Source organism: Streptomyces sp. NPDC051963 (assembly GCF_044593495.1).
Classification (GTDB): Bacteria; Actinomycetota; Actinomycetes; order Streptomycetales; family Streptomycetaceae; genus Streptomyces.
The window spans coordinates 568,593-683,935 of the sequence record NZ_JBIUCC010000003.1 but is presented as its reverse complement, the minus strand read 5'-3'; the positions used below and the strand labels follow the sequence as shown (position 1 = coordinate 683,935).

The window sequence follows — 115,343 nt, the reverse complement described above, 5'->3', positions numbered from 1 at the left end:
GACGGCCCACCCGCCGTCCGCCGCCGCCCGGTTCACCCGAACAATGCGCGCTCAGGTTCTAGACCTTCACGTCGACGTCCATGTCGATGACCGCCCACGAGGCACGGCTCAGCCAGTGGCCTATCGCGGCCTGGTGCGCGGGGTGGTGGAAATACCGCTGGAAGGCGGCCTCGTCCTCGAAGAGGCTGTTCAGTGCGAAGTCGTACGAGACCGGCGTCCCCTCGAACACATGCCACGACACTTCCCACTGCCGGATCTCCGGGATTTCCCGCCCCAGGTTCCTTACGAGCTCGAATCCCTCCACGACCTCAGGTGATTCGCGGGTGAGTCCCTCGTTGAGTTTGAAGAGGACGATGTTCCGGATCATTTCCGCTCCTGCGTGATGCGTATGGATTGTCCTGGAGGACGTGGACGACTACGAGCCGTCCCCCGGATCGGTTCACCCGCACGTCACAGAACCGTCCGAGCGGAAATTCGGCGAACCTGTCCGGGATTCGAGGCTCAGTACAGTGGTTGGCCATGGGCGATTTTGAACGCGTCGTCGACGTGGTCGCGTATGACCCGGCCTGGCCGGAGCGGTTCGAGATCGAGCGACGGCTCTTGGCGGACGCACTGCCCATGTCGCTGAGCATCGAGCACATCGGATCGACGAGCGTTCCCGGGCTGGCGGCCAAACCCATCATCGACATCCTGGTGGTGGTACCCGACGTCGAGGGCGTGGCCGCCGATGTCTCGGCCCTGGAGCGACACCGGTACCGGTTCCGCCCCTCGGCCTTCGCCGACGACCACGATCACTTGTTCTTTCCCAAGGACACGGCGGGCAGGAGAACACATCATCTGCACGTCTTCGGCACGCAGTCGCCGCAGCCGCGGGAGAACCGGATCTTCCGCGAGTACCTCAAGGTCCACCCGGAGGTCGCACGACGATACGAGGTGGCCAAGCACCGGGCGGCTGCCCTGCATCCCGACAGCCGGGCCGAGTACGGCGCCGCCAAGGAGCCGTTCGTGATTGAGCTGATGGCCGAGGCCCTGCTGTGGGATGAGACATCCGGGCGAACCACGTCGGACGGCTGAGGTCATGCCTCTCCTCGGTCGGTATCTGCCTGTCCTGGAAAGGTGTTGTTCGGGTTCGGCCGACCGCGATATGGTCGCCGCACTCTAAAGATCATGCTCTCTGGAAACGCAGCCGCAGAACGGGAGCGAGCTCGCGCGCAGCAGCGCGGAGCCACGGAGGGGCGGCACCCGATTCGGTATGCCCTCCGGAGGTTTCCCCATGAAGATCGGTCTCGGTCTGCCCATCGATGATCCCGCCCTGCTGCTGAGCTGGGCCCGACGCGCCGATGTCGGCCCCTTCAGTACGCTCGGCCTGCTCGACCGGCTTGTTTTCGACAATCCTGAGCCCCTCATCACCCTTGCGGCGCTCGTCGGCGCCACATCGCGCATCCGCCTCCAGACCGAGGTTCTGATCGCGCCCGTCCACAACACGGCGATGCTCGCCAAGCAGACCGCGACGCTCGACCGCATGTCCGGGGGACGGTTCACGCTGGGCATCGGCGTCGGCGGTCGCGAAGACGACTGCCTGGCCGCGGGCATCGACATCCGACGCCGGGGGAGCCGACTCGACGAGCAGATGCCCCAGTTGCGCCGGACCTGGCGCGGCGAACCGTACGGCGAAGGCGTCGGACCCGTCGGTCCCGCGCCCACGACGCCCGGTGGACCGGAAGTGCTGTTCGGCGGCTTCGCCCCGGCAGCGATCGAGCGTGTCGGCCGGTTCGGCGACGGCTTCATCGGTGCGGCGCTGCCGCCTCGGTTCATGGCCGGGATGTTCCGCAAGGTGGAGACCGTCTGGGAGAAGCACGACCGCCCTGGCCGGCCCCGCCTGGTGGCCCAGGCCAACGTCGCCCTCGGCCCGGAGCGGACCGTCGAGCAAGCCCGACGCAACATCCGTGACTACTACGGATTCAGCGGCCACGCCGACCACATGGCCCAGGGCCTCCTCGACAAGCCGGAGACGATCCGCAACGCGGTCGACGACTTCATCGGTATCGGCGCCGATGAAGTCATGCTCTACTGCTGGTCCTCGGACATCGACCAGATCGACCGCCTCGCCGACACCCTGTCCTAGGGACCGTCGCACGTTCGCGAGGGGTGCGCCTTCCGGCCAGATCCGCCGGACAGGCCCTGGGCGCCGCCCAGTTGACAGTGCCGGGACGTCTCGGTGCTGCCGGTGCGGCCGCCCGGGACCGCGCGTCATCACAGGTCACAACGCACGCCTTCGTCGCCGGCGCACCCGCAGGCGGTCACCGACCCGTGGACCCAGCTTCAAATCTTGGGCACAAATTCCACACACACCTCTCTCCATACGGGTCCTGATGGTCTAGATTGACCGTGCCTCACATGCTGGGACACGAGGCGACAAATGGTGATCCATGGGTCAGATGCTGTGGACCGTCAGCAGTTGCGCCTCCGGCATCAGGCGTGGGGGTGGTCAGTCAAGTCCGCTGCCGTCAGGGCGGGTTGTGCACGTAGCGCTGAAGTAGTCGCGATGTCATGCGGGAGGCGGGGGCCTCCCACGGGGAGGAACAGCGCGGCGCGGGGGGCGGGGGGTCTCCCGAGGGGAGGAAGCGTGCGGGGGGCGGGGGCCTCCTGGGGGGAGGAACGGTGTTAGGCGACCACGTCGTACCACTGGGGACCGGGGGGGTTCTGTGCGGCAGGGGGGACTAGTCGGCCCTTTTTCGTCAGAGCGCGGCAGTCTGGCGAGCGAGGCAATCAGCCGACCTGCAATCGAATGGGAACAGCGGTACCGCCGTACCGTGATCACCAGCGATACCGTGGCCACCGCCTTGGTGGTGGCGGGGATCGGTAACTTCTTCGGGGCCCGGGACGCGGCCAACTGGCATGAGAAATGGGGGATTCTCGCGTTCTGCACCGAGCTGCTGGTGCTGGGCGCGCTCGCGGTGAGCCGGGCCTGGGCTCCGGCCGTGCTCGGCCAGGGCGCGGAGGAATTCCGCCGGCTCGGACGCTCACTGTTCACGGCGACCGTCGTACTGGCGCTCGGCGGGATAGCCCTCACCTCACGCAACATCAAGCTCTGGATCTTCGTAGCGATCCCCGCGATCGCGCTCGTCACCATGACCGAGCGGTATCTGCTCCGCCTCCGGCTGCACAAACAGCGGAAGGAAGGGCAGTGCCTGAGACCGGTGCTCGCCGCCGGCAGCCCGGCAACCGTGCGCGACCTGATCAACCGCACCCGCAAGTTCCCGCATCTCGGCTGGCGGGTGGACGGAGTGTGCACGACAGACGGTCTGGGACTCGACAGCGACGAATTCGGCAGCGACGAACTCGACGGAGTGCCGGTCGTCGGCCGGATGACGGACGTCGCCAAGCACGTCGAGCACGACGGCTACCGCGTCGTCGCCGTCACACCGGACCCGCACTGGACACCGGACCGGCTTCAGCGGCTGGCCTGGAACCTGGAAGGCCTCGACGCCGAGATGGTCGTGGCCCCCGTGCTGATGGAGGTGGCCGGACCGCGGCTGCACGTCGATGCGGTGCTCGGGATCCCGCTGCTGCGGGTCAGCATGCCGACCTTCACCGGGGGGCGCCGGTCGATCAAGGGGGTCGTCGATCGGGTGGGCGCGGCGATCCTGCTGATGGTGTTCGCGCCGCTGATGCTGGTCGTCGGACTGCTCGTCGTGATGGACAGTCCGGGCGGGGCGTTCTACCGCCAGCGCAGGGTCGGCAAGGGCGGCCGCGAGTTCACCATTCTCAAGTTCCGCACCATGGTCACCGGGGCTCACGGCGCACGTGCCGGGCTGACCGACCGCAACGAGGGCGCGGGCCTGCTGTTCAAGCTCCGCCGGGATCCGCGGGTGACCCGGGTGGGATCGGTGCTGCGCCGCTACTCGCTCGATGAACTCCCGCAGCTTTTCAACGTGCTCGCCGGATCGATGTCGCTCGTCGGTCCGCGGCCCCCGCTGCCGGAGGAGTCCGCCGCATACGGCCCGGACATCCGGCGGCGGCTGCTGGTCAAGCCCGGGCTCACCGGCCTGTGGCAGATAAGCGGACGCAGTGACCTGCCGTGGGAGGAGGCGGTCCGCCTCGACCTGCGGTACGTGGAGGACTGGTCGCTCGCCCTGGACACGGTGATCTTGTGGAAGACGCTGCGTGCGGTGCTCCACGGACAGGGGGCGTACTGATGCGCGGGGGACGGCGACGCCGTACAGCCGGAGCACGGACCGCAGGCCGGGAAGGTCTGCCTGGGGGGAGGAACGCGTCATGAGAGTCAGCGTTTTCGGGCTCGGCTACGTGGGCTGTGTGTCGGCCGCGTGCCTGGCCAGCATGGGGCACGAGGTCATCGGGGTGGACGTCAACCAGGTGAAGGTCGACCTGGTCAACGACGGCAAGGCCCCGGTGGTCGAGGAGCGGATCGGCGAACTCATCGCCGAGGTCGTACGGAGCGGAGCCTTGCGTGCCACCGCCGACGTCCGCGAGGCGATCATGGGCAGCGAGGTGTCACTGATCTGCGTGGGCACGCCGTCTGAGCCCAACGGCAGCCTGTGCACCACCTACTTGGAGCGGGTCACCGAGCAGATCGGCACCGTGCTGGCCGAGCGGGGCGGGCGGCAGACCGTCGTGTTCCGCAGCACCATGCTCCCGGGCACCTGCTTGAACCTCTTGGTCCCGATCCTGGAGAAGTCCGCCGGCGGCACGGCCGGCGCGGACTTCGGGGTCGCGGTCAATCCGGAGTTCCTGCGCGAGGGCACCAGCGTGCGGGACTTCTTCGACCCGCCCAAGACCGTCATCGGCGAACTCGACCCGGCGAGCGGCGACACGGTGAGGGCGCTGTACGACGGCCTGCCCGGCGAGGTGTTCCGGGTGCCGGTCCCGACGGCCGAGGCGATCAAGTACGCGGACAACGCGTTCCACGGCCTCAAGATCGGCTTCGCGAACGAACTGGGCGCGGTGTGCCAGGCGTTGGGGGTCGACTCGCACCAGGTGATGGACGTGTTCCTGGCCGACCGCAAGCTCAACGTCAGCCCCGCCTATCTGCGGCCCGGCTTCGCCTTCGGCGGGTCCTGCCTGCCCAAGGACCTGCGCAGCCTGGTGCACGCGGCGCAGCGGGCCGACATATCGGTGCCCATCCTCTCCCACGTGCTGCCCTCCAACTCCGCACATCTTCAACGCGCGGTGGAGCTGGTCGAGCGCACCGGCAAGCGCCGGGTGGGCCTGTTCGGGCTGTCCTTCAAACCCGGCACCGACGACCTCCGCGAGAGCCCGCTCGTCGAGCTGGCGGAGCGGCTCTTCGGCAAGGGCTACGAACTCAAGATCTACGACGCCAATGTGAGCCTCTCCCGGCTGATCGGCGCGAACCGCGAGTACATCGAGACCCGGCTGCCGCACCTCGCGCAACTGCTCGCGGAATCCGTCGACGAGGTCCTCGAACACGCCGAGGTGTGCCTCGTCGGGACCAGGGATCCAGCCGTCCTGTCGGCGCTGCCCCACGGCGGCGACCCGATGATCGTCGACCTCATCCACCTTCCCGACGCCGAGACGCGCCGGACCGAACCGGGGTACATGGGCCTTGCTTGGTAACGCAGTCAGCCGCGACGGGTCGAACCGACGCGCGCTGATCCTGGTGGAGAACCTGTCGGTGCCGTTCGACCGGCGGGTGTGGCAGGAGTGCACGACGCTGCGCGACGCGGGCTGGACGGTGCACGTCATATGTCCCCGGGGGAGCAAGCGGGACACGGAGGCGGAGGCGGAGATCGACGGGGTGCGGATCCACCGCTACCCGTTGCGCGCGGCCACCGGAGGACCGGCCGGCTATCTCCGGGAGTACGGATCGGCGTTGTGGCACACGGCCCGGCTGGCCCGCAAGGTCGGCCCGGTCCACGTGGTGCACGCCTGCAACCCGCCCGACCTGCTGTTCCTGGCGGCACGGTGGCTCAGGCGGCGCGGCGCGCGGTTCGTCTTCGACCAGCACGACCTGGTACCCGAGCTGTACCTCTCCCGGTTCAACCGCGGCAAGGATCTTCTCTACCGCGCCGTGTGCGCGCTGGAACGGCGGACCTACCGGGCCGCGGACGTCGTGCTCGCCACGAACGAGAGCTACCGCGACGTCGCGGTGCGCCGTGGCGGAAAGCGGCCCGAGGACGTCTTCGTGGTGCGCAGCGCACCCCAGACCGACCGGTTCCAACCGGTGCCGCCCGAGCCGGAGTTGAAGCGCGGCAAGCCTCATCTGCTGTGCTACCTCGGTGTGATGGGCCCTCAGGACGGCGTCGACTACGCCTTGCGGGCCCTCGCGAAGCTGCGCGACGAGTTCGGGCGGACCGACTGGCACGCGGTGTTCGTCGGCTCCGGCGACGCCTTCGACGCGATGGTGGAGCTGTCCCGGCAGCTCGGTCTCTCCGAGCAGGTGCAGTTCACCGGGCGCATTCCGGACGCCGACCTGGTGCGCTATCTGTCCACCGCGGACGTGTGCCTTTCCCCCGACCCGCGCAATCCGCTCAACGACGTGTCGACCATGAACAAGGTCCTGGAGTACATGGCGATGGGCCGGCCGATCGTCTCTTTCGACCTGAAGGAGGCGCGCGTCTCCGCCGGTGACGCCGCCGTCTACGCGCCGGCCAACGACGAGGCCCAATTCGCCAAGCTCATCACGGTGTTGCTGGACGATCCGGAGAAGCGGGCCCGGATGGGCGAGATCGGCCAGGAACGGATCGGCGGGCAGCTTTCCTGGCGCAACTCGCAGGCATCGCTGCTCGCCGCCTACACCGCCGCATGCCGTGACCGCGGCGCGGTGTCGGCGGGCGACCAGGTCAGCACAGGGAAGAGGCAGCGGCGTTGAGCGAAGACACGATCCGCCTGGTGACGATCGGGCGGATACTCCGTCGGCGGTGGCGGCTCCTGGCCGTCCTCGCCGTGGTGGGCGCACTTGTCGGCTACGGCACCTCGGTGGTGTTCCCGCCGCGGTACACGACCTCGGCATCCGTACTGCTGCCGGGGCAGTGGGAAGAGCGCGAGTTGCTGACCCAGGTGGACATCGCGACCAGTTCGACGGTGGTCGACCGCGCGGCCGCCGAGCTCGGCTGGACGGACGTCAGCAGCACCGAGCTACGGGATCGGGTGACCGCCAAGGCCACCGACGGGAACATCATCAAGATCTCCGGAACGTCCGACACCCCGGAGCGCGCGCAGCGGCTCTCCGACCAGGTGGCCAAGGAATTCGTCGGTTTCGCCGCGCGCATCGCAGGCGGCACCACCGACTCCGCAGCGGCTACGGGGCCCGAGGCCCTGCGGCAGCAGGTGCGGGAGACCAACCGCCGTATCACCGAACTGGCCAAGGCGGCCGACCCGGGGCAGACCGTGGAGAGCGTGCAGGCCCGCACCGCACTCGAGGAGCTGCGGACCTCGCTGGAGGAGGCCATGACGAAGCTGGACCAGGCCGACCCGGCGAACGACAAGGCCGGCATGGTCGTCATGGGTCCCGCGGCCCGGCCGACCGGCGAGGCGGCGCCGACGAGGATGCAGCTCACCGTCGCCGGGGCGCTGCTGTTCTTCCTGTTCGCGGTCATCGGCCATCTCGTCGCCGCACGGATGAATCGCAGGCTGCGCACCGAACCGGAGATCGCCGCGGCGCTGGGCTCGGCACTGCTCGGTACCGTCGACGTGCCTGAAGAACCGGGCTCGCACCGGCCGGAGGGTGGGGGCCCACGCGCCTGGATCCGCCGGCTCCTCGGCATCGACACCCGGTGGGACGTACCGACCCCGCAGAGGTCCGGTGACGAGGCCGGTCGGCGGATCCGCTACCGGCGGGTGTGCGCCCGCCTCCGGGACCGGATGTCGGCCCCCCGGCGGCTGCTGGTCGTCGTACCGGACGGCGATGACATCGCGCGCCGGGCCGCCGGGCAGCTCGTCGCCGAGGGCAAGAGCGATCCGCTGCTGCGGGTGGTGGAGGTCTCGATGGACCGGCCGGTCGTGCCGGACCGCGACACCGAGTCCGGTGCCCTGGTCCTCCTCAGCGCGGGCAGCTGGACCGCGGAGGAGCTCGCCGGTATCGCCGAGGCGTGTGCGGACGGCAGGCACGAGGTCGTCGGCTTCGTCGTCGCCGGCCCGGTCCGGGCCCGTCCGACGCGGTCCGCAGGCCGTCCCCCTGACGAACCCACTCCCGCGCTCGCTGTTCGCGGCCACGCGACGGGAGGTTCGCTGTGACGACGAGCACCCCTTCGGAGTCGTCCACGGCCGCTCCGCTGTTCGACCTACAGGCACTGGTGGTGGCGGTGCGCAGGCGCCGCCGCCTCTGGTCCGCCATGGCGCTGCTGGGCCTGGTGATCGGCGCGGCCGTGGCGGTCCTGCTGCCGCCGCCACCGAGCGCGGTGACCAAGGTGCTGGTCGCCCATGCGGAGGACCAGCCGAACGACACCGGAACGCTGATCCGCACCGACGTCGAACTGCTGGGGACCACGCGCATCGCCGAGCTGGCCCTGCGGTCCCTCAAGTCCCCGGAAAAACCCGAGGACTTCATGAAGGACTACCGGGGCACCGGCCTGACCAACAACCTGCTTCAGATCGAAGTGACAGGTGACAGCGACGCGGATGCGGAGGCCCGGGCCAAGGCGCTGGCCGATGCGTTCGTCGCGGACCATGTGCGGCGGATGCAGGAAGCCGCGAAGGCCGAGTCCCAGGCCCTGCTCGACCAGCGTGACCGGATGCGGGACGAGCTCGCCCAGGTCAACGCGGCGATCGGCGACCGATCTCCGGAGAGCGACCCGGAAGCGTCGGCGGCCATCGAGTCGCTCTTCGCCCGCCGGGCCGAACTCAACTCACGGATCGCCGACTTCGACCAGCGCGCCGCCGACGCGCGCACCGGCACACCCAAGGTCGTCGCCGGCACACAGATCGTGGACGCCCCGCGCGCGCTACGACACTCCCTGCCCAAGTCCGCTGCCACCAACGCCGCGATCGGGCTCGTCCTCGGGCTCGTCCTCGGCCTCGGGCTGGCCGCGGTCGGCACGGTGGTGGCGGACCGCCCCGTGCTGCGCCGGGACATCGCGGCGAACCTGGGGGCCTCGGTCATCGCGGAGCTGCCCCGCCGGTCGGGCAGGCTGTGGCGGCGCCGAAGGACCAGGGCGACCCGCGAACGGCTCACCGCGACCCTTGCCCGTACCGTGCGCGGCTCCGCGGAACCGGTGTCGCTACTGGAACTGGGCAGTGCGCGCGGCACGAGCGCGATCGCCCTGGCCCTCGCCAAGGCACTGGCGGCGGACGGGCCGGTGGTCGTCGTCGATGGTCTGCCCGGCACGCAGCTCGCACACCGCCGCCCGAAGCCGGGAGATCCCACCGTGGTCCCCGGCGAGCGTGCCGCAGCCGTGTCCCACGACGAGCGCCGCATCGGCGTCGGCTCGGTCGCGCCCGGCACTCCGTGGACCGACCTCCAGTACCTCGGCACCCAGACCGTCCTCGTCGTGCGCGCCGGACACGCCAGTGCCGCATGGCTGCACACCGTGGCCCGGCAACTCGCGGACCAGTCCATTCCGGTGATCGGTGTGGTGCTGATCGACCCCGATCCGCGTGACCGGACCGACGGCACCCTGTGGGACGGGCTGCACACCGCGCTGCGCGGCCGGAGCGAGATACCGGTCCGGCAGCACGGTGGGGGTACCTCCCACGCCGTTCAGGCAGTGGGGGAGGGCGCGCGGCGGACGGAGCGGCAGCCGGTGTGGGCCGCACGGGGCCCGGACAACGACCAGGAGGCTCGGTAGCACATGTGTGGCATCGCAGGCAGTTACCGATGGCCCGACGGGAAGGCCGTGACCGACCGGCTCACCGACACCCTCGCCCACCGCGGTCCGGACGGGGCGGGCCGGTACGGCCACCCCGTCGGTGACGGCGAAGTGCAGCTCGGGCACCGCCGGTTGTCCATCATCGACCTGTCCGAGACCGGCGCCCAGCCGATGGTCTCGGGCGGCCTCGCCCTCACCTACAACGGCGAGCTGTACAACGCGCCCGAGCTGCGCGCCGAACTGGCGGCCGCCGGGGTGCGCTTCCGCGGTACCTCCGACACCGAGGTGCTCCTCGAGGCCTGGCGGCGCTGGGGCACGGACTGTCTGCCCCGGCTGCGCGGCATGTTCGCGTTCGGGATCTTCGACGAGCGGACCGGCGAACTGGTCCTGGCCCGCGACCAGTTGGGCATCAAGCCGCTGTTCCTGCTCCGGCGCGGCGGCGGCCTGGTGTTCGCCTCCGAGCTCAAGGCGCTCGCCGCCGCGACCGGCGGGACGCTGGAGGTGGACCATGCGGCGCTGGTCGCCTCGCTGCTCTACTACTGGGTGCCGGACTCACGGTGCGCGTTCCGCGAGGCGGAGAAGCTGCCGCCGGGCAGCTGGCTGAGGTGCCGGCCCGACGGCCGGGTCGAGCGCGGCCGGTTCTGGAACCTGAAGGACGTCGCCGCCGAGGGCCAGGAGCGAGCCCGTGCAGGGGAGCAGCCGGACCTGGCCGCCATCGTCGAGGAGTCGACGCGCCGTCACCTGCTCTCCGACGTACCCGTGGCGACCTTCCTCTCCGGCGGCCTCGACTCCAGCTACCTGACCGCGCTTGCGGCCCGCGACCGGCCCGGGATCTCCGCTTACACGATCGGATTCCGCGCCGAGGACGCCAAGTTCGAGGCGATGCCGGACGACCTGCGCTACGCCCGGCAGGTGGCCGAGCGGTTCGGCGTCGACCTGCACGAGATCGAGATCGCCCCGAACGTGCTCGATCTGCTGCCGCAGATGACGTACCACCTGGACGAGCCGATCGGTGACCCCGCCGCGATCAACACGTTCCTGATCTGCGAGGCCGCCCGGGAGGCCGGGGTCAAGGTGATGCTCTCGGGGATGGGCGCCGACGAGCTGTTCGCCGGGTACCGCAAGCACCTGGCCAACCTGCTCGCGCTGCGCTACCAGCGCGTCCCGCGGCCCCTGCGGCGCGGTGTGTCCGCGGCCGTGGACCGGCTGCCGGTCGCAACGGCCCGCCGGGGGTATCGGTCGGTGCGCTTCGCGAAGCGGTTCCTGTCCTTCGCCGATCTGCCGGAGGAGACCGCGTTCCGGCGCAGCTACACCATGTACGACCAGGCGGAGTTGCTCGCCCTGGTCGATCCGGACCTGGCCGGGACGGTCGACGACGTACTGACCGAGCACGCGGACGTCTACCAGGACAACGACCTCGACGACTTCGTCAACCGCATGTGCCTGGGCGACGCCCGGATGTTCCTGCCGGGCCTGAACCTCGCCTACACGGACCGCTCCAGCATGGCCGCCTCGACCGAGGTACGGGTGCCGTACGTGGACGTCGAGGTGGTCAAGGCGGCGTTCGCGGTGCCCGGCGACCGCAAGATCGTAGGGCGGCAGGGCAAGGCCGTGCTCAAGGAGGCGGCCACCTCGATCCTGCCGCGGGAGATCGTGTACCGGCCCAAGGGCCTGTTCAGCGCCCCGCTGCGCGCCTGGATGAGCCGGGACCTGGCGCCGCTGGTGCGCGAGGTGGTCAACGACGGTGTGCTCGTCAACTCCGGGCTCCTGCGCCGTGACGCGCTGGCGCGGATGGTCGCCGAGGACGCCGCCGGGCAGCGGGACTTCTCCAAGCATCTGTGGCATGTGCTGACGCTCGAGTACTGGTATCGCGACGCGACCTCCGGGTCCGGTCGGAGCGCTCGCTCGGCGGCGTAGAAGACGGCGAAGACTGCGAAGACGGCTGAGAAACAAGGGGACTTCGAGTGAAGCAGGTCGTACAGAACTACAAGAGCGGCGAGCTGGCGGTGCTCGACGTGCCGGTGCCGGGGTGCAAGCCGGGCGGTGTGCTGGTCCGTACCGCCTACTCCCTGATCTCCACCGGGACCGAGCTCATGAAGGTGTCCGAGGCCGGCATGTCGATGCTGGGCAAGGCCCGCTCCCGGCCGGACCAGGTGGCCAAGGTCATGCAGAGCGTGGCCACCAACGGGGTGCCCGCCACCTACCGCAAGGTGATGGGCAAGCTGGACTCCTACACGCCGCTGGGCTACTCGCTGTGCGGGGTGGTCGAGCAGGTCGGCGCCGGGATCGACGATGTGAAGGTCGGCGACCTCGTGTCCTGCGCCGGCAACGAGCACGCGTTGCACGCCGAGCTGAACTGGGTGCCGAAGAACCTCTACGTCCCGGTGCCGGACGGCCTCGCGCCGCGGCACGCCGCCTTCGGCACCGTCGGGTCGATCGCGATGCAGGGCGTCCGCCAGGGCGAGCCGCAGCTCGGCGAGGCGGCCCTGGTCATCGGCCTCGGGCTGATCGGGCAGCTGGTGGTGCAGCTCCTTTCCGCCGCGGGGGTCCGCGTCGTCGGGGCCGACCCCGACCCGGTGCGCTGCGAGCTCGCCGAACGCCTGGGCGCCGCGGCCTGCGGCGACCCCGCGTCCGCGGCCGTGGAAGCCGCCGTCGCCGAACTCACCGACGGCCACGGCGTGGACCAGGTGTACCTGGCCGCCGGCGGCGGCACCAACCAGCCCGTCGAGCTGGCCGCCCGGCTCTGCCGGGACCGCGGCAGGGTCGTCGACATCGGCAAGTGCCGACTGGACCTGCCGTGGAACGCGTACTACGAGAAGGAGCTCGACGTCCGGTTCTCGCGCTCGTACGGCCCCGGCCGTTACGACCCGGAGTACGAGCTGGAGGGGCGCGACTACCCGATCGGCTATGTGCGCTGGACCGAGCGCCGCAACCTGGCGTGCTTCCTGGACCTCCTCGCCCGCGGGCGCGTCGACGTGGAGCCCTTGGTCTCCCACGTCGCCGACTTCGACGACGCCGTGGAGACGTACCGGCGCCTGAAAGAAGGCGAACTGAAGGCCGTGGCCGTGCTGTTCCGGTACCCCGAACATACGGCGGAGGCGGCGGCTCCGGCGGTGGCTGTGCCCGCGGTGAACGTGCAGCGGAATCCCACCCGGGCCGCCAAGACGCCCGTACGGCTCGCGTTCGTCGGCGCCGGCAACTACGCGACGTCGATGCTGCTGCCGCACCTGACACAGCGCGACGGCGTCGAGTTGTCGACCGTCGTCACCACGACGGCGCTGTCCGCGGCCAACGCGCAGCGGAAGTTCGGCTTCGCCGAGGCGACCACCGATCTCGACGCCGTGCTCGGCGACAAGTCCATCGACGCGGTGTTCGTGGTCACCCGGCACAGCTCGCACGCCGAACTGACCCGGCAGGCACTGCTGGCCGGCAAGACCGTCTTCGTGGAGAAGCCACTCGCCCTCACCGAGGACGAGCTGGCCGGTGTGCTCGCGGCGGTGGAGGAGTCCGGCAACGACCGGCTTCAGGTGGGCTTCAACCGCCGGTTCGCGCCGCTGCTGCAAGAGGCACGGGAGCGGTTCGGCGCCCGGAGCGGTCCGGCGAGCCTGCGCTACCTGGTCAACGCGGGCCGGTTGCAGCACGGCAGCTGGTACCTCCAACAGGGCACCGAGGGCTCGCGGTTCGCAGGCGAGGGCGGACACTTCATCGACACGGCGAGCTGGCTGCTCGGATCCGACCCGGTCTCGGTGTACTCGGTCGCCACGTCCGGCAACGAGGACCTGCAGATCGTGCTGCGCTACCCGGACGAGTCCACCGCCACCATCAGCTACGTCACCACGGGCGCGGCCGGCTTCCCCAAGGAGACGTTGGATCTCGTCGCGGACGGCAAGGTGCTGCGGCTCGACGACTTCGTCCGTGCCTCGGTGTACGGCCCCAAGAAGTGGGTCAGTTCGCGGCTGCCCAAGGCCCGGGACAAGGGCCAGAACGCCGAACTGGCCGCGTTCACCAAGGCCGTGCGGACCGGCGGGCCGATGCCGGTGCCGCTGGAGTCGCTGGTCGCCACCACGGCGGCCACCCTCGCCGTGCAGGCCGGCCTGGCGGGCGGCGCGCCGGTGACGTTGGCGAGGGCACGATGACCATGAGCGCGGGCTGGTACCTGCGGCGGCTGTCCCGGATGGGACCGCGGGAGGTCGGCGGCCGGGTGGGCGACGCCGTGCGCAGGCGGCGGTGGCGCTCGGCGCGGCCGGACTGCCCGACGGTGACCGGAGCCCGGTTCTCCGCGGTACTGCCCGCCGGCACGATCGCGGCCATACCCCCGGACGCGGCGAAACGTCTCATCGCCGAAGCGGACCGGCTGATGTACGGGCACGTCGAGTTCTTCGGCGTGGTCCGCGACGACCTGGTCGACCCCGACTGGTGGTGCGACCCGAAGACCGGGCGCCGGGCTCCCTGGGGCTACGCCTTCGACGTGCCGTACCGGAACGAGGACGCGGTCGGGGACATCAAGCAGATCTGGGAGCTGTCCCGGCATCAGTACCTCACCGTGCTCGCCGCCGCGTACGCGATCACCGGGAACGAGCGGTACGCCGAGCGCGTGGCCGAGCATCTGCGGTCGTGGTGGACGGCCAACCCACCGCTGCGCGGCGTGCATTGGATCAGCGGCATCGAGCTGGGCATCCGGCTCCTTGCCTGGGTGTGGATCCGCCGGCTCCTCGACGGCTGGCCGGGCGCGGCCGGTCTCTTCGAGGACAACCCGGTGGCGCTGAACCAGATCTGGCACCACCAGCGCTGGCTGGCCGCCTTCCCCAGCCGGGGGTCGTCGGCGAACAACCACGTCATCGCCGAGGCCGCCGGGCAGCTCGCCGGGGCCTGCGCGTTCGGGTGGTTCCCCTCCTCGGCGCGCTGGCGGGACGACGCACTGCGGTCGCTGGAGCGACACCTGCGCGGCAACACCTTCGGCTCCGGTCTCAACCGCGAACTGGCCACCGAGTATCACGGACTCGTGCTGGAACTCGGTCTGGCCGCGGTGGCCGAGGCGGACGCCGCCGACGTGCCGGTCCCCGCATCGATCCGGCTGGTGCTGCTGCGGATGACCGACGCGCTCGCGGCCGTCGTGGACAACCGGCTACGGCCGCCGCGCCAGGGGGACGCGGACGACGGGCACGGTCTGGTCGTGGACGGCGCGGGCACCGACCGCTGGGCTTCGCTCCTGGCCACCGGGGACGCCGTGTTCGGCCGGCTCGACTGGTGGCCGGCGGTGACCGGCACCGATGTGCGCACCCCGTTGCTGGCCGCGTTCCTCAAGCCCACTGAACCGGCCGTGACCCGCCCGGTGAGCCGACCGGCCCACTTCGCCGACGCGGGGCTCACGATCCTGCGCGGTCCGGAGGAGATCTGGTGCCGCTGCGACGGTGGCCCGCACGGCTTCCTGTCCATCGCCGCGCACGGCCACGCCGACGCGCTGTCCGTGGAGGTCCGGCACGACGGGGTCGACGTCCTCGCCGACCCGGGGACGTACTGCTACCACGGGCAACCAGAGTGGCGGCAGTACTTCCGCTCGACCCTCGGCCACAACACCCTGCAACTGGACGACAGTGACCAGTCCGTCTCCGGCGGCCCGTTCCTGTGGACCCGGCAGGCCCGCAGCCGCGTGCTGGCAGCGGACACGTCCGGCGCCTCCGACGGGGGGATGGCCCGCTGGTGCGCCGAGCACGACGGATACCAGCGCGCCCATGGCGCGGTGCACCGCCGCCGGGTGGAGCTGACGGCCGGGAGCCGGGAGCTGACGGTGGTCGACGAGGTGCGCGGCCAGAACGGCCCGCGCCGGCCCGTGCGCCTGGCGTTCCACCTCGGCCCGGCGATCGCCGCGGACCTGGTGGGGCACCGGGCGGCGCTCACCTGGACCCGGGACGGCGAGGGGCGCTCCGCGGTGCTCGACCTGCCCGGGCAGCTGTCCTGGCGGGCGCACCGCGGTGAGAGTGACCCGCCGCTGGGCTGGTACTCCGCCGGATTCGGGCGCAAGGAACCCGCCACGACGCTGGTCGGAACCGGTTTCGCCGAGGGCGCGGAGGGCTTCACCACCGTGCTCAGGTTCCGCGGCTAGGGGGGGCGAGTGAGGATCAGGATTCGGCACTGGGCGTCGGCGGCGGCACCGCTGGCGCTGGGCCTGCTGGCGACCGGGTGCGTGGGCACGTCGGACGCCGGGGCGGAGCCGAACGACGCGCCGTCCAAGTCCACGTCCGCAGCCGTGTCCGTGGCCCGCGTGTGCGCCAATCCCGCGGCCGGGCCGGCGAAGGCGCCGGCGGGCGCGGTGACCGTCGACCCCGCGGTGGTCGGCGACCTGGCGGCGAAGACCAAGAGCAGTCCTGCGAACACCACGTTCTGGCTTCGACCGGGCAAGCACCGGCTCGACCCGGACCGCTACGCCCAGGTCATCCCCAAGGAGGGGAACCGCTACATCGGCGCGCCGGGCGCGGTGCTCGACGGCGGGAAGAAGAACCAGTACGCGTTCGGCGGCAATGCCGGCGACGTCACCATCAGCCATCTGACCGTGCAGCGTTTCGTCGCGCCGCACGACGAGGGCGTGGTCAACCACGACTCGGCCGACGGATGGGTGATCGAGCACGCGACGATCCAGTACAACTCCGCCGCCGGTCTGATGGCCGGGGCCCGCCAGCAGGTCCGCGACAGTTGCCTGCGCGGCAACGGTCAGTACGGCATGAACGCGTACCAGGCCAAGGGCCGTATCAGCGGCCTGGTGGTCGAGGGCAACGAGATCGTGGGCAACAACACCGGCGACTGGGAGCGGCGGCGCGAGGGCTGCGGCTGCACCGGAGGCATCAAGTTCTGGGCCGTCAACGGCGCCGACATACGCGGCAACTGGGTGCACGACAACCGTGGAACCGGGTTGTGGGCGGACACCAACAACAACGACTTCCGCATCGAGAACAACGTGATCGAGGCCAACGACGGTGCCGCGCTGATCTACGAGACCAGCTACAACGCGGTCATCCGGAACAACACGATCAGGCGGAACAACTGGGTCGACGGCCGCAGGGAAGCCGAGCGTGGCGACGACTTCCCGTACGCGACCGTCTACCTGTCCGAGTCCGGCGGCGAGCCACGGGTCAAGGCCCGCACCGGCAAGATCGAGGTCTACCGGAACGTGCTGGAGAACAACTGGTCCGGGATCACCCTGTGGGAGAACGCCGACCGGTTCTGCAACAGCCCGGCCAACACCTCCTCCGGTGACTGCACATTGCTGGTGAAGGACACCGACCACTGCGCGAAGCCGGCGATCTCCACCGCGCCGCTCTACGCCGACTGCCGGTGGAAGACCCAGCGGGTGGACATCCACGACAACCGCTTCGTGCTGGACACGTCCGTCGTCAAGTGCACGGTGATGTGCGACCGGATGGCGGTCCTTGCCAACTACGGCACCTATCCGGACTGGTCGCCGTACAAGGGCGAGCGGGTGGCCGAGGCGATCACCACCAAGCAGCACAACCGCTGGCACGACAACGTCTATGTCGGACCATGGAAGTTCGTCGCCCAGGACCAGAGCCGGGTGCTCGACTTCGCGCAGTGGCAGGGCACGCCCTACCAGCAGGACGCCGGCAGCACCCTCGACCCGCGGGCCGGTGGTTGAGATGGGCGGAGCAGACCTGCGGCGCGGCGGACGGCTGGGCGGACCGGACACGGTGGACACCCGGCCCGGCGCCGAACCGCGTCCGGCCGGCACACCGAAGGTCGTGGGGATCGTCTGGGGGTTGCTGGTCCTCAACACGCTCGGCTCCGCCGGGGCGAAGACCATCATTCCGCTGCCCCGCTCCCTCATCCAGATGGTCACCATGGGCGCGCTGGTCGCCGCGTTCGCGCTGGCGCTCGCCGTCAATCTCCGGCTGCGGATCCGGCCCAGCGCCTTCGTGTTCCTGCTCACCCTGCTGCTGGTGCCGAGCCTGATCTCCAGCGTGAACCTGGAATCCGGGTTCGGCGCGCTGTTCCGCTGCGCCCGGCTGGCTCTCTTCATCGGCACGCTGTGGCTGCTCAGCCGCTGGTGGGACGGCGGCCTGGCGTTCGTACGGCACCACATACGGATGTACTTCGTGGTGCTCGGGTCGGTGGCCGCCGGCCTGCTCATCTCACCGGGCGCCGCCCTGCCCGACCTCTACGGCGGACGCCTTGTCGGCGCGTTGTGGCCGCTCACCCCGCCGCAGATCGGACAGTACGCCGCGGTGATCATCGGGCTCACCGTGCTGCTCGTGGTGGGCCGCCGGACCGACAAAGTCAGCGCGGCGGTGGTCATCGTGCCGTCACTGATCCTGCTCGCGCTGACCCACACCCGGACGGCCACGCTCGGCCTGCTCATCGGGCTGGCGCTGGCGATCGGCTCGCTCATCCTGACCAGCGCGGCGGCCCGCCGGTTCTTCACCTGGACGGTGCTGTGCGCCACGGTGGCCGCCGTGGGGTTCAGCTCCGCGCTGCAGGCGTGGTTCCTGCGCGGGCAGAGCCAGGAGAACTTCTCCGACCTCACCGGCCGGGCCAAGGTCTGGGAAGCCCTGCTGGCAGCGCCCCGGACGACCTCGGAGAAGTTGTTCGGCATGGGCCTGGGCGACAAGTCGTTCGGCGGGCTGCCGATCGACAACAGCTGGCTGGCCGTCTACCAGGAACAGGGTCTGACCGGCGTCTCCTTGGTGGCGGCGATCATCATCGTGCTGGGCGGCGTCGCGTTGCTGCGGCCACCGTCGCTGCAGAGGGCCTGCGCGATCTTCCTGATCAGCTACTGCGCGATCGCGTCGTACACCGAGGCCGGCCTCGGCGACGCCTCCCCGTATCTGCTCCATCTGGCCCTGGCCGCCTCGCTGTTGGCGGCACCTGCCACGGCGCCCGTCGCGGCGCCCACCGGGGCCGCTCCTCTTGCGACGCCCGAAGCCCCTCGACGACACGTCCCGCGCTGGGCCCGTAGATCGGAGGTGACCTGACCATGCACGTTCTGGTGGTGCACAACCGCTACGCCTCGGCGCAGCCGAGCGGGGAGAACAAGGTCGTCGACCAGGAGGTGGAGCTGCTGCGCGCGGCCGGCCATCGGGTCGACGTGTTCGAGCGGCGCAGCGACGACATCGCCGCCCGGTCCCTGCTCAGCAAGGCCGCGTTGCCGCTCCTGGTGCCGTGGAACCCGGCGGTCCGCACGGAACTCGCCGCCCGGCTGCGCACCGAACGGCCGGACGTGGTCCACGTCCACAACGTCTTCCCGCTTCTGTCGCCCGCGGTGCTCGCCGCCTGCGCCGACGCCGGGGTGCCCGCCGTCGCCACGCTGCACAACTACACCCAGGTCTGCCCGCCCGGCACGCTCCAGCGGGACGGCCGGCCGTGCACCGAGTGCGTCGGCTCCACGCCGCTGCCCGCCGTCCGGCACGGCTGCTACCGGAACTCCCGGCTGGCGACGGTGCCGCTCGCGGTCAGCCTGTCGGTCAACCGGCGGCGGTGGTGGTCCGGCGTGGAGCGGTTCTTCTGCATCTCCGCGGCGCAGCGCGACGTCCTGGTGCGCGCCGGCATGCCCGCCGAGCGGCTGGCCGTGAAGCACAACTTCGTGCCCGACCCCGGCACTCGCCGGACGGGCGACGGCGAGCATGTGCTCTTCCTCGGCCGGCTCGCGGAGGCCAAGGGCGTACGGCTGCTCATGACCGCGTGGGACGAGATCGCGGCGAGCGGCGGTGTGGGAGTACCGCTTGTGATCGCCGGCACCGGCCCACTGGAGCAAGAGGTGACCGCCTGGGCCGCGGGCCGGGACGACGTGCGCTACGTCGGCCTGTACGACCCGGAGCAGTGCCGGCAGGTCATCGCGAGGTCGGTCGCCGTGGTGGCCCCCTCGACGTGGCTGGAGGCGTTCGGCCTGGTGGTCGTGGAGGCGATGGCGGCCGGGGTCCCGACCGTCGCCGCGGGCCACGGCGCCTTCGTCGAACTCGTCGACGACCGCGTGACCGGGCTGCTGCACCGGCCGGGTGAGGCCGCCTCGCTCGCGGCCTGCATACGCCGGATCGCGGCCGAGCCGGCCCTGGGCCGGGAGATGGGCCGGGCGGCCCGGCGCCGATACGAGCAGGGTTTCAGCCCGGCCGTCGGCCTGGAGCGCCTGGTGGATGAGTACCGCACCGCGATCGCGGGACGGTCAGCACTGGCTCGCGGCGGGGACACCCGCGCGAGCAGGGGGGATGGGGACAGTAGATGACACGATGCCGACTCTGCGGCTCGGAAGCGATGGCGAGCGTCGTCGACCTTGGAGCGACGCCGCCGTGTGAGAGCTTTCTCGCCGCGGACCAACTGGACCAGCCGGAGCCCGCGTACCCGCTGCACCTACGGGTCTGCACCGGCTGCTGGCTCGCGCAGATCCCGCCGCTGATCACGCCGGAGGAGACGTTCAAGGAGTACGCGTACTTCTCGTCGTACTCGACCTCCTGGGTGGAGCACGCGCGCACGTTCGTCGCGGATGCCGTGCAGCGGGTGGGTCTCGGGTCCGACGCCTTCGTGGTCGAGGTCGCGAGCAACGACGGCTACCTGCTGCGGCACGTGGTCGATCGCGGGATCCGCTGCCTCGGCATCGAGCCGTCGGTGAACGTCGGCGCCGCGGCGCGCGAGAAGGGTGTGCCCACGGTCACGGAGTTCCTGGACCCGGCCACCGGCGACGCCGTCCGCGCCGAACACGGCCCGGCGGACCTGGTCGTGGCCAACAACGTGTACGCGCACATCCCCGACGTGGTCGGGTTCACCCAGGGGCTGCGCGCCCTGGTCGCCGACGACGGCTGGGTCTCCATCGAGGTGCAGCACCTGCTGACCCTGATCGAGGAGAACCAGTACGACACGATCTACCACGAGCACTTCCAGTACTACACGGTCGCCTCCGCGATCCGGGCTTTGGCGAGCGGCGGACTGGCGCTCGTGGACGTCGAGTTGCTGCCCACGCACGGCGGCTCCATCCGGCTGTGGGCCCGCCCGGCCGAGGTGGCCGGCGAGCCGACGCAGCGGGTGGTCGACGTGCTGGACCGGGAGAAGGCCGCCGGGCTCCAGGAGCTGTCCGGGTACACCGAGTTCTCCGCCCGGGTGGCCAAGGTGCGCCGGGACCTCCTGAAGTTCCTCATCGAGGCGGCCGAGCGCGGCGAGACGGTCGTCGGCTACGGCGCCCCGGGCAAGGGCAACACCCTGCTCAACCACTGCGGCATCCGGCCCGACCTGCTCGCGTACACGGTCGACCGCAACCCCTACAAGCACGGCAGGTTCACCCCGGGCACCCGCATCCCGATCCTGCCGCCCGAGCAGATAGCCGCCGACAAGCCCGACTACGTCCTCGTCCTGCCGTGGAACCTGCGGGCCGAGCTGGTCGAGCAGCTGTCCTTCATCCACGACTGGGGCGGCCGGCTGGTCTTTCCCGTCCCGGAACTGAGCATTGTCGAGGTCAAGTCATGAAGGTCGTTCTGTTCTGCGGCGGTTACGGGATGCGGATGCGCAACGGCGCCGCCGACGACGTGCCCAAGCCGATGGCGATGGTCGGCCCGCGGCCGCTGATCTGGCACGTCATGCGCTACTACGCGCACTTCGGGCACACCGAGTTCATCCTGTGCCTCGGGTACGGGGCCCACCACATCAAGAACTTCTTCCTCAACTACGAGGAGACGACGTCCAACGACTTCGTGCTGCGCCACGGGCGGACTGAGCTGCTGTCCACCGACATAGCCGACTGGACGATCACCTTCGCGCAGACCGGCATCGAGTCACCGATCGGGGAGCGGCTGCGCCGGGTGCGGCACCACCTGGACGGCGACGAGATGTTCCTCGCCAACTACGCCGACGTGCTCACCGACGCCCCGCTGCCGGAGATGATCGAGAAGTTCACCCTGCGTGACGCCGGTGCGTCGATGATGGTGGTGCCGCCGCAGTCCTCGTTCCACTGCGTGGAGCTGGGCGAGGACGGCCTGGTCGGGGGCATCACCGCGGTGAGCGAACTGCCGCTGTGGGAGAACGGCGGCTACTTCGTGCTCCGCCAGGAGGTCTTCGACCACATACCGGAGAACGGGGACCTGGTCGCCGACGGATGCGCCCAACTGGCCAAGCAGGGACGGCTGGTGGCGCACCAGCACCGCGGCTTCTGGAAGCCGACCGACACCGTGAAGGAGCGGGCCGCGCTCGACGCCGCCTATGCCCGGGGGGAGCGCCCGTGGGCCGTGTGGGAGCGGGACAGCGCCGGAGCGAGAACGTGATCCGGCTCGGGGCCGGGCCCCTGGACCGGATCGTCGCGGTGGGCGCACACTGCGACGACATCGCCATCGGCGCCGGCGGCACGCTGCTCACGCTGTGCCAAGGGCGGCCGGGCATCCGTATCGACGCACTGGTTCTCACCGGCGGCGGCAGCGAGCGGGAGCAGGAGGAACAGGCCGCACTCGCCGCCTTCTGCCCGGGCGCCGACCTGCGCCTGACCGTGCACAAGCTGCCGGACGGACGGCTGCCCGCGCACTGGGAGGAGGCCAAGGCCGCGGTCGAGGAACTGCGCGAGCAGACCGACCCGGATCTGGTCCTGGCCCCGCGCACCGATGACGCGCACCAGGACCACCGCGGCCTGGCACAGCTGATGCCCACCGCCTTCCGCGACCACCTCGTGCTCGGCTACGAGATCGTCAAGTGGGACGGCGACCTCGGCCGGATGGCGGCGTACCAGCCGCTGTCGACGGAGATCGCCGAACAGAAGGTGCGGCTGCTGCAGGAGCACTACCCCTCGCAGCGGCAGCGGCCCTGGTACGACCGGGAGGCATTCCTCGGGCTCGCGCGGATCCGCGGCATCGAATGCCACCAGCGATACGCCGAGGCGTTCGCCGTCACCAAACTCACGCTCGATCTGGGGGACTGAACCTTGCGCGTACTACTGACCGGACACCAGGGCTACTTGGGCACCGTGATGGCCCCGGTACTCGCCGCCGCCGGACACGAGGTCGTCGGTCTGGACGCCGGCCTCTTCGCCGACTGCGTGCTGGGCGATCAGCCCGACGATCCGCCCGGGCATCGGGTGGACCTGCGCGATGTCACGGCCGAACACGTGGCCGGGGTCGACGCCGTGATCCACCTGGCCGCGCTCTCCAACGACCCGCTGGGATCGCTGGCGCCCGAACTCACCTACGACATCAACCACCACGCGTCCGTACGGCTGGCCCGGCTGGCCCGCGACGCCGGAGTACGGCGCTTCCTGTACGCGTCGACGTGCTCGGTCTACGGCGCCGCAGGCGGCGAAGGCCTGGTGGGGGAGGAGGCGCCGCTGCGCCCGGTGACGCCGTACGCGGAGTCCAAGGTGCGGGTGGAGGACGACCTGCACGCGCTGTCCGACGGCGACTTCAGCCCGGTGTTCATGCGCAACGCCACCGCCTTCGGCTACTCGCCCCGGCTGCGCGCCGACATCGTGCTGAACAACCTGGTGGGCCACGCGCTTCTGTCCGGTGAGGTCCTGGTGCTCTCCGACGGCACTCCCTGGCGCCCGCTGGTGCACGCCGCCGACATCGCCCGGGCCTTCACGGCCGCGCTGACCGCGCCGCGCGAAGCGGTGCACGACCGGGCGTTCAACATCGGCAGCGAGATCAACAACGTCACGGTCGCCGAGATCGCCGAGCAGGTCGCCGAGGCGGTGTCCGGCGCGAAGGTGGTGATCACCGGGGAGAACGGCGCCGATCCCCGGTCCTACCGGGTCGACTTCTCCCGGTTCCGCACGGCGATCCCCGGCTTCGACTGCGAATGGACGGTGAAGCAGGGCGCGCTCGAACTGGCCGACGCCTACCGGAAGTTCGACCTGACGCGGGAGGACTTCGAGCAGCGCTTCACGCGCCTTGCCGTGCTGCGCGCGGCGTCCGACGCCGGCACCGTCGACGACACCCTGCGGTGGCGCCGGTGACCACTGTCGGGGAGGAAATGCATGAGCTGGTGGAGCGGCTGTACCCGCTCTGCCGGAGCATCACCGGCGACGGCGTGCGCGCCACTCTGGACATCGTCGGCGAGTACGTCCCGCTACGGGTGCACGAAGTGCCGACCGGGACTCAAGTGCTCGACTGGACGGTGCCGCAGGAGTGGAACATCCGGGACGCGTACATCGCCGACACCACCGGCCACCGGGTCGTCGACTTCGCCGCGTCCAGCCTGCACGTGCTCGGCTACAGCGTGCCCGTGTCGGCGACCATGCCGCTGTCCGAGCTGCGCGAACACCTGCACACCCTTCCGGAACAGCCGAGTTGGGTGCCGTACCGCACCAGCTACTACAAGCCGGAGTGGGGATTCTGCCTGGCCCAGGACACCTTGGACGCGCTGCCGGACGGCGACTACGAGGTGCACATCGACTCCACACTCGCCGACGGCCACCTCACCTATGCCGAGCACGTGGTCCCCGGGCAGGTCCCCGACGAGGTGATCGTCTCCTGCCACGTCTGCCACCCGTCGCTGGCCAACGACAACCTGGCCGGCATCGCGGTGGCGACGTTCCTGGCCCGGACGCTGGCCGAGCAGACGCCGTACTACACCTACCGGTTCATCTACGCGCCCGGCACCATCGGGGCGATCACCTGGCTGGCCCGCAACGCGGAGCGGATCGAGCGGGTCAAGCACGGGCTCGTGCTGGCCTGCGCCGGCGACTCGGGCCAACTGACGTACAAGCAGAGCAGACGTGGCGACGCGGAGATCGACCGGGTGCTGCGGCATGTGCTGGCCGCCTCCGAACGCCCGCACAGCGTCACCGAGTTCAGCCCGTACGGCTACGACGAGCGGCAGTACTGCTCGCCCGGGTTCAACCTCGGCGTGGGCTCGCTCAGCCGGACCCCGTACGCCGGCTACCCCGAGTACCACACCTCGGCGGACAACCCGGACTTCGTCTCCCCGGAGGCGATGGCGGACACCCTCGCGGTCTGCCGCGAGGCGTTCGGCGTCCTCGACCGCAACCGGAGCTACCTCAACCTCAGCCCCTACGGCGAACCCCAGCTGGGCCGACGCGGGTTGTACGACGCGCTCGGTGGCCGCAGCGACACCAAGCAGGCCCAGCTGGCCATGCTCTGGGTGCTCAACCTCTCCGACGGCGAGCACAGTCTGCTGGACGTCGCCGAGCGGTCCGGGCTGCCGTTCAGCGCCGTCACCGCCGCGGCCGACGCCCTGCACGGCGCCGGGCTGATCAAGGCATGACGACGATGACCACCGAGGGGGAGAAGACGACCGCACCGGCGGACCGGGCCGGACAGGCCGGGCCGACCGGCGGGCGGGCCCTGCTGGGCCGGCTGTCCTGGGGACTGGCCGACCAGGCGGCCTCCAGCATCTCCAACTTCGCGGTGGGGATCTATGTGGCCCGCTCGCTGGGGCTGACCGCGTTCGGCGTGTTCAGCCTGGCCTGGGTGACCTACGGCGTGGTGCTCAGCGTCTCCCGCGGGGTGGCCACCGACCCGCTCGTGGTGCGCTTCAGTGGCGTCCCGGACACCTCCTGGCGCGGGGCGGTGGCCCGGTCGACGGGCACCGCGCTGGTCGTGGGTGCTGCCATCGGCGCGGCATGCCTGGTGATCGGCCTGGCTCTCGGCGGCCGTGTGGGGCCCGCGTTCGCCTGCCTCGGCGTCATGCTTCCCGGGCTGCTGCTCCAGGACGCCTGGCGGTACGCGTTCTTCGCCGCCGGCAGCGGGCGGAAGGCGTTCGTCAACGACGTGGTGTGGGGTGTCGCGCTCGTCCCCGCCATGGTCGTGGCGGCCCGCGAGGGCGGCGTGGCCGCATTCGTGCTCGCCTGGGGCGGCTCCGCCGCGGTGGCCGCGGTGTACGGCTGCTTCCAGTCCGGCATCCGGCCCCGGATGACCGAAGTCCGCCAGTGGCTTCGCGATCACCGGGACCTCGGCTACCGGTATCTGGTCGAGAACGTGGGCGTCAGCGGCGCGAGCCAACTGCGGGCGTACGGACTCGGCGCGATCGTCGGGGTCAGCGCAGTGGGTGTGGTCCGGGGCGCCGAACTCCTGCTCGGCCCGTTCATGGCCGTGCTGATGGGCCTTTCGCTGGTCACCGTGGCGGAGGCGGCACGGGTGGTGCGGCGCGACCCGCACCGCCTCGGCCCGTTCTGCCTCCTGCTGGGCGGCGGACAGGCCGTCGCCGCGCTGCTCTGGGGCGGGGCGCTGCTGCTGATGCCGGACCGGGCCGGCGAGTTCGTGCTCGGCGACGTCTGGCACTCCGCTGCACAGCTCATCGTGCCGATCACCCTCGGCGTCGCGGGTGCCGGACTCGGCACCGGCGCGGCGGCCGGGCTGCGCGCGCTCGCCGCGGCCCGGCGCAGCCTGCGCTGCCAGCTGTTCGCCTCCACCTGCTACGTCGTCGGCGGGCTCGGCGGTGCGGTCGTGGCCGGCACGGTCGGCTCGGCCTGGGGCGTCGCCGCCGCGACCCTCTGCGGCTCGGCCGCGTGGTGGCTTCAGCTGCGGTCCGCCCTGCGCGAGCGCCAACAGAACACCCTTCGCGAAGTGAGGACGCCATGACCCCCCACCACCCCCGGCTCAGCATCGGTCTGCCCGTGTACAACGGCGAGGAGTACCTGGCCGAGTCGCTCGACGCCCTGCTCGGCCAGACCTACGAGGACTTCGAGCTGGTCATCTCCGACAACGACTCGACCGACGGGACCGAGGAGATCTGCCGCAAGTACGCCGCGCTGGACTCCCGGATCCGATATCTCCGGCTGCCCCGGAACATCGGCGCCGCACCGAACCACAACTACGTGTTCACCCAGTGCCGCGGCGAACTGTTCAAGTGGGCCTCGCACGACGACCTGTACGCCCGGGACCTGCTCCGGGCTTGCGTTCAGGCGCTGGACGAGCGGCCGGACGTGGTCCTCGCGCACTCCGGCCAGGCGGTCATCGACGGCGACGGCAAGGTGAAGGTCCCCTACGAGTACGGGCTCGCCACCGACTCACCGCACGCGCCCGAACGTTTCCGCAGCCTGCTCTTCGAGCCCGGTGGCGACGACTTCTACGGAGTGATGCGGGCCGACATGCTGCGCCGGGTGAAGCCGCACGACAGCTACCACCACGCGGACCGCACGTTCGTCGCCGAGATCACCCTGCACGGACCCTTCCACCAGGTGCCGGAGCTGCTGTACTTCCGCCGCGACCACCCCACCCGCGCCGAACGGGCGAACCCCGGCAAGCGCGCCCGGTGCATCAACCTGGACCCGCGCCGGGCAGGCCCGCTGCACCCGACGCCCCGGCTGCTCGCCGAGTACGTCTGGGGCTTCGCCTCGGCGATCCGGCGGGCGCCGTTGTCCCCGGCCGACCGGCGCGCCTGCTACCGCCACCTGGCCGCATGGATGACCAGCCGGGTCCGGCCCGGCGCCGGCGAGCGGGTCGAGGACCGCGCCCCGGTCGACCCCGCCCGGCTCACCGTCTCCGTCGACGACGTCGTCGCCGGACGTGAAGGGCGACAGGGATGACGTCCGCAGACGGAACTCCGGTGCGCGTCGGGGTGTTCGGCCTGCTCGGCTCCGGCAACCTCGGCAACGACGGGTCGCTGGAGGCAGTGCTCGGGTATCTCCGCGCCGAGCACCCGGAGGCGGCCGTGGACGCGCTGTGCGGCGGACCCGAGGTCGTCGAGGCCCGGTACGGGATCCCCGCGACGCGGCTGCACTGGTACCGCGGCGAGTACCGGACCGCGTCACGTGCGGGCGCGATCGCGGGCAAGGGTCTGGGCAAACTCGTTGACGTCTTCCGCACCGCCGCCTGGGTGCGCCGGCACGACGTGGTGATCGTGCCGGGCATGGGCGTCCTGGAGGCCACGCTGCCGCTGCGGCCGTGGGGTTTCCCGTACTCGCTGTTCCTGCTCTGTGCGAGCGGCCGGCTGCTGCGCACCCGGGTCGCACTGGTCGGCGTCGGTGCCGCCCCGATCGGCGACCGGGCGACCCGGGCCCTGGTGCGCTGGTCGGCGCGGCTGGCCGCGTACCGGTCGTACCGGGACGCCCAGTCCCGTGACGCGATGCGGGCGATGGGCGTGGACACCGCGCGCGACGAGGTCTACCCGGACCTCGCCTTCGCCCTGCCGACCCTCCCGGCGACCGGACCTTCGGACCCGCCGGGCCCGGTCTGTGTCGGCGTCATGGACTTCCACGGCGGCAACGACGACCGTGCCCGGGCCGACGAGATATACCGGCGGTACCTCGACGGGACGACCCGTTTCGTCCGCTCGCTGGTCGAGGACGGCAGGACGGTCCGGCTGCTCACCGGCGACGCGTGCGACGCGCCGGTGGTCGCCGCGATCATCGAAGCGGTCAACTCGCCGCTGGTCACCGCCGCCGAGGCGGCCTCGCTGGCCGACCTGATGAAGGAGACGGCCGCCGCCGACACCGTGGTGGCGACCCGGTACCACAACCTGATCTGCGCGCTGAAGGCCGGCACGCCGACGCTCGCACTCAGCTACGCGGCGAAGAGCGACGCGCTCATGGACCGGATGGGACTCGCCGAGTACTGCCACCCGGCCCGCGAGATCGACGCCGACCGGCTGCTGGAGCAGTTCCGGGCGCTGGAGAAGCGATCGGCGGACCTACGGCGCACCCTCGCCGAGCGGAACCTGATCGCCGCCGGTCAACTCCAGAGCCAGTTCAGCGAGTTGACCGCGGCCGTGTTCCCGGCGGCCGACCACGCCCACACCCTGCGAGAGGCTCCATGAAAGCGACCGAAGTCCCGGAGATCGCCGGCGCGTACCTGTTCGAGCCGACGCCGTACGCCGACGAACGCGGCTTCTTCTGCCGCACCTTCGACGCCGACGTGGTCCGCTCGGTGGGCCTCGACCCGGACGCCTTCATCCAGGACAGCGTGTCCCGCTCGGTCCGGGGCGTGCTGCGCGGACTGCACCTGCGCTCCGGCGCGGGCGAGGCCAAGCTGGTGCGGTGCTCCTACGGGCAGATCTTCGACGTCGTCGTGGACCTGCGGCCCGACTCGCCGACCTACCTGGGCCGGGCCTTCTTCGACCTGTCCGGCGAGACGCAGGTGACCCTGTACATCCCGGCGGGGTGCGCGCACGGCTTCCAGGCGCTGACCGAGACCGCCGACACCTCGTACCGGATCGACCGCCCGCACGATCCCGCCGAGGACGTGACGATCGCCTTCGACGACCCGGACCTCGCCATCCCCTGGCCGCTGCCGGTCGCATTGATGTCCGAGCGGGACCGGAGGGCGCCGAGCCTCGCCGAGGTCCTGAAGCAGAGAGAGAAGTGAGGGTCGGCGTGGACACCGAACACACCGAAGAGACCGAAGAGTTCGTCCTGCCCCGGTCGCGGACGGCGAACGAGCGCCTGCACGCGATGATCCCCGGCGGCGCGCACACGTACGCCAAGGGCGACGACCAGTACCCGGAGAACCTGGCCCCGGTCATCAGCCACGGCCGCGGTGCCCATGTGTGGGACATCGACGGCAACCGCTACATCGAGTACGGCTCCGGCCTGCGGTCGGTCAGCCTCGGGCACGCCCACCCACGGGTGATCGAGGCGGTGCGGCGGGAACTCGAACGCGGCAGCAACTTCGTCCGGCCGTCCATCGTGGAGGTCGAGGCCGCGGAACGTTTCCTGGCCACGGTGCCGACCGCGGAGATGGTGAAGTTCGCGAAGAACGGCTCCGATGTCACCACCGCCGCGGTGCGCCTCGCCCGCGCCGCCACCGGGCGCACGAAGGTCGCGATCTGCGGCGACCATCCGTTCTTCTCCGTCGACGACTGGTTCATCGGTACGACGCCGATGTCCGCCGGCATCCCGGAGGCGATCACCGAACTCACCGTGGCGTTCCCCTACGGCGACCTGGCCGCCACGGAGGAACTGCTCAGCCGGTACCAGGGCGAGGTCGCCTGTCTGATCCTCGAACCCGCCGGTCACAGCGAACCGCCGCCCGGATACCTCGCCGGTCTGCGCGAGTTGGCCGACCGGCACGGCTGCGTACTGATCTTCGACGAGATGATCACCGGCTTCCGCTGGTCCGAGTCGGGCGCTCAGGGCCTGTACGGCGTCGTCCCCGACCTTTCCACGTTCGGCAAGGCGCTGGGCAACGGGTGCGCCGTCTCCGCGCTGGCCGGGCGCCGCGAGCTGATGGAGCGGGGCGGGCTGCGTCACTCCGGTGACCGGGTGTTCCTGCTGTCCACCACGCACGGTGCGGAAACGCACTCTCTGGCCGCCGCGATGGCCGTGCAGTCGACCTACGTCGAGGAGGGCATCACCGCACAACTCCACGCCCTCGGCGAGCGGTTGGCCGCCGGTGTCCGCGACGCCGCGGCCGGCATGGGCGTCGGTGACCACGTCGTCGTCCGGGGCCGGGCCAGCAACCTGGTCTTCGCCACCCTCGACGAGAACGGGCAGCCGTCGCAGCAGTACCGCACCCTGTTCCTGCGCCGGCTCCTCGCGGGCGGGGTGCTGGCCCCGTCGTTCGTGGTGAGCAGCGCGCTCAGCGACGCCGACATCGATCACACCGTGAACGTGGTGTCCCAGGCATGTGCGGTGTACCGGAAGGCACTGGACGCCGGTGACCCCACCCCCTGGCTGGGCGGGCGGCCGGTGAAGCCCGTGTTCCGGCGCCGGGCGTGACACATGACGTGACGTCAGCGATGCTCCAGCCGACCGGCGGCGGCCCACCGGTCGGCCGTCCGGTCGACCAGCCATGCGGTCGCCGGAATCACCGCCAGCGCGGTGCACCAGCCGCCGAGGACGTCGGTCGGGTAGTGCGCGCCCAGGGCGACCTGCGCCCATCCCATCGCGGCACCGGCGACCAGCGCCGCGGCGAGCACGAGTGACGTACCGGCCGTCCTGCCGAGGCCGAGCCGGTCGGTCGCGAGCAGGGCTGCGATGAGGGCGAGCGCGGTGATGAAGGCGGTGTGCCCGCTCGGGTAGGACAGGTTGTCGGCGCCGTGGATGGTGCGTCCCGCCAGGTGCTTGAGGAGCGTCGCCGTCCCCACGGCCAGGGTGGCGCCCGCAACGATGAGCACCGCCGCGCGAGGACGCCGAAGCAGCAGGCAGCCTGCCACGGCGGCCACGATCAGTAGCGCGGCTCCGGCCGGCTCTCCCAGGAAGTCCACGGCCAGAGCGAAACGCCGCCACGGCGGCCGCACGCTGTCCGCCGTCGGCTCGACGATCCACCGGTCCACCCTGCCGGGCTCGCTGTGGCCGGCGTACATGACCCCGAGCACGACGACCACCAGTGTGGCGAGCGCCGAGATCAGCCCGAGCCACGCACGCAGCGACGGAGGCAGTACGGCGGACGCCGACCGCCCGGTCACCCGCCCACCGCGTCCGGGCCGACTTCCAGGTCCGTGCCTGCCAGGCGATCCAACGCGAGCCCCCCGTCGTGTCCGACCCGCCATCGCCCTGGTCAAGGGCATCGGGATCAGCCTCTGCTTGTCACCCTAACCAACAATCCGGTCGCACGAGCGGCGCATACCCCGTTGGACAGGCCGCGTTCACCGGCGCCTCGGCCCGTCCTCTCCCGTCCGCCGGCCGTCCGCCGGGCGCGGGTCTCCCCAGTCCATCCGGATCACCGTGTACGTCTCGCCGTCTCTCGGCGGACGTGTCCAGGAACCGGAGGTGAACGTGTGCAGCCGCCCGCTCACGAGGGCGTGACGCGGCAGAGAGGCGCCGAACTCTCCGGCCACCGATTCCAGCAACGTCCGTTCCGCCTCGGCGCCGACTTCCGGGGCGCCGAAGAACCGGCCCGGGTCCAGCGCTCGGGGTATCTCCCCGTGCTGCCGGATCTCTCCGTCCGCGTACGTGAATGCGTAGTGCTCGGCGCCGTCATGCGCCACCGAAAGGTGGAAGAACGGCTCCCGGTGCGGTGTCCTCAGGCCGCTCCACACCACCACCGCACGGGTGCCCGCGCTGGCGGCCGCGGCCGGGGAGACGAACCGCCCCTGGTCGAACGGGCCGGGCTCGCCGTCGAAGGCGAAGCTCCATCCGGTGCCGGTCCGGCCGACCGCCATGAGGGCCCGGTCGTCGTAGGACGAGAACTCCCTCTGGTCGTGCACTGACTTGCGGCGTGCCTCCCAGAGGGTCATGGGTTCGCTCAGCACGGTGTCCGCGTCCGCGAGACGTCCGGGCAACTCCTCCGGCTCCGTCCCCTCCACGAGGACGAACCGGTAGCACGTGCGGTGGTTGCCCGGGTCCGGCTCCGCGAGCCACGCCAGGTCACCCGGGTCGAGCCCCGCCGGCGGACTCGGTGCCTCACCCGCCTGCCCGCCCCTGGGAGTGGACAGCAGCTCGCGACCCCGCTCCGGGGTCAGCAGCGGCCCGAGCACGGGGTCGGCCACCCACCCCAGCGGTGCCAAGTGGTCCGGTCCCAGCGGCTCCCACATCGGCAGGGCGTCGATGAGCGTCCGCCATGCCCCGTCGGTGTCTCCCCAACGCGCCAGCTCCCGCGCCCGCTCGACCGCTTCCCCGAACGGTCCGGCCGCCGTGTACCGGTACGTGCCGTTCCGTATCTGATCCAGCGTCGCGTAGGCCAGCGACACCAAGTCGTCGTCGGCGCCCCGCAGATGGAACGTCAGCGTGGAGTCGCCCCGGTACGAATGCGCCGCGTGCTCGGCGACCAGCGGTGGCAGCAGCTCGGGCGCGTACTGCGGGTCCGTCACCAGGCCGTCGAAGTACACCATGTAGGTCTCTCCGAGCAGGCGCCGTATCTGGTCGCCCAGCCCGGCGGCGCGCGGCCTGCCGTACCCCTTGGCCTCGTCCAGTGCCTTGACGGCCCGCTCCCAGCCGCCGCCCAGCGCCTCCAGCCGGGCCTCCTCGACCAAAGCGTCCAGCTTTCGCGTCGTGGCGTTGGCGAACACCGGCTCCCCATCGCTCCGGTGCGCTCCCAGGCTGTGGAACTCCCGGTGCATGTCCCGCATGAACTCAAGGAAGTTCGCGTGCCGCTCGGGCGGCGCGGCCCGCCAGCTCGCCCATGTGTACACGGCCCACTCGCCGTCCTCGTCCACGTCCTCGGGATCCAAGAGCACGTGGGTGGCGTCGGACTCGACGTCGAGTTGCAGCCCGCGCCGCCAGAGGTCCACCTCCCGCCGCTCCTCGGGCCCGGCGTCGTCGTCCAGGTACTCCTCGAACATGACGGCGAGTCCCGACTCGTCGTTGTGCCAGTGCGCGTCGCTCGTCCCCGCGAGCAGTGACACGAACCCGCCCGCGTGCCGCCACCCGTCGCTGACCTTGAGGAACTCCCGGTACGACGGGGGCATCCGTCGGCCGAGGCGCTCCTCCAGCGTTGTGATCCGCTCCTCGGACGCGGACGGGAACCCCAGCCAGCGCGTCCGCTGCGCGGCCTCGTCGTCCTCGCCCCGCGTCTCGCCCTCAGGCAGGGAATCCGCCCACTCCCCGCTCCACCCGAGCAGGAAGGACCGCCAGTCGAATGCCGTGGTGTCCGTCATGCATCCGATGCTCCCACCGGGCACTGACAATGCCCGGTCACATGTGCCGGTTCTCGGCGTCGCCAACTGCTCGGCGCCTGCACCCTGTTGACGGGCATCGGGGTCGCACCAGGCGGTTCCGGCGCCCGGGCGCTCCCCTCCGAGGATCAGCTCGTCGTCTGATCGCTGCGGCTGTGGTCGTGCTGGTGGAGGAAGACGAGCAGGTCGGCGACGGTGAGACCATCCTCCGCCGGGTGGCGGAGGATGGTGTCCGGCTGGATGCGGTAGGCGTTGGTTCTGCCTTCCCGGGTGTGCGTGAGATAACCGCCCCCCTCCAAGTCGGCGATGATCTTCTGCACAGCCCTTTCGGTGAGCCGGCAGCGTGCGGCGATGTCGCGGATGCGGGTGGCGTGGTTGCCTGCGATGGCGGCCAGGACGCGCGCGTGATTGGTGAGGAACGTCCAGCCGGTGTGCGGTTCAGGGGCTTCGGCCATCCCCCCAGACTAGGACATGCTGTTCATGCATTCAAAAGGCTGAAATAGATTTCCGGTATCCCTTGACGTGTAATGGGCGGCGGGGCAACCTGAACGGGAGCCAATGCCCACGCTGGAGGCGGCCATGCAACAGCTACGGATTCGGGATCGCTCCGGCGCCGCAGACGGCGCGGCAGTCGACACTCCGGTGGACCTGGGGGAGGCCATGCCGTACGAACCGGTGATCGAGACGCTGGCGCATGACGGCGACATCACCGTCAGAGTCCGCGGTGAGCTGGACATGGACAGCGAGGAACCGCTGCGGAGTGTGCTGGAGGACTCCGTCAGCCGGTGCGCACGCCGGGTGGAGCTGGACCTGAGCGGAGTCACGTTCTGCGACTGCTCGGGGCTGAACCTCCTGCTCGCCGCGCGGCGGCGTGCCGTGCTGCGAGGCAAGAGCCTCACCGTGCGGGCGGCCAGTTCCGCCGTGCGCAGGCTCCTGGTCAACACGGACACGTGGCCGCTGTTCGCGGGCACCCGGCCGACGGAGGACGCCCTGAGCGAGGGTCAGGATGACCTGCGGAACGAGGTCGCTCAACTGCGCCGCGCCATGCGCACCCGCCCGGCCATAGACCAGGCCACGGGCATCCTGATGGCCACGTTCTCCCTGAGCTCCGACGACGCGTGGGCGGTGCTGGTCGCGGTCTCCCAGAACACCAACACCAAGCTGCACCAGGTCGCCGAGGAACTCCTGACGGCCATCAACGGCGAAGCACTCCCTGACGCGCTGCAAACGCACTTGGCCGCGGCGGTGAGCGCCCTCGGCGACGCAGCGGCACCTTCCGGATGACAGCTCAATGCGCCTGTCCCTGTCGTAGCCGGATCTCGACCAGGCCGTCGTTGAGGCGTACGTCGAAGGAAGGCTGAGGCGCTGTCGAAGGGCCTGCCACACAGGCGCCGTCCGCGAGCCGGAACACGCTGCCGTGCCAGGGACAGGTCACGCAGCCGTCGCTGATCCCGCCCTCCGACAGGGGTCCCGAAAGGTGGGCGCACCGGTCCGCCAGTGCGTGTACCTCTCCGGTCCCCTCGGAATCCCGTACGAGCAGTACGGGGACCTCGCCGACCATCCGCCGGACGGCACGGCCCCGCGGGAACTCCTCCGGGGCACCGACGGGGTGCCAGCCCGCGTCGATGAGGTGGGCCACGGCCTGGCTGTGGTTCACGCCCGCGGCCTGCCGGTATGCCAGGTGGCCGCCGAGCACACCGCCGACCGTGGCGGCCGTGAGTCCGGCGAAGCCGAGCAGCCGGCCGCTTCGGCCCCTGCCGCGGGCCACGAGCGAGGCGGCGTAGAAGGCGATGGCCGCCGTGTTCGCCGCCGCGTGCACCACACCCACCCGCTCCTGCTCGGGAAACTGGTCGGCGAAGTCGACGGCCCCCGCCAGAACGGCCGGGGCCGCGCCGGCGAGCCCCGCGGCGACCAGCAGCCGAGCCGCGCGCTCGTTGCCGCGCGTCAGATCCAGCAGCGCCGCGGATGACCACGCCCCGATCGGGGTCTGCACCAGTGCCGGGTGCAGCGGGTGGCCCTGCCAGCGGCCGCGCAGCGCGTCCCGCAGCGGCCCGAGGGGGAGCGCGTGGACGCCCGTCCGCACGGGAGTCGCGATGCGGTCGAGCGAGTCGGCGTCCTCCAACGCGTCGATCTTCGAGAGGGGATTGCGCATGTTCGCCGGGTTACCCGATCACCCTGGCGGAAACCTGGCCGCCGGCCGAGGCGATCGACCCCTGCGGTCCTCGGCCTGTATCCGCAGCCCGGGACTGGGTACCCGGCGACGATGAACGTCATCGCATACGCAGTCGCAAACGCCATCCCCCAGGCCGTACGACTCGGCATCAAGGTGCGGGGCCGCGAGCCGGGGCCCCCGAGCCGCCGTGATCAGCCCACACTGCCGGAGACCGGACCGGTCCGTCGGACAAGAGGGAGCGGCTCACCCCGCACGAACTCCAGGCGTCCGGCAGTGGCGGCCCGGGGAGGACGTAACCCACCGTGATGACCACGAAGCACGACGTGCGGGGCCGCACGAACCGGGAGATATTCGAACCTGCCAGGCGCAGAAACAGGCGCATGAGCAGGCGCAGAAACAGGAGGACGTTGTGAGCACGCACCCCAGTGAGAAACTCGTCGTCCGCGAAACGGGGTGGTCGAAGGCCCGCCATCAGCGGGGACAGGACATGCGTACCTGCGTCCCCGCGGTCGAGGCCGACGACACCGAACCTGCCGCCGAGGCGGGCCGGGAGGCGAAGGCCGCCACCATCGTCAGGGGAGACGACTGACCGCCTGTTCCTGCTCGTTCCCCGTGTTCAGGACCGTCGCGCGAAACGACGCGACGATCGGGCGGAGATCGGTCCGGTGCCAGGCGGCCCACAGGCGTACCGACCTCTGGAACCAGGGGAGTTCACGGACGGTGACGCCCACGGTGCGGCCGTGCAGCATGCTCTTCTGTACGAAAGCCATGCCGAGCCCGGATGCGACGAGGCCCAGCGCGGTGAGCGGGTCGGGGGCTTCGAGGCGGATGTCGGGAGTGAAGCCGGCGGTGGCGCAGGAAGCGACGAAGTCGTCCCGCCAGGCGCGGTCCTGACTGTCCTCGACGACGATCCACGGCTGGGTGTCCAGGTCCGCGGGCAGGACCTCCGTCGCGTCGGCGAGAGGGTGGCTGCTGGGCATGGCGAGGAGCAGGGGGTCCTTGAGCAGGAGCGCGCTGCGCAGGTCCGGGTCCGTTTCGGGGGGCGCCTGCGGCACCAGGGCGATGTCCAGGCTGCGTTGGCGCAACCCTTCGAACTGCTGGGGCGCGGCGAGGTCGTAGAGGGCGACGTGGATGCCGGGGCGTTCGTCGTGCAGTTCGCGCAGGGCCTGGGGCAGGAGGCCGGTGTGCATCGCGTCGCCGACGTACCCCACGCACAGGCCGCCCTCCTCCCCGCGGCCGAGACGCCGGCCGAGGTTCTCCAGGCGGGCGGCGTGTCGCAGCAGGGCCTCGGCCTCGGAGAGGAAGACCTGGCCGTCGGAGGTGAGCCGGATGCGCTGCTGGGTGCGTTCGAACAGGGTCAGGCCCAGGTTCTTCTCCAGCTGGGCGATCTGCCGGCTCAGGGGCGACTGGGAGATGTGCAGCCGCTCGGCGGCCCGGCCGACGTGTTCCTCCTCGGCGACGGCGACGAAATAGCGCAGTTGACGCAGGTCAAGCATGTAAGACCTCACGGGACTCAAGTGTGTCCAAGTGAGTCTTGGACAGTCTGATCCATCGATCCTAACCTCGACAGGGCAAGAGCCGCGGAGCAGGACAAAACATCCGAACTCCGCGTTACGCAATGGAGAGAAGGATCTTCCTCATGGGTATCAAGTCCCTTCTGCCGGGCTCCCTCGGCTTCGGTACCGCGCCGCTCGGCAACATGTTCCGCGCCATCCCCGACGAGGAGGCCGCGGCCACCGTCGAGGCCGCCTGGAACGCGGGCATCCGCTACTTCGACACCGCCCCGTTCTACGGCGCCGGTCTGTCCGAGATCCGGCTGGGCGAGGTGCTGGCGGGCCGCCCGCGTGACGAGTTCGTGCTCAGCACCAAGGTCGGCCGCGTCATCCTCGACGAGACGGAGGACCCTGCCGCCCGCGAACTCGGCGAGAAGGGCGGCCTGTTCGAGCACGGCCGTCCGAACAAGATGCTCGACGTCTACACGGCGGACGCCACCCTCCGCTCCATAGAGGACAGCCTCACCCGTCTTCGGACGGACCGCCTGGACATCGTCTGGGTGCACGACGCCGCCCAGGACTTCCACGGCGACAACTGGCTCGCCGTCTACGAGACCGCGCGCACCGGCGCCTTCCGCGTTCTTCAGCGGCTCCGTGACGAAGGCGTCATCAAGGCCTGGGGCCTCGGTGTCAACCGTGTCGAGCCCATCGAGCTCACCCTCGACCTGGACGAGCCCAAGCCCGACGGATTCCTGCTGGCCGGCCGCTACACCCTCCTCGACCACGACCGCTCCCTGCAGCGTCTGCTGCCCGCGGCCGCCGAGCAGGGCGTCGACATGGTCGTCGGCGGTCCCTACAGCTCCGGCATCCTCGCCGGCGGGCAGCACTTCGAGTACCAGAAGGCCCCGGCGGAGATCATCGCCAAGGTGGAGCGGATGAAGGCACTCGCCGCCGAGCACGGAGTCGGCATCAAGGCCGCTGCCCTTCAGTTCGCCCTGGCCCACCCGGCGACGGCGGCCGTCGTCCCCGGCGCGACCCGGCCCAGCCGGATCGCCGAAGACGTCGCCGCTCTGAACGAGAGCGTTCCGGCCGCCTTCTGGACCGCCCTGCGCGACGAGAAGCTCATCGCCGCCGACGCCCCCACCCCCGCCGCCTGACACGGCACACCACGGAGAGCACCCATCATGGCCACCACCACCGTCTCCCTCGACCTCCCGCAGAGCCCCGACCGCGTCTGGCAGCTGATCGGCGGCTTCGGCTCGCTGCCGGACTGGCTGCCCTACATCCCGCACAGCGAACTCGGCGAAGGCGGCCGCACACGTCGCCTGACCAACCAGGACGGCGGCGTCATCGTCGAACGCCTCCAGGCCTTCGACCACGAAGCACGCACCTACTCCTACGCCATCGAACAGGCCCCGTTCCCGGTGACCGGCTACCTCTCGACCTTGAGCGTGCACGCCGTCCCCGGTCGCCCCGAGGCCTCGCGCGTCGAATGGTCCGGCTCGTTCACGCCCGCCGGTGTGAGTGACGCCGAGGCCGAGGAACTCTTCCACGGCATCTACACCGACGGGCTCGCCGCACTGCTGAAGACCGTGAGCGCCCTCGGGCCCGACGCCGCCGGCGCGCGGAACTAGTCGAGCGGGGCCACGGCCGGAGCAGACCGGCCCGCGAGGCGGCTGTTGCCGCCGGCGCGGGCCGGTCTGCGAGGTGAGAGCCTCAGTTGAGGGTGTCGGGGTCCGGGCCGGTGCGCAGGCCGCGGTCGAGCTCGGCGATCGCGGTCATGTCGTCGTCCGACAAGGTGAAGTCGAAGACGTCGATGTTCTGCTGGATCCGGGCGGGCGTGACCGACTTGGGGATGACGATGTTGCCCAGCTGCACATGCCAGCGGAGGACGGCCTGGGCGGGGGACTTGTCGTGTCGGCCCGCGATGTCCGTCAGCGCCTTCTCCTGGAGCATCGCGCCCTGTGCAAGGGGGCTCCACGCCTCGGTGGCGATGCCGAGCTCGGTGTGCAGGGTGCGCAGCTCGGCCTGCTGGAGACCGGGGTGCAGCTCGATCTGGTTGACGGCCGGCACGAGCGAGGCGCCGTCCAGCAGCCGCCGCAGATGGTCGGGCTGGAAGTTGGAGACGCCGGCGGTGCGGACCCGGCCGTCGGCCACCAGCTTCTCGATGGCCTTCCAGGAGTCCCGGTACAGATCACGGGCCGGGGTGGGCCAGTGGATGAGGTAGAGGTCGATGTGGTCCAGGCCCAGCTTGGCGAGGCTTGCGTCGAACGCCTTGAGCGTGGCGTCGTAGCCCTGGTCGGCGTTCCACAGCTTGGTGGTGACGAACAGCTCGTCACGGCTGAGGTCGGAGTCGGCGAGGGCGTTGCCGACGCCGGTCTCATTGCCGTAGATGGCGGCCGTGTCGATGGAGCGGTAGCCGGCATCGAGGGCCGCGGTCACGGCCGTGGTGGTCTCGGCGTCCGGGACCTGGAAGACACCGAAGCCGAGCTGCGGGATCCGGACGCCGTTGTTGAGCGTGACGGTGGGAACGGTGGGGGCCATGTGTGGTTCCTTGCTTTTCATCGGGTGGTGGTCGGTGGGTGCTGGATCGCGAAGGGGAAGTCCGAACGGTCAGGCCAGGGCCGCGACGGCCGTGCCGGCGAAGCCGTGGTCCTGCTCGGGGGCGCCGCCGCCGACGCCGATGGCGCCGATCAGGCGTCCGTCGCGGTGGACGGGCAGGCCGCCCGCTATGAACAGCAGCGGCCGGTCGAGCGCGGTGGGCAGGCTGTGGAAGGGGCCGTCGGGCTTGACCAGGTCGACGAGGTCGGCGGTCGGAGCGTTGAGCTGGAGAGCCGTGTACGCCTTGCGGGTGCTGGTCTCACCGGAGATCAGCACCGCCCGGTCGTCGCGGCGGAAGGCCAGCAGATGCCCGCCGGCGTCCAGGACGGTCACGCTCACGGGAACTCCCGCGGCCTCCGCGGCCCGGCGGGCGGCGGTCAGCAGGACCTCCGCGTCCTGGGTGGTCAGCGGGGCGACGGCGGTGGCCGTGGCGGTGGTCATGGCAGGTTCCTTTCGATGAACGAATCGAGTCGCGGTGGATGAACGAATGGAGTGGCGTGCGACGCCGCGGCGTGGTCGGTCAGTGCGCGACGGCAGCCGCAACGTCCTCGCCCGCCGGGGACGCGGCGCCGACGCGGCTTGCCGCGCGGGTGCGGCGGTCGAGGTGGGCGGCGAGGAAGGCGAGCAGCAGGGCGGTTCCGGAGAGGAGGGCGCCGACCCAGTTGGGGGCGGTGTATCCCAGGCCCGCGGCGATGACGATGCCGCCGAGCCAGGCCGCGAGGGCGTTGCCGAGGTTGAAGGCGCCGATGTTGGCGGCGGAGGCCAGGGTCGGGGCGGCCGAGGCCTGGTCGAGCACCCACTTCTGGAGCGGCGGCACGGTCGCAAAGCCGAGCGCGCCGATCAGGGAGAGGGTGATCGCGGCGAGGACCTTGTCGTGGGCGGTCGCGGTGAACAGCAGCAGGGCTGCGGTCAGGGCCGCCAGGGTGGCGAACAGCATCGGCATCAGGGCACGGTCGGCGAACCTGCCGCCGAGCAGGTTGCCCAGGAACATGCCGATCCCGAACAGGACGAGCAGCCATGTCACGGCGCCCTCGGTGTAACCGGCGACCTCGGTCATCATCGGGGTGATGTAGGTGATCGCGGCGAACACACCGCCGTATCCCAGCACGGTCATCGCCATGGCCAGCCACACCTGCACATTGCGGAACGCGGCGAACTCGGTGCGCACGTTCCCAGACTGCGGTCGGCCCGTCTCGGGCACCAACTTGGCGACGCCCAAAAGGCCGACGATGCCGAGCGCGGCGACGATGGTGAAGGTGACGCGCCAGCCGGCGGCCTGCCCGATGTAGGTGCCGCCGGGGACACCGACGACATTGGCCACGGTCAGGCCCATGAACATCAGGGAGATGGCCGAGGCCTTCTTCTCCGGGGCCACCAGATCGGCCGCGACCACGGAGCCGATGCCGAAGAACGCGCCGTGCGCGAGGGAGGCGACGATGCGGCCGATGAGCATGACGCCGAAGCTGGGGGAGAGGGCGGACAGCGCGTTGCCGACGACGAACAGCGCCATCAGGAACATCAGCATCTTCTTGCGGGACACCTTCGTGCCCAGCGCGGTCAGGAGCGGTGCGCCGACGACGACGCCCAGGGCGTAGCCGGAGACCAGCCAGCCGGCGGTCGGGATGGTGACCCCGAAGTCATCCGCGACCTGAGGCAATACGCCCATGATCACGAATTCGGTGGTGCCGATCCCGAAGGCCCCGATGGCCAGGGCCAGGAGCGCGAGAGGCATGGGGGAGCTGCCTTCCAAGTGATTGCGTGAGGCGGTTACGTCGCATCACGTTAGTTGCAGACGCTGTATAAGTGCAAGCGCAGTCAAATGTGGAAGCTGCTTGTCGTCGTGTGCAACTATAGGCGGAGGAAGGAGTTCACCATGACCGCTGCATCCGGTACGCCCCAGCGCAGTCCCGAGGAGATTTTCGAGGATCACGGAGCCCGTCTGGGCACGGCGGATCTCGACAGCATCAGTGCCAACTACGCCGAGGACGCCGTCTTCATCACCTCCGCCGGGATCCTGCACGGCAGGGAAGGGGTGAAGCGGGGGATAGCCGCTCTGCTGTCCGATCTGCCCGACGCGGACTGGCAGTTGAAGCCGCAGTTCGCCGGAGACGTGCTGTTCCTGGAGTGGTCTGCCGTCAGTCCCCAGGGCCGGGTCGACGACGGAGTCGACACCTTCGTCTTCCGCGACGGCCTGATCCAGGCGCAGACCGTCCGCTACGTCCTTCGGCGGGACTGAAAGGGTCCCTGAGAAACCGAGTACTCAGTTCTCCTGGATCACGGACAGGACGTTGCCTGCCGGGTCCTTGAACCAGGCGATCGCCGTCGGGCCTTCGGGGCCCCGGACGACGCCCTTGTCGTCGGCCCCGAACTCCGGGTAGTGCTCCATGCTCACGCCGCGCTGCGCCAGCCCGTCGACGGCCGCATCGATGTCGTCCACGGGGAAGTTCAGGATCGTGAAGCTCGCGGGTGTGTGGTCGTCCTTGGGGTAGACGAAGACACCTGCGCCGCTGCCCAGCTTGATGGTGAGCATCCTCATGTCGCCCTGTCCGGTCTCCTCCACCTGGAGGCCGAGCGTCTCGCCGTAGAACCGGCGGGCCTTGCCGAGGTCGTCGACCGAGAAGCCGCTGAACGCCTGCGACTGTCCGAACATGCCGTTGTCTCCTTCGCGTGGTCCGACACATGTGCCGTGTGAGTCCGGGTAGTCGACCGTTGGCCCTTGATCGGGGCCGCCCCCCTCGCCTTCGACCCGCCGATTGGATCACCCATGACCCATTCCTCCCCCAACGGTGCCGCCCCCGCCGTACATCTGGCCCTGCGCGCCATGGTCGCGGGCGACGCGGACCAAGCCGAGCTGAACACCCTGGCCGGCAGCGCGGTCCTCGTCCCCACCGGTGCCACCGAACTTCAGGAGCAGGATCCCGGGGCAGTGGCCCTGCCCGTCTACGAGCAGGAGGACGGCAGCGAACTGGTGCCGGTGTTCACCACCCGGGCACGCATGGAGCAGGCACACCCTCAGGTCACAGACCATCAGCAGGTGACCCTCGGCACGCTCGCCCACCACTGGCCGTCCGAGCAACTGGCGCTGGTCATCGACGCCGGCACACCGGAGGAAGTGGCCCTGACGGCTCAGGGCGTCAGGCACCTGCTCGATCGCGGCGCCGCCTGAGGCCGAGAAGGAGCGCCGCCCGGCGGTTACTCAACTCGACAGTCCGAGTCGGCCGCGGGGCGGCGGTCGGTCAGGAACCGTCCCGCTTGACGGAACGCCCCGTCTGCTTGATCCGCTCCTGAGCCTTCCCCTTCAGCTCCTTCGCCTCCCCGCGCGCCTGCTCGACCTTGCCCTCGGTCTGCATCCCGCGGTCGCCAGTGACCTTTCCGGTCATCTCCTTGGCCTTGCCCTTCATCTTGTCCGCGCGGCCCTTGTCGGCCATGGCTCCTCCTTGGGTGAGACACGGTTTCCCCCATGCCAACGTAAGCGGGTGGGGGAGACCTGGCCCGTTGGAGGGTGACGCTGTGTAGGCACCGTTCGGTGATGCCGCCGAGGGCGCCGGGCAGTGAGTAATGCCGTTGTGCCCACGTGATCGAAACCCCGTAACTACACTCGCGCCCCATGCGTACCCCCAGCCTCGACAAGCAGTGGACGAAGCTCTCCTCCGGCGTGAGCAGAGGTGAATCGCCCGGCGGAGGCGGGTTCCCGTGACGGCCGGGCCGAAGCCCCGACAGAAGGCACGTCACAAACAGCCCCGCGACCCCCGCGGCCACTGGCTGTTACTGGCCCTCACCCTCCCCGCCCTGTTCGCCGTCCTGCTGTTCCAGGGCTGGACCGAGCACGAGGTCGATGCCGCGAAGACCCGGTCGCCGTGCACCTCGCCCGTGCCGGACGCCGTGGCGAAGGGCGGGCCGGTGATCGGGATCAACCGCAACGGGATACAGACGGCCGCGATGCCGCCCCGCACCGTGGCGCTCACCTTCGACGGCGGGCCCGACCCGGTTTGGACGCCGCGCCTGCTCGACCTGCTGCGCACGAACCGGGCCCGCGCCACCTTCTTCGTCAACGGCGCCCAGGCGGCCCGGTACCCCGAACTGATCCGGCGGATCCGCGCCGAAGGGCACGAGCTCGGCTCGAACACATACACCGGCGCCGTTCTCGGCGAGTCCTCGTCGCCCCGCTTCGACGCCGAACTCGACCTGACCCAGGCCGCGTTGGCGGGCGCCACCGGCCTGCGCACCAATCTGCTGCGGATGCCGCGGACCACGACACCGGACACGCTGTGCGGCCGCGAGTGGCAGGCGGCCCGGCGTGCCACCGCGTACGGCTATGTGCTCGTCGCCGCCGACAAGGGGTCGCGGAAACCGGCGCTGGGGACGGTCAGGCAGCTGAGCCAGACGGCCACCGCGTACCAGGAGGCGAAGAAGCTGCTCGGGAACCGGAACGTCGACCGGTTCACCACCGTGTCCACGGGGCTCGATCTCGTCCCCTACTCCTCCGCCTCCACCGTCGAGCGATGGCAGGGACAGGGGCTGATCTGGGCCACCGCCGCTGGGCGCGCCTTCTCCACGGCCATGATCTGGACCCTCGGCATCGCCGGCGGCCTCGGTGTGCTGCGACTGGTCCTGCTCGCCCTGTTCGCGCGGGCGCATGTGCGCCGGCTGGAGCGGTTCCGGCCGGGGGCGCCCTGGATGAGGGAGGTGACCGGGCCGGTGACGGTGCTCGTGCCGGCGTACAACGAAGAGGTGGGCATCGAGTCCACCGTCCTGTCGCTGCTCGACTCCACGCATCAGCAGCTGCAGATCGTGGTGATCGACGACGGGTCGACCGACCGTACGGCCGAGATCGCCGAGGGGATCGGGGATCCGCGCGTGGAGGTGATCCGCAAGCCCAACGAGGGCAAGGCCGCCGCGCTCAACACCGGGCTGGCGCACACGCGTCACGACATCGTGGTGATGGTCGACGCCGACACCGTCTTCGAACCCGATGCCGTTCAGCGGCTCATCCAGCCGCTCGCGCACGCGGCCGTCGGCGCCGTGAGCGGCAACACCAAGGTCGGCAACCGCCGCGGGCTGCTGGCCAGATGGCAGCACCTGGAGTACGTCTTCGGCTTCAACCTCGACCGGCGCATGTTCGAGGTCCTGGAGTGCATGACCACGGTGCCCGGCGCCATCGGCGCCTTCCGCCGGGACGCGGTGCTGGGCGTGGGCGGCCTCAGCGAGGACACCCTGGCCGAGGACACCGACCTCACGATGGCGCTGTGGCGGGCGGGCTGGCGGGTGCTGTACGAGGAGTCCGCCGTCGCCTGGACCGAAGTGCCCACATCGGTGCGCCAGTTGTGGCAGCAGCGCTACCGCTGGTGCTACGGCACGATCCAGGCGATGTGGAAGCACCGCCGTGCCCTCTTCGGCCGGGGCACGTCCGGGCGCTTCGGTCGGCGCGGACTGTCGTACATCGCGCTCTTCCAGGTCGCCCTGCCGCTCCTCGCGCCCGTCATCGACGTCTACGCGCTGTACGGCGTGCTGTTCCGCGACCCGCTGGTGTCGGCCCTGGTGTGGTTCGCCTTCCTCGGCGTCCAGCTCGTCACGTCCGGCTACGCCCTGAAGCTCGACGGCGAGCGGCTGCGGACACTGTGGACGATGCCGTTCCAGATCATCGTCTACCGGCAGTTGATGTACCTGGTCGTCATCCAGTCCCTGGTCGCCCTGTTGGTCGGCAGCCGGCTGAAGTGGCACCGCGCCAAGCGGTCCGGCTCGGCCGCTGAACAGATCGGTGGTCCCCTTCCGTACAAGAGTCTGCGGATGCGTTGACCCTTCGAGCAGACCAGCGGGACGGGTGGATGAACGACTGGACCGACCATCCAGGAGACCACCGGGCGGGAGACCGGTGGGCGGTGAGAGCGGTGCCGGGCGCTGCGCCACCGTCACCGGCGGTGCCCCCGCCCTCGACCCGCACGGCTCCCCTCCCCGGCATGCCCTCGCCCGCCACCCCCGGCCGCTACGACCAGAGCGCCTACGACCGCCGCAGCCGAACCCCAGGGCGCCGCCGCACCAGACGCCGCCGCGTGATGTGGACGGTGGCCGTCCTGTCGGCCGCGCTGCCGCTCTCGGGCGTCGGCATGTACGTCTGGGCCGACACCCGCCTCAACCAGGAGGTCGACCTCGGCGCGCTCACCGGCCGTGCGCCGCTCGGCGAGGGCACCAATTACCTGGTCGTGGGCTCCGACAGCCGTGAGGGCCTGTCACTGAAGGACCAGAAGGACCTGAACACCGGCTCGACCGAGGGCCGCCGCACCGACTCGATGATCCTGCTGCACACCGGAGCCGGCGGCACCACGATGCTGAGCCTGCCCCGCGACTCGTGGGTGACCCTCCCGCCGTACGTCGACCCGGACACCGGCAGGAGCTACGCCGCCGCACCGAACAAGCTCAACGCGGCGTTCTCGCTCGGCGGCCCCGACCTGCTCATCCGTACCGTGGAACGCAACACCGGGGTGCGCGTCGACCACTACGCGGAGATCGGCTTCGCCGGCTTCGTGGGCGTCGTCGACGCGGTGGGCGGAGTCGACATGTGCCTGGAGCGGGCCGTGAAGGACAAGGACTCGGGCGCCGACCTGCCCAAAGGCTGCCAGACGCTCGACGGCGCCGAGGCGCTGGCGTTCGTACGGCAGCGCAAGCAGGAGGCCCAGGGGGACCTGGGGCGCACCCGCAACCAGCAGAAGTTCCTGGCCGCGCTCGCGCAGAAGGCGGCCACGCCGTCCACTCTCCTCGACCCGACCAAGTCGCTGCCCACGGCCGGCGCGGGACTGGACACGCTGATCGTGGACAAGGGCACCGAACTGCCCGACCTGGTCTCGCTGTTCGAGGCGATGCGGACGACCGCGTCGGGGAAGGGTACCCAGCTCAACGTGCCCGTCGCCGATCCCGATCTCCGCACCCCCAAGGGCAGCGCGGTGAAATGGGACGAGCGACGGGCACGGGCCCTGTTCACAGCACTGCGGAACGATCAGGTGCCACCCGCGGGATAGTTCCGGGTCGGTGACCGGGCCGACGAGGAGTGCAGGACCACGACAGCACGATCAGTGTCTGCGCCGGGCGTGCGGGACCCGTACGGGCGGAACGCCTTCGACGACCGTGTTGCTGATGGTTCCGATGCCCTGGACGGTCATGGTGACGGTGTCTCCGGGAGCGAGCGGGGGTGGTTCCGGCAAGCCGCCGTGGCGGCCCCAGAGTTCGGCCAGACAGCCGCCGTTGCCGCAGGTGCCGGAGCCCAGGACGTCGCCGGGGCGGATCCATGTCCCGCGGGATGCGTAGGCCACCATCTCCTCGAACGTCCACGCCATGTTGGCGAGGCTGTCCTGTCCGACGCCTTCTCCGTTGACCTCGACGGTCAGCAGGAGGTCGAGGAAGCCGTCGGAGTCCCGGTGGGGTTCGAGCTCGTCGGCGGTCACCAGCCAGGGGCCGAGGGTGGTGGCGGTGTCCTTGCCCTTGGCCGGGCCGAGTTTCACCTTCATCTCACGGCCTTGAAGATCGCGGGCGGACCAGTCGTTGAGGACGGTGTAGCCGATGATGTGTTCGCGGGCCTGTTCGGGGGTGAGGTCCCGGCCGGCCCTGCCGATGACGGCGGCCACTTCGAGCTCGAAGTCGAAGCGCTCGCAGCCCGGCGGGACGGGGACGTCGTCGTGCGCGCCGACAACGGCGTACGGGTTGGTGAAGTAGAAGGCGGGGGCGGTGTACCACTCGGCGGGGACCGTGTCGCCGTATCCCTGGGCGATGCCCGCGACATGGCTCTCGAAGGTCATGAAGTCCCGCACGGTGGGCGGCTGCAGCGGGGGCAGCAGCCCTACGTCGGTGAGGGCCAGGGGGACGGACCGGTTCAGGGCGCGGGTGGCGGCGGTGCGCAGGCTGTGCTCGCCCTCCTCGATGTGCTCCAGGAGTTCCCCGGGGTTGTCGAACGGGTACACCTGATCGTCGACCACGACCCCCGACTGCTGCTTGCCGTCGTACAGGAACGTCGCGTACCTCATGCCTGGTGCCCTTCTGTTCCGGTGAGTTCGGTGCCGCGTGGCCTGACGCCGAGGAAGACGGCGGCGATCACGGCGGCGGCCACGCAGGCGGCGGCGGTGAGCAGGAGTCCGTTGTTGTATCCGTCGGTCAGGGCACGCTCGGTGAACGGGGCGATCTTGGCGCTGAGCGGGCCGAGGTCCGCGGTGTGCAGGGCCAGGGGGCCGCCCGCGTCCAGGATCGCCGTCGCGGTGCCGTGTTCGGCGGGGGTGAGCGGCGCCGCGCGCAGGCTGCCGGTGAGCTGGTCGGCGGCCATGGCGAGCGCGACGGCGCCGACGAGGGCCGGGCCGAGGGTCTGGCCGAGGTCGCGGACCAGGCTGGTGGTGGCGCTGGCCATGCCGGTGAGGTGGGGCGGAACGACGTTGACGGCGGCCGCGGTGATCGCGGCGACGACCAGGCCGAACCCGACGCCGTTGAGGACGAGCGGGCCGAGGAGTGCGGGGATGCCGGTCTCGTGCACCGGCACGGCACGCAGCCACAGTTGGGCGGCGGCCAGGGCGGTGAAGCCGGTGACGAGCATCGGACCGGGGCCGACCTTGTGCAGCAGACGGGCCAGGAGCGGCCAGATGAACGGGGTGATGCCCTGGATGATCAGGAACGGCACAGCGGCCCGCAGCGGACTCTGGTGCTGGATGACGCCGAGGCGGATGCTCAGGTCGTACGCGCCGCCGAGGAAGCCGAACATGCCGATCACCGCCATGGCCGCCGACGCCGCGAAGGCGCGGATCCGGAACAGCTCCAGGCGCAGCATCGGCGAGGCGCTGCGGGTCTCGGCCACGACGAAGGCCCCCAGCATCAGGGCGGCGGCTACGAATGAGGCGACGACGGGCACCGATCCCCAGCCGTCGGTGGGGCCCTGGATGATGCCGTACAGCAACGTCAGCAGGGCGAGGGCGATGGTGATCTGACCGGGCCAGTCCAGCGAACGGCCTTCGGGGGCGCTGGACTCGGCGGTGAGGAGCCAGGCCACGACCGCGGTGATGAGCGCGAGGACGCCGGTGACGGCGAACGCCCAGTGGAAGGAGGTGTGTTCGACGACCGCGCCGGACAACAGCGGGGCGATGAAGGCGCCGAGCGACAGCGCGGTGGTCCAGGAGGCCAGGCCGCGGGCGCGGGCGGCCGGGGTCGTGGTGCCTGCGGTGATCATGGCGAGGGAGGCGGGGAAGAGGGCCGCGGCACCGATGCCGGAGAGCGCCTGTCCGGTGATCAGCTGCGCCGCCGAGTCGGAGGTGGCGGAGACCAGATAGCCGACCGCTGCCAGCAGGGCGCCGCCCACCAGCAGCTTCTTACGGCCGTACAGGTCGCCCACGACACCGAAGGTCAGCGCCAGGACGGCGGCGGGGACGAGGAAGGCGTCGCTGATCCAGGTGAGTTCGGCGCCGGAGGTCTGGAGGGAGCGCTGGATGACGCCGTTGATCGCGGCGGGCAGGACGAGGCCGATCTGGGCGAGGCAGACCGCCAGGCAGGCCACGACGATCGTGCCGGTGTGCCGGACGGGCGGGGCGTCGGACGGGCCGGCGGATGGGACGGTGGGCGGGTCGTAGGCGGGGCTGGAGACCATGTCTCCTCCTTGATGGGTGCGGCACATGGCCGGGGGATGCGGCCGAGGAGGTGGAGGGGCCGGGGCTGACGCGGCTCAGTGACCGGGGCAGGGGGAGTGGGAGGCGAGGTCGCCCATGCGGTCGAAGAGCCGGGGGCCTTCGAGCGGCGACAGGGCGGGGTCGAGCTCCCGGTAGACGGTGTGCACGTTGACCGCGAGGCGTTCGCTCTCGTCGAGGTCGGCGAAGCGTCCGAGGCGGATGTCACGGGCGGCTTCCTCGGCGGGCATTCCGGCGGTGAAGCGAGCGCTCGCCTGCTGATGGACGTACATCAGGTAGTCGCGGACGTCGCGCACGGTGTCCTTGGTGGTGACCGGGCCGTGTCCGGGCACGACGGTGTCGACGTCCAGGCCGAGCAGGAGGTCGCAGGCGGCGAGCCAGTTGGCGAACGGGCCGTGCCACACCACGGGCGTGGACCCGGCGAAGACGATGTCGCCGGTGTAGACGGTCCGCGCCCGCGGAACATGGACGATCGTGTCCCCGGCGCTGTGCGCGGGGCCGACATCGATCAGGCGGACTTCGGTCCCGCCGATGTCCAGGACCTCCTCGCCGTCGTAGATCCGGTTCGGGAGCACACCGTCGATGCCGGAGTACTCGAAGCGGCCGAAGATCCGGCGGGCGAACCGCCCGCCCGTGCTCTCCTCGGCGATCAGCGCCCGCATCTCGGCCGGCCCCACCTGCCGCATGTCGGTCAGCGTCCCGCGGGCCGCGATGATCTCCGCATGGGCCACGAGCTGGTTGCCGAACCAGTGATCGCCGTTGCCGTGTGTGTTGACCACCGCCGAGATCGGTGCGTGATCGGTCACCGGCGCCAGCCCGTCGAGCATGGCCCGGGTCAGCCGCAGGTCGAAGAGGGTGTCGACGAGGAGGGACTCGCCCCGGCCGGTGACCAGCCCGGCGTTGCTCATCCCCCATCCCGCTGCGCCCGCTGTCCAGGCGAAGCAGCCGTGGCCGAGGTCGGCCCGGCCTGCTGGGGAAAGTACGGAAGCCACGCTGCCTCCTGTTCGCGTCCCGCACTCATGCGTTACGAGACCGCCATCCATTGATGGACTGGAGTCCACCGATGGAGCGCAATCTAAAGAGATGGTGCGAGCGGGGTCAATACCCGTGCACGCCGTGCTGTACTGGAGGCCATGAAGATCCCGGAGGCAGAAGCCGTGTCGGAACCGGTCGCCGCGCCCGGCGGGCGCCGTGAGCGCAAGCGGCAGCAGGTACGTGATCAGCTCTACGCCGCCGCGCTGGACCTGTTCGTCTCGCAGGGGTACGAGGCGACGACCATGGAACAGATCGCCGAGACCGCCGATGTCGCCCGGGCCACCGTCTTCAACCACTTCTCCCAGAAGGTCGGCTTCCTGGAGGAGTGGGGCGCCCGGCGTCGGGCCCGCGCCGCGGAGATCCTCGGTGCGCAGAACGGCGAGGGCCTCTCGGTCGGAGACCGGCTGCGCCGCTACCTCCGCGAAATGGCCGACCTCAATGTCTCCTCCCGTGCGGAGACCGCCGTCCTGATGGATGCCTCCGCCCGGTTCGGCGGCCTCCTCCAGGACCGGTCACTGGAGACCGAGCTGGCGAAGATCGTCCAGCAGGGGTGCCTGCGCGGAGAGACCAGGACCGGCGTCGACCCCGAGCAGACCGGCACCATGCTGGCCGCCTGCTACTTCTCCGCCGTGCTGCGCTGGGTTCGGGCGGAGCCCGCTCCGTTCGACCTGCGCGACCGCCTCGACGGCGCGCTCGACACCATCCTGTACGGCGTCCTCGCCGGGGCCGGCGAACCCGACTGATCGTTCGGGGAGCTCGGGTGCCGCCCGCGAGGAGAACGTTTCGGGGATCCCCGAACGGCTAGTAGGAAAATATGGTGCAAATCGGATACGCGATGATGACCGAGCAGGCCGGATTCGACTTCTCGGTCACGTCCGACCACTACTTCCCCTGGCTGGAGGAACAGGGCCACGCCCCGTACGCGTGGACCGTCCTCGGCGCCGCGGCGCCGGCCACCTCCACGATCCCCCTCATGACGTATGTGACCTGTCCGACGACCCGTTACCACCCGGCGGTGGAAGAGGCCGTGGAGATCATCCGCGCGCTGTTCGACGGCACGCACGTCAACCACCACGGCCCGCACTTCGACGTGGAGAACGCCCGGCTCTTCGACCTGCGACCCCGACCGGGACGCCGCGGTCCGGCGGGCCCGCGAACAGTTCCGCTGGTCCCTCGGCGGCTGGCCCGTCAACTCCGAACTGCCCGGACCGGCGAGCTTCGACACGGCCACCCGGTACACCCGGCCCCAGGGCGTCGCGGAGACGATCCCGTGCGGCGACGACGTCGACACCTTCGTGGACGCCGTACGCCCCTTCGTCACCGCCGGATTCACCGAGGTCGCCCTGGTCCAGGTCGGCGGCGACCACCAACTCCCCTTCCTGGACTGGGCCGAGAAGAAACCGCTGCCCGCGCTGAAGGACCTCTGAGCGGACGACCGAAGGGACGATCATGGCCATCGCGACGTACTGCCTCGTAGCCCTGGACTGCCCGGACCCTCCCGCCCTCGCAAAGTTCTACGCGGGAGTGCTCGGCGGTGAGGTGAAGCAGTACGACGACGACTGGTACGACCTCCACGTCCCCGGCGGACACCGCATCTCCTTCCAGCGGGTCCCGGACCACCGGCCGCCGGACTGGCCGCGCGCCGACCACAACTCCCAGCAACTGCACCTGGACTTCACCGTGCCGGACATCGAAGCGGCCGAGCCCCACGTGCTGGCCCTCGGCGCCACCCCGCTCGACCTGGACGACAAGGACGGCAGCCGCGGCTGGCGCGTGTACGCGGACCCGGCCGGTCACCCGTTCTGCCTGTGCCGGGCCTGACCGCAGCGTGACTGGCGGACCAGGCCGTGTTGCAGGAGTTCGGCGAGCTGGGCGTAGGCCTCGGCGTCACCGAGGCCGGTGGCGGCGGTGACCTGGCGGTTCTGGATGCGGACCATCACCGAGGTGATGACGTCGGCGGCGAACGCCACATGCACCTCGCGGTACACGCCGGCCTCGACGCCTTCCTCGATCAGCTGCTCCACCCGGCGGGCGGCTGCCCGCGTGTTGCGTTCGTAGACGTCCGCGGCGGGCTCGAATCCGGCCACGTCGTCGAAGAACTGCGGTGACAGGGGGCTGAGTTCCGCCGCCACGGCGTGGAGGTAGGCCGGCAGCCGGCCGGCCGGATCGCTCTCGGCGGCCAGGGCGGCGTCGACCCGCTCGGTCGCGCCCCGGAAGAAGTGCACCACCACGGCCCGGACCAGCTGTTCCTTGCTCCCGGCCAGCCCGTACAGGGTGCGCTTGGAACACCGCAGGCGTGCGGCCAGGTCGTCGAGCGTGAAGCGGGCGAAACCTTCCTTGGTCAGCAGTGCCACCAGCGCCTCGAAGAGCTCGGAGCGCCGGGCGGCGCCTCGGCCGGTGAGCTTGGGGCCGGTCGGAGCGGAGGCCTTGATCATCCGGTCAGTATCCCAGGCCGCCGTCCCTGGGTATCCGTCGCGCCCGATGACAGGGGTGACATCACGCCCGGACGCGCTACTCTAAGAGGTACTGGCGTACCGTTTTGAGTACCACTTGGAGCCGTGATGGCCGTCGACCGCATGCTTCCCACCCAAGAAGCAGAAGACCTGATCGCTCTGACCCGCGAGCTCGCCGAGAAGGAACTCGGCAAGCGGGTCGAGGAGCACGAGGCCGAGGAGACCTATCCGGAAGGCCTGTTCGACGTCCTCGGCCGGTCCGGTCTGCTGGGTCTGCCCTACCCGGAGGAGCAAGGCGGCGGCGGTCAGCCGTACGAGGTGTACCTGCAGGTTCTGGAGGAGCTGGCGAGCCAGTGGGCCGCGGTCGCGGTCGCCACCAGCGTGCACACCCTGGCCTGCCACCCGCTGTACGCGTTCGGCACCCCGGCTCAACAGGAGCGCTGGCTGCCCCGCATGCTGGCCGGTGAGCTCCTCGGCGGCTACAGCCTCTCGGAAGCGCAGGCCGGCTCGGACGCGGCGGCCCTGGCCTGCAAGGCGGAACGCGTACCGGACGGCTACCGCGTCACCGGGACCAAGGCGTGGATCACCCATGGAGGCAAGGCCGACTTCTACGCCCTGTTCGCCCGCACCGCGCCGGGCAGCCACGGCATCTCCTGCTTCCTCGCCCCCGGCGCGGCGGAAGGCCTCAGCTTCGGCAGGCCCGAACGCAAGATGGGCCTGCACGCCGTCCCGACCGCCTCGGCCATGTGGGACGGCGCGGTCATCGACGCCGACCGGCTGATCGGGGCGGAGGGCCAGGGCCTGGAGATCGCTTTCAGCGCCCTGGACTGCGGCCGGCTGGGCATCGCCGCCTGCGCGACGGGGCTCGCCCAGGCGGCCCTGGACACGGCCGTCGCCTACGCCAACGAGCGCACCACCTTCGGCCGGAAGATCGTCGACCACCAGGGACTGGGTTTCCTGCTCGCCGACATGGCCGCGGCGGTGGACTCCGCCCGCGCCACCTATCTGGACGCCGCCCGCCGCCGCGACCTCGGCCGCCCCTTCAGCCGCCAGGCCAGCGTGGCCAAGCTGATCGCCACGGACGCCGCGATGAAGGTCACCACCGACGCCGTCCAGGTACTGGGCGGCTACGGCTACACACGGGACTTCCCCGTCGAGCGCTATATGCGCGAGGCGAAGATCATGCAGATCTTCGAAGGGACGAACCAGATCCAGCGGCTGGTCATCAGCCGTCACCTGGCCCGCTGACACACCATCAATCCATCGTCGCGCCTCGCTACGGCGTGAGGTCGAGAAAGCCTCTGCGGGCGGCTTCGGAGACGGCCGCGGCCCTGTTGTCGACGCCGAGTTTCCGGTAGATGCGCACCAGGTGCGTCTTGATGGTCGCCTCGCTCAGGAACAGGGCCTCGGCGATGGAGCGATTGCTGTGCCCGTCGGCCATCAACCGGACGACGTCCCTCTCCCGACGCGTCAAGTCGGATCGCAGGTCGACCACTTGACCGACGAGATCGCCGACGATCTCCGGCGCCAGCCCCATCCCCCCGGCCGCGGCACTGCGCACGGCCCGGAACAGTTCCTCGGGCGGACCCGCCTTGAGGACGTATCCGCGGGCCCCGGCCTCCAGCGCGCGTACGACATCGACGCGGCCGGAGTAGCTGGTCAGCATCACCACGGGCAGGCCCGGTGACTCCGCGGCCAGCCGCCGGACGGCTTCGACGCCGTCGAGGCCATGGCCGTTGCCCCCGAACCGCAGATCCATCAGCACGATGTCGGGCGCAAGCTCGACGGCCAGACGGACGGCCTCCTCCCCGCTGCCCGCCTCCGCGATCACTTCGAGGTCCGGCTCGCCCTCCAGCAGGGCCCGCAGCCCGGCCCGCACCACCACATGGTCGTCGGCGATCACGAGGCGCAGGGTGGCGGTCATCGGGCCATCGCAGTCGACGTCGGCACGGTCGTGCCGGACTGTGGGTGGGCGGGCAGAGTGGCGCGGACTCTGGTCCCCCGGCCCGGTGTGCTGACGACGTCGAGGTCACCGCCGTACTCACAGAGCCTCGCCCGGGCCGCGGGGAGGCCCACGCCCCGACCCGATGGGGAGACGTGGCCCGCGCCGGCGGGGACGAAGCCGACGCCGTCGTCGTAGAGCTCCAGTTCGACACGGTCGGGGTGGTGGTGGAGCGTCACCAGCAGGTTCATGGCGTGTGCGTGTTCCCGTACGTTCGCCAGCATGCCCTGTGCCACCCGGAACAGCGCGGTGGCGGACGGGGCGTCCAGCTCCGGACGATGGGCTCCCACCGAGCGGAACTGCACCCGGGCGGCCGTTCCCTGCTCCTGCGCACGGTCGCACAGCAGCCGCAGCGACCCCTCCAGACCCGCCTCGGCGACCGTGGCCGGCGTGAGGTCGCGGATCATCCGCCGGGTCTCGGCGAGACCCGCGTCCAAGCCGTCGACGGCCGCCCGCACCCTGGCCCGCGCGGCCTCGGGCCGTTCCTTCAGGTCCCGCTCCGCCGCGTGCAGCAGCATCAGATGGCCGGCGAGTTCCTGGGCGAGTGTGTCGTGCAGGTCCCTGGCGATGCGTTCGCGTTCCTTCAGCACACCGGCCCTGCGCTGCTCCTCGGCCAGCACGTGACGTGTGCCTTGCAGCTCCGTCAGCAGCCGTTGGCGTTCCGTGGCGTCGCGTTGGAGCGCCCGGTACAGCGCCACGGTGCCCCACACGGCGGCGACGGGAATCAGGACCAGCTCCGGATCGAAGGAGCCCGCGCTGCGGGTGAGCAGGCCGATCAGAACGATCGTGATCGCGGCCAGTTCGGCCATGACCGCACGGCCCATGGCGCGCAGGGCCAGACAGGCCATCGGCAGGGCGCACCAGGCGTATGCGCCGGTCAGCGGGGGTGGGGCAAGGGTCACGAGGACCGCCCAGAGGAGGATCAGCGCCGTGACCCAGCAATGGCGGGCGAGCGGACCGAGTCCTGTCCACAGCACCAGGACCGCCGCGTATCCGAGGGCGAGAAGCCCGCTGATGGTCACGATCTCCCAGCACAGCGCGACCTGTAGTCGCGAGAGCCGGAACAGGGCGGCGCCGACGACGACGAAGAGCACGAAGTGCGGGATCTGGCCCAGAGCGAAGCGGGTTCCCGTTCCCCGAGCCGGCGGCGGACTGTGGGCGGGGTCGCGGTCGGTCACGACAAACCCCCTGGGCACATGATCCACTCGGACAGGGCGTCCGAGTCTATCCGCCGCCTGTAGGAGGCATGTGAAGACCGGGGCCGCCGGTCACCGCTCCCGGTGCGCCGGCCGACAGCCCCGCCCCCCCCGGCTATGCCCCCGGGTGCAGTCCGAGCCAACCGGGCGTCGGGTCGCCCTTGACCTCGCCGAAGTACAGGGCGAAGGTCTGCTTCCAGCGCTCGACCGCTGCACGGTCCGCCATGAAGCGCGGAAAGCCGTCCAGGTTCCCGTTCGGGTACTCCCAGATCTGCTTCAGGGGCGCCGAGGGAGTGACGTCGGTGCGTACGGTCCAGCCGTTGAAGGACGCCTGCTGCTGACCGGTGGACAACTGCCAGTTGAGGTAGAGCTTGGCGGCGGTCCGGTTCCCGGCCTGCTTCAGGATCGCCGCCCGCTGTCCCCAGGACATGAACGGGTGCCCGTCGGGGACGACGAACCTCGTCGGCGAGGACGCCGGAGCGGCCAGTGAGCCCGAGCCGCCGATACCGATCGCCTTCTCTCCGGCGGTCACCGCGGCTCCCGGTGAGTTGCTGCCCCGGGCGAACCGCGGGTCCTGGGCGGCGAGTTTGGCCACCCACTCCCAGCCGTACCTCTGCGCGTACAGGGAGTACAGGTAGAGGACCGCGTCGTCGTCGTGCGGGTACGACGAGGCGATCCGCCCCTTCCACTTCGGGTCGACGAGGTCGAGCGGGGTGCGGGGGACGTCCGAACCGACCGCCGCCGGACCGTACATGAAGCTGAACGCGATCGCGGCGATGGCCACCCACGCACCCTGCGGGTCCTTGAACGCGTCGTGGACCTTGGAGAACCCGGCCGGCTTGTAGCGCAGCAGCCTGCCCTCCTCGTTCCAGCGCGTGAAGTCCTGGAGGGTCTGGAGCTGTACGACGTCGGGGACGAGGGTGCCGGTGGCGAACTGGTTGTCCACGCGGACGTCGTGGTACTTGCTGTAGTCGACGATCAGCGTCAGGTCGATGTCCGGGAACCGGTTCGTGAAGGCAGCCCTCGTCGCGTCCTGCTGGGTCGGGGTGTCGCCGCCGGCGTAGATGACGAGCTTGCCGCCCTCCCCGAGGGCGGCCCGGTAGAGCTCGTCGAGCGTCCTGGTCTCCTCGGGCCCGCCGCCGCGGGACGTGGTGGGAGCGGCACTCGCCGGGGTCGCGGTCGCGCCGAGCGCGCCGAGACCGAGGCCGGCGCCGGTGGCGAGGACATGTCGTCTGCTGGGGAAGCTGGACATGGGGAGTGGACCTCTCTGATGGGGGTGTACAACGCCCTGGCGCCTGGGCACCGCCCATTGTCGGCAGTCACGAAGGGCCCGCGCGTCGCCCGTTCGCAGCGATCGGACGCGCGAAGGATCGAATCCGCGTTCAACCGAAGGGTTGAACACCGCTGTCCCGGTGCGGTGTCGTCGGCGGCTCCGGCGGCGGTCGCCGAAGCCGGGCCCACCGTTCCCGGCGACCTGAGCTGTGACGATCAGTCCTCGAGAACGCCGATGCGCCGCAGCCACGCCCGGACTTGGGCATCGGCTTCCCGGACTTCCTCTCCGCGCACCGCCAGTCCCTCCCCGATGGTCGCGCCCGGGCAGGAAGCCGCGTAGTCGCGTTCGGTGTTGCCCAGTCCGCTCATGGCATGGGTCGTGAACGGAAAGACGGTCTTGCCGCGGAAGTCGTACCGCTCGGTGAAGGCAGTCATGATCATGGGGGCTCGAACGTTCCATATGGGGCTGCCCAGCAGTACCGTGTCGTAGCGCTCGATCGAGGGCAGGACGTGGGCGACGGCCGGTCGCGCATCGGCGTCCTGCTCGCGGACATTGCGGGCGACGGTCTCCTCGTAGTCCTCGGGGTAGGGGTCGGCGGCTTCGATGCGGTGCAGGTCGCAGTCGATGCGCTCGTCGATCATCCTGGCGAGGACTTCGGTGTTGCCGGTCCTGAGGTCGGTGCGCCCGCCGTAGTGGTAGTTCTCGCCCGGCCTGGAGAAGTAGGCCAGCAGGACCCGCTTTCCCGGCGAGGCCGTGGAGGCGGGGCGGCCGGGGGAGTCCGGCGCGGTCCCGTCGGACGGGGGAGCGGAGCAGCCGGTGAGCTGGACACCGGTCATGACGGTCGCTCCGCCCAGGAGTACGCCGCCGAGGAGCGTGCGTCGCCCCAGGGTGGGGCCGGTGCGGTCGGAGGGGGTCATCACTGTCACGTGCGGCCGGGTCAGTCGTGGATGCGGGCGTTGCCGATCCGGCTGACCATCGCCGGGTCGCGGTGGTCGAAGAACAGCGAGGTGCCGGTGTCCAGGGTGGCGATGGACGCCATCTGGTCGTCGCTGAGCTCGAAGTCGAAGACGTCGATGTTCTCCTTCATCCGGTCGGCGCGGACCGACTTGGGGATGGCGACGACTTCCCGCTGGACGAGCCAGCGGAGCACGATCTGCGCCACGGACCTTCCGTGCGCGTCGGCGATACCGCTGAGCACCGGGTGGGTGAAGAGGTTGTTCTTGCCCTCGGCGAACCCGCCCCACGACTCGATCTGCACGCCCCGCTCGCGCATCAACTCCTGGTCGGCGGTGCGCTGGTGGAACGGGTGGGTCTCGATCTGGTTGACCGCGGGCGTGATCTCGTTGCGGTCGATGAGGTCGACGAGCCGGTCGGGGTGGAAGTTGGAGACGCCGATCGCCTTGGCCCGGCCCTCGCGGTACAGGCTCTCCATGGCACGCCAGGAGCCGTGGACGTCGCCGTAGGGCTGGTGGATCAGGTACAGGTCGAGGTGGTCCAGGCCGAGCTTGCCCAGCGAGGTCTCGAAGGCGCGCTCGGTGTTCTCCTCGCCGGTGTCCTGCACCCACAGCTTGGTGGTGACGAACAGTTCCTCGCGCGGGATCCCGCTTTTCGTGATGGCCCTGCCGACGGCCTCCTCGTTGCCGTAGGCGGCCGCGGTGTCGAGCAGCCGGTAGCCGGCGGCCAGGGCGTCGGTGACGGCCTGTTCGGTCTGCTCCGGGGCGATCTGGTAGACGCCGAAGCCGAGGATCGGCATCTCGACGCCGGTGTTCAGGGTGACGTTCTGCATGGGAACTGCCTTTCGTGCGTACGGGTCCGGGGCCGGGGCGATCACTGTGCGCGCCGGACGGGCTTGAGAAGCCAGGTGGCCACGACGCTCGCCGCCACGGTCGACGCGGCGATCAGGAGACTGGTGTGCAGGCCGGCGACGAACCCCGTCCGGTCGGCGACCAGCGCGCCGAAGACGGCGACGGCCAGGGCGCCACCGAGCTGACGAGCTGCGTTCAGTACACCGCCGGCGACACCGGCCCGCTCGGCGGGCACGCTCTCCAGCAGCAGCGCCGTCAGCGCGGTCACGGCCATCGCGCCACCTGCGCCGACGGGCACCATCAGCACCACCGACAGCCAAATCGGCGCACCGCCGGGCACAGCCACCATCGCGAGCAGACCGACGGCCATCAGGGACTGGCCGGTGCTCACCGGCATCCGCGCACCGAGGCGCACGGTCAGCCGGGCGGCGACGGGGCCCATGAAGGAGGTGAGCACGGTCATCGGCAGGAATGCCGCGCCGGTGGCGAGCGCGCTCAGTCCGTGCACCTGCTGCAGATACAGCCCGAGCAGGAAGATCATCCCGTAGAAGCCGACGTTCAGGGCGAACCCGATGGCGACGGAGAGCGACATGGTGCGGGAGCGGAGCAGTGACAGCGGCGTCATCGGATGCAGGCCACGGGCCTGTGCGATCAGATAGACGACGGCGGCCACGACCGCCACGGCGAACGCGGTCAGGGCCTGCGCGGCGCCGAACCCGTCGGCGCCGGCCTCGATGACCGCGTAGGTCAGCGCACCCATGGTGGCGACGGCGGCCACCTGGCCGGCCCAGTCGAAGGGCACCTGCCGGCGCGGGGAGGGCCGGGCGCGCCCGAGCAGCGCCAGGGCCACCGCCCCGACGGGCAGATTGACGAAGAAGATCATCCGCCAGTCGATCAACGTGAGCAGTCCGCCGGCCACCGGGCCGGCGGCCGCGCCCACGGAGCCGCTCACGCCCCACAGGGCGATGGCCCTCGCCCGGGCCGCCGGGTCGGGAAAGGTCTCCCGGAGCAGAGCGAGGGAGGACGGGACGACCATCGCGGCCCCGGCTCCCTGCACCAGCCGCGCGGCCACCAGAACTCCCAGATCCGGCGCGAGCCCGCACACCGCGGATGCCGCGACGAACAGGGCCAGCCCGACGGCGAACGCCTGGCGGGCCCCGACGCGGTCGCTGATCGCGCCGGCGGACAGCAGGAACGCGGCGAAGGCGAGCGTGTAGCCGTCCACCACCCATTGCAGGCCGGTCATCCCGGTGCCGAAGCCGCGCCCGATCGAGGGCAGGGCGACGTTCACGATCATCGCGTCGACCATGATCGTGAAGAAGCCGAGCAGTACGGCGGACAGCGCCATGCGCTCACCGGACGTGCTCCGCGGTGGCAGACCGGCCTCTCCGGTGCGCGGTGGTGCGGGCGAGGCGGACACGGACACGGACGATCTCCTACCGCGGGAAGGCGGGCTGCTGACAGGAATCGAGCCTCGTGCCCTTTCGGCCGCGGTGGCAGGCCGGGCTGTGCCGGGGAGCGGTGTCGGGGGGTAATGACAGGGCTCCCCACACGCCTGTCATGCAGGTCAGGGCGGTGTGACACTGGCGTTATGGCATCCCGGCAGAGCAGCAGTGGTGGCGCTGGCATGGAGCTGGGCCAGTTCCTGCGTGCCCGCCGCACCCAGACCAGCCCCGACCAGGTCGGCCTCACCGTGGGCCCCGGCCTGCGCCGCACCCCGGGCCTGCGCCGCGAGGAACTGGCCACGCTCGCCGGCATGAGTATCGACTACTACGTCCGCCTGGAGCGCGGCAAGGAGACCCGCCCCAGCCCCTCCGTGCTCGACGCCCTCGCCCGTGCCCTGCACCTCGACGACGCGGAGCACCAGCATCTGCGCGAGCTCGCCGCCCGGGCCGCCCGGTACGCGCCCGAGCCTCCGCCGCCGCCCAGCCGGACCGTGGGCCCGCACCTGAGGCTGCTGCTGGAGACGATGCGGCCGAACCCCACGTACATCATCAGCCGCAGCATGGACCTGCTCGCCTGGAACCCCGGCGGTCTCGCCCTGTACGCGGGCCTCGCCGACTGGCCCGCCCCGCAGCGCAACCTCGCCCGCTACCTCTTCCTCCACCCCACCGCGCGCACCCTCTTCCCCGACTGGGACCACCAGGTACGCGGCTGCGTCGCCCGGCTCCGCACCCAGGCCGGCATCGACCCGGACGCCCCCGACCTCACCAGCCTGGTGGGCGAACTCCTGCTCAAGAGCCCCGACTTCGCCAAACTGTGGGAGCGCTACGACGTGGTCGGGCGCAAGAAGACGCAGAAGACGTTCCACCACCCCGAGGTCGGCATCCTGACCCTCAGCGGCCAGAGCATGCACCTGGAGGACACGCCGGGCCAACGCCTCGGCGTGTACACCGCCGAACCCGGCACCCCCGATCACGACGCCATGCTCCTGCTCGACCTGACGGCGCCCCGGCCCGCCGGGCAGCCGGAAACGAAGGTCGAACAACGGCGCCGGTGACCGGCCCGTAGGCGGGTGTGACGAGCCTGAACGGGAGCGTGTCCGGCGGGCCCCACGCCCTGCTACGCCGAATGGCGGAGCGCCAGGAGCGCGGCCATCCGGTTCGAGCCCATCGTGGAAGGACCCTGCACCGCGAACCCGACGCCCTGCCCGGCCCGCGGGGCGGCCGCTTCTGACGGTTTGTCACATCCACGTCCAGCACAAGGCACAAGGAAAGAACCCTCATGCGAGCAACCCTGATGTACGGCGCCGGAGACGTCCGGGTCGAGAACGTTCCGGACCCGAAGATCCAGCAGCCCACCGACGCCGTCGTGCGCGTCCTGCGCTCCTGCGTCTGCGGCAGCGACCTGTGGCCCTACGGCTCCCTGCCCGTCACCGAGCACGGCCAGCGCATGGGCCATGAGTTCCTCGGTGTGGTCGAGGAACTCGGCTCGGACGTCTCCGGGCTGAAGCGCGGGGACCTGGTCGTCGCCCCCTTCGTCTGGGCCGACAACACCTGCGACTTCTGCGCCGAGGGGCTGCACACGTCCTGCCGGCACGGCGGTTCCTGGGGGCGCGACGGCATCGACGGCGGCCAGGGCGAGGCGGTGCGCGTTCCGCAGGCGCAGGGCACGCTGGTCAGGCTGCCGGTGGCCGAGGACTCGGCCCTGCTGCCCTCGCTGCTCACCCTCTCCGACGTGTTCTGCACCGGCCACCACTGTGCCGTCACGGCAGGCGTCGGTCCTCGTACGACCGTGACGGTGATCGGCGACGGCGCCGTGGGCCTGTCCGCCGTACTGGCCGCCAGGCGGCTCGGTGCCGAGCGGATCGTGCTCATGGGCCGGCACCGGGACCGCACCGATCTGGGCCGGGACTTCGGCGCCACCGACGTCGTCGCCGAGCGGGGCGAGGAAGGCATCGAGCGGGTCCGGGAGTTGACCGGCGGCGATGGCACCCACACCGTGCTGGAGTGCGTCGGGACGCTGCCCGCCCTGGAGATGGGTCTTGGCGTGGTCCGCGACGGTGGCACGGTGAGCCGGGTCGGCGCACCGCAGTACGGCGAAGTCCCGCTGGGATTCCCGGAGTTCATGAAGAACCTGACCCTCACCGGTGGTGTCGCCCCGGCCCGCGCCTACATCGAGGAACTCCTGCCCGACGTACTGGAGGGCCGCATCGAGCCGGGCCGTGTCTTCGACCGGACGGTCGGCCTGGACGAGGTGCCGGACGGATACCGCGCCATGACCGACCGCGAGGCCTTGAAGGTCCTCGTCCGACCCTGATCCCCACCCACCGCACCTCCCGAGGAACAGACATGACCGCCAACACCCCCCTCCTCAAGCTGAACAACGGCGTAGAGATGCCCGCCCTGGGTCTCGGCGTCTACCAGAGCCCCCCGGAGGAGACCGCCGCCGCGGTCGAGACCGCCCTGAGGGACGGCTACCGCCTGATCGACACCGCCGCCGCGTACCGGAACGAGGAGCAGGTCGGCGACGGCATCAAGCGCTCAGGCGTGGCGCGTGACGAGGTCTTCGTGACGACCAAACTGTGGCTGACCGACTACGGCTACGACTCCGCGCTGCGGGCGTTCGACACGAGCCTGGAGAAGCTGGGCCTGGACCGTCTCGACCTGTATCTGCTGCACCAGCCGGCGCCGTTGGAGCCCGAGCCCTGGTTCGCCGCCTACAAGGCCGCTCAGAAGCTGCTGGCCGACGGCCGGGTCCGGGCGATCGGCGTCTCCAACCACACCCCGGGGCTCCTGCGCACCCTCATGGAGCGGACCGACGTCGTGCCGTCGGTCAACCAGGTCGAGCTGCACCCGTACTTCATCCAGCGCGAACTGCGCCAGGTCCACGAGGAGTTCGGGATCGCCACCCAGGCCTGGTCGCCGATCGGCGGGATCACCCGCTACTGGGCCGACGCACCGAACGGCGGCCGCAGCGCCCTGGAGGAGCCTGTCGTCACCGCGCTCGCCGACAAGTACGGCAGGACGGCCGCGCAGATCGTCCTGCGCTGGCACCTCGAGCGCGGTGTGTGCGCGATCCCGAAGTCCGTCAAGGCACACCGCATCGCGGAGAACTTCGACGTCTTCGACTTCACCCTCACGCCCGACGAGGTGGCCGCGATCGACGGCCTCGACACCGGCCTGCGCAGCGGACCCGACCCGGAGGTCATCCGACTGGACACGTTCGGCACCCGCTGAAGTCGACGACGGCCCGTCGGCTTCACGGGCCGCCGAGCCGGATGGTCATCCGCACGGTCACGTCGTCGCCCGCCGAGAGTCCGTGCGGCTTGCGCACGGCGTTCTTGAGCGGCAGCAGGTAGCCGCCGTCCTTGGGGAAGAGCGACGTCTCGAAGGTGGCCTCGCCGATCCGGGCCTGGACGGGGATCACACCCCAGCCGTACGTGGCCATCGCGGCCACCTCGCGGATGTCGGCGGACTCCTCGTCCGGCACGGGCACGAAGTAGTACGGCGCCGGCCCGCGCCATTCGATCACCTGGCCGGTGAAGTCGATCTCCATCAGGACGCCCCGTTCATCGATGACGGCCATCCCGTCCGGCACCCGCCGCATCATAGCCATCGTCCCGAGCCGGACTGCGTCCCCAGAAGTTAGTTAATCAAGGCGATGGAATAATGGGGATGTCGTCGGTAGGCTTCGGAGCGCGCTCGGTGAAGCAAGCGAGGGGCGTGTGCGGCGGATTGTCGTCCATCTGTCCGCCCTGGGTTGCTCCTTCACGTCCTGATTGGCATGCGCAGGTCATCGACGTGTTCGGAAGTAAGTGGCCTGCGCTCATGGCCTCTTGGTTCCCCCTTGTCTTCAATCCTCTCAAGAGGTGACACATGCACCGAAGAATCCGACGACCCTCAATCTGGCTTTCTGGCGTCGCGTCCATTGTCGCCGGTGCTCTGCTCGTTCTCCCCGGCACCGAAGGACACGCGGAGAGCAAGGCCGGGGATGATGTCGAGGCGGTGGCGGCCGCGGCCGGCGCCACCACGCCCTTCGTGACGGTCGAGGCCGAAACCGGAACGCTCGGCGGCGGCGCACGCCTCCGCTCGATCAAGCCGGGGGCGACGGTGCCGACTTCGGCAACCCTGGAGACGGAAGCCTCGGGCCATGCGCTCGTCGAGTTGAAGACCACCGGTGACGCGGTGACGGTCAGGAACAGCTCGGGCAAGCAGGCCAACACCCTTGTGGTCCGCGCCTCCATTCCCGATGCGGCGGCGGGCGGCGGCATCGACGCGTCACTGAACCTGTACGTCAACGGCACGTTCCGCCAGGCCATCACGCTGAGCTCCAAGCAGGCCTGGAACTACCGCAATGCGACCACCAACCCGGACGACCCCAACGCCGGCGGAGTGCCCTACCGCTTCTACAACGAATTCCCCGTCCGGGTCACGGGTTCCCCGATCGCCGCCGGCAGCACCCTCATGCTCCGGAAGGACACCGCCAATACGGCTGCCGTCTACGACATCGACTCCGTGGACCTGGAAGACGTCGGTGCCGCGCGGACCCAGCCGGCCAATTCGCTCTCCGTCGTCACGTATGGCGCGGACCCGAACTTCACCAAGGACTCGACGGCCGCCATCCAGAACGCGGTGGACGCCGCCCGGTCGCAGGGGAGGTCGGTGTGGATTCCAGCGGGCAGATACCTGACGAACAGCCTCTCGGGAACGACGCTGAACCTCACCGGTGTGACGGTGGAGGGTGCCGGTATGTGGTACACGACCATCTACCGCAAGCCGCCTCTTCCGGCCTCCTGGCGGTCGCAGATCCTGGTGGGCTCGGGCACCACGCTGAGGGACATCCAGATCGACTCGAACGCCACCTGGCGTGACGTGGGCGGGCCCGGTGGCGCGGACTACGGAATCAACGCCAGTGGTGCGGGTGGCTGGTTGGTCGAGCGGATCTGGACGCGGCACACCGACGCGAACTGGCTGTCGGGTACCAACGGCGTCGTACGGAACAGCCGGACCGCGGACTCCTACGGCGACGGATTCAACATCAACAACGGCAACACCCCGAATCCCGACAAACTCGGCCTCAACATCACGGTGCAGAACAACTTCGCGCGCGGCACCGGTGACGACTCGTTCGCGACGTATTCCGACGCCGGCGCCGGCGGCACCAACGGTCAGGTGAGCGGTGCGAAGATCCTGAACAACACCGCGATCGCGCCCTGGTGGGCCAACGGTCTCCGGATCGCCGGCGGCAGGCAGGTCGAGATGAGGAACAACCTGGTGAACGGTGTGTCGTCCAACAGCGCCCTGGACATCGGCGTCTACGGCAATACGGGACACCCCTTGGAGTCCGCCACGGTCAGCGGGAACGTCCTGATCGGGGGCGGTGGTTGGAACGGTGTCCGGCACGGAGTGCGGATCAGCTCGCCGTCGAGTACCTCGCTGTTCCCGGATACCTACACGAACGTCACGATGAGCGACAATGTCATGCGCGGGGCCCTCCGCGCCGGCCTCTACATCGATCGCACGCGCGTGAGAGCGACGCTGACCGGCAACACGATCGACGGACCGGCGAAACAGGGGATCTGGATCGCGTCGGGTGTCACCGGCACCGGGACCTTCACCGGCAACACGGTGCAGAACCTGCTCCCGGGCCAGGTGGCCGTACAGAACGACTCACCGGGCACCTTCCCCATCGGCGGCTGAAGGGCCCCGGCCCGACCACGGCTTGTGCGGGGCATTCCTGTCCGCCCGCACTTCGTAAAACGTATTGACAAATTGTGGTGGAGATTCATAGGTTCGCAGGGCATTCCGCACCGACACGCGGCGCCGATGGGAGCGTGCAACCACCTTGACCACCGACATCCGGCGGGCGCTGGTCGTCCGCGGCGGTTGGGACGGGCATCAGCCCGTGACGATCAGCGACGGCTTCGTCCCGTTCCTCAAGGGCAGCGGATTCGTCGTCGACACCTCCGAGGACCTCGCGGTGTACGAGGACGCGGAGCGCCTGGCCGCCACCGACCTGATCGTGCAGTGCTGGACCATGGGGACCATCACCCGGGAGCAGAGCGACACTCTGGCCGCCGCGGTGCGCGCGGGCACCGGCCTCGCCGGCTGGCACGGCGGCATCGTCGACTCCTTCCACGACCACGGCTACCACCTGCTGACCGGCGGCAAGTTCGTGATGCATCCACCCGGCTTCGCCGACCACACCTACCACTTGTCGCCCGAGCACGCCGGTCACCCGGTGATCGCGGGGCTCGACGACTTCGCCGTGCACACCGAGCAGTACTGGGTGCTCACCGACCCGCACATCGAGGTGCTGGCCACCACCACCTTCCCGCCCGACGAACTCCGTGACCGGCCCGCGGTGATGCCCGCCGTGTGGACCAGGACCTGGGGCGCGGGGCGGGTGTTCGTCTCCACCATCGGGCACAAGCCCGACGACTTCGACCAGCCGGAGGTCCGTACGTTGACCGAGAGGGGACTGCTGTGGGCGAGCCGCTGAAGCCCTTGAACATCGGCATCGTGGGCGCGGGGAAGATCAGCGGCGCCTATCTCTCGACACTGGAGCGCCTGACGTCCCTGCGGCTGACCGCCGTCACCGACCTCGACCCCGGCCGGGCGGAAGCGGTCGCCATGCAGGCCCGTCACGAGGTGGCCGTGGTGCCCGACGTCGCCGCCCTCGTGGTCAGGGACGACGTCGACGCCGTCCTCAATCTCACGATCCCGGCCGCGCACGCGGAGGTCACGCTGGCGGTGCTCGCCGCGGGCAAGCACGTGTACGGAGAGAAGCCCCTCGCGGTCAGCCGCCAGGAGGCCGACGCCGTACTGACGGCGGCGAGCGGGCGCGGACTGCGGGTGGGCTGCGCACCCGACACCGTCCTCGGTACCGGCACCCAGACCGCGCGCAAGGCGGTCGACGACGGTCTGATAGGCAGGCCGGTCGCGGCCACCGCCTTCATGGCCAGCGCAGGCCCTGAGAAGTGGCACCCGGACCCGGAGTTCTACTACCGCAAGGGCGGCGGCCCCCTGCTCGACATGGGGCCCTACTACCTCTCGGCCCTGATCCACCTGCTGGGCCCGGTGGTCCGCGTGACCGGCGCCTCCTCCCGACCGCGTACGGAGCGGACCATCGGCAGCGGCCCCCGCGTCGGGCACTCCTTCCCCGTGGAGGTGGACACCCACATCACCGGCGTCCTGGAGCACGCAGGCGGGGCCCTGTCCACCCTGGTCATGAGCTTCGACATGCGTGCCGCACGGCTGCCGCGCATCGAACTGCACGGCACCGACGCCTCGTTGTCCGTGCCCGACCCGAACGGCTTCGACGGCGCCGTCGAGATCCACCGCGGCGACGGCTGGGAGACGCTGCCCGTGTCCGCGGGCTTTCCGGACGCAGGGCGGGGCGTCGGCCTCGCCGATCTCGCCGAGGCCCTGTCGGCCGGTCGCCCGCACCGCGCCTCCGCCGCACTCGCCGCCCACGTCCTGGACATCATGCTCACCCTCATGAACGCGGCGGACCAGGGCCACGCACTCCCGGTGACCAGTACCTGCGAGCGCCCCGCTCCCGTCGACGGCCACTGAACGACTCCCTCGCCCCCCGGCAGCAACAGGAGACCTCTGTCATGCACGACGACCGGAACCTGGTCGAAGCGCGCCTGGAACGCGTCCTCAGGGAACGCATCCGGCCGGCCGTCCACCCCGTCACGACACCGCTGACCGTGGAGATCTGGTCCACCCCGGACGAACCCGTCCCCGTGGCCGAGGGCTTGGCGGCACCGACCCGTCCCATCGCCCCGGGCACCCCGTGGGGCACGCCCTGGGGTACCAGCTGGTTCAAGGTCACCGGCACCGTCCCCGCCGAGTGGGCGGGCCGTACCGTCGAGGCCGTACTCGACCTCGGCTTCACCCCGCGCACGCCGGGCTTCCAGTGCGAGGGCCTCGTCCACGAGCCCGACGGCACCCCGGTCAAGGGACTTCACCCCCGCAATGCGTACGTGCGTGTCGGCTCACCGGTGCTCGGCGGGGAGCACGTCCACTGGCGCGTCGAGGCCGCCTCCAATCCCGACCTCGACGCGAGCGGTGTGCCGTTCCGGCCGACGCCGATGGGGGACAGGGCGACCGCGGGTGACGCGCCTCTGTACGTGCTCGGGGAGATGCGGTTGGCCGTCTTCGACGAGACGGTGTGGAACCTGGTCATGGACCTCGAAGTCCTCGGCGAGCTGATGGCGGAGCTGCCGCTCGACGGGGCCCGCCGCTGGGAGATCCTGCGCGCGGTCGGCCGTGCGCTGGACGCCGTGGACCTCCAGGACGTGAACGGCACGGCGCAGGCCGCACGGGACGAACTGGCCGGTGTGCTCGCCGCGCCCGCCGTCCCCGCGGCGCACCGCATCAGCGCCGTCGGCCACGCCCACATCGACTCCGCGTGGCTGTGGCCGCTGCGCGAGACGGTCCGCAAGGTGGCCCGTACGACGGCGAACATGACGGCGCTCCTGGAGGAGGAGACCGACTTCGTCTTCGCCATGTCGCAGGCCCAGCAGTTCGCCTGGATCAAGGAGCACCGGCCCGAGGTGTACGCGCGGGTCAAGAAGGCCGTCGCGGACGGCAGGTTCGTACCCACCGGCGGGATGTGGGTGGAGTCCGACACCAACATGCCGGGGTCCGAGGCGATGGCCCGGCAGTTCGTCCACGGCAAGCGCTTCTTCCTCGAAGAGTTCGGCATCGAGAACGACGAGGCGTGGCTGCCCGACACCTTCGGCTTCGCGGCGGGCCTGCCGCAGATCATCAAGGCGGCCGGCTCCAACCGACTGCTCACCCAGAAGATCTCGTGGAGCAGGACCAACACCTTCCCGCACCACACGTTCGCCTGGGAGGGCATCGACGGCACGCGCATCTTCACCCACTTCCCGCCCGTCGACTCGTACAACTGCGAAATGACGGGACGTCAAACAGCGCATGCGGCACGCAACTTCAAGGAGAAGGGCGTCGCCACTCGGTCGCTCGCGCCGACCGGTTACGGTGACGGCGGGGGCGGCACCACGCGCGAGATGGTCGCCAAGGCGGCCCGGATGCGCAGCCTGGAGGGCGCGCCGACCGTCGAGTGGGAGGCGCCCGCCGACTTCTTCGCGAAGGCCGAGGCCGAATACCCCGACCCGCCCGTCTGGGTCGGCGAGCTCTACCTCGAACTGCACCGCGCCACGCTCACCAGCCAGGCGCAGACCAAGCGGGGCAACCGGCGCAGCGAGTCCTTGCTGACGGAGGCCGAGCTGTGGGCCGCGACAGCCGCGACACGGACCCGATTCCCGTATCCGTACGAGGAGTTGGACCGCATCTGGAAGACGGTGCTGCTGCACCAGTTCCACGACATCCTGCCCGGCTCCTCCATCGCCTGGGTGCATCGCGAGGCGCGGGAGACGTATGCGCGGCTGGCTGACGAGCTGGAGGGCATCATCGCGGGGGCGCAGTGTGCCCTGGCGGGGGAGGGCGCGAGCGATCTGGTGTTCAACTCCGCCCCGCACGCGCGCCGCGGCATCCCCGCCGGCGGTGCCTCCGCCGACGCCTTTCCCGGCGACGCGGTCGTCCCCGTCCCGCGTGAAGGAGGCGGTCACGTCCTCGACAACGGCCTGCTGCGGGTCGAGATCGACGGACAGGGGCTGGTGGTCTCGGCCTACGACATCGCCGCGGACCGGGAGGCGATCGCGCCGGGACAGGCGGCCAACCTGCTTCAGCTCCACCCCGACTTCCCCAACCAGTGGGACGCGTGGGACGTCGACGCCTTCTACCGGAACGTCGGCAGCGACCTCACCGACGTGGCGGAACTGACCGTCGACGGCAACGGCGTCCGCGTCGAGCGGGTCTTCGGCGACTCCCGCGTCACCCAGCTGCTGTCGGTGCCGACGGGGGCGAAGCGGCTCGACATCCACACCGAGGTCGACTGGCACGAGACCGAGCGTTTCCTGAAGCTGGCCTTCCCCCTGGACGTGAAGGCCGACCGGTACGCCGCCGAGACGCAGTTCGGCCATGTGTACCGGCCCACGCACCAGAACACGAGCTGGGAGTGGGCCAAGTTCGAGGCGTGCAACCACCGTTTCGTGCACCTCGACGAACCGGGCTGGGGCGTCGCGGTCGTCAATGACGCGACCTACGGGCACGACGTGACCCGCGCGGTACGGTCCGGCGCCGACGCGGGCACGACGACCACCGTGCGGGCGTCGCTGCTGCGCGCACCCCGCTACCCGGACCCCGAGACCGACCAGGGCGTTCACCGGTTCCGGCACGCGCTGGTGCCGGGCGCGACGATCGGTGACGCGGTCCGCGAGGGCTACCGGGCCAACCTGCCGGAGCGCCGGGTCACCGGAGCAGCCGCCCACGTGGCGCCGCTGGTGACCGTGGACAACGACGCCGTCGTGGTCAGCGCGGTGAAGCTGGCCGACGACCGCAGCGGTGACCTGGTGGTACGTCTCTACGAGGCGAACGGCGGCCGCGCCCGTACCACCGTGTCCGTCGACGGGTTCGCCGCCGGCCGAGCCGTTCTGACGGATCTGCTGGAACGCCCGCTCCCCGACGCCGAGCAGACCGGCACGGTGGACGGCGGTGTCGTCCTCGCGCTGCGCCCGTTCCAGATGGTGACCCTGCGCCTGCCGCACCTCTGACGGGCGCCGGGTGCAGGCGGATTCCGTACGGAGAAAGAGGATCACACCACATGGCAGCCCCACCCGACCCGCCCATGGCTGTGTGCGTCATGGATCCCGTCATCGCCGATCAGGTGCTCCCCGGGGAACTGCGCGAACGCCTCTCCGCGCTCGTCCGGCTCGCTCCGGGCCCGGAGCACCCGACCCCGCGGCACTCGAACCCGCGGCACCCGACCCCGCAACCGACGTTCCCCGCCGCGTTCGCCGAGGCGGAGATCCTGATCAGCAGTTGGGGCTGCCCCCGCCTCACGGCCGACGTCCTGGCGCGGGCACCACGCCTGCGCGCCGTGATGCACGCGGCAGGCAGCGTCAAGTCGCTGGTGAGCGACGCGGTGTGGGAACGGGGCATCGTCGTGTCGTCGGCGGCCGATGCCAACGCCGGCCCCGTCGTCGCCTACACGCTGGCGCTCATCACCCTCGCAGCCCGGCGCACCCTGACCATGGCAGCCGGTTACGGCGGCGGCTGGCCGGCCTTCGACAGCCGTTCGGGCGCCGACGGCACCACGGTGGGCATCGTCGGCGCGTCGCGCATCGGCCGGGGCGTACTGGCCGGACTGCGCGGGTCGGACGCGGGCCACCGGCTGCTGCTGAGCGATCCGTACGTGACGGACGAGGAGGCGCATCGACTGGGCGCGGAGCGGGTCGAACTCGCCGAGCTGTGCCGTCGATCGGCGGTGGTGAGCGTCCACGCGCCGCTCCTGCCGGAGACGACCGGCCTGCTGGACGCCCAGATGCTGGGTCTCATCCCCGACGGGGGAGTGCTCGTCAATACGGCCCGGGGCGCCATCGTCGACACGGAGGCCCTGACCCATGAGTGCGCGTCCGGTCGTCTGGAGGTCTACCTCGATGTGACGGACCCCGAACCGCTGCCGCCCGACCACCCCTTGCTGTCCCTGCCCAATGTCCTGATCACCCCGCACATCGCCGGCGCACAGGGCAGTGAGGTGCGGCGGCTCGGACAGTACGCGGTCGAGGAGGTCGCGCGGTGGGTGGCGGGCGAGCCGCTGCTGGGCGAGGTCACCCGCGAGGCGTTGCCGCACCTGGCCTGACCGCTCAGGACCGACGCCGCCCCCCGTCCTCCCACACGGCCTCGACTCGCCGCGTGAATTTACCTGTCCGCAGCATTGACGTTAGCCCATCGATTGGATTTACATACTCCTGCCGGTTCGGGGGACCGGACAACGCCCGTCTCGCGCAGAAAGGGCTCTCCTCATGGCAACGCTTCAACGACCGGCCGCCCGTCCGGCCGAGAAGGGTGGGCCGCCGGGCAGACGCGGTCTGCGATCACTCCGCCCAAGGCACCGCCGGGACACGGCCCTCTTCTGGTTCCTGATACCGGGCCTCGTGGCGGTGCTGCTGTTCCACTACGTCCCGCTGCTCGGGAACGTCATCGCGTTCCAGGACTACCAGCCCTTCGTGGGCATCATGCACAGCCCGTGGAGCGGACTCTCCAACTTCGACGTCATCGTCAACGGCGACCAGCTGTTCCTCCGGGCGCTGGTGAACACCCTCGAACTCACCCTGATCCAGGTCGTGTTCGTCTTCCCCGTGCCCATCGTGCTGGCGCTCGCGCTGAACAGTCTGGTCAGCGAGCGCATCAAGAAGTGGGTGCAGAACGTCCTGTACCTGCCGCACTTCCTGTCCTGGGTGGTCATCGTCGCCCTGTTCCAGCAGATGCTGGGCAACACCGGCATGCTCAACCTGTTCCTCCAGTCCCACGACATGGGCACCTGGAACATCATCGGCAACCCCGACTTCTTCAAGACGCTGCTCACCTCCCAGGTGATCTGGAAGGACGCCGGCTGGGGCACCATCCTCTTCCTGGCCGCCCTCTCCCGCGTCGACCGCGACCTCTACGAGGCCTCCGCGATGGACGGCGCCAGCCGCTGGAAGCAGACCTGGCACGTCACCCTGCCCGCGCTGCGCGGCCTGGTGATCCTGCTGCTGATCCTCCGCCTCGGCGACGCCCTGTCCGTCGGCTTCGAGCAGATCCTGCTGCAACAGACCGCCGTCGGCCTGGACAGCAGCGAGGTCCTGGACACCTACGTCTTCAACAACGGCATCGTCGGCGGGCAGTGGGGCGTGGCCGCCGCCGTCGGTCTGGTCAAGGGCGTGGTCGGCGTGGTGCTCGTGCTGGGTGCCAACAAGGTGGCCCATCTGTTCGGCGAGGAAGGTGTCTACCGGTCATGACAACGCTGTCACCCACCCGCCCCGCGAGCCGGGTCAAGCCGCACAGGTCCTACAGCGCCGTCCCCGGCGAGAGCCCCGGCTCCCCACCGTGGCGCGCCCTGAAGTCGCTGCTCCTGCTGGTGTGCGTGCTCCTGGTCGTACTGCCCTTCGTGGCCATCGTCTCGACCTCGCTCGCCGACGCGGCCCAGGTCACCGAGGCCGGCGGCTTCGTGATGTGGCCCGACAACCCCAGCTTCGACGCGTACACCGCCCTGCTCTCCGGCGGTCTGGTGTCCAAGGCCATGACGGTGAGCGTGGGCGTCACGGTCGTCGGCACAGCCCTCAGCCTCATCAGCTCCATCATGCTGGCGTACGGGCTGAGCCGGCCCGGCTCCTTCGGGCACAAGCCGGTGCTGATGCTGCTGCTGATGTCCATGCTGTTCGTGCCGGGCGTCATCCCGACCTATCTGACGGTCAAGCAGCTCGGGCTCATCAACAGCTACTGGTCGCTGATCCTGCCCACGATGATCAACGCGTTCAACGTCATCGTGCTGCGCTCGTTCTTCATGAGCCTGCCGCGCGAACTGATCGACGCCGCCCGCATCGACGGAGCGTCGGAGTGGTCGATCCTCACCCGGATCGTGGTCCCGCTGTCCAAGGCCTCCATCGGCGTCATCGGCCTCTTCTACGCCGTGACGTACTGGAACGCCTTCTTCAACGCGCTGATGTTCATGAACGACGCGTCCAAGTGGCCCGTCCAACTGGTGCTGCGCACCTACGTCATCAACAACGCCACGCTCAGCGGCGGCCAGCTCGACGTCGCCGCGGGAGCCCCGGTGCCGCCCGCCCAGTCGCTCCAGGCAGCGATCCTCGTCCTGTCGATCGTGCCGATCGTGCTCGTCTACCCCTTCGTCCAGCGCCACATGAACAAGGGCGTGATGATCGGGGCGGTGAAGGGATAACCATGAAGCCATCACTGAGCCGCCGCGGCTTCCTCGCCACGACCGCCGGGCTCGGCGCGGGTCTGGCCCTCACCGGCTGCGGGGACTTCAAGCCCCGGCCGGCCAACCTGGCCAACGCCAACGCCAAGCTGCCCACGTACATCCAGTACAAGGGCGTACCGACCTCGATGCCCGCCACCGCGGACGGCGTCTCGGCCGGCTACCGGCACTTCCCGTCCGAGCCGGCCAAGGCGTTCCCGGACGGCCCGCCCGCCAAGGGCCCGGGCATCACCATCATGAACCTGATCTTCAACCCGGTGCCGCCGCCGGTGGGCCAGAACACGATGTGGCAGGCGCTCAACAAGTACGTCGGCTGCGACATCGACTTCCAGATCACGCCGGTCAACGACTACCCGCAGAAGTTCGCGGTCACCCTCGCCGGCGGTGATCTGCCGGACGCGATGCTGATGCTGCCCCCGGACCAGAACAGCGCCGCCACCCCGGACATGCTGGACGTCCTCTTCGAGGACCTCTCCCCGCACCTGTCCGGCGACAACATCCGCGACTACCCGTACCTCGCCAACATCCCCACCGACTCCTGGCGGCCCTGCGTCCGCAACGGCGGGATCTACGCGATACCGATGCCGCGTCCGGTCTCCGGCGGCCCTGTCTACACCCGGCTCGACCTGTTCAAGAAGAAGGACCTGGACCCGAATCCGAAGACCTGGCAGGAGTTCGTCCGGCTCTGCAAGGACCTCACCGATCCCAAGGCCCACCAGTACGCCCTCGGCGACCCCGTCACCACCTGGGAAACCGTGATGAAGATGCAGGGCGCGCCCAACTGGTGGCGGGAGGAGAAGGGCAGGTTCACCCACTACTACGAGACCGAGGAGTGCAAGCAGGCCCTCGACGCCGTCCACCAGCTGAAGAACGCCGGCGTCCTGCACCCGGACGCCTTCGCCGTCAAGGGCAAGGCCAAGGAGTGGTTCGGCACCGGCCAGATCGCCATGAACCCCGACGCGCCCGTCGCGTGGAACGACTACTACACCCTGTACGGCCCCGTCTCCGAGGGCCTGGACGTCGGCTACATGCTGCCCCCCGACTGGGACGCGAGCACCCGCGGCGGCCAGTGGCAGGGCCGGGCCAACTACGCGACGCTCATCATCAAGAAGGCCCCAAAGGCCCGCATCCAGCAGATCCTGCGCGCCCTCAACGCGCTCGCCGCGCCCTTCGGCACCGACGGCTATCTGCTGCGCAAGTACGGCGTGCGCGGCGCCGACCACACGGTCAAGGGCCCGGACCCGATCCTCACGCCGAAGGGAACGGCCGAGGTCACCCTGCCGACGATCTTCGCCACGGACGCGCCGTTCACGCTGTACTACCCGCCGAAGCCGGAGATCGTGCCCGACCAGTACGCCTTCCAGAAGGAAGCCGTCCAGATGCTGATCCCGAACCCCGCCGAGCCGCTGTACTCGGCGACCGACGCCAAGATGTCCAAGCTGTTCGGAACCCGGTTCGACAGCCTCCGCATGGGCATCATGCAGGGCCGCAACCGGCTCGGTGAGTGGGACGACGCCATTGAGGACTGGCGCGAGAAGGCGGGCGACCGGATGCGCGCCGAGTACGAACAGGCATGGGAGACCCGCAACTCATGACCCGCACCCCCGCCGAGAACCGCACCCCGGCAGAGGACCGCGCCCCGGCAGAGGACCGCGCCCACTGGGAGCGCACCGCCGACCGGATGCTGCTCGCCGTACGGCCGTACGCGACCGCCGGGCACGCCCTGATCGACCTGCCCGGCGTGCCGAGCAGCAGCGGCGTGCGCAGCGACGGTCTCGAGGGCTTCGCCCGCTCGTTCCTGCTGGCCGGATTCCGGCTGGCCGGGGCGGGCGGAGCCGACCCGCACGACCTCGCCGGCTGGTACGCGGCCGGTCTGGCCGCCGGCACCGACCCGAAGAACCCCGAACGCTGGCCCACCTTCGGCGAGTGCAACCAGGCCAAGGTCGAGGCGGCATCCATCGCGCTCGCGCTGCACGAGACCCGGCCCTGGATCTGGGACCGCCTCGACGACGAGGTCAGGCAGCGGGTCCTGGACTGGCTGTCGCCGATGGTGGGCGACCCGATGCCAGGCAACAACTGGATCTGGTTCCAGGGCGTCACCGAGGCGTTCGCCCGCACGGCCGGCGGAGAGTGGCGTCAGCAGGACCTCGACCGGATCATCGCGCTCACCGACGGCTGGTACGCGGGCGACGGCTGGTACTCCGACGGACTCACCGGCGGCGAACACCGCAACTTCGACCACTACAACGGCTGGGCCATGCATCTGTACCCGCTGTGGTTCTGCCGCATCCTCGGCGACGCCGCACCCCGCGGGCTCCTCGACCGCTACCGGGCCCGGCTGCACCACTTCCTGGCAGACCAGCGGCTGCTGATCGGGGCCAACGGCTCGCCACTAGTCCAGGGCCGCTCGCTCACCTACCGGCACGCCGCGCTCGCCCCGCTGTGGACCGGCGCCCTGTTCGACGCCACACCCCTGGCGCCGGGGGAGACCCGGGCGATCGCGAACCGGATGCTCGACCACTTCTCCGGCCACGGCGCCACCGACGCGCAGGGCCTGCTCACCCTGGGCTGGCACCGGCCCTTCCGCGGCATCCTCCAGGTGTACTCGGGGCCCGCCTCGCCGTACTGGGCGAGCAAGGGCTTCATCGGCCTGGCCCTGCCGCAGGACCACCCGGTGTGGACCGAGCCGGAGACCCCCCTTGCGGTCGAACAGGCCGACTTCACCCGCGCGTTGGCCGCTCCGGGCTGGCTCGTCTCCGGTACCGCGGCCGACGGTGTCGTACGCGTCGTCAACCACGGCGGCGACCACGCCCACCCGGCCCGCCCGCACGCGGACGACCCCTGCTACGCGCGCTACGCCTACTCGACGCACACGGCACCCGAGACCCCCGGCGACCCCACCGCGGGGCCGGGCGCCTGCGCGGACGCCGACCCGATCGACAACACGGTCGTCCTGCTCGACGCGGCGGGACGCGCCTCCCACCGGCGTCCGGCGACCCGGATCTCCCTGGACGGCGCCACGGCCGTCTCGCGCTCCCGCGCGCACTGGCCCGAGGACGCGACATGGGATCCGTTCGGCGGCCCCAATACCCCCTACACGCTGGGCCCTTGGATCACCGTCGGATCCGCGTTGCGCGGGTCGGTCGAGGTACGGGCCGTACGCGTCGACCCCGCCCCCGGTGACGACCCGGCCGAACACGTCCTGCGCGTCAGCGGCTGGGCGCCGGCCGTCGATCCGCAGTCCGCGTTCGGTGCGGCGGACGGCGCCACCGCCCGTGTCGCGGGCGCCGACGGGCTGGTCTCCGTCGTGGTCGGCGTGCACCGACTGCCCAGTGCCGCCGTGGTACTCGGCACCGACAGCAACGCCCTCGGCGGCGCATCGGCCACCCCCGAAGTGGAGAGCCGGGGCCCCGCCCTCCACGGCACCGCCCACATCGCCCTGATCCACCTCGGCGGCACCGACCCCACCGGCCTGCCGCACGTCACCACCCGCGCCCAGGGCACCACCCTGCTCGCGGACGTGACCTGGCCGGACGGCGCACGGGACACCATCCGACTGCCCGCACCCGACCCCGCGTACGACCCCTGGAAGGACCAGCACCGTGCATGACGACCGCCGGATCATCGAGACCCGGATCCGCAAGCTGCTGGACCGGGTGATCCGCCCCGCCCTCTACGGCGCCACGCGCCCCCTCGACCTGAGCGCCTGGTACGTCGACGGCGAACCGGTCCCGGTGGCCGACGCGTTGCACGCCGACTACGAGCCCTTCACGCTCGGCGCCACCTGGGGCGGCCCCTGGGCCACGACATGGCTGCGGGCCGGTGCGCAGATCCCCCAGGAGTGGTCGGGGCGCCGCGTCGAGGCCGTCTTCGACCTCGGTTTCGACCTGACCAAGGGACCCGGTGGCCAGGCCGAAGGCCTGGTCCACGACGCCCAGGGCGCACCGCTCCAGGGCCTGCACCCGTACAACCGCACGGTGCTCCTCGCCGACCCCGCCACCGGCGGCGACCGGATCGACCTGCTGGTCGAGCTGGCCGCCAACCCGCCCATCATCGCCAGCGCCGGACTGCACATCCAGTACGGTTCGCTGGAAACCGCGGGCACAGAGCACCTGTACCGGCTCGAACAAGCCGAGATCGCGGTGCGCGAGGACGACGTATGGCACCTCATCCACGACATCGAGGTGCTCGACGAGTTGATGCACGAGCTGCCGCTCGGCTCCTCACGGCGCCACGAGATCCTGCACGCCCTGCGTCGCGCCGCCGACGCCGTCGACCCGGCCGACGTGGCGAACACCGCCGCGGAGGCCCGGCACCGGCTGGCCGATGTGCTGTCCCGGCCCGCGCACGCCTCCGCGCACACGATCGCCGCGGTCGGCCACGCGCACATCGACTCGGCGTGGCTGTGGCCGGTCCGGGAGACCGTGCGCAAGTGCGCGCGCACCTTCACCAACATGACGGCGCTGGCGCAGGAGTACCCCGAGCTGGTCTTCGCCTGCTCCTCGGCGCAGCAGTACGCGTGGATGAAGGAGCAGCGGCCGGAGATCTTCGCCCGTATGAAGAAGGCCGCGGCCGAGGGAAATTGGGTGCCCGTCGGCGGCATGTGGGTGGAGGCCGACGGCAATCTCCCCGGCGGTGAGGCTTTGGCCCGCCAACTCGTCCACGGGCGGCGCTTCTTCGCGGAGGAGTTCGGTGTGGAGCAGCGCGGCGTGTGGTTGCCCGACTCGTTCGGGTACACCGCCGCCTACCCCCAGCTCGCCAAGCTGGCCGGCGCCGAGTGGTTCCTCACCCAGAAGCTCTCCTGGAACGAGACGAACCGGCTGCCGCATCACACCTTCGCCTGGGAAGGCATCGACGGAACCCGCATCTTCACCCATTTCCCGCCCGTCGACAGCTACGTCGCGTCCCTCACGGCACGCGAACTCGCCCACGCCGAGAGCAACTTCGCGGACAAGGGGGTGGCCACCCGTTCGCTGGCCCCGTTCGGCTACGGCGACGGCGGTGGCGGTCCCACCCGCTCGATGCTGGAGAAGGCACGCCGCCTGCGTGACCTCGAAGGCTCGCCCAAGGTCATGATCGAACCGCCCGACACGTTCTTCGCGGCGGCCCGCGCCGAGCGCGACCAACTCCCCGTATGGCGCGGTGAGTTGTACCTGGAGAACCATCGCGGCACCTACACCAGCCAGGCCCGCACCAAGCGCGGCAACCGGCGCAGCGAGGCACTGCTGCGCGAGGCGGAACTCTGGGCGGCCACCGCCGCCGTCCGGGCCGGGGCACCGTACCCGTACGAGCGCCTGGAATCGCTGTGGCGGCGCGTCCTGCTCAACCAGTTCCACGACATCCTGCCGGGCTCGTCCATCGCCTGGGTGCACCAGCAGGCCGAGCGTGAGTACGCGGAGATCCACACCGAACTCGAGACGGTGATCGCCGACGCGGTCGGCCGGCTGCCCGGAGAACCCGCGCTCCTCAACGCCGGGCCGTTCGCGCGCCGCGAGGTCGTGGTCGTCCCCGGGTTCACCGGCGGTCAGCGCCTGTCGGACGGCCGTACCGCCGTCCTCGCCGAGGTCGCCCCCCTCGCCTCCGGCGGCACGGTGGACGCTCCCGCGGCAACCGTCACCGCCACAGCCCAGGACGGTGGGTTCGTCCTCGGCAACGGGGTGCTGACGGTCGTCGTCGACCGGCGCGGCCTGCTCACCTCGGTGTACGACCACACCGCAGGACGGGAGGCCATCGCCCCCGGCGCCGTGGGCAACCTCCTCCAGCTCCACCCCGACGACCCGAACCTGTGGTCGGCGTGGAACCTCGACTCGTACTACCGCGACACCGTGCGCGACCTGGACGAGGCCGAGTCGGTGACCCTCGTGGACGAAGGACCGCTGCTCGCTTCGGTGCGGGTCGAGCGCGCCCACGGCTCCTCCCGGTTCGTCCAGCACGTCGAACTCGCCGCCGAGAGCCGCCGGGTGACCGTCCGCAACGACATCGACTGGCAGGAGCGCGACACCGTGCTGAAGGCGGCCTGGCCGCTCGACGTGCACGCGGAACGGGAGAGCGCCGAGATCCAGTTCGGCCACGTGCAGCGGCCCACGCACGAGAACACCAGCTGGGACGCGGCCCGCTTCGAACTCTGGGCGCACCGCTGGGTGCACGTGGGCGAGCGGCACTGGGGCGCGGCCCTGCTCACCGATTCGACGTACGGGCACGACGTACGCCGCGACACACGGGAGGAGGACGGCGGCACCACCACGACGCTCCGGCTCTCCCTCCTCCGGGCACCGCACAGCCCCGACCCGCAGGCCGACCGGGGACGGCACACCTTCAGCTACGCATTGCTCGCCGGCGCCGGGATCGAGGAGGCCGTGGCCGGGGGCTACGCGCTGAATCTGCCTCTGCGACCTGCCCCGGCGCAGGCCCGGCCCCTGGTCGCACTCGACAACAGCGATGTGGTGGTGGAGTCGGTGAAACTCGCGGACGACCGCAGCGGCGACGTCGTGGTCCGCCTGTACGAGGCGTGCGGGGGAGCGACCTCGGCGCGCCTGTCGGCGGGGTTCGCGCTCGCCGCCGTCTCCGACTGCGACCTCCTGGAGCAGCCGGAACGGGAGCCGGCCGGCGTATCCGACGAAGCGGCCGTCGACCTCAGGCTCAGGCCCTTCCAGATCCGCACGCTGCGCCTGCGTCCGGCCGGCGGAAGGCCGGACAGCGCCCAGGGCGACACAGGTTTGTCATAGCATTCGATTAATTGGCTGCGCTGGAGTGGCGGACACACGTTCCGCCGCCCGAGCTGGGAGAAAAACGTTGACGAGTACGACGGCGAGCACCGGGATGTCCATGATCCGACGGGGCACCAACCTGCCGCGCGTCGGTGACTTCAACGAGTCCGTGATCCTGGACGCCATCCGCCGGCACCCCACGGGCCTGAGCAGGGTGGAACTCGCCCAGGCCACCGGACTGTCCGCACAGACCGTCTCGAACATCACCCGTCGCCTGCTCGACCAGGGCCTGGCCCGTGAATCGGGAAAGCGGAACACCGGCAGCGGCAAACCCCGCACCCTCCTCGAAATCGTCCCCGCGGCCCGGTACGCCGTGGGAGTGCACCTCGACCCGGCCGTCATCACCTGCGTCCTGGTGGATCTGCTCGGCACGGTCGTGGCGCAGCGCAGCGAAGGAACGCCGAGTGGCGGCGACACCGATGCGATCGTCGCGGACATGGCCGCCTCGGTGTCGGCGATCATGGCGGAGTCGGGCGCCGACCGTGAGCGCGTACTGGGCCTGGGGATCGCCGCACCGGGCCCCATCGACGCGTCCGCGGGCTGGGTCGTGGACCCCCCGGAGCTGCACGGCTGGGGCCGCTACCCACTGCGCGACAAGCTCAGCGAGGCGACCGGATTCCCGGCGCTCCTCGACAAGGACGTCACGGCCGCCGTCGTCGCCGAGCGCTGGACCGGAGCGGCCACCGACAGCCGCAACCTGCTCTTCTTCTACCTGGGCACCGGATCCGGGATGGGTCTCGTGGTGGAGGACACCGTGCTGCGCGGTGTCTCCGGGAACGCGGGCGAGGTCGGCGGACTCGGCGCGGCCTGCTCGACCCGGACGCTCGTCGAGGAGGCCATCGCGCTGGGCGTGCTCGGCGCCGAGTACACGGTGACGAATCCGGCCGACGCCCAGCGCGGCCTGGAGCGCCTGGCGGCGCTCGCAGCCGCGGGGGAGGCGCAGGCGGACGACATCATCGAGCGACTGGCGATCCGGATCGGCCGGGGTGTCTGCGCGGCGGCGACCCTCCTGGACGTCGACACCGTCGTCTTCGGCGGACCGACCTGGCAGCTGCTCGCCGACCGCCTGCTGGCCACCATCGAGCCGATGGTCGCACGGTCGCCGTTCGTGAAGGCGACGCATCCGACGACGGTCGTCTCCACCACGCTGGGCGAGAACGTCGCCGCCGTGGGAGCGGCCTCCCTGGTACTCGACCGGGCGCTCTCCGCCCAGCCCCGTTCACTGCTCCTGGGATGAACCCGGGCCGGCCCGAACCACTCGCCCTGATGGAGGTCTTCACACTCGGCCTCCCGGTGTGATCCAACTCCCCTGGCACATTCCCCTGGTACATCCGACCGGATGAAGCCGGGTGCAACCGGAATGCCTCGCGCTACCGTCAGGACCCTTAACTAAGCGTTTTCGTAAGGGTAGTTGGCATGGCGTTCACATACGCCACACTGCCTTCAAGGGCGGGGCGTACGGGAGGGGAGTGATGGATGGCCGGGTGGAGAACTGCCCTGTCCGTGGCGGCGGGGGCGCTGCTGCTGGCGGGATGTACCAGCGGGTCGGACAGTGAGGCCGAGGCGGAGGGGAAGTCCGAGGGGAGCCCCAGCGCTTCGCCCTCGGAGTCGTCGTCGGCGAATCCGGTGAGCGAGCCGTACACGGTCGCGGAGGAACGGGCGCCGAAGACACGGGCCGAGGCGGTCGCGTTCGTCCGTGACCTCGATGTGCGGCCCGACTCCTTCGGTATCGGGTATCGCAAACGCGAGCCCTTCGAGAGCGATCCGGCCACGTGGGCCGTCCTGCACGAGGACTGCCTGTGGCGGCGCGAGGCGCTGCCGGCGACCGTGCTGGCCAGCCTCACGCGGGCGTTCGAATTGCCGGAGAAGGGTGGCAAGGGGCCGGTGTACGTGTCGTTGACCGTCACCGTGCACGAGGACGCCGTGGCGGCCCGGCGTGACATGGCCGGGTCACTGGAGTCGGCGTTGCGCTGTCCGGAGCAGCGGCTGAACGCCACGGACGTGGTGCGCGAGCTGTTCTCCCGGGTCGATGCCGCCGCCGACGAGCGGAACGCGATCAGCGAGGACGACCTGGCGGAGTCCGGGAAGTGGGTCGGCGCCGGCACGAGCCAGGCGCATCCCTTCGACTGGTACAAGTTCCGGCTCGGTCCGATCACCGTGGCCGCGACGGCGCGGCACGGCGCGGGCCGGACGGAGGAGGAGGACAGCGCCATCACCACCGAGTTGGCCGGGGGGTTGAGCCTCGTCGCCGCCGACATCGACCGCCGGGGGAACGCGGCCGAACCGTCCAAGACACCGGTGGGCACGCCGACCGAGACCAAGGGGGCGGAACGATGAGCGAGGCATTGTGGCCTTCCGACCCGTCCCGTATCGCGGAATTCAGGCTGTTGCGGCGGCTCGGGGCGGGCGGCATGGGCGTCGTCTACCTCGGACGCACCGACGCGGGAGCGCTCGCCGCGGTCAAGGTGATCCGGGGCGAGAGCGCCGGTGACGACGATTTCCGAGCCCGCTTCGCGCGGGAGGTGGAGCTGGCGCGGCGGGTGGACAGCCCTTGGGTGGTGCCCGTCCTGGACGCCGACGCCGAGACGCGCGAGCCATGGCTGGCCACGGCGTTCGTCCCGGGACCTTCCCTCGCGGAGGCGGTCGCCGAGCACGGTCCGATGCCGTCACGGGTCGCGAGTGTCCTCGGCGGACTGCTGGCCAAGGCGCTGGACGCGGTGCACACGGCCGGGCTCGTCCACCGGGACGTCAAACCGGGCAACGTACTGCTCGCTCTGGACGGGCCGCGTCTCATCGACTTCGGCATCGCGCGTGCTGCCGGCGACACGGCGCTGACCGCGTCCGGCGTCGTGGTCGGTACGCCCGGATTCCTCGCCCCGGAGCAGGCCGAGGGACAGCCGGCCTCGTCCGCGAGCGATGTCTTCGCACTGGGCTGCGTGCTGGCGTACATGTCGACCGGCACGCTGCCCTTCGGCACCGGGACGCCGGACGCCCTGCTGTACCGCACGGTCCATGACGAGCCCGAACTCGACGGTATGGAAGGCGAGTTGCGGACCCTGGCGGAGCGCTGCCTGGCCAAGGACCCCGACGCGCGGCCCACGGCCGACGAGATAGGGCGGCTGCTCGCCGAGGACACTCCGGACGCCTCCGGCGACTGGCTTCCCGATCCCGTCGCCCGGATGGTCGCCGCGCGGGCCGCCGAGAGCCTCGCCCTGCCCGGCATCGAGCCCACCGTCGTGGACGAACCGGAGGAACCTCCCCTACGTCATCCTGGACGGCGCCGTCTGCTGCTCGCCGGCGGTGCGCTGCTGCTCGCGGGCGGCGGGACCGGAGCGGCGGTCTGGGCGTCGGAGGACGACCCCAAGGAACCGTCCGGCAGCGGGCGTCCGGTGTATGTCCTGGGTCTGCACGGGGCCACCGGCGCGGGTGAAACCACGGTCAGCCGGGTCGCGGAACGCGCCGCCCGACTCGCCGTCGCCGAGCACAACGCCTCGCCGAAGCGCTCCTACGACCTGAAGGTGAAGGTCCTGGCCGACCGCGGCGACGTGGACAGCGCCCGGGAGGTGGCCCGCGCGTTCACCGCCGACCGGAACGTCGTCGCCGTACTGGGACCGGTCGGCGAGATCCAGATGCGCGCGGCCGCGGCCGTCTACGGAGAAGCCGGGCTGACCCACATGTCCAACAGCACGGGCCAGCAGGACTACTTCGTGACGTCGCGCGAGACCTCGTTCCAGAGCGGTGCCCCCCATCTCGCGCTGGGCACCTGGATCGCGTTCCACGCATTCGCCACCGGCCAGGTGACGTCGGCCGGCGTCGTGATCGACCGGGACGGCGGCACGATCATCCAGGACCAGGGCACCCCGCTGGTCACCAACTGGCGCGACACCCTCGAGGCGGAGGTCATCCCCCGCGTCGTCGCGGAGCGGACCGACGACGGCCCGAAGGCGGTCCGTGAACTGCTCGCCGCCCGTGTCGGGGCCTTCATCTACCTGGGCCCCCTGGACGCCACGGTCCGCGCGGCCCAGGACCTGGCCGCGGCCGGGTTCACCGGGCCACGGTGGATGCAGCACCAGCTGTACGGTTCGGACTTCCCGGCCAAGGCGGGTGCCGCGGGTGAGGGATGGTACGTGGTCACCATGGCCGTGGACCCCTCCGCACTGAAGACGCGGCAGGCCAGGGAATTCACCGCGGCGTGGCGCAAGCGTTACGGCAGCACTCCGGAGCCGTACGCCACCGAGGCGTACGACAGTGTGCGGATGCTGCTCGCCGAGTTCGCCCGCACGGTCCCGGCCGGCGCGCGCCGACGGCCGGTGCGGGCCGATCTCGCCAAGCGGCTGGCGAAGGTGAAATACGAGGGCATCGCCCGGACGTACACCTTCGGCAAGTACCACCAGTACAACAACGAGGGGGAGGGCTGGACGGAGGAGACCTTCGTCCATCAGGTTCGCGACGGGCGTTTCCAGCAGGTGGGATCGCTCGGGGATCTCGTTCGCGCGGCGGAGGCCGAGAGCTGACCGAGGCCGGGGCCTGCGGGCATGGACGATCGGGGAACGGAGACTTCTGACATGGAACGGCTCCTGCCCGCCGATCCGTCCGTGATCGGCGGCCACCGGCTGGCCGGACGGCTCGGCGCGGGCGGCATGGGCGTCGTCTACCTGGCGCGCTCGCCGCACGGCGCCTGGTGCGCGCTGAAGGTGATCCGCGCCGAGTACGCCGGCGACCCCGGCTTCCGCGCCCGCTTCCGCCGTGAGGCCGAGCTCGCCTCGGGCCTCACGGGCCGGTGGACCGTGCCGGTCGTCGCGGCCGACGCCGACGCCCGCTCCCCGTGGCTGGCGACGGCCTATGTGCCGGGCCCGTCCCTCGCCGAGGCGGTGGCGCTGCACGGACCCTGGCCCGCGGTCCAACTGCGGAGTCTGGGCACCGCGCTGGCCGAGGCGCTGGACGGGGTGCACACGGCCGGTCTCGTCCACCGGGACGTCAAGCCCGCGAACGTGCTGCTGGCCGCGGACGGGCCCCGCCTGATCGACTTCGGGATCGCGCGGGCGGTCGGGGCGACCGCGCTCACCACGGACGGCTCCGTCGTGGGTTCCCCCGGCTATCTCTCGCCCGAGCAGGCCCGCGGGCACACCGTGGGCCCGCCCAGCGACGTCTTCTCGCTCGGCTGCGTCCTCGCCCACACGGCCACCGGCCGGCCCCCGTTCGGCACCGGCGGCGCCGCGGCCGTGCTGTACCGGACCGTGCACGAGGAACCGGACCTGGACGGCGTACCGGAGGGTCTGGAGGGGATCGTACGGCGGTGTCTGGCGAAGGAGCCGAAGAGTCGCCCCAGCGCCCGTGAACTCGTCGACTTCTTCGGCGAGTTCGCCTCCGGCAACTGGCTGCCCGAGGGGCTGCCGGCCCTGGTCGCCGCCCGTGCGGCACGCGTCCTCGACCTGCCCGTGCCCGAACCCACCATGGTCACCGGGCCGTCCTCCGTGGAGCCTGCCGAGACCCCGTCCTCGCCCACCCGGCGACGCCTGCTCGTGGCGGGGGCCGCGCTCGGTGTCACCGCTGTCGCCGGCACGGGCGCGTGGTGGCGGTGGGGCCGAGACAGCGCGTCCGCGAACCAGGGTTCCGTCAAGCGGACCCGACACGTGGTCGCCCTGTTCGGCAACCCGGACGGCGCCTTCTTCACGGCCCACGAACGCGGCGCCCTCCTCGCCGTCGAGGAGCACAACCAGGACGCCCGGCGCACCGTCGACCTCGTGCTGCGCACCGCCGACGACCGTGGCACCGCGAAGGGCTCGGCCGAGGCGGCCGCCAGGCTCGCCGCCGACCCGGACGTGTCCGTGGTGATCGCCGCGGGCACGAACGCGACCGTGCCGGCGGCTCTGCCCCCGTGTACCGAGGCCCGGCTGACCGTGCTGATCACCCGCGCCGACACCAGTGACATCACCGCCGTCAACACGACCAGCGCGCTCGTGCTGCGCACCACCCAGACGATCGGCCCGGGCGCGGCACTGCGCTATCTGAACCGGGTCGCCAAACCCGCCCGCACGGTGATCGTGCATGACTTGGCCACCGAGGCGGAGGGCCTGGGCACGGTCCGCATCGCCACCAGCCATGGCAAGCTCAACAGCGAGCCGGTGGTGGAGGAGGTCGCGGCCGACGAGGACTTCACCGGGGCCGCGCGCCGCATCGCCGCCCGTCCCCGCGACGCCGTCCTCTTCGCCGGGGTGAACCCCGACCGCGCCGCCGCCCTCGCGCGTGCGTTGCAGGACGCGGGCCACCGGGGTGCTCGGTTGGCAGGCGAGCATGTCCTCGCCGCCCCCTTCGTCGCCGTCGGGGAGGGCTGGTGGATCGGCACGGGCTACACGGACGCGAGCGCCGATCCGCGCACCAAGGCGTTCGCCGCCGCGTTCCGCGCCCGCCACGGCGACTCGCCCGGCCCCTGGGCGGCCGAGGCGTACGACGCCGTACGGTTCGCCGCCCAGGGCCTCGCCACCCTCGGCGACGACGGCCGGTCCACCCTGCGCTCGGAACTCCTGCGCCGCCCCTGGCAGGGCGTCACCCGCCGCTTCAGTTTCGAGCCGGGCTCGCAGTTCTTCCGGGCCAACGAGGACGGTGGCGAGTTCCTGTTCCGGGTGAGAGGCGGAGCCGCCCGCTTCGTGTCGCGCTCCGACGACATCGGCAAGAAGACGTGAACCGACCGCATCCTGCCCGAAACGCCTCGTACGTCAGCGAAGTCCAGTTCGTTATCCTGCCCGTGCTGATGGCATGCGCGTAACGCTTTCCGGCGAAGCGAGGTCGGGGATGAAAGCGATCGTCGTGGGGGCGGGCATCGGGGGACTGGCCGCGACGCTGAGCCGGCTGCGAGGTCACGCTGATCGAGCAGACACCGCGGTTCACCGAGATCGGTGCAGGAATTCAGCTGGCGCCCAACGCAACCCGGGTACTGCGCCGGCTGGGTGTGCTGGACGCGGTCGCCGCGCAGGCGGTCCGGCCGCCCTACGTCAGTTTCCGGACCTGGTCCGACGGGACCGAGATCTGCCGCTACCCGATCGGGCGGGAGGCGGAGGACGAGTTCGGCGCGCCCTATCTTCAGGCCCACCGGGCCGATCTGCACCAGGCCCTGGCGGCGGCCGTACCGGCCGAGTCCGTGCGGCTGGGCACCGAGGTCGTTCGGATCGATCAGGACGACGCCTGCGCGTATGTGACGACCGGGAGCGGTGAACGCCTGGGCGCGGACCTGGTCGTGGCCGCGGACGGGGTGCGGTCCCCGGCCCGCCAGCTGCTCTTCGGCAAGGACGAGGCGGACTTCTCGGGGACCGCCGCCTACCGGGCGCTGCTGCCCGCCGACGAGGTCGCCGATCTGGACCTGCCGGAGTACGCCGGATGGTTCGGGCCCGGCGGGCACGTCGTCCACTACTGGGTGCGTCCCGGCCGACTCCTCAACGTCGTGGGCGTGTTCGACACCGAGGCGCCCGCACAGGAGTCGTGGACCGCGCAGGCGGAGCCGGGAGAGCAACTGCGCACCTTCGACGGCTGGGATCCCCGGATGCTCAGCGTCCTCGAACGCGCGGGGCGGGTGCTCCGCTACGGCATCCACACCCGGGCCCCGCTCCAGCGGTGGAACAGCGGGCGGGTGACGCTGCTCGGCGACAGCGCCCACGCGATGGTGCCGTTCCTGGCCCAGGGCGCGGCACAGGCGATCATGGACGCCGCCGTGCTGGGCGACGTCCTCACGGGGACGGCCCCGGCCGGGGTGCCCGAGGCGCTCGACCGGTACGTGCGTCGGCGGCTGCCCACCGCCACGAACGTACAGGCCGGTTCCGCGCAGGCCGGCCGGGCCTATCACCTGCCGGACGGCCCCGAGGCCGACGCACGGAACGCGCGCTGGGTGGCGTACGCGACCGAGAACAGGTTCGGCCCGCATGCGGCGGCGTGGGGCATCGACGCCTGACACCACCGGAGCCCCACAACTGCCCGGGCCTGCCACCGACGGGAAAACGCTTGGACTCCGCCCGCGCGGACGCGGGACACTACGGCTTCTGCCCGGACCGTTCCTGCACGGACATCGAGGCACAACATCTTCCTTGCACAGCACACGGCGGGGTGCCGTACGACACCACGGGGTTGGGATGGGATCGCCTGAATCGCGTGACTTACCCCGGGCCAAGGGCTCGGTGGTTCTCGCTCTTCGTTACTACGGACGGGAGTTGTCCCGGCTGAGGTGGCTGGCGCTGCCCGCGCTGCTGCTGCCGGCGCTGGGCAACATCGGCCTCAACTACATCGCGCCGCTGATCGTCGCGAAACTCGTCGGCCGGATCGCCGGCGACGGCGGTATCGCCTTCGGCTCGACGCTGCCCTACGTCCTCGGTTTCGCCGGCGTCCTGCTGCTCGCGGAGGGGCTCTGGCGTATCGGTCTGCACTGTCTGAACCGCCTTGCCGCCCGCAGCATCGAGCAGCTGTACGTGATCGGCATGGACGAGCTGTTCGCCAAGGACGCCGCGTTCTTCCACGACAACTTCGCCGGGGCGCTGACCAAGCGGGTCCTGAGCTTCGCCTCCCGCTTCGAGGACTTCATCGACACGCTGACCTTCCAGGTGGTGGGCAGCTTCGTGCCGCTGCTGTTCGGGGCGGTCGTGCTGTGGCGCTACGAACCACTGCTCGTCCTGGGGCTGCTGGCGATGATCGCGCTGACCGCGCTGTGCGTGCTGCCCCTCATCCGCCGTCGCCAAGCCCTCGTCGATCAGCGCGAGGCGGCGATCGCCCGGGTGTCGGGCCATGTCGCCGACAGCCTGATGAACATGGACACGGTCAGGGCGTTCGCCGCGGAGAAACGCGAGGCCGCCGAGCACCGCTCCCGGGTCGCCCAGTCGCGGCGGCTCACCCTGCGGTCCTGGGACTACGGCAATCTGCGCATCGACACACTGGTCGCACCGATGTCCGTGCTGACCAACGCGCTGGGCCTGCTGATCGCGGTCGCTCTCGCCGGCGGCGGGCACGGCGTGGAGGCGGTCGTGGTGGCCTTCACGTACTACACGAACGCGACGCGGATCATGTTCGAGTTCAACCAGATCTACCGCCGTCTGGAGAGCTCGATGACGGAGGCCTCGCAGTTCACCGAACTGCTGCTGGTGCCGCCGACCGTGCTCGACCCGGTGGCTCCGGAACCGCTGCTGCCCAGCGCCGCCGACGTCCGCTTCGAGCGGGTGACCTTCGCCCACCGCGGCGCGAAGCCGCTCTTCGAGGGTCTCGACCTGGCCGTACCCAGCGGGTCCAAGATCGGGCTCGTCGGCCGGTCCGGCGGCGGCAAGACCACACTCACCCGGCTGCTGCTGCGGATGACCGACATCGACGCCGGGCGGATCCTGATCGGGGGCCAGGACATCAGCAGGCTGCGCCAGGCCGACCTGCGCGGTCTGCTCGCCTACGTGCCGCAGGACCCGGCGATGTTCCACCGCACGCTGCGGGAGAACATCGCGTTCGCCCGGCCGGACGCCACCGACGCCGAGATCCGCCGCGCGGCCGAGGCGGCGCACGTCACGGAGTTCGCCGACGCCCTGCCGCACGGCTTTGACACCATGGTCGGCGAGCGTGGGATCAAGCTGTCCGGCGGCCAGCGCCAGCGGGTCGCCCTCGCCAGGGCGATCCTGCGCGACGCGCCCATCCTGCTGCTCGACGAGGCGACGAGTGCGCTGGACTCGGAGAGCGAGATCCTCGTCCAGGAGGCGCTGTGGCGGCTCATGGAGGGGCGGACGGCGCTGGTGGTGGCGCACCGGCTGAGCACGGTCGCCACCATGGACCAACTCGTCGTCCTGGACCGCGGACGGATCGTCGAACAGGGCACGCACCAGGAGCTGCTCGGGTCGGACGGCGCCTACGCGAAGCTGTGGCAGCACCAGTCGGGCGGCTTCCTCGACGACACCCCCGCGGGGGCCGACGTGCACTGAGCGTCCTACGGAACCAGCCCAGCCGGCCACTGGGCGGCGGTGGAGCCCGGCCCCTGGGGATGGCGGATGGGTACGACGCCGACACACCGGCCGTCCCGGTCGAGCAGCCGCCCCATGTGCTTGACCGTACGCAGGACCACCGAGCGGTCGTCGATGGTGAGGCGGGGCAGCTGCCGTGACAGGTGGGCCTCGAAGGCGTGCACATCGTGGAGGGTACGCAGCCACACGTCGATCACCAGATTGTGCGGTCCCGCGGTGATCGCGCACGAGCGGACCTCCCGCACCCCGGACAGTGCGCGGCTGGTGTCCTCCACATGGAGGCCCGGCACGGAGGCGAAGTACACGGCGGACAGCGGCCAGCCGGACAGCGGGCGGGCCAGATCGCAGCGCAGGCTCAGTCGTGAGGCGAGCAGCGACTGGACTCTGCGGCGCACGGTCGTGAGGCTGGTGTCGGTGGACTCGGACAGGTCGCGCAGGGACATCCGGCCGTCCGTGCTCAACAGCTCCAGCAGCCGTGCGTCGAGGTCGTCCCAGCCGGTCTCGGCCGCGGGCGCGGGGCGGCCGGGCGGCGGCAGGGCCTCCTCGATGCGGGCGCTCTGGACGGCGTCCAGGCTGCGCAGCCGCCACCGGCTGCCCTCCGTCGGGAGGCCGGTCGACACATTCGTGCGGGTCGCCCGCACGCCGGGCGTCCGCTGGAACAGCGTCGTGGTGAGAACGGCCAGCTCGTCGAGACTCCGGGTGATCACCGAGGCCACGAGGTCCCGGCCGCCGGCGGTGAGTTTGATGTTCGTGAAGGCGGGATCCGCCGCGAGCGTCAGGGCCACGTCCTCCGCGACGCCCGGCTCGGTGTCCACTTCCACCACCGCGGTCACCACGGACCGCGAGGACAGCCGCGGATAGGCGGTCACCCAGGCCAGACCCGCCTCGGTGAGCCGGTGCCAACGGCGCGCGGCGGTGACGGGATTGACGCCGAGCACCTCACCGACCAGCGTCCACGGGGCCCGCGGGTGGATCTGGAGGGCGTGCACGACCGCGAGGTCGAGCTCGTCGAGTTCCACCGGCTCCCCGGCTTCCGCGGCCGCGCCGACGACGGCACAATCCTGCACATCCCTGGGCGGCACTTCTCTGCGCACACCGAGGGAATCAGGTGTGAAAACTGCAGGGTGACACGGAGTTCTCCGGCGCATCCCACACTCCATTCTCCTGTTCCCGACCGTTCTCCGACATCAGAGGAGTGACCGCGCCCGATGACGCACGCCACCCCGCATCAGGCCCCCCGGACCGCCCTGCGTATCCATCACGCCAGGCTCATCGACGGCACCGGGGCGTCCCCGGTGGACGACGCCGTCGTCCTCGTCGATGCCGAGGGAACCATCACCTACGCCGGAGCCGCCACTCAGGCACCGGCGACTGAAGAGGATGCTTCCCCGGTCCGCGTGATCGACGCAGGCGGCCGCGCCGTGCTGCCGGGTTTCTTCGACTGCCATGTCCACCTCGCCTACGCCCAGGGTTCGCCGCCCGGGCGTCGTGCGGAACTGGACCCTGTGCTGGTCACCCTGGACACCGCCGCCCGGCTGCGCCAGACCCTGGATGCGGGCATCACCAGCGCCCGTGACCTGGGCGGTCTGTCGGCGGGCTACCGCACGGCCGTCGAGACGGGCCGGATCGTGGGCCCCAGGCTGCACACGGCGGTACGCATCATCAGCCACACCGGTGGTCACGCCGACGTACGGCTGCCCGACGGCACCGATCTGAGCGCCGGGATGTCCGAGATCGCCGACACGGCGGACCAGGCCAGGCTGGCCGTGCGCCGAGTGTTGCGCGAGGGTGCCGACCTGGTGAAGATCTGCGCCACCGGCGGCATGGGCAGCCCCTACGACCAGCCCGACGACGAGGGCCTGCTGGAGGAGGAGATCCGGGCCGTCGTGGACGAGGCCCGGCGGCACGGCGACAAGCCCGTCGCCGCCCACGCCCAGGGCAACGCCGGCATCCTCAACGCCCTGCGCGGCGGAGTGACCAGCATCGAGCACGGCTACGGACTCGACGAACGCGCACTGGACATGGCGGGCGAGCGCGGCACCTTCGTCGTCCCGACGCTGTCGACCGTATACGCCGGCATCAACAAGGACACGATGCCGGACTACCACTACCAGAAGAAGGTCCGCTGGTCCGGGCTGACCAAGGAGAACATCGCCCGGGCCATCGAGTACGGCGCCCGGATCGCGCTCGGCACCGACGCCGCCGTCGGACCGCACGGCGTCAACCTGATGGAGCTGACCTACCTGGTCGACCTCGGTATGGACCCGATGGCCGCCATCGTCGCCGGCACCCGCACCTCCGCCGAGCTCCTCGGCGTGGCCGACCGGTTGGGCACCCTGACCGCCGGCCGCACCGCCGACCTGATCCTCTGCGACGGCGATCCGCTCACCGACATCGGCGTCCTCGGCGATCCCGCCCGCATCGTGTGCGTCGTCCAGGACGGCGTCGTACGCAAGGACCTGCTGCTCCCAGCGGCCCGGACCGGAAGGCAGCCCTGATGTCCTCACTGACCGACCTCCCAGCCCCCGACAGCAAGTCCCCCGACAGCAAGGACCGCCCCAGCGGCCTGGACCGGGTACTGGGACTCATCGAGCGGGCGGGCAACGCGCTGCCCAACCCGATCGTCCTGTTCGCCGGACTCTTCCTGCTCCTTGCCGTCGTCTCCTCGGCCCTGGAATGGGCGGGCGTGTCCGTGGCCGTCCCCGGAACCGACGAGAACAAGCAGATCACCGGCCTGTTCAGCGGCGACGGGGTGCGCTGGCTGGTGGAGAACCTCGTCGTCAACTTCGCCACGTTCCCGCCGATCGGCGCCGTTCTGGTGCTGATCATGGTGGTGGGGCTGGCGGAGAAGACCGGGCTGCTGGAGACGCTGATGCGGGCCACGCTCGCCAGGGTGCCGCGCCCCGTGCTGCCGTACGCGGTGGCGCTCATCGCCAGCCAGGCGCACATGATGAGCGACGTCGCCGCCATCGTGCTGCCACCGCTGGCCGCCCTGGTCTTCAAGAGCGCCGGACGCCACCCGGTCGCGGGCCTCATCGGCGGCTTCGCCTGTGTCACCGCGGGCTATGCCGCCGGGTTCACCATCGGCTCGCTCGACGCGCTGTACGTCGGCATCACGCAGCAGGCGGCCTCCGTGCTCCCGGCCGCCGACGGGCTCGACATCCATCTGCTCATCAACTACTTCTTCACCGCCGCCAGCAGCTTGGTGCTCGCGGCGATGGGCGGCTTCCTCATCAGCCGCGTCCTCGAACCCCGTCTCGGCACCTATGAGGGTTCCGCGGACGAGTCCGAGGAGCAGGACCTCACCATCACGCCGGTCCAGCGCCGCGGGCTGCTCGTCTCGGGGCTGGTCGTCCTTCTCTACCTGGGCGGTGTGCTGGCCCTGTGGCTGCCGCCGGGGGCTCCTCTGCGCGGCGACGGCGGCGCCTTCGTGCCCTCGCCGGTCCTCACGGGCATCGTCCCGGTGCTGTTCTTCGCCTTTCTGCTGGCCGGCCTGACGTACGGCTTCACCGTGAAGAAGCTCACCGGCGCCGACGACGTGGCGACGGCCGTGACCGACTCGGTGAAGAGCATGTCCGGCTACATCGTGATGATGTTCGTCGCCGCCCAGGTCATCGCGTTGTTCACCTGGTCGAACGTCGGGGTGCTGCTGGCCGTGAAGAGCGCCTCGCTGTTCAACTCGATGGGCGTGACGGGCTTCTGGGCGATCCTCGTGTTCGTCCTGCTGGTCTCCTGCCTCAATCTGTTCATCCTCTCCGGCTCCGCCCTGTGGTCCCTGGTCGGCCCGGTCTTCGTCCCGGCGTTCATGCTGATGGGCATGAGCCCGGCGCTCACCCAGGCGGCCTTCCGGATCGGGGACTCCGCGACCGGGGTCATCACGCCGATGAACCCGTACGTCTTCCTGATCCTGGCGATGGTGCGGCAGTACGAGCCGGAGGCCCGCCTCGGGACGCTGATCTCCCGGCTCGCCGTCTTCGTGGTGCCGTTCATGCTGGTGTGGCTGGCGATCCTGGGCATCTTCTACGGCTTCGACCTGCCGCTCGGTCCCGGTGCGGACATCGGCCTGAAGTGAGTCGCACGCGGGGCTGCCGCGCGTCAGCCCCGCGTCGTCCATTCCAGGACCACCTCGGCGAACTCCTCGGGCAGTTGCTCCGGGACGGGGACATGACCGCCGGACAGCACCCGGGTCTCACAGCCGAGTGCGGCGGCGAACTTGTCCAGGCCGGGCAGCGAGTAGTGGTCGCCGGGGGCGCAGACGGCGAGGGTGGGGGCGGTGATGTAGGGCAGACGCTCGTCCATCGTGTAGCGCCGCACCGCCTCATGGCCCTCCTCCACGCGGTCCAGCACCGTCAGGGCGTCCACCATGAAGCGGTTGAGGGCGGCTTCCTCCCCCTGCCGGTAGAAGTCGCGGCGGTGGTTCCACAGTTCGACGAGGTGCGAGCCGTCGGGCCGCGGGACGACATGGTCGATCTGCTTGCGCTCACCCGCCGTGCGCCGCTTCTCCTCGTCGATGAAGGGCGTGGCGGACAGCAGCAGACCGGCGACCCGTTCCTGATGGCGGGCCGCGAGCTCCACCGCGATCACGCCGCCGGTGTGGTGCCCGACGAGGTGGAAGCGCTCCAGCCCCAGCGCCTCGATGAGGGCGTCCGCGGCATCGGCGAACTGCTCGATCGTCTGCGGGCCCTCGGGTTTCGCGGAGGCGCCGAAGCCCAGGGTGTCCATGGCGATCGCCCGCCGCTCGGCGCCGACCAGCGGCAGCACGTCGAGGTACTCGGTCCATGACCGCGGGGTCTGATGAAGCATCAGCACGGGCTCACCGGTGCCGCATTCGACGTAGTGCAACTGCCCGAAGGGACTGGGCGCGTAGCCCTTGTGCAGGGTGTTCGTCATCGGTTGCCTGCCTTCGCCAGGAGGGGGACGGAGAGCGCCGGGAGTACGTGCGAGCCGACGGCCTCGATCAGTTCGGTCGGTGGGTCGTAGGAGCCGACGTGCTGGAGGAACACCCCCGTGACCCCGGCGGAGCCGAGGGCGCGAAGCCGTTCCGTGATGTGCTCGGCGGTGCCCAGCAGGCAGAACTCCTCGGCGAATCGGACGGCCGCCTCGTCGCTGATCCAGGCCGAGCAGATGTCCACGGCGGCCGGCCAGTCCTCGGCGTGCACGAGATCCGGGTAGACGCCCTCGACGGACGCGGGAACGTCGACGTCGATCCCCGCGAGGGCGAGGAAGGGTGCGCCGCCGTTCTGTGCGATCGAGGCGCAGATCGGCTTGAGCAGCCGGGCCTCGGCCTCGATGTCGTCCGTCACGGCGCAGAACGCGGAGACGGTCAGCGGGAGTTCCCCGGCCTGCCGCCCCGCGGCCTCGGCTCCCTCGCGTACGCGCGCGGTGGCGCTCCGGAGCGTCCTGGGCGAGACACCGCTGAGCAGGATCACGCCATCGGCGATCTCGCCCGCGAGCCGCAGGTTCCTCGGCCCGCTCGCGGCCAGATGCAGGGGCACCTCGGGGCGGGGATCACGCAGCCGGGACACGGCTCTGCCGTCGAAGTCCCACTCCTCGCCGTCCAGCAGCGCCCGCAGCATGCTCAGCCCCGTACGCAGCTCCGCCGAGCGGGTCTGCCGCAGGCCGACCGGGCCCACCGAGCTGTTGCCCACGCCGAGGCCGAGGGTGAACCGGCCGGGTGCCAGCTCCGCCACGCTGCGCGCCGCCGAGGCGACGACCGCCGGGTGCCGGGTCGCCAGGTTGGTGACGGCGGTGCCGAGCCCGATCCGCTCGGTGCCCAGCGCCGCGACGGCCAGCGTGGTGAAGACGTCCCGCCACAGCAACTGGGAGTCGGGGAACCAGACGTCGTCGAAGCCCAGCTCCTCCGCACGGCGTACGGTTTCGAGCACACGGTCGGCTCGGTCGCAGGGCGGTACGCGCACCCCGACACGCAGGGGGGTGTGTTCGGGAACGTTCATGGGCGTGGAGCGTAGGCGCGGCTGCCGGGCCGGCCCACGGAAACGGTCCGGTGAACGGGATGTCAGGGCCTTGCCGTCGAACGGTCCCAGGTACGGGCGGTCACACCCCGTGCGCGCAGGGCGGCCTTGCGGATCTTGCCCGTCTCCGTGAGCGGCAGGGCCGGGACCGTCTCGATGTACCGGGGCACCGCGAACGCGGGCAGCTCGGCCGCGCAGTGCCGGGCCAGGTCGGCCGGGTCCAGCACGCCGCCCGGCCGTGCCACCACCGCCACCATCACCTCGTCCTCGGCCAGTTCGGAGGCCACCGGGAAGGCGGCGGCCTCCACGACCGCCGGATGGGAGCGGACAACCGACTCGACCTCGCGGGAGGAGATGTTCTCGCCGCGGCGCCGGATGACGTCCTTCACACGGTCGACGAAGCGGAACCAGCCGTCGGGTTCGCGGACCACCCGGTCGCCGGTCCGGCGCCAGGACTCGGAGGACTGCGGCGGCTCGTCCAGGTAGCCGGTCGAGAAGGCGTACAACTGGTGGCTGCGGACGAGGAGTTCGCCGGGTGTTCCGTCCGGGACCGGGGCCAGGGCCTCGTCGACCACCTGCGCGGAGAAACCCGGGCGCAGGGTGCCGATGTGTCCTGGCCGGTACTCCTGAGGCGTCGACCCGATGACCAGGTTCGTCTCCGTGGAGCCGAAGCCGTCGACGAGGGTGACACCGAAACGGTCCCGGAAGGCCTCCCACGCGACGGCGGGCGTCGCCGGCGACAGACCGCACCGCACCGAGTGCGTGCGGTCGTACGGCCCCGGCGGCTGCGCCAGCAGCATGGGCACCATCGCGCCGAGCAGGTAGACGACCGTGGCCTCGGCCTCCACCACCTGCGACCAGTACCGCGAGGCGGAGAACCGCCCGCCGACGGTGCAGCTCGCGCCCACCGTCATGGCGTGCGCCAAGGTGTTGAGGGCGTTGGTGTGGAACAGGGGCAGACAGGTGTGGAGCGTGTCGTCGGCGGTGAGGCGCAGGGCGTCCGCGACGTTGTGGCCCCACCACGCGAACTGGGCCTGCGGACAACGCACTCCGCGTGACGTCCCGGTCGTGCCCGACGTGAAGAGGACGGCTGCGGTGTCCTCCGGGCGCAGCCGGGTGGGCGGAAGCGGGGCGGTGACACCGGGCGTGGGTACGTCCGTCCCGCCCGCCACCCACACGGCGCCACGGTGCCCCGCCTCGACCGCACGCCGAGCCGACTCGGCGTCCGCGTAGAGGAACTGGGGCCGGGCCTCGTGCAGCACATGCCGCAGCGACCGTCCGCGCAGGGCGGTGTTCAGCGGGACCACGACCGCGCCGAGCCAGGCGCAGCCGAGGATCAGGTCGACGAGTTCGATCCGGTTGGAGAGCAGCGCCGCGATCCGGTCGCCCGGCCGGCAGCCGTGTGCCGCGAGCGCCCCCGCCATGGTGGCCGCGGCCTCGCGCGTCTGGGCGTACGTCCGTGTGGTGTCGCCCAGGCGCAGGAAGACCCGGTCGGCGTACTTCTCGGCCGCCCGGTCGACGAGCTCCGCCACCGTCACACTCAATGCAGCACGCCTGCCTCACGCAGCCGTCGAAGCCGCTCGGGCGGGATGCCGGCCACCTCGCGCAGCACCTCCTCGGTGTCGGCACCGAGCAGCGGAGCGGGCCTGCGGATCCCGCCCGGTGTGCGGGTCAGCCGGATGGGCACGCCCTCCTGGAGGAAGGGCCCGGCGGCCGGATGCTCCACGCGGACGTAGAAGCCGCGCGCTCTCAACTGCGGGTCGTGCTCGACGAGTTCACGCCCGTCCTGGACCGCACCGGCGGGTATCCCGCGCTTCTGCAACAGCTCGGCGGCGACATCCGCGGGCAGGGTGCGCGCCCACTCGCCGAGTACGCCGTCGACCAGGGCGCTCTCGCTCCGTCGCCCCGCTGCCGTCAACAGCCGTTCGTCAGCGGCCAGTTCGGGGCGTCCGACGACCTCGCACAGGCGGCCCCACTCCTCGTCCGAGCGGACACTGACGGCCAGCCAGCGGTCGGCGCCCAGGCTGCGGTACACGCCCTGTGGGCTCCACTGAGGATGAGCGTTGCCGATCGGGGGTCGGGCCGGCGTCAGCAGACTCGTCCCCATGTGGGCCGCGATGGCCTCCAGTTGGGACAGGTCGATGTGCTGTCCGCGCCCGGTCTCCGCCCGGTGCTCCAGTGCGGCGACCGTGGCCAGCGCACCCTGGAGCCCCGCGACGATGTCACCGTGGCCGTAGATCACGCCCACCACGTCGTCCGGCCCCCAGCCCGTGAGCCCGGTCAGCCCACCGGCGGCCGAGACCGTGTCGGCGTACGACACCCAGCCGGCCCGCGGCCCGGTGTGGCCCATGCCCGACATGCTGACGTAGACGAGGCCGGGGTTGAGCTCGCGCAGCGTCTCGTAGCCCAGGCCGAGCTTCTTCATGACCGTGGCGCTGAAGTTCTCCACGAGGACGTCGCAGGACGCGATGAGCTCGCGCAGCACGGCCACGCCCTCCTCGGTCCGCGTGTCCAGCGCGATGCTGCGCTTGTTGCGGTTGACCTCGTTGAAGTAGCCGTTGGTGTTCGGGTCCGTGTGCGGGCCGCGCGAGAGGTGCATGAAGGGCGCGAACCGGGTGGGGTCGGGGCGCCGCACCGACTCGACCTTGATGACGTCGGCGCCGTGGTCGGCGAGGACCTTGGTGCAGTACGGGCCGGCCAGCACCCAGGTCAGATCCAGGACCCGTACGCCGTCCAGGGCGGGTACGGCGGGGGAGTCGGCCGGGACCGGTCGCACCGTGCGGGGTTCGTCGAGCAGCCCTTGGTCGGCTCCGGGGGCGGGCACGGTGAGGGAGGTGACCCTGCGGCCCTCCGGGAAGGCGAAGGGGAAGCCGAGGTCGGTTCGGCCGTCGACCTCCGTAAAGAAGTCCCGGGCGGCCAACTGCGGGTTGTCCGGCAGTTCGTGCGGCAGATCCACGGCCGCCCAGGGCAGCTTCCTGGCCTGGGCCCGCTCCGCGAACTCGGCCTTCGGCCAGGTGCCCACGAAATCCTGGACCACCTTGAAGACGTACTCCTGGTGCGTCTTTCGCTCCACGGGGTCCTGCCACCTCGGCTCGCCGAGATCGGCCTCCGCGCCCTCCTCGCGCAGCCACTCCAGCAGCGCGTCCCACATCCGGGGGCTGCCGCCGAGCCCGCCGCCGAGGAATCCGTCGGCGGCCCGGAACAGCCCGTGCGGGACCAGGGGATGGACGCGTCCCGGACGCGGCGGCACCCGGTCCTCGTGCAGATAGGCGAGGGTGCCCGCCTCCAGCGCGGCCGCGACGCACGCCTGCGCGGAGACGTCGATCAGCTGCCCCGGACCCCGGCGCCGCGCCCGCAGGCCCAACTGGACGGCGATCGCCGCGTTCACGCCCGCGAGGTGTTCGGCCTGGTTCTCGGGCAGATGCAGCGGCGGGCCGTCCGGGTCGCCGACCTGCGCGAGCATTCCGCCCGTCGCGGCCACCACGAGATCGCTGCCCTGCCAGCCGCTGCGCGGCCCGACGAGCCCGAACGGGGTGACGCGGACGTGCACGAGGTGGTCGAGCCCCTCCGACTCCACCCCTTCGGCCGTGCCGTCGAGCACGGCGTCCGCGCCCGCCAGCAGCCGGTGCAGCCCGGAGGCGTCCTCGACGGTCACCGAACGCTTGCCGGCGTGCCAGTGCGCGAAGGCGTGAGCCTCGGTGCCCTGTCGGTCGGGGTCGCCCTGCGGGGGCTCGACCAGCACCACCTCGTGGCCGAGACCGACCAGCAGGCGGCCGGCGAACCGGGTGAGCGGGCTGGTCAGTTCGACGATCCGGGGGGTTGACGCGCTCACATGTCCTCCGTCAGCCGTGCCGCTGATTCAGGAAACCCGTCACGGTGGCGTGGTAGTCGTACGGCCGTTCCTCCTGCGGGTGGTGGGACGCCTCGCTCATCACATGCAGGTTCCCCCGCGGGATCATCCGCGCCAGCATCAGCGGATAGTCGGGGGTGAGGAAGGCGTCGTACATGCCCCACAGGAAGAGCACCGGCGCGGCGATACGGCCGAGTTCGTCGGTCAGGTCCTGCCAGTCGCCGCGGGGGTTGTCGGACGCGCCGGCGAGTGCGGTCTCCTCGGGGTCGAGGCTCTGTTCGTAGCGCAGGGTCACGGTGCCCTCGGGGACGGCGTCCGGGTCGTACCACTCCAGCCGGGCGATCAGCTCCCGCATCTTCTGCCGGGACGGGCCGGTGCCGCCGTAGTAGATGTCACGGGCGTTGCGTCCGCGGCGGCCGCCCTCGGGCAGCGGGGCGAGCGGGCCGTGGAAGACCGGCATGCTGCCGGTGATCACCAACGACCGTACGCGCTCGGGGTACTTGGCGGCCAGGTTGAGCGCGATGGTGCCGCCCCAGGAGTTGCAGACGAAGTCGGCGCGCTCCACGCCGAGGGCGTCCAGCAGGGCCACCGTCCTGGCGGCGTGGTAGTCCCACATGGGGCCCTCGATGACGGGCTTCGCGGACTTGCCGTACTGGAGGATGTCGACCAGGAGGCACCGGCGGTCCTCGGCGAACAGCGGCGCCACCTGACCGAAGTCCGACCAGCCGGTGCAGCCGGGGCCACCGCCGTGCAGGAAGACGGTGGGGCTGCCCTCGCCCAGCTCGATGTAGTGGTACTTGACGCCGTCCGCCTCCGCGAAGGCGCCCTGCGGCGGGGCCTGAATGTCCATGAGATCCATGTCTCCGATCGTCTCGGGGAGGTTGTGTCCGCCCAAGCGAACCGGTCCGCTCAGCGGGCCCGTTCAGGCGAAGGCCAGGACGACCTTGCCGAGGGCCTCCCCGGTGCGCAGCCGTGTCACCGCCTCGGCGAGCCGGTCGGGGGAGTGCCGCTCGATCGGCAGGGTCAGCTCGCCCGCGCTCAGCTCCGCCAGCAGCCGTTCGGTGTCGGCGGCGACCTCCCGGCCGCGCGTCATCAGGTTCACGGGCAGCAGCGCCACGTCGGCCAGCAGGAAGTCGGCGAGATCCACGCCGAACTCGCGGCCGGCGGTGTAGCCGACGAGGGCGGCACGGCCGCGCGGGCGGACCAGGTCGAGGGCGTCCCGCAGCACCGGCCCGCCGACGGTGTCGATGAGCGCGTCGACCTGTCCGCCCACCGTCTCCGGGGACAACTCGGCCGCCAGCACCGCCTTGGCGGGCGCGGGGACATGGTCCAGCTTGGCCGGCCGGCCGACCACACCGACCACCTCGGCCCCGGCCCGGGCGGCGACCTGCACCGTCAGGGCGCCCACCGCGCCCGCCGCCCCGGTCACCAGAACCCGCTCTCCCGGCCGTATGGCGGCGACGGAGTGCACGGCCGCCCACGCCGTGCCGGCCGGAGAGAAGAAACCGCACGCCAGCGCGGGATCCGTGCCCTCCGGCACCGGCGTCACGGCCGCGTCCGGCACCACGGCGTGCTCGGCCCAGCAGCCGTCCCGCCGCAGCCCGACCCCCTTGCCGTTGACCCTGACCAGGCTGCCCTCGGGGTGGGTGTCCGAGGACAGGACGACACCGCTGCCGTTGGTGCCCGGCACGACGGGCAGATCCGGGAGGATCCCGAACCTGCCGTCCACGATGTTGAGATCGAGGTGACCGACCTGCGCCGCCAGCATCCGTACGACCGTGTGGCCGGGGCGGGGCGAGGGCTCGGGCCGCTCGACCGGCCGGGGCAGGGTGCCGAACCGCTCCAGAACCAGGGCCATGCTCACAGCTTCACTCCGTATCGGCTCAGGGCACGGGACGCGACGATCCGCAGCACGCGGTCGAAGACGAACCCGAGGATGCCCAGGGTGATGATCCCGACGAAGACCCAGTCGATGCGGCCGTAGTTGCGGGAGGTCCAGATCAGCGCGCCGAGCCCGACCTGGGCCGCGACGATCTCCGCCGACACGATGGTCAGGAAGCTGTTGCCCATCGCGAGCCGTGCGCCGGTGATGATGTGCGGCACCGTCGACGGCAGGACCACCCTGACCAGGATCTGCCGGCGGCTCGCACCGAGGCTCGCGGCGGCCCGCAACTTCGACTCGCTCACCGCCATCACCCCGGCACTCGTGTTCAGGATGACGATGAAGACCGACGTGTAGAAGATCAGGACGACCTTCGAGGACTCGCCGATGCCCAGCCACACCACGGCCAGGGTGACGAAGGCGATCGGCGGGATGAACCGGAAGAACTCGATGTACGGCTCCAGGAGCTGCCGCACGATCCGGATCTGCCCGACGAGAAGCCCCGCCGGTACGCCCACCAGCAGTCCCAGTCCCCAGCCGATCAGGATCCGGCGGCTGGAGGCGATGACCGAGTTGGTCAGCGAGCCGTCGCTCGCCAGATCGCGGGCCGCGGACAGGGTCTGTCGCGGAGAGGCGACGAGCGAGGGGCCGTAGTGCATCGCCAGCAGCTGCCAGACGGCGATGCCGAGGACGATGGAGAGGGCGTACATGCCGATCGTGCGCAGCCTCAGCCGGGCGGTCCGCGCCGTGCGGCGTTCGGTGCGCGGTTTCGGGGCGGTGTCCACGGTCACGGTCGTCATCGGTCCTCCTCGGGGTCGAGCCCCTGGTCGCGCAGTGACTTGCGCACCTCTTCGCCGATGTCCTCGCGCAGGCTGTGGCGCAGTTCGGCGGCGGTCGGGTCGGTCACGTCCCGGGGCCTGGGCAGGTCCACCGGGTAGACCGACTTGATCGACCCGGCCGGCCCCGCGGTCATCACGGCGATCCGGTCGCCGAGCAGGATCGCCTCGTCGATGTCGTGCGTGACGAACACGACGGTGCAGCCCGAGACGCGCCGGATGCGGTCCATCTCCTCCTGCATCACCTGCCGGGTCTGCGCGTCCAGCGCCCCGAACGGCTCGTCCATCAGCACCACGCTCGGCTCACCCGCCAGCACGCGCGCGATCTGCACCCGCTGCCGCATACCCCCGGACAGCTGGCCGGGGAACCGGTCGGCGCAGTGCCGCAGCCCGACCAGCCCCAGATACTCGTCGGCCAGCGCCGACTGTTCGGCACGGGACCTGCCGCGCATCCGGGGGCCGAACACGACGTTCTGCCGGACGGTCAGCCAGTCGAAGAGCGCCTCGCTGCTCTGGAAGACCATGCCGAGTTCCGGATCCGGCCCGGTCACCGGGGCGCCGTCGACGGTGAGGTTGCCCGCGTACGGCTCGACGAACCCGGCCAGCGCCGACAGCAGCGTGGACTTGCCGCAGCCGCTCGGCCCGAGCAGACAGAGGAACTCCCCGGCGGCGATGTCGAGCGACACCCCCTGCACGGCGTGGAAGGAGCCGAACCGGATGTCGACCTCCTCGACACGGACGGCCGCACCACGCGTCCCGTCCGTCCGGGTGGGCATCGGGTCGGCCTGGATGGCCTTGGTCATCACGATCCCTTCGTTTGCCGGGTGCCGGCAGGCCGGCGGCGGCGTGCGGGGCCTGGAGCTTCGAACCGTAGAACGGGGCGCCGTGCGCGGGCACGGGAGCGGTCCGGTGAGCGGGACACCCCGCCTTCGGATGCCGCCGGATGCCACCCGGTCTGCTCAGCGGAACAGGTCCGTGGCCGGACCCGGTGCGACGGCCGAAGCTCTACGCCATGTTCCGACGACGGCAGCAGGAGGTCGCGCACGATGACGACGGGTGAGAGCTCGGCCGCCCCCAAGAGGACGGGCCGGACGGGGCGCGGCACCACGGGGCAGCCCGGTCGGCAGGACTGGACGTCATGGCCCCACTACGACGCCGCGGGCTCAGGCTTCCGCGGCTACTGGTACCCGGTCACCTGGTCCAGCCACATCACCGGAAAACCGCTCCCGTTCACCATCTGCGGCGAGAAGATCACGCTGATCCGGGACGGCGGCACGGCGTACGCGCTCCACAACCGCTGTCCGCACCGCGGCGTACCGCTCTCCGAGGGCGACCAGCAGTTCCCCGGCACCGTCAGCTGCCCGTACCACGGCTGGACCTTCGACCTGCCCACCGGCAAGCTGGCCGCGGTCATCACCGACGGGCCGGGCTGCCGGCTCACCGGCAAGGTCTCGGTGCGGACGTATCCCGTCGAGGAGCGCCTCGGCATGGTGTGGGTCTACATCCCCCTCGCCGACGAGGAACCCCACCCCATCGACACACAACTGCCCGAGGAACTCGTCGGCAACGGCTTCGTGATGGGCGGCCGGATCGAACCCCGCGGCGGCAACTGGCGCTTCGCCTGCGAGAACGGCTTCGACGAGGGCCACGCCAAGTACCTGCACCGCACGGCACTGTGGCGGCTGTTCAAGCCGATGCCGACCTGGAACATCACCCGTGTCGTGCCCCAGGGCAGATGGATCTTCCGTGTCCAGGACGAGGTCCACTGGGAGGCCGACTTCCCCGGCGTCGGCCACTGGTCCAACAAGCGCTGGTGGAAGAAGCAGCCGCCGAAGGAGACCTTCAACATCGGCAACACCGGCAAACCGGACAAGGTCGACCCGGTCATCGAGGCCCAGGAGTTCCCCGGCTTCGCGTCCCTGTCCATGCCGGGCGTGCTGCGCATCGCCTACCCGAACTTCATCCACTACGAGTTCTACGTCCCCGTCGACGCCGACCACCACCGCTATGTCGGCGTGATGGTCAACTTCACCGAGGGCTGGCAGACGCTTCGCTTCTACGCCAAGTACCTGGGCGCCATCCGCTGGCTGTTCCACGGCCAGTTCTCCGGCCAGGACGCCTGGATGGTCGACGTCACCGACGCACCCCCGGAGAAGCTCTACCGCCCCGACATCTCGCTGACCGCCTGGCGGAACCTCAGCGAGGAGGAGTACGGCAAGAAGCTGGCCGCGACCGGCGCCAACCCCCCTGCTGAAGAGAAGGCATGACCATGGGCCGCACCCTGCTCACCCTGCTGGCCGGGGCCGCGATCGCCATCGGGCTCCCCCTGGCCAAGAAGCGCTTCGCGCGCACCACCATGACCCAGGTCCACAGGATCAACCAGTGACCGGCGACGGACTCGCGGGGCTCGACACCCGGCGGCGCGCCTGGACCGAGGAGGCCTGGCGGCATGTCACCGGCGACCGACTGCGCGAGCTGATCACCGGGCTCGTCGACATCCCGAGCCCGACCGGAGACGAGGCCCCACTCGCCGCGCACATCGCCGACACGCTGGGACGGCACGCCGTGGTCCAGCCCCTCGACGACCGGCAGGCCAACGCCTTCGCCCGCCTGCGCGGCGACGGCACCGGCCCAGACCTCATGCTCTACGCGCCCATCGACACCCTCACCGTGGGGGAGGAGAGCGAGGACCTCCCCTGGATCGGCCCGGAGCTGCGCGCCGACATGCGCCCCAAGGCCTCGGTGGACGGCGATCTGGTCACAGGTCTCGGCGCCTCCAACCCCAAGGGCCACGCCGCCTGCGTGATGATGGCCGCCGAGGCGATCGCCCGCGCCGGCCTGCCGCTCACCGGCGATCTGGTCGCGGCGTTCGGCGCGGGCGGCATGCCCACGAACGCCCGCTCGGGCAGCTCGAGGCTCAACACCGGCCAGGGCGTGGGCTGTTCTTTCCTCCTGGAGCAGGGCGTGTGGACCGATTACGCCGTAATCGCCAAGCCCGGCTGGACGGTCTCGTGGGACGAGGTCGGTCTCGTCTGGTTCGAGGTCACGGTCCACGGCACGCACACCTACGTCGGCTCACGCCATCGCCTGCCGTACGACAACGCCATCGCCCGCGCCGGCGAGGTCGCCCGGCATCTGGAGGAGTGGTTCGTCGAGTACGCCGAGCGCCACACCGCCGGCACCGTCGCACCGCAGGGCATCGTCTCCTCCGTGCGGGGCGGCTGGCCGCGCATGGCCGCGGTCACTCCCGCCGCCTGCACTCTCCGCGTGGACCTGCGCATCGGCCCCGACACGACGCCGATGCAGGCCAAACGGGAGTTCCTCGCCGCCCTCGACAAGCTGCCGGGGGACGTCACCGCCGAGCTGGTCCTGGCCATCCCCGGCACCCGGACCGACCCGGACAGCTGGATCTGCCGTACGGCCATGGCGGGTTGGGAGGCCTTCGAGGGCCGGGCGCACGAGGTGATCCCGGGCAACAGCGGAGCCACCGACGCCAACATCCTGCGCGGCCGCGGCATCCCCACCGTGCGGGTCGGCATGCCGAAGGTCACGGACGCGCCCTTCGAGATCGACTTCGCCCGGGGGATGAACACCGTCTCCGTAAGCGCCATGGAGAAGCTGACGCGCCATCTGGTGCGTACGGCGGTCGACACCGTCACCCGCAGGCGCACTGAGCTGGAGGAACCCGTATGACCGAGATCGTCCTGGGTGTGGGCGCGTCGCACAGCACGCTGATGAACACCCACTGGGACCAGACCCTCCACAAGGACCGGGCCGAGCGGTTCCGGGACGCACTGAAGGCCGCGCGCGACGAACTCGCCGCCGCCCGGCCCGACACCGTGATCCTCGTCGGCTCCAACCACTTCCGCGGCTTCTGGCTCGACCTCATCCCCAGCTTCACCATCGGCGTCGGCGAATGCGTCGCGAGCGGGGAGTCCGGCACCCCGAAGGGCCCCCAGCCGGTGGATGTGCCGCTCGCCCGTCACATCGCGGGTTCCCTGGTGGAGAGCGGGCGGTTCGACGCGGCCTTCTCCGCCCGCCTCCAGATCGACCACGGCCAGTCGCACGCCATCCAGTACCTCCTCGACGGCCTCGACGTCGAGATCGTGCCGCTCGTCGTCAACGTCTTCGCCCACCCGCTGCCGACCCTGGAGCGCAGCGAGCAACTCGGCCGTGCCATCCGGGAAGCCGTGCTGGCCTTCCCCGATGACCGCACGGTGGCCGTGATCGGTTCCGGCGGCCTCTCCCACCGGCTGCCCTGGCCCGACTGGCGCGAACCGCACGGCGACGACGAGGAGTTCATGGTCGGCGCCTGGCTCGACGGCCGGGAGAACTGGCAGGACTACGACGCCCGGCGCCGCGAGATCATCCGGGCCGCCGAGGCCGCCCTCAACCCCGAGTGGGACGACGAGTTCCTGACCCTCGTCGAGCGCGGCGAGACCCGTCGTATCACCGGCCTCACCACGGAGGAACTGGAGAAGACGGCGGGCAACGGCGCGCAGGAGATCCGCACCTGGCTGCTGATGGCCGCGCTGCTCGACCATGTCCCCGGCCGACGGCTGGCCTACGAGCCGATGCCCGAGTGGCTCACCGGGATGGCCGTCGCCGTCCTGGACCCCGCACACCCCGAGGAGAGGAACGCATGAGCATCTGGACCGAACTGTCGGGCATCGACTACCGGCATGCGTACGTCGAGACCGGTGGCTTCAGGACCCGCGCCCTGCAAGCGGGTCCCGAGGACGGCGAGCACGTCGTGTTCCTGCACGGCACGACCGGACACCTCGAAGCGTTCGTACGGAACATCCCGGCGCACGCCTCGGCCGGCTACCGCTGCCACGCCATCGACATGCTGGGCCACGGCTACACCGGCAAGCCGGACCGACCGGGCGAGATCCCGGCGTACGTCGAGCATCTGATGTCGTACCTCGACGCCGTGGGCGCCGAGCGGGCGCACCTCGTGGGCGAGTCGCTGGGCGGCTGGGTGGGATCCTGGGCGGCGAGCGAGCATCCGGACCGGGTCGCCTCCCTCCAGCTCCTGTGCATGGGCGGCACGAAGATCAACCCGCAGGTGATGGAGCGGCTGAAGACCTCGACGCGGGCCGCCGCGCTGGAGGACGACGTGTCTTTCACCCGGGAGCGGCTGCGGCTGCTGTGGGCCGAGTGGGACGACGACCTCGGCGAGGAGCTGACACAGGTCCGCTACGAGATCTACCACCACCCCGACTTCCAGCGGAACCTGCACAATCTGCTGGCCCTCCAGGAGGTGGACACGCGCGAGCGCAACCTGCTCCGGCCGGACCGGATGGCGCGCATCAAGGCGCCGACCCTGGTCGTCTGGGGCAACAAGAACCCGTTCGGGGACGTCCCGGAGGCGGAGGCCATCACCGCCGCGATTCCCGGCGCCCGGCTGGAGCTGTTCAACGGGTGCGGGCACTGGCCGCAGCACGAGAAGGCGGACCGCTACAACCCGCTCAGCCTGGCCTTTCTGGCCGAAGTCTGACCCTCCGGGCCGTGGTCATCACGAATTAACAACCCCACCCATGGCCCTGATCAGGGAATCCGTGATTCCGTGAGGGGATCGGATTCAGCCAAGAGCCGCGTTCTGCGAAAGGCAGTTGTCAGGCACCGACAGCAGCTGGAAGGCAACGGATCGACCGGGAGGTTCTTCCCATGACCGTCACCACCGTCGGCCGCGCCGGCACCCTACCCGCCGTACCCGCCGTACCCGCCGTACGCACCGTGTCCGGCTCGGCGATTCCCCGGGAAGCGGTTCCCGGCCCGGACCCGATGAACTCGGTCCTCGGCAAGGTCAGACCGATCCTGGAGGCGTTCACCGCAGAGGACGACAGCCTCTCCCTCGCCGAGCTGGTGCGCAGGACCGGCGTCGCGAAAGCCACCGTGCACCGGCTCGCCCAGGAGCTGGTGATGTGGGGACTCCTGGAGCGGGCCGGCTGCGACTACCGGCTCGGGCTGCGCCTGTTCGAGATCGGCCAGCGCGTGCACCGCCAGCGCATCCTGCGCGAGGTGGCCCAGCCGTACATGGAGGACCTGCTGCTCGCCACCCAGGAGACGATCCACTTCGCCATCCACGACAGCCTCGACGTCGTGTACCTGGAGAAGATCTTCCCGCACCGCGGGCTGAACGAGGAGTCCCGCGTGGCCGGCCGGCTGCCGCTCTACTGCACGGCCACCGGCAAGGCGATCCTGGCCTTCTCCCCGCCCGCCCTGTTCGCCGAGGTCGTCAGGAACGGGCTGAAACCCTTCACCCGCCACACGGTGACCCTGCCGGGGCGGCTGCGGGCCCAGCTGGAGCGGATCCGGGCGGAGGGCGTCGCCCTGGAGGCCGAGGAGATCCGCCTCGGCTACACCAGCATGGCCGTGCCGGTCTTCAGCCGCCAGGACACGCTCGTGGGCGCGCTCTCCATCACCGCGCCCACCTACCGGATGGACCCCCCGGGCCACGCCGTCGCGCTGCGCGCCGCGGCACTCGGCATCAGCCGGTCGCTGCGGTGAGCGCGGCACTGGACGAGGTGCTCGCCCGGGCACGGAAGCTGATCGGGGAGTGGGAGAGCGAGGACTGCGGCGTCCTGAGCGTGAAGGAGTTCTGCCGGTACGCCGCCGCCCTCAACGACGGCGACTACATCCGCCGGGCCCGTGCGCAGGAGGCCGCCGGGGAGACCGTCGTCGCCCCGCCCCTCTTCCTCGCCGGAACGCTGAGCTGGCTGGACGGCCCGACCGAGGAGGCCCTGCAGCGCGACGGGCTCGCCGCCCGCGAGGCGCCCTGCACCGACGGTCTGCCGGTACGCCATGTGCACGGCGGCCAGTCCGTCCGGCCGGGCCTGCCACCGGTCGCGGGCACCCGGGTCACCGCGGCCCGGGCCATCACCTCCGCCGACCGACGCAGCGGTCGGTCCGGAGAGTTCGTGCTGCTCGGTGTCACCACCCGATTCACCTCGGATCACGGAGAGGACCTCATGGCCATGGACGAGACGATCGTCGTCCTCGACCTGCCTGACACGGTTGCCGACAGCGACGAGGGCAGCGGGGCCGCCGCGTGAGTGCCCCCACAGCCGGACAGATCTGCCCGCCCCGCACCTACTCCCACAGCCGAGTGCAGCTCTTCCGGTTCAGCGCCGTGTCCTGGAACTCCCACCGCATCCACTACGACGCCGAGTTCGCGGCGTCCGAAGGCTTCCCGGATGTCGTCGTCCAGTCCACCCTGCACGGCGAGAGCGTCACCCGGTACGCCCTCGACTGGGCCGGGCCCGAAGCCGAGCTGGCGTCGGTGAGCTGGCGCAACCGGGCCACCGCCGTGGCCGGTGAGCCGCTCACCTGGACCGCGACGGTGCGCTCGGTCGAGCCCGGCGACGACGGAGCCCGGGTGACGCTGGACGTCTCCGTCCTGAAGGACGACGACGTGCCGTGCGTCACCGGGCACGTCGAACTCACTTGGCGTGCTGCTCGTACCAGCCCTTGAGCAGGGTGGTCTTGAGGTCCGGCGACTGCTTGAGCAGTTTCCGTTCGAGGAAGAAGTCGACGATCTTCTGCGACGCGGCGATGTCCGCGTCGGTGATGCCGCGCGCGGCGAAGTTGATCTCCGGCAGCACCTTCACCGTCTGGTCCTCGGGCAGCTTGACCTGCTTGTTCGACGCCTTCGCCGCCGCGGCGGGGTCGTCGGTGACGAGCTTGTCGGCCTCCGCCACCACCTTGAAGATCTTGCCGGCGACGTCTTCGTTGTCCTTGAGCCAGCTCTGGTCGGCCAGCACCCACTGCACGTACCTCACCCCGAAGTCACCGATGCGCCCGGCGATGTGACCGCCGGCCGCGTCACCGCGCGACGCCCACGGCTCGTAGAGGATGTAGCCGTCGATGGAGCCCTGCTCCAGCATCCCGGGGATCTCCGGCGGCGAGCTCTCCAGGATCTTCACCGAGTCCGGGTCGATGCCGTTGTGCAGCAGGTACTGGTGCGTCGAGTAGAGGCCGAGGCCGCCGATCGCCGCCATGGTCTTGATCTGCTTCGGTGAGTCGATGCCGTCCCGCAGGACGACCTTGAGGTAGCGGTCGGAGGACTGGAAGACGCCGAGGGCCCGTAGGTCGGGGTTGGTGACCATCAGTGGCAGGGCGGAGGAGTCGGAGTTCAGCGCGATCTGCGCGGTGCCCGCCGACACGGCCTCCGACGCCGCCGGACCGCCCTCGGTCTTCACCAGTTCGACGTTGACGCCCGCCTTGGTGAACATGCCGCGCTCCACGGCGAGATAGAGGGGAGCGTACGAGGCGTCGACACCGAGGGCGAGGCGTACCGTCGGCTTGCCCGCCGCCGACACCCCCGCCGAGTCGGTCGTCCCCGCCGTACAGGCCGTGGTGAGAGCCAGTGCCGCGCAGGCGGCGATGAGGGCGCTTCTGGTGCTGGTTCGTGCTGTCTGCATGTCCGCACTCCTGGGGCCGGAATTCTCGTGCCGCAGACGCTCCCAGCCGTTGCGCGGTCCGCTAAGCGACATGTCCTGCTCACCGGAACGAACCCGTGGGACGGGACCATGGACGGCTCCTACTCTCCCGGCCATGAGCCTTCTCACCGACGTGCCGACGAGCACGGACGAGTCGCGCACGCTGCACACGGACATCCTGATCGTCGGCGCCGGACCCGCGGGCCTCTACGGTGCCTACTATGCAGGCTTCCGCGGCCTTCGTGTCGCGGTCATGGACGTGCTGCCCCAGTGCGGCGGCCAGATCAGCGCGATGTACCCGGAGAAACCGATCTTCGACATCGCCGGCTTCCCGGCGGTGCGCGGCCGCGACCTGGTGGCGAACCTCGTCGCCCAGGCCGAGCCGTACGGCCCGCGCTACATCCTCGGTGAACGGGCGGCGGAGCTCACCCACGGACCCGACGGCCTGCCGGTCGTCCGCGGTGACCGGGGGACCACGGTCCGGGCCGGAGCGGTCGTCGTCACCGGCGGTGTGGGCACGTTCACGCCCCGGCCGCTCCCGGCCGGCGAGGACTACCTGGACCGCGGACAGGTCTACTTCGTTCCGGAACCCACGGCGCACACGGACCACGACGTCGTGGTCGTCGGTGGCGGCGACAGCGCCTTCGACTGGGCCGCGACCCTCGCCCCGCTCGCCCGCTCCGTACGTCTGGTGCACCGCACCGACCGGTTCCGCGCGCACCGGGCGAGCGTCGAGAAGGTCCGCACCCTCGGCATCGAGATCATCACCGACTCCGAGGTGAGCGCCCTGTACGGGGAGTCGCACGTCGAGCAGGTCGAGATCCGGCACCGTACGACGAAGGCCACCCGGCTGCTCCCGGCGCGCACCGTGGTGGCCGCCCTCGGTTTCATCGCCGACCTCGGCCCCCTGAAGGACTGGGGGCTGACCCTCCAGGCCCGGCGGATCGCCGTGGACACCCGCATGGCCACCAACCTGCCCCGGGTCTACGCCGCCGGGGACATCACCGATTACCCCGGCAAGGTCCGGCTCATCTCCGTGGGCTTCGGCGAGGTCGCCACCGCCGTCAACAACGCCGCCACCGCCATCGACCCGGAAGCGGCGCTCTTCCCCGGACACTCCACAGAGAAGGAGAACTGACGTGGCCTACGTCATCGGCTCGGCCTGTGTCGACATCATGGACCGTTCCTGCGTCGAGGAATGCCCCGTCGACTGCATCTACGAGGGCGAGCGCAAGCTGTACATCAACCCGGCCGAGTGCATCGACTGCGGTGCCTGCGAGACGGCCTGTCCAGAGCAGGCCATCGCCGTCGACCGGCTCGCCGACCCCGAGCACCGGGCCGACAACCGCCGCTTCTTCGACGAGCCCCTGCCCGGCCGTGACGCCCCGCTGGGCGAGCCGGGCGGGGCGACCGGCCTCGGCCCCGTCGGCGCCGACACCGCACTGGTCGGCGGACGATGAGCGCCCGAAAACACGGCAGCCAGGCCGACCACACGGGCCGGCCCGGCTGCCGTACTCAACGGGTTCAGACGTCGAACCGGTCCAGGTCCATGACCTTGGCCCACGCCGCGACGAAGTCCTTGGCGAACTTCTCCTTGGCGTCGTCGCTCGCGTAGACCTCGGCGAGCGCACGCAGCTCGGAGTTCGAGCCGAAGACCAGGTCGGCACGGGTGCCGGTCCACTTGACCGCGCCGGAGGCGACGTCACGGCCCTCGAACTCGTCCTGCGCCTCGGACGTCGACTTCCACTCCGTGCCCAGGTCGAGCAGGTTGACGAAGAAGTCGTTGGTCAGGGTGCCCGGGCGGGCGGTGAGAACGCCGTGCTTCGACTGGCCCGCGTTGGCGCCGAGGACACGCAGACCACCGACGAGGGCGGTCATCTCGGGGGCACTCAGCGTCAGCAGGTTCGCCTTGTCGGTCAGCAGGAACTCGGCCGGCAGGCGGTTGCCCTTGCCGACGTAGTTCCGGAAGCCGTCGGCCTTCGGCTCGAGCGCGGCGAACGACTCGACGTCCGTCTGCTCCTGCGAGGCGTCCACACGGCCCGGCGTGAACGGCACCTCGACCTGCACACCGCCGGCCTTGGCCGCCGCCTCGACGGCCGCGGAGCCCGCGAGCACGATCAGGTCGGCCAAGGAGACCTGCTTGGCGCCGGCCGCGTTGAAGGACTCCTGGATGCCTTCGAGCGTACGGAGCACCTGCGAGAGGTCGTCCGGGTTGTTGACCTCCCAGCCGCGCTGCGGCTCCAGGCGGATACGGGCGCCGTTGGCGCCACCGCGCTTGTCGCTGCCACGGAAGGAGGAGGCCGAGGCCCAGGCCGCGGAGACGAGCTGCGGGACGGACAGGTCAGAGCCGAGGATCTGCGTCTTGAGGGACGCGATGTCGGCCGCGTCGATGACCTCGCCCGCACGCGCCGGCAGCGGGTCCTGCCACAGCAGCACCTCGGAGGGGACCTCCGGGCCGAGGTAGCGCTGGATCGGGCCCATGTCGCGGTGCGTCAGCTTGTACCAGGCGCGGGCGAAGGCGTCCGCGAGCTCGTCCGGGTTCTCGTAGAAGCGCCGCGAGATCGGCTCGTAGATCGGGTCGAAGCGCAGCGCGAGGTCGGTGGTGAGCATCGTCGGGAGCTTCTTCTTCGACGCGTCGTGCGCGTCGGGGATGATCGCCTCGGCGTTCTTCGCCACCCACTGGTTCGCACCGGCCGGGCTCTGGGTGAGCTCGTACTCGAACTCGAAGAGGTTCTTGAAGAACCCGTTGCTCCACTGGGTCGGCGTGGTGGTCCAGGTCACCTCGAGACCGGAGGTGATGGCGTCGCCGCCCTTGCCGGTGCCGTAGCTGCTCTTCCAGCCGAGGCCCATCTGCTCCATCGGGGCGCCCTCGGGCTCGACGCCGACGCTCTCCGCGGGGCCCGCGCCGTGGGTCTTGCCGAAGGTGTGGCCACCGGCGATGAGGGCGACGGTCTCCTCGTCGTTCATCGCCATCCGGCGGAACGTCTCACGGATGTCGCGGGCCGCGGCGATCGGGTCCGGGTTGCCGTTCGGGCCCTCCGGGTTGACGTAGATCAGGCCCATCTGGACCGCGCCCAGCGGGTCCTCCAGCTCGCGGTCACCCGTGTAGCGCTGGTCGTCCAGCCAGACCTGCTCCGGGCCCCAGTACACGTCCTCGTCGGGCTCCCAGACGTCGGCGCGGCCACCGGCGAAGCCGAAGGTCTTGAAGCCCATCGTCTCCAGGGCGACGTTGCCGGTGAGGACCATGAGGTCGGCCCAGGAGATGGACTGGCCGTACTTCTTCTTGACCGGCCACAGCAGACGGCGGGCCTTGTCCAGGTTGCCGTTGTCCGGCCAGCTGTTGAGGGGGGCGAAGCGCTGCTGACCGGCGCCCGCGCCACCGCGGCCGTCGCTGATGCGGTACGTACCGGCGCTGTGCCAGGCCATACGGATCATGA

The 115,343-nt window shown here is 70.9% G+C and carries 99 protein-coding genes and 1 pseudogene (1 of these 100 only partly in view); 67 read left to right on the top strand and 33 right to left on the bottom strand.

Annotated elements, in window-relative coordinates:
• Positions 1-58: 58 nt before the first annotated feature.
• Positions 59-367: a Dabb family protein gene (locus ACIHFB_RS15340; protein ID WP_365286106.1), complete on the bottom strand. Its 309-nt coding sequence runs from the start codon at positions 365-367 to the stop codon at positions 59-61.
• Between the two features lie 152 nt (positions 368-519).
• Between ACIHFB_RS15340 and ACIHFB_RS15335 the strand changes: the two genes are divergently transcribed.
• The 23 genes from ACIHFB_RS15335 (at position 520) to ACIHFB_RS15225 (ending at position 30,369) form a co-directional block, all read left to right on the top strand.
• Positions 520-1,074, top strand: coding sequence for a GrpB family protein (locus ACIHFB_RS15335; RefSeq protein WP_365286104.1), 555 nt, complete (start codon positions 520-522; stop codon positions 1,072-1,074).
• A 199-nt stretch (positions 1,075-1,273) separates the two neighbouring features.
• The gene (locus ACIHFB_RS15330; RefSeq protein ID WP_400127020.1) at positions 1,274-2,125 is read left to right on the top strand and encodes an LLM class flavin-dependent oxidoreductase; all 852 of its coding nucleotides are present in this window, start codon (positions 1,274-1,276) and stop codon (positions 2,123-2,125) included.
• A 580-nt stretch (positions 2,126-2,705) separates the two neighbouring features.
• Positions 2,706-4,199: a sugar transferase gene (locus ACIHFB_RS15325; protein WP_365286100.1), complete on the top strand. Its 1,494-nt coding sequence runs from the start codon at positions 2,706-2,708 to the stop codon at positions 4,197-4,199.
• A 79-nt stretch (positions 4,200-4,278) separates the two neighbouring features.
• Positions 4,279-5,595: a nucleotide sugar dehydrogenase gene (locus ACIHFB_RS15320; protein WP_365286098.1), complete on the top strand. Its 1,317-nt coding sequence runs from the start codon at positions 4,279-4,281 to the stop codon at positions 5,593-5,595.
• Positions 5,585-6,850, top strand: coding sequence for a glycosyltransferase family 4 protein (locus ACIHFB_RS15315; RefSeq protein WP_400127019.1), 1,266 nt, complete (start codon positions 5,585-5,587; stop codon positions 6,848-6,850). Before ACIHFB_RS15320 ends, ACIHFB_RS15315 begins: the two co-directional genes overlap by 11 nt.
• The gene (locus ACIHFB_RS15310) at positions 6,847-8,214 is read left to right on the top strand and encodes a Wzz/FepE/Etk N-terminal domain-containing protein (protein WP_400127018.1); all 1,368 of its coding nucleotides are present in this window, start codon (positions 6,847-6,849) and stop codon (positions 8,212-8,214) included. Before ACIHFB_RS15315 ends, ACIHFB_RS15310 begins: the two co-directional genes overlap by 4 nt.
• On the top strand, positions 8,211-9,764 hold the full coding sequence (locus ACIHFB_RS15305; RefSeq protein WP_400127017.1) for a Wzz/FepE/Etk N-terminal domain-containing protein: 1,554 nt from the start codon (positions 8,211-8,213) through the stop codon (positions 9,762-9,764). Before ACIHFB_RS15310 ends, ACIHFB_RS15305 begins: the two co-directional genes overlap by 4 nt.
• A 3-nt stretch (positions 9,765-9,767) precedes the next feature.
• On the top strand, positions 9,768-11,702 hold the full coding sequence (gene asnB, locus ACIHFB_RS15300; RefSeq protein ID WP_365286090.1) for an asparagine synthase (glutamine-hydrolyzing): 1,935 nt from the start codon (positions 9,768-9,770) through the stop codon (positions 11,700-11,702).
• Between the two features lie 47 nt (positions 11,703-11,749).
• Entirely contained in the window at positions 11,750-13,921 is a 2,172-nt protein-coding gene (locus ACIHFB_RS15295) for a bi-domain-containing oxidoreductase (protein ID WP_400127016.1), read from the top strand.
• Positions 13,918-15,888: an alginate lyase family protein gene (locus tag ACIHFB_RS15290; protein WP_400127015.1), complete on the top strand. Its 1,971-nt coding sequence runs from the start codon at positions 13,918-13,920 to the stop codon at positions 15,886-15,888. The genes ACIHFB_RS15295 and ACIHFB_RS15290 overlap by 4 nt, the downstream gene beginning before the upstream one ends.
• Before the next feature lie 9 nt (positions 15,889-15,897).
• Complete coding sequence (locus ACIHFB_RS15285) at positions 15,898-17,433, top strand: right-handed parallel beta-helix repeat-containing protein (protein ID WP_400127014.1); 1,536 nt, start codon at positions 15,898-15,900, stop codon at positions 17,431-17,433.
• A gap of 1 nt (position 17,434) precedes the next feature.
• On the top strand, positions 17,435-18,766 hold the full coding sequence (locus tag ACIHFB_RS15280; protein ID WP_400127013.1) for an O-antigen ligase domain-containing protein: 1,332 nt from the start codon (positions 17,435-17,437) through the stop codon (positions 18,764-18,766).
• 2 nt (positions 18,767-18,768) lie between these two features.
• Entirely contained in the window at positions 18,769-20,010 is a 1,242-nt protein-coding gene (locus tag ACIHFB_RS15275) for a glycosyltransferase (RefSeq protein ID WP_365286080.1), read from the top strand.
• A complete protein-coding gene (locus ACIHFB_RS15270) occupies positions 20,007-21,242 on the top strand; it encodes a methyltransferase domain-containing protein (protein WP_400127012.1) in 1,236 nt (411 codons plus the stop codon). Before ACIHFB_RS15275 ends, ACIHFB_RS15270 begins: the two co-directional genes overlap by 4 nt.
• Positions 21,239-22,033, top strand: coding sequence for a glucose-1-phosphate cytidylyltransferase (locus ACIHFB_RS15265; protein ID WP_365286076.1), 795 nt, complete (start codon positions 21,239-21,241; stop codon positions 22,031-22,033). Before ACIHFB_RS15270 ends, ACIHFB_RS15265 begins: the two co-directional genes overlap by 4 nt.
• On the top strand, positions 22,030-22,677 hold the full coding sequence (locus tag ACIHFB_RS15260; protein ID WP_400127171.1) for a PIG-L deacetylase family protein: 648 nt from the start codon (positions 22,030-22,032) through the stop codon (positions 22,675-22,677). Before ACIHFB_RS15265 ends, ACIHFB_RS15260 begins: the two co-directional genes overlap by 4 nt.
• Positions 22,678-22,680: 3 nt before the next feature.
• A complete protein-coding gene (locus tag ACIHFB_RS15255) occupies positions 22,681-23,706 on the top strand; it encodes an NAD-dependent epimerase/dehydratase family protein (protein ID WP_400127011.1) in 1,026 nt (341 codons plus the stop codon).
• Entirely contained in the window at positions 23,694-24,977 is a 1,284-nt protein-coding gene (locus ACIHFB_RS15250; RefSeq protein WP_400127010.1) for a DUF4910 domain-containing protein, read from the top strand. Before ACIHFB_RS15255 ends, ACIHFB_RS15250 begins: the two co-directional genes overlap by 13 nt.
• A gap of 5 nt (positions 24,978-24,982) precedes the next feature.
• Positions 24,983-26,293 carry a hypothetical protein gene (locus ACIHFB_RS15245; RefSeq protein ID WP_400127169.1) on the top strand — a complete coding sequence of 437 codons (1,311 nt, stop codon included), beginning with the start codon at positions 24,983-24,985 and terminating at the stop codon, positions 26,291-26,293.
• Positions 26,290-27,240 (top strand): glycosyltransferase family 2 protein, encoded by a 951-nt coding sequence (locus ACIHFB_RS15240; protein WP_365286070.1) that lies wholly within the window; start codon positions 26,290-26,292, stop codon positions 27,238-27,240. Before ACIHFB_RS15245 ends, ACIHFB_RS15240 begins: the two co-directional genes overlap by 4 nt.
• Entirely contained in the window at positions 27,237-28,469 is a 1,233-nt protein-coding gene (locus ACIHFB_RS15235) for a polysaccharide pyruvyl transferase family protein (RefSeq protein WP_400127009.1), read from the top strand. Before ACIHFB_RS15240 ends, ACIHFB_RS15235 begins: the two co-directional genes overlap by 4 nt.
• A complete protein-coding gene (rfbC, locus tag ACIHFB_RS15230) occupies positions 28,466-29,017 on the top strand; it encodes a dTDP-4-dehydrorhamnose 3,5-epimerase (RefSeq protein WP_400127008.1) in 552 nt (183 codons plus the stop codon). The genes ACIHFB_RS15235 and rfbC overlap by 4 nt, the downstream gene beginning before the upstream one ends.
• Positions 29,018-29,025: 8 nt before the next feature.
• Positions 29,026-30,369, top strand: a complete 1,344-nt coding sequence (locus ACIHFB_RS15225) for a glutamate-1-semialdehyde 2,1-aminomutase (RefSeq protein ID WP_400127007.1) — start codon at positions 29,026-29,028, stop codon at positions 30,367-30,369.
• Between the two features lie 14 nt (positions 30,370-30,383).
• Here the strand turns inward: ACIHFB_RS15225 and ACIHFB_RS15220 are convergent, their stop codons facing one another.
• The 3 genes from ACIHFB_RS15220 to ACIHFB_RS15210 form a co-directional block, all read right to left on the bottom strand.
• On the bottom strand, positions 30,384-31,058 hold the full coding sequence (locus tag ACIHFB_RS15220) for a phosphatase PAP2 family protein (protein ID WP_365286062.1): 675 nt from the start codon (positions 31,056-31,058) through the stop codon (positions 30,384-30,386).
• 180 nt (positions 31,059-31,238) lie between these two features.
• Positions 31,239-33,188: an SMI1/KNR4 family protein gene (locus ACIHFB_RS15215; protein ID WP_400127006.1), complete on the bottom strand. Its 1,950-nt coding sequence runs from the start codon at positions 33,186-33,188 to the stop codon at positions 31,239-31,241.
• 146 nt (positions 33,189-33,334) lie between these two features.
• Positions 33,335-33,661, bottom strand: coding sequence for a helix-turn-helix domain-containing protein (locus ACIHFB_RS15210; protein WP_365286057.1), 327 nt, complete (start codon positions 33,659-33,661; stop codon positions 33,335-33,337).
• A gap of 124 nt (positions 33,662-33,785) precedes the next feature.
• Between ACIHFB_RS15210 and ACIHFB_RS15205 the strand changes: the two genes are divergently transcribed.
• Entirely contained in the window at positions 33,786-34,490 is a 705-nt protein-coding gene (locus ACIHFB_RS15205) for an ANTAR domain-containing protein (protein ID WP_400127005.1), read from the top strand.
• 4 nt (positions 34,491-34,494) lie between these two features.
• On the opposite strand, the gene ACIHFB_RS15200 is transcribed toward ACIHFB_RS15205, so the two are convergent.
• Positions 34,495-35,358 carry a Rieske 2Fe-2S domain-containing protein gene (locus tag ACIHFB_RS15200; RefSeq protein WP_400127004.1) on the bottom strand — a complete coding sequence of 288 codons (864 nt, stop codon included), beginning with the start codon at positions 35,356-35,358 and terminating at the stop codon, positions 34,495-34,497.
• A gap of 111 nt (positions 35,359-35,469) precedes the next feature.
• On the opposite strand from ACIHFB_RS15200, the gene ACIHFB_RS15195 reads away from it, so the two are divergent.
• Positions 35,470-35,685: a DUF6479 family protein gene (locus ACIHFB_RS15195; protein ID WP_400127003.1), complete on the top strand. Its 216-nt coding sequence runs from the start codon at positions 35,470-35,472 to the stop codon at positions 35,683-35,685.
• A 103-nt stretch (positions 35,686-35,788) separates the two neighbouring features.
• On the top strand, positions 35,789-35,968 hold the full coding sequence (locus tag ACIHFB_RS15190) for a hypothetical protein (protein WP_365286049.1): 180 nt from the start codon (positions 35,789-35,791) through the stop codon (positions 35,966-35,968).
• Here the strand turns inward: ACIHFB_RS15190 and ACIHFB_RS15185 are convergent.
• Entirely contained in the window at positions 35,952-36,875 is a 924-nt protein-coding gene (locus ACIHFB_RS15185; RefSeq protein ID WP_400127002.1) for a LysR substrate-binding domain-containing protein, read from the bottom strand. The two genes, ACIHFB_RS15190 and ACIHFB_RS15185, sit on opposite strands and share 17 nt — an antisense overlap.
• A gap of 143 nt (positions 36,876-37,018) precedes the next feature.
• Between ACIHFB_RS15185 and ACIHFB_RS15180 the strand changes: the two genes are divergently transcribed.
• Positions 37,019-38,029 carry an aldo/keto reductase gene (locus ACIHFB_RS15180; protein WP_400127001.1) on the top strand — a complete coding sequence of 337 codons (1,011 nt, stop codon included), beginning with the start codon at positions 37,019-37,021 and terminating at the stop codon, positions 38,027-38,029.
• 27 nt (positions 38,030-38,056) lie between these two features.
• Positions 38,057-38,506, top strand: a complete 450-nt coding sequence (locus ACIHFB_RS15175; protein ID WP_400127000.1) for an SRPBCC family protein — start codon at positions 38,057-38,059, stop codon at positions 38,504-38,506.
• Between the two features lie 82 nt (positions 38,507-38,588).
• On the opposite strand, the gene ACIHFB_RS15170 is transcribed toward ACIHFB_RS15175, so the two are convergent.
• From ACIHFB_RS15170 to ACIHFB_RS15160, 3 genes are all read right to left on the bottom strand, one after another.
• Entirely contained in the window at positions 38,589-39,416 is an 828-nt protein-coding gene (locus ACIHFB_RS15170; protein WP_400126999.1) for an aldo/keto reductase, read from the bottom strand.
• A gap of 69 nt (positions 39,417-39,485) precedes the next feature.
• Positions 39,486-39,914: a heme-binding protein gene (locus ACIHFB_RS15165; protein WP_365286039.1), complete on the bottom strand. Its 429-nt coding sequence runs from the start codon at positions 39,912-39,914 to the stop codon at positions 39,486-39,488.
• Between the two features lie 79 nt (positions 39,915-39,993).
• Positions 39,994-41,205 carry an MFS transporter gene (locus tag ACIHFB_RS15160; protein WP_365286037.1) on the bottom strand — a complete coding sequence of 404 codons (1,212 nt, stop codon included), beginning with the start codon at positions 41,203-41,205 and terminating at the stop codon, positions 39,994-39,996.
• Between the two features lie 141 nt (positions 41,206-41,346).
• On the opposite strand from ACIHFB_RS15160, the gene ACIHFB_RS15155 reads away from it, so the two are divergent.
• On the top strand, positions 41,347-41,709 hold the full coding sequence (locus ACIHFB_RS15155) for a nuclear transport factor 2 family protein (RefSeq protein WP_400126998.1): 363 nt from the start codon (positions 41,347-41,349) through the stop codon (positions 41,707-41,709).
• 24 nt (positions 41,710-41,733) lie between these two features.
• Here ACIHFB_RS15155 and ACIHFB_RS15150 read toward each other — a convergent pair whose 3' ends face one another.
• Positions 41,734-42,123 carry a VOC family protein gene (locus ACIHFB_RS15150; RefSeq protein ID WP_400126997.1) on the bottom strand — a complete coding sequence of 130 codons (390 nt, stop codon included), beginning with the start codon at positions 42,121-42,123 and terminating at the stop codon, positions 41,734-41,736.
• A gap of 114 nt (positions 42,124-42,237) precedes the next feature.
• On the opposite strand from ACIHFB_RS15150, the gene ACIHFB_RS15145 reads away from it, so the two are divergent.
• A complete protein-coding gene (locus tag ACIHFB_RS15145; protein ID WP_365286032.1) occupies positions 42,238-42,639 on the top strand; it encodes an SseB family protein in 402 nt (133 codons plus the stop codon).
• A 70-nt stretch (positions 42,640-42,709) separates the two neighbouring features.
• Here the strand turns inward: ACIHFB_RS15145 and ACIHFB_RS15140 are convergent, their stop codons facing one another.
• The gene (locus ACIHFB_RS15140; RefSeq protein WP_365286030.1) at positions 42,710-42,901 is read right to left on the bottom strand and encodes a CsbD family protein; all 192 of its coding nucleotides are present in this window, start codon (positions 42,899-42,901) and stop codon (positions 42,710-42,712) included.
• Between the two features lie 265 nt (positions 42,902-43,166).
• On the opposite strand from ACIHFB_RS15140, the gene ACIHFB_RS15135 reads away from it, so the two are divergent.
• Positions 43,167-45,269: a glycosyltransferase gene (locus tag ACIHFB_RS15135; protein ID WP_400126996.1), complete on the top strand. Its 2,103-nt coding sequence runs from the start codon at positions 43,167-43,169 to the stop codon at positions 45,267-45,269.
• 29 nt (positions 45,270-45,298) lie between these two features.
• The gene (locus ACIHFB_RS15130; protein WP_400126995.1) at positions 45,299-46,486 is read left to right on the top strand and encodes an LCP family protein; all 1,188 of its coding nucleotides are present in this window, start codon (positions 45,299-45,301) and stop codon (positions 46,484-46,486) included.
• 51 nt (positions 46,487-46,537) lie between these two features.
• Here ACIHFB_RS15130 and ACIHFB_RS15125 read toward each other — a convergent pair whose 3' ends face one another.
• The 3 genes from ACIHFB_RS15125 to ACIHFB_RS15115 all read right to left on the bottom strand — a co-directional run bounded on the left by ACIHFB_RS15125 (position 46,538) and on the right by ACIHFB_RS15115 (position 50,112).
• Entirely contained in the window at positions 46,538-47,485 is a 948-nt protein-coding gene (locus ACIHFB_RS15125; protein WP_365286024.1) for a fumarylacetoacetate hydrolase family protein, read from the bottom strand.
• Positions 47,482-49,083: an MFS transporter gene (locus ACIHFB_RS15120; protein ID WP_400126994.1), complete on the bottom strand. Its 1,602-nt coding sequence runs from the start codon at positions 49,081-49,083 to the stop codon at positions 47,482-47,484. Before ACIHFB_RS15120 ends, ACIHFB_RS15125 begins: the two co-directional genes overlap by 4 nt.
• A gap of 75 nt (positions 49,084-49,158) precedes the next feature.
• Positions 49,159-50,112, bottom strand: a complete 954-nt coding sequence (locus ACIHFB_RS15115; RefSeq protein WP_400126993.1) for an MBL fold metallo-hydrolase — start codon at positions 50,110-50,112, stop codon at positions 49,159-49,161.
• A 141-nt stretch (positions 50,113-50,253) separates the two neighbouring features.
• On the opposite strand from ACIHFB_RS15115, the gene ACIHFB_RS15110 reads away from it, so the two are divergent.
• The 3 genes and pseudogenes from ACIHFB_RS15110 (at position 50,254) to ACIHFB_RS15100 (ending at position 51,976) form a co-directional block, all read left to right on the top strand.
• Positions 50,254-50,898 carry a TetR/AcrR family transcriptional regulator gene (locus ACIHFB_RS15110; protein ID WP_365286018.1) on the top strand — a complete coding sequence of 215 codons (645 nt, stop codon included), beginning with the start codon at positions 50,254-50,256 and terminating at the stop codon, positions 50,896-50,898.
• 71 nt (positions 50,899-50,969) lie between these two features.
• Positions 50,970-51,582, top strand: a pseudogene (locus ACIHFB_RS15105) (LLM class flavin-dependent oxidoreductase).
• Positions 51,583-51,604: 22 nt separating this feature from the next.
• Positions 51,605-51,976 carry a VOC family protein gene (locus ACIHFB_RS15100; RefSeq protein ID WP_365286016.1) on the top strand — a complete coding sequence of 124 codons (372 nt, stop codon included), beginning with the start codon at positions 51,605-51,607 and terminating at the stop codon, positions 51,974-51,976.
• Here ACIHFB_RS15100 and ACIHFB_RS15095 read toward each other — a convergent pair.
• Positions 51,949-52,590 carry a TetR/AcrR family transcriptional regulator gene (locus ACIHFB_RS15095; protein WP_365286014.1) on the bottom strand — a complete coding sequence of 214 codons (642 nt, stop codon included), beginning with the start codon at positions 52,588-52,590 and terminating at the stop codon, positions 51,949-51,951. The genes ACIHFB_RS15100 and ACIHFB_RS15095 overlap by 28 nt on opposite strands.
• A 126-nt stretch (positions 52,591-52,716) precedes the next feature.
• Between ACIHFB_RS15095 and ACIHFB_RS15090 the strand changes: the two genes are divergently transcribed.
• Positions 52,717-53,856: an acyl-CoA dehydrogenase family protein gene (locus tag ACIHFB_RS15090; protein WP_365286012.1), complete on the top strand. Its 1,140-nt coding sequence runs from the start codon at positions 52,717-52,719 to the stop codon at positions 53,854-53,856.
• A 28-nt stretch (positions 53,857-53,884) separates the two neighbouring features.
• Here the strand turns inward: ACIHFB_RS15090 and ACIHFB_RS15085 are convergent, their stop codons facing one another.
• The 6 genes from ACIHFB_RS15085 to ACIHFB_RS15060 all read right to left on the bottom strand — a co-directional run bounded on the left by ACIHFB_RS15085 (position 53,885) and on the right by ACIHFB_RS15060 (position 60,310).
• Entirely contained in the window at positions 53,885-54,532 is a 648-nt protein-coding gene (locus tag ACIHFB_RS15085; protein ID WP_365286010.1) for a response regulator transcription factor, read from the bottom strand.
• Entirely contained in the window at positions 54,529-55,788 is a 1,260-nt protein-coding gene (locus tag ACIHFB_RS15080) for a sensor histidine kinase (protein WP_365286008.1), read from the bottom strand. The genes ACIHFB_RS15085 and ACIHFB_RS15080 overlap by 4 nt, the downstream gene beginning before the upstream one ends.
• 133 nt (positions 55,789-55,921) lie before the next feature.
• On the bottom strand, positions 55,922-57,058 hold the full coding sequence (locus ACIHFB_RS15075; protein ID WP_400126992.1) for an ABC transporter substrate-binding protein: 1,137 nt from the start codon (positions 57,056-57,058) through the stop codon (positions 55,922-55,924).
• Between the two features lie 236 nt (positions 57,059-57,294).
• Positions 57,295-57,996, bottom strand: coding sequence for a flavodoxin (locus ACIHFB_RS15070; RefSeq protein ID WP_400127167.1), 702 nt, complete (start codon positions 57,994-57,996; stop codon positions 57,295-57,297).
• A gap of 20 nt (positions 57,997-58,016) precedes the next feature.
• Positions 58,017-58,865 carry an aldo/keto reductase gene (locus ACIHFB_RS15065; RefSeq protein WP_365286004.1) on the bottom strand — a complete coding sequence of 283 codons (849 nt, stop codon included), beginning with the start codon at positions 58,863-58,865 and terminating at the stop codon, positions 58,017-58,019.
• A 41-nt stretch (positions 58,866-58,906) separates the two neighbouring features.
• Entirely contained in the window at positions 58,907-60,310 is a 1,404-nt protein-coding gene (locus tag ACIHFB_RS15060; RefSeq protein WP_400126991.1) for an MFS transporter, read from the bottom strand.
• 165 nt (positions 60,311-60,475) lie between these two features.
• On the opposite strand from ACIHFB_RS15060, the gene ACIHFB_RS15055 reads away from it, so the two are divergent.
• From ACIHFB_RS15055 to ACIHFB_RS15045, 3 genes are all read left to right on the top strand, one after another.
• On the top strand, positions 60,476-61,384 hold the full coding sequence (locus tag ACIHFB_RS15055) for a helix-turn-helix transcriptional regulator (protein ID WP_365286000.1): 909 nt from the start codon (positions 60,476-60,478) through the stop codon (positions 61,382-61,384).
• A 224-nt stretch (positions 61,385-61,608) separates the two neighbouring features.
• Positions 61,609-62,643, top strand: coding sequence for a zinc-dependent alcohol dehydrogenase family protein (locus ACIHFB_RS15050; protein ID WP_400126990.1), 1,035 nt, complete (start codon positions 61,609-61,611; stop codon positions 62,641-62,643).
• A gap of 32 nt (positions 62,644-62,675) precedes the next feature.
• Positions 62,676-63,563 (top strand): aldo/keto reductase, encoded by an 888-nt coding sequence (locus ACIHFB_RS15045; protein ID WP_400126989.1) that lies wholly within the window; start codon positions 62,676-62,678, stop codon positions 63,561-63,563.
• Between the two features lie 22 nt (positions 63,564-63,585).
• Here the strand turns inward: ACIHFB_RS15045 and ACIHFB_RS15040 are convergent, their stop codons facing one another.
• Positions 63,586-63,882 (bottom strand): DUF1905 domain-containing protein, encoded by a 297-nt coding sequence (locus ACIHFB_RS15040; protein ID WP_400127165.1) that lies wholly within the window; start codon positions 63,880-63,882, stop codon positions 63,586-63,588.
• A 320-nt stretch (positions 63,883-64,202) separates the two neighbouring features.
• On the opposite strand from ACIHFB_RS15040, the gene ACIHFB_RS15035 reads away from it, so the two are divergent.
• From ACIHFB_RS15035 to ACIHFB_RS14960, 16 genes are all read left to right on the top strand, one after another.
• The gene (locus tag ACIHFB_RS15035) at positions 64,203-66,026 is read left to right on the top strand and encodes a glycosyl hydrolase family 28-related protein (RefSeq protein WP_400126988.1); all 1,824 of its coding nucleotides are present in this window, start codon (positions 64,203-64,205) and stop codon (positions 66,024-66,026) included.
• Between the two features lie 145 nt (positions 66,027-66,171).
• Complete coding sequence (locus ACIHFB_RS15030) at positions 66,172-66,828, top strand: ThuA domain-containing protein (protein WP_365285720.1); 657 nt, start codon at positions 66,172-66,174, stop codon at positions 66,826-66,828.
• The gene (locus ACIHFB_RS15025) at positions 66,813-67,904 is read left to right on the top strand and encodes a Gfo/Idh/MocA family oxidoreductase (protein ID WP_365285722.1); all 1,092 of its coding nucleotides are present in this window, start codon (positions 66,813-66,815) and stop codon (positions 67,902-67,904) included. Before ACIHFB_RS15030 ends, ACIHFB_RS15025 begins: the two co-directional genes overlap by 16 nt.
• Positions 67,905-67,945: 41 nt before the next feature.
• Positions 67,946-70,972 carry an alpha-mannosidase gene (locus tag ACIHFB_RS15020; protein ID WP_400126987.1) on the top strand — a complete coding sequence of 1,009 codons (3,027 nt, stop codon included), beginning with the start codon at positions 67,946-67,948 and terminating at the stop codon, positions 70,970-70,972.
• A gap of 50 nt (positions 70,973-71,022) precedes the next feature.
• Positions 71,023-72,060 (top strand): hydroxyacid dehydrogenase, encoded by a 1,038-nt coding sequence (locus ACIHFB_RS15015; RefSeq protein WP_400126986.1) that lies wholly within the window; start codon positions 71,023-71,025, stop codon positions 72,058-72,060.
• Positions 72,061-72,223: 163 nt separating this feature from the next.
• The gene (locus ACIHFB_RS15010; RefSeq protein WP_400126985.1) at positions 72,224-73,201 is read left to right on the top strand and encodes an ABC transporter permease; all 978 of its coding nucleotides are present in this window, start codon (positions 72,224-72,226) and stop codon (positions 73,199-73,201) included.
• Complete coding sequence (locus tag ACIHFB_RS15005; RefSeq protein ID WP_400126984.1) at positions 73,198-74,142, top strand: carbohydrate ABC transporter permease; 945 nt, start codon at positions 73,198-73,200, stop codon at positions 74,140-74,142. The genes ACIHFB_RS15010 and ACIHFB_RS15005 overlap by 4 nt, the downstream gene beginning before the upstream one ends.
• A 2-nt stretch (positions 74,143-74,144) precedes the next feature.
• Positions 74,145-75,776 carry a substrate-binding domain-containing protein gene (locus ACIHFB_RS15000; RefSeq protein WP_400126983.1) on the top strand — a complete coding sequence of 544 codons (1,632 nt, stop codon included), beginning with the start codon at positions 74,145-74,147 and terminating at the stop codon, positions 75,774-75,776.
• On the top strand, positions 75,773-77,791 hold the full coding sequence (locus tag ACIHFB_RS14995) for a DUF2264 domain-containing protein (protein ID WP_400126982.1): 2,019 nt from the start codon (positions 75,773-75,775) through the stop codon (positions 77,789-77,791). The genes ACIHFB_RS15000 and ACIHFB_RS14995 overlap by 4 nt, the downstream gene beginning before the upstream one ends.
• The gene (locus ACIHFB_RS14990; RefSeq protein ID WP_400126981.1) at positions 77,784-80,906 is read left to right on the top strand and encodes an alpha-mannosidase; all 3,123 of its coding nucleotides are present in this window, start codon (positions 77,784-77,786) and stop codon (positions 80,904-80,906) included. Before ACIHFB_RS14995 ends, ACIHFB_RS14990 begins: the two co-directional genes overlap by 8 nt.
• Positions 80,907-81,000: 94 nt before the next feature.
• Positions 81,001-82,185 carry an ROK family transcriptional regulator gene (locus ACIHFB_RS14985; RefSeq protein WP_400127163.1) on the top strand — a complete coding sequence of 395 codons (1,185 nt, stop codon included), beginning with the start codon at positions 81,001-81,003 and terminating at the stop codon, positions 82,183-82,185.
• A gap of 239 nt (positions 82,186-82,424) precedes the next feature.
• A complete protein-coding gene (locus ACIHFB_RS14980) occupies positions 82,425-83,285 on the top strand; it encodes a hypothetical protein (RefSeq protein WP_365285740.1) in 861 nt (286 codons plus the stop codon).
• Entirely contained in the window at positions 83,282-85,462 is a 2,181-nt protein-coding gene (locus tag ACIHFB_RS14975; RefSeq protein WP_400126980.1) for a bifunctional serine/threonine-protein kinase/ABC transporter substrate-binding protein, read from the top strand. The genes ACIHFB_RS14980 and ACIHFB_RS14975 overlap by 4 nt, the downstream gene beginning before the upstream one ends.
• Positions 85,463-85,513: 51 nt before the next feature.
• Positions 85,514-87,631 carry an ABC transporter substrate-binding protein gene (locus ACIHFB_RS14970; RefSeq protein WP_400126979.1) on the top strand — a complete coding sequence of 706 codons (2,118 nt, stop codon included), beginning with the start codon at positions 85,514-85,516 and terminating at the stop codon, positions 87,629-87,631.
• Positions 87,632-87,810: 179 nt separating this feature from the next.
• Positions 87,811-88,890, top strand: coding sequence for an FAD-dependent monooxygenase (locus ACIHFB_RS14965; RefSeq protein ID WP_400127161.1), 1,080 nt, complete (start codon positions 87,811-87,813; stop codon positions 88,888-88,890).
• Between the two features lie 178 nt (positions 88,891-89,068).
• A complete protein-coding gene (locus ACIHFB_RS14960; protein ID WP_400126978.1) occupies positions 89,069-90,883 on the top strand; it encodes an ABC transporter ATP-binding protein in 1,815 nt (604 codons plus the stop codon).
• Between the two features lie 5 nt (positions 90,884-90,888).
• Here ACIHFB_RS14960 and ACIHFB_RS14955 read toward each other — a convergent pair whose 3' ends face one another.
• Positions 90,889-92,070, bottom strand: a complete 1,182-nt coding sequence (locus tag ACIHFB_RS14955) for an Lrp/AsnC family transcriptional regulator (protein WP_400126977.1) — start codon at positions 92,068-92,070, stop codon at positions 90,889-90,891.
• A 60-nt stretch (positions 92,071-92,130) separates the two neighbouring features.
• Between ACIHFB_RS14955 and ACIHFB_RS14950 the strand changes: the two genes are divergently transcribed.
• Both ACIHFB_RS14950 and ACIHFB_RS14945 read left to right on the top strand, forming a co-directional pair.
• The gene (locus ACIHFB_RS14950; RefSeq protein WP_400126976.1) at positions 92,131-93,420 is read left to right on the top strand and encodes an amidohydrolase family protein; all 1,290 of its coding nucleotides are present in this window, start codon (positions 92,131-92,133) and stop codon (positions 93,418-93,420) included.
• Positions 93,420-94,994, top strand: a complete 1,575-nt coding sequence (locus ACIHFB_RS14945) for an AbgT family transporter (RefSeq protein WP_400126975.1) — start codon at positions 93,420-93,422, stop codon at positions 94,992-94,994. Before ACIHFB_RS14950 ends, ACIHFB_RS14945 begins: the two co-directional genes overlap by 1 nt.
• 23 nt (positions 94,995-95,017) lie before the next feature.
• Here ACIHFB_RS14945 and ACIHFB_RS14940 read toward each other — a convergent pair whose 3' ends face one another.
• From ACIHFB_RS14940 to ACIHFB_RS14905, 8 genes are all read right to left on the bottom strand, one after another.
• Positions 95,018-95,812, bottom strand: coding sequence for an alpha/beta fold hydrolase (locus ACIHFB_RS14940; protein ID WP_365285756.1), 795 nt, complete (start codon positions 95,810-95,812; stop codon positions 95,018-95,020).
• Entirely contained in the window at positions 95,809-96,876 is a 1,068-nt protein-coding gene (locus ACIHFB_RS14935; RefSeq protein ID WP_400126974.1) for an LLM class flavin-dependent oxidoreductase, read from the bottom strand. The genes ACIHFB_RS14940 and ACIHFB_RS14935 overlap by 4 nt, the downstream gene beginning before the upstream one ends.
• Positions 96,877-96,938: 62 nt before the next feature.
• Entirely contained in the window at positions 96,939-98,426 is a 1,488-nt protein-coding gene (locus tag ACIHFB_RS14930) for an AMP-binding protein (RefSeq protein ID WP_400126973.1), read from the bottom strand.
• Between the two features lie 8 nt (positions 98,427-98,434).
• Positions 98,435-100,726: a CoA transferase gene (locus ACIHFB_RS14925; protein ID WP_400126972.1), complete on the bottom strand. Its 2,292-nt coding sequence runs from the start codon at positions 100,724-100,726 to the stop codon at positions 98,435-98,437.
• A gap of 10 nt (positions 100,727-100,736) precedes the next feature.
• Complete coding sequence (locus ACIHFB_RS14920) at positions 100,737-101,603, bottom strand: alpha/beta hydrolase (RefSeq protein ID WP_365285764.1); 867 nt, start codon at positions 101,601-101,603, stop codon at positions 100,737-100,739.
• 63 nt (positions 101,604-101,666) lie between these two features.
• The gene (locus ACIHFB_RS14915; protein WP_365285766.1) at positions 101,667-102,602 is read right to left on the bottom strand and encodes a zinc-binding alcohol dehydrogenase family protein; all 936 of its coding nucleotides are present in this window, start codon (positions 102,600-102,602) and stop codon (positions 101,667-101,669) included.
• Positions 102,603-102,604: 2 nt separating this feature from the next.
• Positions 102,605-103,426 carry an ABC transporter permease gene (locus ACIHFB_RS14910; RefSeq protein WP_365285768.1) on the bottom strand — a complete coding sequence of 274 codons (822 nt, stop codon included), beginning with the start codon at positions 103,424-103,426 and terminating at the stop codon, positions 102,605-102,607.
• Positions 103,423-104,265: an ABC transporter ATP-binding protein gene (locus ACIHFB_RS14905; protein WP_365285770.1), complete on the bottom strand. Its 843-nt coding sequence runs from the start codon at positions 104,263-104,265 to the stop codon at positions 103,423-103,425. The genes ACIHFB_RS14910 and ACIHFB_RS14905 overlap by 4 nt, the downstream gene beginning before the upstream one ends.
• A gap of 243 nt (positions 104,266-104,508) precedes the next feature.
• On the opposite strand from ACIHFB_RS14905, the gene ACIHFB_RS14900 reads away from it, so the two are divergent.
• From ACIHFB_RS14900 to ACIHFB_RS14865, 8 genes are all read left to right on the top strand, one after another.
• Entirely contained in the window at positions 104,509-105,729 is a 1,221-nt protein-coding gene (locus ACIHFB_RS14900; protein ID WP_365285772.1) for a Rieske 2Fe-2S domain-containing protein, read from the top strand.
• Complete coding sequence (locus tag ACIHFB_RS14895; protein WP_400126971.1) at positions 105,726-105,848, top strand: hypothetical protein; 123 nt, start codon at positions 105,726-105,728, stop codon at positions 105,846-105,848. The genes ACIHFB_RS14900 and ACIHFB_RS14895 overlap by 4 nt, the downstream gene beginning before the upstream one ends.
• Positions 105,845-107,155 carry a M20 family metallopeptidase gene (locus ACIHFB_RS14890; RefSeq protein WP_400126970.1) on the top strand — a complete coding sequence of 437 codons (1,311 nt, stop codon included), beginning with the start codon at positions 105,845-105,847 and terminating at the stop codon, positions 107,153-107,155. The genes ACIHFB_RS14895 and ACIHFB_RS14890 overlap by 4 nt, the downstream gene beginning before the upstream one ends.
• Complete coding sequence (locus ACIHFB_RS14885) at positions 107,152-108,108, top strand: catechol 1,2-dioxygenase (protein WP_365285776.1); 957 nt, start codon at positions 107,152-107,154, stop codon at positions 108,106-108,108. The genes ACIHFB_RS14890 and ACIHFB_RS14885 overlap by 4 nt, the downstream gene beginning before the upstream one ends.
• Complete coding sequence (locus tag ACIHFB_RS14880) at positions 108,105-108,962, top strand: alpha/beta fold hydrolase (RefSeq protein ID WP_365285778.1); 858 nt, start codon at positions 108,105-108,107, stop codon at positions 108,960-108,962. The genes ACIHFB_RS14885 and ACIHFB_RS14880 overlap by 4 nt, the downstream gene beginning before the upstream one ends.
• Before the next feature lie 170 nt (positions 108,963-109,132).
• Positions 109,133-109,975: an IclR family transcriptional regulator gene (locus tag ACIHFB_RS14875; RefSeq protein ID WP_400126969.1), complete on the top strand. Its 843-nt coding sequence runs from the start codon at positions 109,133-109,135 to the stop codon at positions 109,973-109,975.
• Positions 109,972-110,520 (top strand): MaoC family dehydratase N-terminal domain-containing protein, encoded by a 549-nt coding sequence (locus ACIHFB_RS14870; protein WP_365285780.1) that lies wholly within the window; start codon positions 109,972-109,974, stop codon positions 110,518-110,520. The genes ACIHFB_RS14875 and ACIHFB_RS14870 overlap by 4 nt, the downstream gene beginning before the upstream one ends.
• Entirely contained in the window at positions 110,517-110,939 is a 423-nt protein-coding gene (locus tag ACIHFB_RS14865) for an acyl dehydratase (protein ID WP_365285782.1), read from the top strand. Before ACIHFB_RS14870 ends, ACIHFB_RS14865 begins: the two co-directional genes overlap by 4 nt.
• Here ACIHFB_RS14865 and ACIHFB_RS14860 read toward each other — a convergent pair.
• Entirely contained in the window at positions 110,908-111,888 is a 981-nt protein-coding gene (locus ACIHFB_RS14860; protein ID WP_365285784.1) for an ABC transporter substrate-binding protein, read from the bottom strand. The genes ACIHFB_RS14865 and ACIHFB_RS14860 overlap by 32 nt on opposite strands.
• Positions 111,889-112,021: 133 nt before the next feature.
• On the opposite strand from ACIHFB_RS14860, the gene ACIHFB_RS14855 reads away from it, so the two are divergent.
• Together ACIHFB_RS14855 and ACIHFB_RS14850 are read left to right on the top strand one after the other, a co-directional pair.
• Positions 112,022-113,044 (top strand): NAD(P)/FAD-dependent oxidoreductase, encoded by a 1,023-nt coding sequence (locus ACIHFB_RS14855; protein ID WP_365285786.1) that lies wholly within the window; start codon positions 112,022-112,024, stop codon positions 113,042-113,044.
• 1 nt (position 113,045) lies between these two features.
• Positions 113,046-113,366, top strand: coding sequence for a ferredoxin family protein (locus tag ACIHFB_RS14850; RefSeq protein WP_365285788.1), 321 nt, complete (start codon positions 113,046-113,048; stop codon positions 113,364-113,366).
• A 64-nt stretch (positions 113,367-113,430) separates the two neighbouring features.
• Here ACIHFB_RS14850 and katG read toward each other — a convergent pair whose 3' ends face one another.
• Positions 113,431-115,343, bottom strand: partial view of a catalase/peroxidase HPI gene (katG, locus tag ACIHFB_RS14845; RefSeq protein ID WP_365285790.1) — the 3' portion only. The gene runs 277 nt beyond the window's last position; 1,913 of the gene's 2,190 nt are visible here — the last part of the coding sequence; the start codon falls outside the window, past its right edge — the gene reads right to left on this strand; the stop codon is at positions 113,431-113,433.

Bases quoted from the DNA above. Each gene is read 5' to 3' on its own strand.
- ACIHFB_RS15340 (WP_365286106.1), bottom strand. From the start codon at position 367: ATGATCCGGAACATCGTCCTCTTCAAACTCAACGAGGGACTCACCCGC.
- ACIHFB_RS15335 (WP_365286104.1), top strand. From the start codon at position 520: ATGGGCGATTTTGAACGCGTCGTCGACGTGGTCGCGTATGACCCGGCC.
- ACIHFB_RS15330 (WP_400127020.1), top strand. From the start codon at position 1,274: ATGAAGATCGGTCTCGGTCTGCCCATCGATGATCCCGCCCTGCTGCTG.
- ACIHFB_RS15320 (WP_365286098.1), top strand. From the start codon at position 4,279: ATGAGAGTCAGCGTTTTCGGGCTCGGCTACGTGGGCTGTGTGTCGGCC.
- asnB (WP_365286090.1), top strand. From the start codon at position 9,768: ATGTGTGGCATCGCAGGCAGTTACCGATGGCCCGACGGGAAGGCCGTG.
- ACIHFB_RS15290 (WP_400127015.1), top strand. From the start codon at position 13,918: ATGACCATGAGCGCGGGCTGGTACCTGCGGCGGCTGTCCCGGATGGGA.
- ACIHFB_RS15280 (WP_400127013.1), top strand. From the start codon at position 17,435: ATGGGCGGAGCAGACCTGCGGCGCGGCGGACGGCTGGGCGGACCGGAC.
- ACIHFB_RS15275 (WP_365286080.1), top strand. From the start codon at position 18,769: ATGCACGTTCTGGTGGTGCACAACCGCTACGCCTCGGCGCAGCCGAGC.
- ACIHFB_RS15270 (WP_400127012.1), top strand. From the start codon at position 20,007: ATGACACGATGCCGACTCTGCGGCTCGGAAGCGATGGCGAGCGTCGTC.
- ACIHFB_RS15265 (WP_365286076.1), top strand. From the start codon at position 21,239: ATGAAGGTCGTTCTGTTCTGCGGCGGTTACGGGATGCGGATGCGCAAC.
- ACIHFB_RS15245 (WP_400127169.1), top strand. From the start codon at position 24,983: ATGACCACCGAGGGGGAGAAGACGACCGCACCGGCGGACCGGGCCGGA.
- ACIHFB_RS15240 (WP_365286070.1), top strand. From the start codon at position 26,290: ATGACCCCCCACCACCCCCGGCTCAGCATCGGTCTGCCCGTGTACAAC.
- ACIHFB_RS15235 (WP_400127009.1), top strand. From the start codon at position 27,237: ATGACGTCCGCAGACGGAACTCCGGTGCGCGTCGGGGTGTTCGGCCTG.
- rfbC (WP_400127008.1), top strand. From the start codon at position 28,466: ATGAAAGCGACCGAAGTCCCGGAGATCGCCGGCGCGTACCTGTTCGAG.
- ACIHFB_RS15215 (WP_400127006.1), bottom strand. From the start codon at position 33,188: ATGACGGACACCACGGCATTCGACTGGCGGTCCTTCCTGCTCGGGTGG.
- ACIHFB_RS15210 (WP_365286057.1), bottom strand. From the start codon at position 33,661: ATGGCCGAAGCCCCTGAACCGCACACCGGCTGGACGTTCCTCACCAAT.
- ACIHFB_RS15205 (WP_400127005.1), top strand. From the start codon at position 33,786: ATGCAACAGCTACGGATTCGGGATCGCTCCGGCGCCGCAGACGGCGCG.
- ACIHFB_RS15200 (WP_400127004.1), bottom strand. From the start codon at position 35,358: ATGCGCAATCCCCTCTCGAAGATCGACGCGTTGGAGGACGCCGACTCG.
- ACIHFB_RS15195 (WP_400127003.1), top strand. From the start codon at position 35,470: ATGAACGTCATCGCATACGCAGTCGCAAACGCCATCCCCCAGGCCGTA.
- ACIHFB_RS15185 (WP_400127002.1), bottom strand. From the start codon at position 36,875: ATGCTTGACCTGCGTCAACTGCGCTATTTCGTCGCCGTCGCCGAGGAG.
- ACIHFB_RS15180 (WP_400127001.1), top strand. From the start codon at position 37,019: ATGGGTATCAAGTCCCTTCTGCCGGGCTCCCTCGGCTTCGGTACCGCG.
- ACIHFB_RS15175 (WP_400127000.1), top strand. From the start codon at position 38,057: ATGGCCACCACCACCGTCTCCCTCGACCTCCCGCAGAGCCCCGACCGC.
- ACIHFB_RS15170 (WP_400126999.1), bottom strand. From the start codon at position 39,416: ATGGCCCCCACCGTTCCCACCGTCACGCTCAACAACGGCGTCCGGATC.
- ACIHFB_RS15165 (WP_365286039.1), bottom strand. From the start codon at position 39,914: ATGACCACCGCCACGGCCACCGCCGTCGCCCCGCTGACCACCCAGGAC.
- ACIHFB_RS15160 (WP_365286037.1), bottom strand. From the start codon at position 41,205: ATGCCTCTCGCGCTCCTGGCCCTGGCCATCGGGGCCTTCGGGATCGGC.
- ACIHFB_RS15155 (WP_400126998.1), top strand. From the start codon at position 41,347: ATGACCGCTGCATCCGGTACGCCCCAGCGCAGTCCCGAGGAGATTTTC.
- ACIHFB_RS15150 (WP_400126997.1), bottom strand. From the start codon at position 42,123: ATGTTCGGACAGTCGCAGGCGTTCAGCGGCTTCTCGGTCGACGACCTC.
- ACIHFB_RS15145 (WP_365286032.1), top strand. From the start codon at position 42,238: ATGACCCATTCCTCCCCCAACGGTGCCGCCCCCGCCGTACATCTGGCC.
- ACIHFB_RS15140 (WP_365286030.1), bottom strand. From the start codon at position 42,901: ATGGCCGACAAGGGCCGCGCGGACAAGATGAAGGGCAAGGCCAAGGAG.
- ACIHFB_RS15130 (WP_400126995.1), top strand. From the start codon at position 45,299: ATGAACGACTGGACCGACCATCCAGGAGACCACCGGGCGGGAGACCGG.
- ACIHFB_RS15125 (WP_365286024.1), bottom strand. From the start codon at position 47,485: ATGAGGTACGCGACGTTCCTGTACGACGGCAAGCAGCAGTCGGGGGTC.
- ACIHFB_RS15120 (WP_400126994.1), bottom strand. From the start codon at position 49,083: ATGGTCTCCAGCCCCGCCTACGACCCGCCCACCGTCCCATCCGCCGGC.
- ACIHFB_RS15110 (WP_365286018.1), top strand. From the start codon at position 50,254: ATGAAGATCCCGGAGGCAGAAGCCGTGTCGGAACCGGTCGCCGCGCCC.
- ACIHFB_RS15100 (WP_365286016.1), top strand. From the start codon at position 51,605: ATGGCCATCGCGACGTACTGCCTCGTAGCCCTGGACTGCCCGGACCCT.
- ACIHFB_RS15095 (WP_365286014.1), bottom strand. From the start codon at position 52,590: ATGATCAAGGCCTCCGCTCCGACCGGCCCCAAGCTCACCGGCCGAGGC.
- ACIHFB_RS15090 (WP_365286012.1), top strand. From the start codon at position 52,717: ATGGCCGTCGACCGCATGCTTCCCACCCAAGAAGCAGAAGACCTGATC.
- ACIHFB_RS15085 (WP_365286010.1), bottom strand. From the start codon at position 54,532: ATGACCGCCACCCTGCGCCTCGTGATCGCCGACGACCATGTGGTGGTG.
- ACIHFB_RS15075 (WP_400126992.1), bottom strand. From the start codon at position 57,058: ATGTCCAGCTTCCCCAGCAGACGACATGTCCTCGCCACCGGCGCCGGC.
- ACIHFB_RS15070 (WP_400127167.1), bottom strand. From the start codon at position 57,996: ATGACCCCCTCCGACCGCACCGGCCCCACCCTGGGGCGACGCACGCTC.
- ACIHFB_RS15065 (WP_365286004.1), bottom strand. From the start codon at position 58,865: ATGCAGAACGTCACCCTGAACACCGGCGTCGAGATGCCGATCCTCGGC.
- ACIHFB_RS15055 (WP_365286000.1), top strand. From the start codon at position 60,476: ATGGCATCCCGGCAGAGCAGCAGTGGTGGCGCTGGCATGGAGCTGGGC.
- ACIHFB_RS15050 (WP_400126990.1), top strand. From the start codon at position 61,609: ATGCGAGCAACCCTGATGTACGGCGCCGGAGACGTCCGGGTCGAGAAC.
- ACIHFB_RS15045 (WP_400126989.1), top strand. From the start codon at position 62,676: ATGACCGCCAACACCCCCCTCCTCAAGCTGAACAACGGCGTAGAGATG.
- ACIHFB_RS15040 (WP_400127165.1), bottom strand. From the start codon at position 63,882: ATGGAGATCGACTTCACCGGCCAGGTGATCGAATGGCGCGGGCCGGCG.
- ACIHFB_RS15035 (WP_400126988.1), top strand. From the start codon at position 64,203: ATGCACCGAAGAATCCGACGACCCTCAATCTGGCTTTCTGGCGTCGCG.
- ACIHFB_RS15020 (WP_400126987.1), top strand. From the start codon at position 67,946: ATGCACGACGACCGGAACCTGGTCGAAGCGCGCCTGGAACGCGTCCTC.
- ACIHFB_RS15015 (WP_400126986.1), top strand. From the start codon at position 71,023: ATGGCAGCCCCACCCGACCCGCCCATGGCTGTGTGCGTCATGGATCCC.
- ACIHFB_RS15010 (WP_400126985.1), top strand. From the start codon at position 72,224: ATGGCAACGCTTCAACGACCGGCCGCCCGTCCGGCCGAGAAGGGTGGG.
- ACIHFB_RS15005 (WP_400126984.1), top strand. From the start codon at position 73,198: ATGACAACGCTGTCACCCACCCGCCCCGCGAGCCGGGTCAAGCCGCAC.
- ACIHFB_RS15000 (WP_400126983.1), top strand. From the start codon at position 74,145: ATGAAGCCATCACTGAGCCGCCGCGGCTTCCTCGCCACGACCGCCGGG.
- ACIHFB_RS14995 (WP_400126982.1), top strand. From the start codon at position 75,773: ATGACCCGCACCCCCGCCGAGAACCGCACCCCGGCAGAGGACCGCGCC.
- ACIHFB_RS14985 (WP_400127163.1), top strand. From the start codon at position 81,001: ATGTCCATGATCCGACGGGGCACCAACCTGCCGCGCGTCGGTGACTTC.
- ACIHFB_RS14980 (WP_365285740.1), top strand. From the start codon at position 82,425: ATGGCCGGGTGGAGAACTGCCCTGTCCGTGGCGGCGGGGGCGCTGCTG.
- ACIHFB_RS14975 (WP_400126980.1), top strand. From the start codon at position 83,282: ATGAGCGAGGCATTGTGGCCTTCCGACCCGTCCCGTATCGCGGAATTC.
- ACIHFB_RS14970 (WP_400126979.1), top strand. From the start codon at position 85,514: ATGGAACGGCTCCTGCCCGCCGATCCGTCCGTGATCGGCGGCCACCGG.
- ACIHFB_RS14960 (WP_400126978.1), top strand. From the start codon at position 89,069: ATGGGATCGCCTGAATCGCGTGACTTACCCCGGGCCAAGGGCTCGGTG.
- ACIHFB_RS14955 (WP_400126977.1), bottom strand. From the start codon at position 92,070: ATGCGCCGGAGAACTCCGTGTCACCCTGCAGTTTTCACACCTGATTCC.
- ACIHFB_RS14950 (WP_400126976.1), top strand. From the start codon at position 92,131: ATGACGCACGCCACCCCGCATCAGGCCCCCCGGACCGCCCTGCGTATC.
- ACIHFB_RS14945 (WP_400126975.1), top strand. From the start codon at position 93,420: ATGTCCTCACTGACCGACCTCCCAGCCCCCGACAGCAAGTCCCCCGAC.
- ACIHFB_RS14940 (WP_365285756.1), bottom strand. From the start codon at position 95,812: ATGACGAACACCCTGCACAAGGGCTACGCGCCCAGTCCCTTCGGGCAG.
- ACIHFB_RS14935 (WP_400126974.1), bottom strand. From the start codon at position 96,876: ATGAACGTTCCCGAACACACCCCCCTGCGTGTCGGGGTGCGCGTACCG.
- ACIHFB_RS14920 (WP_365285764.1), bottom strand. From the start codon at position 101,603: ATGGATCTCATGGACATTCAGGCCCCGCCGCAGGGCGCCTTCGCGGAG.
- ACIHFB_RS14915 (WP_365285766.1), bottom strand. From the start codon at position 102,602: ATGGCCCTGGTTCTGGAGCGGTTCGGCACCCTGCCCCGGCCGGTCGAG.
- ACIHFB_RS14910 (WP_365285768.1), bottom strand. From the start codon at position 103,426: ATGACGACCGTGACCGTGGACACCGCCCCGAAACCGCGCACCGAACGC.
- ACIHFB_RS14905 (WP_365285770.1), bottom strand. From the start codon at position 104,265: ATGACCAAGGCCATCCAGGCCGACCCGATGCCCACCCGGACGGACGGG.
- ACIHFB_RS14900 (WP_365285772.1), top strand. From the start codon at position 104,509: ATGACGACGGGTGAGAGCTCGGCCGCCCCCAAGAGGACGGGCCGGACG.
- ACIHFB_RS14895 (WP_400126971.1), top strand. From the start codon at position 105,726: ATGACCATGGGCCGCACCCTGCTCACCCTGCTGGCCGGGGCCGCGATC.
- ACIHFB_RS14885 (WP_365285776.1), top strand. From the start codon at position 107,152: ATGACCGAGATCGTCCTGGGTGTGGGCGCGTCGCACAGCACGCTGATG.
- ACIHFB_RS14880 (WP_365285778.1), top strand. From the start codon at position 108,105: ATGAGCATCTGGACCGAACTGTCGGGCATCGACTACCGGCATGCGTAC.
- ACIHFB_RS14875 (WP_400126969.1), top strand. From the start codon at position 109,133: ATGACCGTCACCACCGTCGGCCGCGCCGGCACCCTACCCGCCGTACCC.
- ACIHFB_RS14860 (WP_365285784.1), bottom strand. From the start codon at position 111,888: ATGCAGACAGCACGAACCAGCACCAGAAGCGCCCTCATCGCCGCCTGC.
- ACIHFB_RS14855 (WP_365285786.1), top strand. From the start codon at position 112,022: ATGAGCCTTCTCACCGACGTGCCGACGAGCACGGACGAGTCGCGCACG.